Genomic DNA, 113,423 nt, shown 5'->3' on the forward strand with positions numbered 1-113,423 from the left:
AAACGGGGTCATGTTTCACGTGAAACATGACCCCGTTTCGCGGCCCGGCGAGGCGTCCTCTGGATATGCGAAGGGGCGGTGTTTCACGTGAAACACCGCCCCTCTCCACAGCTGCCTTACTTCGTGTAGTCCTTCAGGCAGAGCAGGAAGTCGCTGCTGTCACCGCTCTCGGTGTACGAGTACTGGAAGTCCTTGGCCTTCTCCTCGCACTTGCTGTCCGCGGTGAGCGAGGTGAACGTGCCCTCGACCTTGGCCAGCACGATGTACTGCGCCTTCGTGGAGCTGCACTCGACGACCTCGAGGTCGGGGTTGCTGTCGTTGCTGCTGCCACGGTGCATGCAGTCGCCGACCGCCGCCGTGTTGGCGTCGTCCCGGCTGGCCATGTAGCCGCCTATCGCCGCGCCGGCGACGGCCAGCACGATGACGACATTCTTGACCAGCTTGAAGGTGATCTTGCGACGCGGCTGCTCCGGAACCGGCGCGTACGGCACGGCACCCTGCTGCGGCGGGTACGGGGCCTGAGGCTGGCCCTGCGCGAACGGGTTCTGGCCCTGGGGCGGCGGCGGAGTCGACATGGGGGTCCCCCTGGAACTTAGGTGTGTGGCGCGAAAACAGACGCGCTGTAAGACGCACGTAAGCTACCGGGGCCCACTGACAATGCTCCAACCGAGGGGCAGTCTGTATCCTTGATGTGACACTTACTGGCGCTCAAAACGTGCCATTGCCCCAGCAATTGCCGCGTAGATAACGGCGACCGTTACCACCAGTGCCGGGGAGCGGCCGTTCGGTGGCAGCATCAGGGCGGCCACGCCGGCGGCTCCCACAAAGGCGACGTTGAACAGCACGTCGTAGAGCGAGAAGATCCGGCCACGGAAGCGGTCCTCCACCGAGGACTGGACGATGGTGTCGGTGGCGATCTTGGCGCCCTGGGTGACGAGTCCCAGTACGAATGCCGCGGCGAACATGGTGGTTTGGGCGAACGGGAGCATCAGGGCAGGCTCCAGGAGGGCGGCCGCCGCCGAGCAGACGACGATCCAGCGGCCCGGTCCCAGCAGTCCGGCCGCCCACGGGGTCACCACCGCGGCCACGAAGAAACCGACACCGGAGACGGCCACGGCCGCCCCCAACAGGGCCAGGCCCTGGTCCGGTTCGGACGACCAGGCGTAGCGGCACAGCATCAGCACCATGACCGTCAGGGCGCCGTAGCAGAACCGCATCAGCGAGATCGCCCCGAGCGCCCAGGCGGCCTCCCGTCGCTTCGGCTGGGACAAGTGGCGTACGCCGGAGGCGAGCCCGTGAGCGGTGCCGTGGAGGGCGGCCGTCAACCGGGTGGGGACCAGGTCGCGTTCGGGCCCGAGGAGGTCCACGGCCATGGTCAGGGAGGCGAGCGCGGCGCACAGGTAGAGCGCGCAGCCCAGCAGCACCACGGCGGCGTCGCTGTCCGCCACCAGCAGCCGTACGACGAAGGCGAGCCCGCCGCCCGCGACCGCGGCCAGAGTTCCGGCGGTCGGGGAGAGCGAGTTGGCCAGCACCAGGCGCTCGGCGTCGACCACCCGGGGCAGGGCGGCCGACAGTCCGGCGAGGACGAAGCGGTTGACCGCGGTGACGCACAACGCGGAGACGTAGAACAGCCAGTCGGGCACATGGCTGACCATCAGGACGGCGGTCGCGGAGGCCAGCAGGGCGCGCAGCAGATTGCCGTAGAGGAACACCTGCCGGCGGCGCCAGCGGTCGAGCAGGACGCCGGCGAAGGGGCCCACCAGGGAGTACGGCAGCAGCAGGACCGCCATCGCCGAGGCGATCGCGCCGGCCGAGGTCTCCTTCTCCGGGGAGAAGACGACGTACGTGGCGAGCGCGACCTGGTAGACGCCGTCGGCGCACTGGGAGAGCAGCCGTACGGTCAGCAGACGCCGGAAGTTGCCCAGGCGCAGCAGGACGCGCAGATCGCGGACGACGGCCATGGGCACAGCCTCACATACGGGGAGGGTCCCCGGGTCGTGCGACCCGGGGACCCTTCTCAGCCCTGGCAGGAGCGAACTTTCGGTTCGGGGCCGAGCTAGCGCTCGACCTCGCCGCGGATGAACTTCTCGACGTTGGCGTAGGCCTCGTCGTCGAAGTACTGGACCGGCGGGGACTTCATGAAGTAGCTCGACGCCGACAGGATCGGGCCGCCGATGCCGCGGTCCTTGGCGATCTTCGCGGCGCGCAGGGCGTCGATGATGACACCCGCCGAGTTCGGGGAGTCCCAGACCTCGAGCTTGTACTCCAGGTTCAGCGGGACGTCACCGAAGGCACGGCCCTCGAGGCGGACGTACGCCCACTTGCGGTCGTCGAGCCACGCGACGTAGTCGGACGGGCCGATGTGGACGTTCTTCTCGCCCAGGTCCCGGTCGGGGATCTGGGAGGTGACGGCCTGCGTCTTGGAGATCTTCTTGGACTCCAGGCGGTCGCGCTCGAGCATGTTCTTGAAGTCCATGTTGCCGCCGACGTTGAGCTGCATGGTGCGCTCAAGACGGACGCCGCGGTCCTCGAACAGCTTCGCCATCACGCGGTGCGTGATGGTGGCGCCGACCTGCGACTTGATGTCGTCGCCGACGATCGGGACGCCCGCCTCGGTGAACTTGTCCGCCCACTCCTTGGTACCGGCGATGAAGACCGGCAGGGCGTTGACGAAGGCGACCTTGGCGTCGATGGCGCACTGGGCGTAGAACTTCGCCGCGTCCTCGGAACCGACGGGCAGGTAGCAGACGAGGACGTCGACCTGCCTGTCCTTCAGGATCTGGACCACGTCGACCGGGGTCTCGGCGGACTCCTCGATGGTCTCGCGGTAGTACTTGCCGAGACCGTCGAGGGTGTGGCCGCGCTGGACCGTGACGCCCTTGTTCGGGACGTCGCAGATCTTGATGGTGTTGTTCTCGCTGGCACCGATGGCGTCCGAGAGGTCGAGGCCGACCTTCTTCGCGTCGACGTCGAAGGCAGCGACGAACTCGACGTCACCGACGTGGTAGTCCCCGAACTGCACGTGCATCAGGCCCGGGACCTTGGACGCCGGGTCGGCGTCCTTGTAGTACTCGACGCCCTGCACCAGCGACGCGGCGCAGTTGCCCACGCCGACGATGGCTACGCGAACCGAACCCATTCCGGTTGCTCCCTGTGTGTACGAGTGAGGCCCTGAGTGGGCGCTCACGTGGCGGTGTCGCCGGGCGTATCCGTCCCGGGGATGTCCCCGGGACGGGGCAGGCCGCCCGTCGATCCAGATGTGGTGTCCTGCTGAGCGGATCCTCCGGAGGCGGAACCCTTGAGGTCCCGTCCGGCCCGCTCGCTCTCGATCAGCTCGTTCAGCCAGCGCACTTCGCGTTCCACGGACTCCATCCCGTGGCGCTGGAGTTCGAGCGTGTAGTCGTCGAGGCGCTCCCGGGTGCGTGCCAGAGAGGCACGCATCTTCTCCAGGCGCTCCTCCAGCCGGCTGCGGCGGCCTTCGAGGACTCGCATACGGACGTCGCGCGAGGTCTGCCCGAAGAAGGCGAAACGAGCCGCGAAGTGCTCGTCCTCGTACGCGTCGGGTCCCGTCTGCGAGAGCAGGTCCTCGAAGTGCTCCTTACCTTCCGCCGTCAACCGGTAGACGATCTTGGCGCGACGCCCTGCGAGTGGCGCGGCGAGGGCGTCCTCGGGGGTGCTCCCCGGTTCCTCGATCAACCAGCCGTTGGCGACCAGCGTCTTGAGGCAGGGGTAGAGAGTGCCGTAGCTGAAGGCACGGAACACACCCAGTGACGTATTGAGTCGTTTGCGCAGCTCATAGCCGTGCATCGGGGACTCGCGGAGCAGGCCGAGTACGGCGAACTCGAGGATGCCGGAACGCCGGCTCATCGTCGCCTCCTCTCGTCCTTGGCTCGCTTATGTCGCGCTGATGTATCGACTCGATACATCACGACGATAGAACGGCCTTCCGGATGGGACAAGAGGGGAGATGGTGAACGGGATCACATCACCGATTCGTTGCAGGCGACTTGCCTGATTTGAGGCGAACCTCGGGCCTAGGCAGGTTTTGACGGTGCGTAGTCTGTGCGCCATGCACACCACCGGGACCCATGGGACGCCGGGGGGCGTCGAGGCCCCCGGTGCCGTACGGGTGAATGCGCGACCGACCGCATCCGTACTTCGGGGGGACAGGAAACCAGCCGCCCTTTTCAGGCGCGCACGGATGCGCCTGCCCTAGGAGTAATCGTTCGATGAGCGAGCACCGTCGCAAACCGCCGCAGCCGCAGGGAGGCGGACGTGCCGCGGCCCGACGCGGCCAGTCCGGTCCGTCCTCCGGCCGCCGCGCGGCACCGCGAGGCGCCACCGGATCTCCTTCCGACTATGGGTTGGGTCACGGGTCCGGAAGCGAGGAGCAGTCGTACGGCGGCCGCTCCGAGTCAGGGCGCGCCACCCAGAGAAGCTCGGGCGGGCGGCGCAGAACGGCCGAGCCCGCAGGGGGCCGCCGCGGCGGCTCGACCGGGCCCGGCCGGGGCAGAGGACGTACCGCGCCCGGCAGGAAGCGTCTGATCAACTATCCGCGCGCCGACCGGGACGGCTGGCAGCGCTGGATGCCGTCATGGAAGCTCGTGGCCGGCCTGTTCGTGGGCTTCATCGGCAGCCTCGTGGCCGTGGCGGGCATCGGCTACGCCATGGTGGGCATCCCGAAGGTCGACGACACGGCGGAGGCGGAGAACAACGTCTACTACTGGAAGGACGGCAGCCAGATGGTTGCCACCGGTGGTGAGGCGAACCGTCAGATCATCGATCTCTCGCAGATCCCCGAGGAGATGCGCTGGGCGGTGATCTCGCAGGAGAACAAGACCTTCTACGACGACAGCGGCATCGACCCCAAGGGCATCGCGCGCGCCGTGTTCAACATGGCCCGGGGCGGACAGACGCAGGGTGGCTCGACCATCACCCAGCAGTACGTCAAGAACGCCATGCTCAACGACCAGTCGCAGACGATCTCCCGGAAGTTCAAGGAGATCTTCGTGTCGATCAAGGTGGGCGCCAAGCTCGACAAGAACACGATCATGGCCGGCTACCTGAACTCCGCCTACTACGGGCGCAACGCCTACGGGATCCAGGCCGCCGCCCGCGCGTACTTCGACAAGGACGCGGTCGACCTCAGCCCGGGTGAGTGCGCCTTCCTGTCCGCGATGCTGAAGGGTGCCACGTACTACGACCCGGCGGGTGCGTCCTCCATCGACCCGACCAACGCCACGCCCGAGAAGAACAGGAAGCGTGCCCTGCTCCAGATGCAGGACACCCTCGACAAGATGGTCGAGTACGGCCATCTCGACGCTGCGACACGGGCCAAGTACACGACGCTTCCCAAGTGGGAGAACCCCCGGTCGAACACCGACCTGAAGGGGCAGATCGGCTACCTCGTCGACCTCGCCAACGGTTACCTGGTCAGCAACAGCGCCAAGACCGGGATCACCCAGAACGACCTCCAGCAGGGCGGCTTCTCGATCTACACGACCTTCGACAGGTCGAAGGTCACGGACCTCGAAGAGGCGGTCACGAAGGTCCAGAAGGCCAACATCAAGCCGAAGGAACGCCCGGACACGGACACGCACGTCCAGTTCGGCGGGGCGTCCGTGGACCCGGCCACCGGTGCCATCCGGGCCGTCTACGGCGGTGAGGACGCGACCAAGCACTTCACCAACAACGCCGACCAGACCGGTGCCCAGGTCGGCTCGACCTTCAAGCCGTTCGTACTGGCGTCCGCGATGACCTGGGGCGTGCGCGACCCCGAGCTGGGGTCGTCGCAGGCGCAGGACGAACGCACGATCGTCTCCCCGGAGAGCCTGTTCAGCGGTCAGAACAAGCTCAAGATCGAGAACTACGACGGCTCGGTCTGGAAGAACGAGAAGGGCGAGGAGTGGCTTCAGACCAACGACGGCAACGTCTCCTACGGCACTGCGCCCGAGTTCAAGATCGACCTGCGTGAGGCGATGCGCGAGTCGGTGAACTCCGCCTTCGTGCAGCTCGGCCAGGACGTCGGCCTGGACAAGGTGAAGGACTCCGCCATGAAGGCGGGCCTGCGGGAGGACAGCCTGACCGGCTCCACCTTCCCGTCGTTCTCGATCGGCATCTCCGACCCGAGCGCGATCCGTATGGCGGGCGCCTACGCCACCTTCGCCGCCAGCGGCAAGCAGCGTGACCCGTACTCCGTCGAGAAGGTCACCAGCAAGAAGGGCCAGATCTTCACGCACAAGAACGAGACGGAGCAGGCGTTCACCTCGAAGGTCGCCGACAACGTCACCGACGTCCTGAAGACCGTTGTCGAGAAGGGCACCGGTACCAACGCCCAGCTGACCGGTCGCGAGGTGGCCGGCAAGACCGGTACCACCGACGGCAACAAGTCCGCCTGGTTCGTCGGCTACACGCCGCAGCTGTCGACGGCGGTCACCATGTTCCGGCTGGACGACGACGAGTCGAACAAGAACCGTTCGTTCCTGGAGATGTTCGGCACGGGTGGTCAGAAGAAGATCCACGGCGCCTCGTTCCCGGCCCAGATCTGGCACGACTACATGGAAGAGGCGTTGGAGGGCGAGCCGGCGAAGGACTTCCCGGCGCCCGAGCCCATCGGTGAGATCGTCAACGCGGAGCCGTCCCCGACCCCGACTCCCTCGGTGACCGAGACCGAGGAGACCGAACCGTCGCCGTCCCCGACCCTCACCGAACCGGAGGTCGAGCCCTCGCCCTCGCAGAGCGAGACCTGCAGCAGCTTCTTCGACTGCCAGGACAACTCGGGCGGAACGAACAGCGGGAACTCCATCGGTGGCACAGGGGAAACCAGCCCGACACCCACCGAAACGGCGACGGAGGACGACTCCAGAGGCAACCAGAACGGCGGAAACTTCTTCGGAGGTCCTGCCGGCTAGCCACGCCGTCACCCAAGACGGGTGTTTCACGTGAAACAGGTGCATGTTTCACGTGAAACGAGGGCCGCCCCACCGCATCAGGTGGGGCGGCCCTCGGCTTTTTCCTAGGTCCGTACGGCAGGATGTGGCCCATGCCCAGTGCAGAATCGACGCCGACGCGCGTGCACGAGCCGGAGCTGGTACGGCCGACCAGGGACGACAAGGTGGCCGCGGCCGGCAGTGAGCTGATCGGTGGCCCTCTGGGGCGGCGGGCCCTGCTCGGGACGTCCTGGTGGACCCCCGTACGGGTCGTCGCGCTCGTGGCGATCGGGATGTTCGCCCTCGGCCTGATCCAGAAGGCGCCCTGCTACAACGGCGCCTGGTTCTTCGGCGCCAGTTCCCAGTACACGCACGCGTGCTACTCGGACATCCCGCACCTCTACCAGGGGCGGGGCTTCGCCGACGGGCTCGTGCCGTACTTCGACAAGCTCCCCGGTGACATGGACTACCTCGAGTACCCGGTCCTCACCGGTGTGTTCATGGAGGTGGCCGCCTGGCTGACCCCGGGCAGCGGCAGCATCCAGCACCAGGAGCAGTGGTACTGGATGGTCAACGCCGGGATGCTGATGGCCTGTGCGGCCGTCATCGCCGTCTGTGTGAGCCGTACGCACGCCCGGCGCCCCTGGGACGGCCTGCTGGTCGCTCTGGCGCCGGCCTTCGCCCTCACCGCCACCATCAACTGGGACCTGCTGGCGGTCGCTCTGACGGCCGCGGCGATGATGATGTGGGCACGGGGCCGTTCCCTCGCCTTCGGTGTCCTCCTGGGGCTCGCCACGGCCGCCAAGCTCTATCCCGTCTTCCTGCTCGGCCCGCTGTTCCTGCTGTGCCTGCGCGCCGGCAAGTGGCGGGACTTCGGGAAGGCGGTCGGCGGCGCGGCCGTCGCCTGGCTGGTGGTGAACCTGCCGGTGATGCTCTTCGCCTTCGAGGGCTGGTCGAAGTTCTACCGCTTCAGTCAGGAGCGGGGCGTCGACTTCGGCTCGTTCTGGCTGATCCTGGCCCAGAACTCCAGCGACCCCCTCACCACCGACAGCGTCAACACGCTGGCCACGCTCATGGTCGTGCTGTGCTTCCTCGGCATCGCGTGGCTGACGGTGACCGCGCCGCGCCGCCCCCGCTTCGCCCAGCTCGCCTTCCTGGTGGTGGCGGCCTTCATCCTCACCAACAAGGTCTACTCGCCGCAGTACGTCCTGTGGCTGGTGCCGCTGGCGGTGCTGGCCCGGCCCAAGTGGCGGGACTTCCTGATCTGGCAGGCGTGCGAGGTCGCGTACTTCCTGGGGATCTGGATGTACCTCGCGTACACGACCAGCGGAGACGCCCACAAGGGACTGCCCACCGACGGCTACCACTGGGCCATCGCCGCGCACCTGCTGGGCACGCTCTATCTGTGCGTCGTGGTCGTACGGGACATCCTGATGCCGGAGCGGGACGTCGTGCGCCAGGCAGGCGACGACGACCCCTCGGGCGGTGTGCTCGACGGGGCGGACGACGCCTTCGTCCTGGGCGCGGCCGCGCATCCGCCCCGGCACGCCTCCCACTTCGAGGGACCCCAGGTGGAGTGGGGCAAGCAGGACGCCGTCGACAGTTCGCCCTGAGCGAACAGGGCGCTGCCCGGCCATGGAAAAGGCCGTACACGGGATTCCCGTGTACGGCCTTCGTGCTGTCGCGGTGTGGCTCAGCGGTCCACGATGCGGTCGAACTGCGTGGTGGTATGCCGCAGATGGGCCACCAACTCGTCACCGACCGTCGGCTCCGGCGCGTCCGCGGGGACGAACAGGATGGACACCTGCATGTGCGGCGGCTCCGCGAACCAGCGCTGCTTGCCGCCCCACACGAACGGCGAGAGGTTCCGGTTCACGGTGGCCAGACCGGCCCGTGCGACGCCCTTGGCACGCGGCATGACGCCGTGCAGGGCCTTGGGGGCCTCCAGGCCCACACCGTGCGACGTACCGCCCGCCACGACCACCAGGAAGCCGTCCGAGGCCGCCTTCTGCTGCCGGTAGCCGAACCGGTCGCCCTTGGCGACCCGTGTGACGTCCAGGACGGCGCCGCGGTACTCGGTCGCCTCGTGGTCCCCCAGCCACAGCCGCGTGCCGATCCGCGCGCGGAACCGGGTCTGCGGGAACTGCTGCTGGAGCCGGGCGAGTTCGTCGGCCTTGAGGTGGCTGACGAACATCGTGTGCAGCGGCAGCCGGGCCGCGCGCAGCCGGTCCATCCAGCCGATGACCTCCTCGACGGCGTCGGAGCCGTCGGTGCGGTCCAGCGGCAGATGGATGGCGAAGCCCTCGAGCCGGACGTTCTCGATCGCGGAGTGCAGCTGCGGCAGATCCTGCTCGCTGATGCCGTGCCGCTTCATCGACGACATCACCTCGATGACCACCCGGGCGCCCACGAGGCCGTACACGCCGTCGACCGAGGACACAGAGCGCACCACCCGGTCGGGCAGCGGGACGGGCTCCTCGCCGCGCCGGTACGGCGTCAGCACCAGCAGGTCGCCGCCGAAGAAGTCCTTGATGCGCGCGGCCTCGTACGTCGTGCCGACGGCGAGGACGTCCGAGCCCAGCCGTGTGGCCTCCTCCGCCAGCCGCTCGTGCCCGAAGCCGTAGCCGTTGCCCTTGCAGACCGGGACGAGCCCCGGGAACTGCTCCTGCACGTGCTTGTGATGCGCCCGCCAGCGCGCGGTGTCGACGTAGAGCGTGAGCGCCATGGCCGGACCTGGGACCTTTCTCGTGGCTGCGGTGTGGGGAACGACCTCAGAGGTGTCAGAGGTGTCAGAGGTGTCGGAGAGGCGTTCGGAGCTATGGAATCACCGAACGTGACGTCAGCGGCGCGACATGTAGATGTCGAGGGCCTTGTGGAGCAGCTTGTTCAGCGGGAAGTCCCACTCGCCGAGGTACTCGGCGGCCTGCCCGCCCGTGCCGACCTTGAACTGGATCAGGCCGAAGAGGTGGTCGGTCTCGTCCAGCGAGTCGGAGATGCCGCGCAGGTCGTAGACGGTGGCACCGAGCGCGTAGGCGTCGCGCAGCATCCGCCACTGCATGGCGTTCGACGGACGGAACTCGCGGCCGATGTTGTCGGAGGCGCCGTAGGAGTACCAGACGTGCCCGCCGACGATCAGCATGGTCGCCGCCGAGAGGTTCACACCGTTGTGGCGGGCGAAGTACAGCCGCATCCGGTTGGGGTCCTCGGTGTTGAGGGCCGTCCACATGCGCTGGAAGTACGACAGCGGGCGCGGCCGGAAGTGGTCGCGCACGGCCGTGATCTCGTACAGCCGCTGCCACTCCTCGAGGTCGTGGTAGCCGCCCTGGACGACCTCGACGCCGGCCTTCTCGGCCTTCTTGATGTTGCGGCGCCAGAGCTGGTTGAAGTTCTTGTGGACCTCTTCAAGGGAACGGTTCGCCAGCGGCACCTGGTAGACGTAGCGCGGCTGGACGTCACCGAAGCCGGCGCCGCCGTCCTCGCCCTGCTGCCAGCCCATACGGCGCAGCTTGTCGGCCACCTCGAAGGCGCGCGGCTCGATGAAGTCGGCCTCGATGTCCCGCAGCCGCTTCACGTCCGGGTTCTGGATGCCCGCCTTGATGGAGGCGGCCTCCCAGCGCCGGATGATCACCGGCGGGCCCATCTTCACGGAGAAGGCGCCCTGCTGCTTGAGGTGCGCGAGCATCGGCTCCAGCCACTCGGTCAGATTCGGCGCGTACCAGTTGATGACCGGGCCCTCGGGCAGATAGGCCAGGTAGCGCTTGATCTTGGGCAGCTGGCGGTAGAGGACCAGACCCGCGCCGACCAGTTCACCGGTCCGCTCGTCGAACCAGCCGAGGCTCTCCGAACGCCACTCCGCCTTGACATCGGCCCAGGCCGGAACCTGCATGTGACTCGCCGCCGGCAGGCTCTGGATGTATGCCAGATGCTGCTCGCGGCTGATGGTCCTCAGGGTCAGGCTCATTCGGGGCGCTCCTCGGGCTGGTGTGTCCCCATGGGTACAGGGGCTCCTGGCTCTCGCGCCGAAGCCTACTGCGCCTTGCGCCTGGCCCGACTGGGCGTACGGCACCTTCGCCCCGGCCCAGGGGTGGCCGGGGCGTTACGGCAGGGTTCGTAGGTGTTCTACGCGCCCTCGGTGGACGACGGTGTGCGTGAGGCCGGGTCCGGTGCCCGCCCGGTCATCACACTCCGCCGAAGAGGCCGCCGTCCGACATGCCGAGGAAGAAGCCGACGCCGGAGGCACCGAGGCCCAGGATCAGGAAGAAGCGCTCACGGGTGGTCTCGGAGATCCACTGTCCGTACGCGCCGGTCAGGATCCCCACCAGACCTGTCCAGGAGCTGAGCAGATGGAGGCTGTCGAACTGCGCCGTGACGAAGGACACCACCCCCAGGACCAGGGTCACGGCCATGAGCGTGTCCTGGACGGGATGGGACTTGCCGTCGGTGGCGAAGAGGGAACCGACTCCGGTGTTGGGTCGCAATGCCTGTGCCATAGGGCACCTCCTGCGGAAGGCGGCGCATCGTAGCGCCATACACACCCGATGTGTACAGATTGGCGGTTCCCCCGGCCGGATTTCAACCGGAAGCCGGTGTCCAGGTACTCTGTACCCTCTGCACCGGTGTCTGCCCAGGCACAGCCAGGAACTCCGCCCAGTTCAGCGCGGGGATGTCGCCACGCGACCCCCCACTGTCAGTGGCGGCCGATACCGTTGCGAACGCATCACAACCCTCCTGCCACGGATCGACCGTGGCCGCTGAGTCCAAAGGAGGTGGGTTCCACATGCGTCACTACGAGGTGATGGTCATCCTCGACCCCGATCTGGAGGAGCGCGCTGTCGCCCCCCTGATCGAGAACTTCCTCTCCGTCGTCCGTGAGGGCAACGGCAAGGTCGAGAAGGTCGACACCTGGGGCCGTCGTCGTCTCTCGTACGAGATCAAGAAGAAGCCCGAGGGCATCTACTCGGTCATCGACCTGCAGGCCGAGCCTGCGGTCGTCAAGGAGCTCGACCGCCAGATGAACCTGAACGAGTCGGTCCTCCGGACCAAGGTCCTCCGCCCCGAGACCCACTGAGCGTCCTCGCTCAGCTGATCTCGGGACTCTGAGTAGCAGCACAAGCAGCCAGCAGCAGCAAACCCGCCGAGAGGTTCCCCCATGGCAGGCGAGACCGTCATCACGGTCGTCGGCAATCTTGTCGACGACCCCGAGCTGCGCTTCACCCCCTCCGGTGCGGCGGTCGCGAAGTTCCGTGTCGCGTCCACCCCCCGCACCTTCGACCGCCAGACGAACGAGTGGAAGGACGGCGAGAGCCTGTTCCTGACCTGCTCGGTCTGGCGCCAGGCGGCGGAGAACGTCGCGGAGTCGCTCCAGCGAGGCATGCGCGTCGTCGTGCAGGGCCGGCTGAAGCAGCGGTCCTACGAGGACCGTGAGGGTGTCAAGCGCACGGTCTTCGAACTGGACGTCGAGGAAGTCGGCCCCAGCCTGCGCAACGCCACGGCCAAGGTCACCAAGACCAGCGGCGGCGGCGGACGCGGTGGCCAGGGTGGTTACGGCGGCGGTGGCGGCCAGGGTGGCGGCGGCTGGGGCGGTGGCTCCGGCGGCGGTCAGCCCGGCGGCGGCGCTCCCGCCGACGACCCGTGGGCCACCAGCGCTCCCGCCGGTGGCAACCAGGGCGGCGGCGGTGGCGGCTGGGGTGGAAACTCCGGCGGCAGCGGCGGCAGCGGCGGCAGCGGCGGCGGCTACTCGGACGAGCCCCCCTTCTAGACCTTCGCGTCCGGCCTTCGGGCCGGTCCGGGTCGGAGGGTGGGCCGTACCCACACTTCTTGATCACACAGGAGAAACACCATGGCGAAGCCGCCTGTGCGCAAGCCTAAGAAGAAGGTCTGCGCTTTCTGCAAGGACAAGGTCACGTACGTGGACTACAAGGACACGAACATGCTGCGGAAGTTCATTTCCGACCGCGGCAAGATCCGTGCCCGCCGCGTGACCGGCAACTGCACGCAGCACCAGCGTGACGTCGCCACGGCCGTCAAGAACAGCCGTGAGATGGCGCTGCTGCCGTACACCGCCCAGGCGCGATAAGGGAAGGGTGACCGACATATGAAGATCATCCTCACTCACGAGGTGTCCGGCCTCGGTGCCGCCGGTGACGTCGTCGACGTCAAGGACGGTTACGCTCGCAACTACCTGATTCCGCGGAACTTCGCGATCCGCTGGACCAAGGGTGGCGAGAAGGACGTCGAGCAGATTCGTCGCGCTCGCAAGATCCACGAGATCCAGACCATCGAGCAGGCCAACACGGTGAAGGCCCAGCTCGAGGGCGTCAAGGTCCGTCTGGCCGTCCGCTCCGGCGACGCCGGTCGTCTCTTCGGTTCCGTCACGCCGGCCGACATCGCTTCCGCGATCAAGGCTGCCGGTGGCCCCGACGTCGACAAGCGCCGCATCGAGCTGGGCACGCCGATCAAGACCCTGGGCGCCCACGAGACGTCCGTGCGTCTGCACCCCGAGGTTGCCGCCAAGGTCAACATCGAGGTCGTCGCGGCCTGATCGCCGCACTTGGCTTGAAGAGCTGTTCGGCTTGAAGAGCCGAGGAGGGGCCGCACCCGCTGGGGTGCGGCCCCTCCTTCATGTTTCACGTGAAACGGCCCCTAGGAGGCCGACTCCGGCTGAGGGCTGAGGGCTGAGGGCTGAGGGCTGAGGGCTGACGGTGACGGCCGCTGGCCGATGGCTCCGGCAGTCGGTTCCAGGCGTCTGTTTCACGTGAAACGTCAGCGGGTCGCGCCGGTGACGATCCAGCGGCCCGAGCGGGCCCGTAGCCAGAGCGTCAGCATCCGGACCACCATCATCAGCGCCATCGCACCCCACACCGCGGTGAGTCCCCCACCGAGGAGCGGTATCAGCAGCGCCACGGGTGTGAAGACGGCCAGCGTGCACACCATGGCCCGGGCGAGGTACGGGCCGTCCCCCGCCCCCATCAGTACGCCGTCCAGCGTGAAGACGATGCCGCTGACCGGTTGGGTGAGCGCGACGACGAGGAGGGCCGGCAGCGCCGCGTCCTTCACACCCGGGTCGCTGGTGAACAGGGGCAGAAACAGCGGCCGGGCGACCACGACCAGCAGGCCGAGCACGACACCCACGCCGATGCCCCACTCGACCATGCGTCGACAGGCGTCGCGTGCGCCCTGAGCGTCTCCCGCGCCGAGATAGCGTCCGATGATGGCCTGCCCGGCGATCGCGATGGCGTCGAGGGCGAAGGCGAGCAGGCTCCACAGGGACAGAGCGATCTGATGGGCGGCGATGTCGGCGTCCCCGAGGCGGGCGGCCACGGCGGTGGCGATCATCAGGATCGCGCGCAGCGAGAGCGTACGGACCAGCAGGGGGACGCCGGCCTGCGCGGAGGCCCTGATGCCGGCGGCGTCGGGGCGGAGCGAGGCACCGTGCCGTCGTGCTCCCCGGACCACCACGACGAGGTAGACCGCGGCCATGCCCCACTGGGCGATCACGGTGCCCCAGGCGGAGCCGGCGATGCCGAGATCCGCGCCGTAGACGAGAGCGGCGTTGAGTATCCCGTTGGCGACGAAGCCGCCGACCGCGACGTACAGCGGGGTCCGGGTGTCCTGGAGTCCGCGCAGGACGCCGGTCGCGGCGAGGACGACGAGCATGGCCGGAATGCCGAGCGCCGAGATGCGCAGGTACGTGGTCGCGTAGGGGGCTGCGGTGTCCGAGGCGCCGAAGAGGGCGACGAGGTCCGGGGCGGTGGGAAGGACGGCGACGATCACGGCGGCGCCGAGGAGGAGGGCCAGCCAGATACCGTCCATGCCCTGGCGGATCGCGGCGGGGAGATCACCGGCGCCCACCCGGCGGGCGACGGCGGCCGTGGTGGCGTAGGCGAGGAAGACGAAGACACTGACGGCGGTGGTGAGGAGGGCGGCGGCGATGCCGAGTCCGGCGAGCTGGGCGGTGCCGAGATGGCCGACGATCGCACTGTCCGCCAGGACGAAGAGGGGCTCGGCGACGAGCGCGCCGAAGGCCGGGACGGCCAGTGCGACGATCTCTCGATCGTGCTGTCGCCGGGGGGCCCTGGTGGTCGCGGGAGCCTGTGTCATGACCACCAATCTAATCGTCCACAGGTAAGAGATGCAATCGAGGTATGACCCTTACTCGCCGTTGGGTGGTGCGTCGTCTCACACACTGTTCGAAGCGATCTTGGCCCGACTGGGGAAGTTTTTCTTCTGCACAGCCGGTGGATGGGAAACATGCAGGTCGGGGAGGTCGGATGGGAAAAGGAGAGGGCTTGTTCACAGCGCTGTCCACCGGGTCGTGCACAGGTTTTGCGGAGTTGTCCACAGCATAGGGCCAGTCGTCCACATGGCCTGTGGATAACCAGATTGGCTGACGGTGCCCGCGGGCCTACCGTGGTCCGGCGCCCGCTCCGTTCGTCGGCCGATGAAACCCTCACAAAACCGACGTGCTGCAACCGGAGTTGGGCCTCTCAATTGTCAGTGTCGTGCCGTAGAACAGAAGGCACGGCGAGGTCCGCTCGGCGGACGGGAGGAGGTGGCTCGGGGTGAGCATTTCCGAGCCCTTGGACGACCCGTGGGCCGACAGCGGACCCAGTGATCGTCTGCCCGCTGCCCGCCGGCGCGGCGACAGCGGCCGCGGCCGGGACGAACAGCACGACCGGGGCCGGGAGAGCGGCGACTGGGAGGGCGGCGGCACCGCCTTCGAGCGCGTACCGCCGCAGGACCTCGACGCCGAGCAGTCCGTCCTCGGTGGCATGCTCCTGTCCAAGGACGCCATCGCCGACGTCGTCGAGGTCCTCAAGGGCCACGATTTCTACAAGCCCGCGCACGAGACGATCTACCAGGCGATCCTCGACATCTACGCGAAGGGCGAGCCGGCCGACCCCATCACGATCGCCGCCGAGCTGACCAAGCGCGGCGAGATCAACAAGGTCGGCGGGGCGTCGTATCTGCACACCCTCGTCCAGACGGTGCCGACCGCGGCCAACGCCGAGTACTACGCGGAGATCGTGCACGAGCGCGCGGTGCTGCGCCGCCTGGTGGAGGCCGGCACCCGCATCACCCAGATGGGATACGCGGCCGACGACGACGTCGACGAGATCGTCAACCGCGCCCAGGCGGAGATCTACGCCGTCACCGAGCAGCGCACCAGCGAGGACTACCTCCCGCTCGGCGACATCATGGAGGGCGCCCTCGACGAGATCGAGGCGATCGGCTCGCGCAGCGGCGAGATGACCGGTGTACCCACCGGCTTCACCGACCTCGACTCGCTCACCAACGGTCTGCACCCGGGTCAGATGATCGTCATCGCCGCCCGACCCGCGATGGGAAAGTCCACGCTCGCGCTGGACTTCGCGCGCGCGGCGTCGATCAAGCACAACCTGCCGAGCGTCATCTTCTCCCTCGAAATGGGCCGCAACGAGATCGCGATGCGTCTGCTGTCCGCCGAGGCCCGCGTCGCCCTCCATCACATGCGGTCCGGCACCATGACGGACGAGGACTGGACGCGCCTGGCGCGCCGGATGCCCGAGGTCTCCTCCGCGCCGCTGTTCATCGACGACTCCCCGAACCTGTCGATGATGGAGATCCGGGCGAAGTGCCGTCGGCTGAAGCAGCGCAGCGACATCAGGCTGGTCATCATCGACTACCTCCAGCTGATGCAGTCCGGTGGCTCCAAGCGCTCCGAGAGCCGTCAGCAGGAGGTCTCGGACATGTCCCGAAACCTCAAGCTGCTGGCCAAGGAGCTGGAGGTACCGGTCATCGCGCTGTCGCAGCTCAACCGTGGTCCCGAGCAGCGCACCGACAAGAAGCCGATGGTGTCCGACCTGCGTGAGTCCGGCTCGATCGAGCAGGACGCCGACATGGTGATCCTGCTGCACCGCGAGGACGCGTACGAGAAGGAGTCGCCGCGCGCGGGCGAGGCGGACATCATCGTGGGCAAGCACCGTAACGGCCCGACGGCCACGATCACCGTCGCCTTCCAGGGCCACTACTCGCGCTTCGTGGACATGGCGCAGACCTGATCCCCGGCCCTGTAGGGTCTCGCGGCTGATGTCGTAATCTCACGGGCCGTGTCGTGCCGATGTCGTGGACGACATCGCCGTGAGACCAGCGCGTGGGTGCTGCTGCTCAGCGCCTCGTCTCGTACCTGGTCAGGATCACGCCGCCGGGAAACGTCCGCGTCTCCACCAGGTTCAGGTTCACCCAGTTGTCCAGCGCGGTGAAGAACGGCGTGCCGCCGCCCACCAGGACCGGCGCGGTTGCCAGCACGTACTCGTCAATCAGCCCGGCCCGCATGGCCGCCCCGGCGAGCGTCGCGCCGCCGATGTCCATCGGGCCGCCGTCCTCGGCCTTGAGCCGGGTGATCTCGGCGACCGCGTCGCCGGTGACCAGGCGGGTGTTCCAGTCGACCTTGTCGATCGTCGAGGAGAACACCACCTTCGACATGTCCCGCCAGCGGCGCGCGAACTCGATCTCCGCCGGGGTGGCGTTGGGCTGCTGGTCGCCGGTCGGCCAGTAGGAGCTCATCGTCTGCCACAGCTTGCGCCCGTACAGCGACAGGTCGGTCGCCTGCAACTGGTCGGACCAAAACTGGAACAGCTCGTCGCTCGGCACGCTCCAGCCGATGTCGTCGCCCGGCGCGGCGATGTGGCCGTCCAAGGTCAGGTTCATGCCGTAGATCAGTTTCCGCATGGCGCCAGCCTTCCGTGAGTCGGTCTCACGCCTACAGACCGGCGCGGCGCGGGAAGCTCATCGGTGCGCGATCTGAGCTCACATGTAGTCCTCGTGCTCGGTGGCTCAGCCGCAGACTCATCGTTCCGCCGAGGAAATGGCATCGATCTGAGACTGATCTTGGGTGACATCGCGGTGAGACAACAGAGAACCAGCAGGTCACAGAAGATCGACATGTCATCGGCGGCGAGACCCTACACCCCGCCCCGGGCGGAATGGATTCGACGCGGGCCGCGCGGGCGGGTGGACTGGGGCCATGACGACACCTCAGGAAGAGCTGCTCCCCGGCACACGGCGTGCGCTGCTGCACCGGATCGCCGTCGCCCAGGCCGAGGGGCGGGCGCCGTCACTGGTCGCCGCCGTAGTCCGGGACGGGCGGGCCGTCTGGCACGGGGCACGGACCTCGGTCGACGGGCACGGCCCGGACGAGCACGTGCAGTACCGCATCGGCTCGATCACCAAGACCTTCACCGCCGTTCTCGTGCTGCGCCTGCGCGACGAGGGCGCGCTCGATCTCGGTGACCCGCTGGAGAAGCACCTGCCCGGAACCGGCGCGGGGGAGATCACGATCGCCGAACTGCTCGCGCACGCGGGCGGACTGGCCGCCGAGACGCCCGGACCGTGGTGGGAACGGACACCGGGCTCCCTGCGGCCCGAACTCGCCGACGTCCTCGGCGAGCAGCCCGCCCCGCACCCCGCCGGACGCCGGCACCACTACTCGAACCCCGGATACGCCGTCCTGGGTGCCCTCGTCGAGAAGCTGCGCGGTGCTCCCTGGGAGGAGGTACTCCGGCGTGAAGTGCTCGAACCTCTGGGCCTCGACCGCACGAGCATGCGACCGCAGGCGCCTGCCGCGGGCGGCTGGGCGGTGCACCCCTGGGCCGATGTGATGCTCCCCGAGCCCACTGAGGACTACGGACCGATGGCCCCCGCCGGCCAGCTCTGGTCCACGACCGCCGACCTCGCCCGGTTCGCCGCCTTCCTGGCGCGGGGTGACGACCGGGTGCTGGGCGTGGAGACCCTGCGGGAGATGCGGGCACCCGCGGCTCCGTCCGAGATCGCCGATCTCGGGGCCGGTGCCGGCTATGGGCTCGGCCTTCAGATCCAGCACCAGAACGGCCGGCTGCTCGTGGGTCACTCCGGATCGGTGCCGGGCTTCCTGGCCAGCCTCACCATCGGCGTGGCGGACGACGTCGCCGCGGTGGTGCTCGCCAACTGCACCTCCGGGCCGCTGCTGTCCCAGGTGGCCGCCGATCTCGTCCGCATCGTCGCGGAGGCCGAGCCGCGGATTCCGGAGCCGTGGCGGCCGCTGCGGGACGTGGACCGTTCCGTGCTGGAGCTGGCGGGTCAGTGGTACTGGGGCACCAGCCCCTCCGTGCTGCGGGTGATGGCCGATGGGCTGCTCTCCCTGGGGCCGCTGTCCGGCGGCGGCCGCCGTTCCCGGTTCCGGCCGAACGGGGACGGCACCTGGACCGGGATGGAGGGGTACTTCGCCGGAGAGCTTCTGCGGGCCGTACGGCGGCCCGACGGAACCGTGGACCACCTGGACGTCGCCTCGTTCGTGTTCACGCGTGCGCCGTACGACGAGGGGGCGGCTGTGCCCGGTGGGGTGGACCCGGAGGGATGGCGGGGGATCGGCTGACGGCTGCCCCGCCAGGAGAAGCGCTCTGTTTCACGTGAAACAGAGCGCTTCCTGCGTTCGGAGCCTGAGCCTGGTCCAGCGCCTGGTTCAGAGCATGAGCTTGAAGCCCACGTGCGAGGCCTCGAAGCCCAGCCGCTCGTAGAAGCGGTGGGCATCGGTGCGGGTGTTGTCCGAGGTGAGCTGCACCAACTGGCAGTTCTCCCGCCGGGATTCCTCGATGGCCCACTCGAGGAACCGGGTTCCCAGCCCGCTGCCGCGCTCGTCGGCGTGCACGCGCACGCCCTCGATGATGGACCGGGTCGCGCCGCGCCGGGACAGCCCGGGAATGATCGTCAGTTGAAGCGTGCCGACCACGCGTCCCTCCCGGACGGCCACGACCACACGCTGGTTGGGGTCGGCGCTGAGCCGTTCCAGCGCCGCGGCATACGGGGCGAGGTCGTCGGGCGACTCGCGCTGTGCGCCCAGCGGGTCGTCCGCGAGCATGCCGACGATCGCGGGGATGTCCTCTGTGGCGGCGGCTCGGATTTCAAGATCTCCCATGGCCCGCACCCTATGCGGCGGCGGGCACCTTGAGGGATTCCACGACCCGCACCAGTGGGGCCAGTTCGGGGTTCAGGGCGGCCTCGTCGAGGGCCTCGCGCAGCGCCGCGTCATTGGTCGGCCGGGCCGCGTCGAGCAGCTCCAGTCCGGCCTCGGTGACGTTCGTGTAGATGCCGCGCCGGTCGGTGGGGCAGAGGTAGCGCTCGAGCAGTCCGCGGTCCTCCAGACGCGTCACGAGCCGGGTGGTGGCGCTCTGGCTGAGGACGACGGCGTCGGCGACCTGCTTCATCTGCAGATGGCCGCCCTCGCCGTCGTGCTGCCGGCTGAGCACGTCGAGCAGTGAGTACTCGCGCACGCTCAGGTCGTGCCGGGTCTGGAGCGCGCGCTCGATGTGGGCCTCGATCCTCCCGTGCAGCAGGGCAAGGGCGGACCAGCCCTGAGCGAGGGCGGTGAGCGCGGGGTCCGTCGCAGTCATGGGGTCCTCCGTCCCGGAGCGGCTGACACCAGGATAGAGCAGCCGCGCAATAGTCGTCGGTTGCAGATAGCCCGCGTATGCAACTATTGTGGACGCACGCAAAGCGCTCCTGCAATCGTCTGGGAAGGTTATCCCCCATGCCTCTCGCGCTTCTGGCCCTCGCGATAGGGGCCTTCGGAATCGGCACCACCGAATTCGTGATCATGGGCTTGCTGCCCGAGGTCGCGAGCGACTTCGGGGTCTCCATCCCCACGGCCGGCTTCCTCGTGACCGGCTACGCGCTCGGCGTGATGTTCGGCGCCCCGCTGATGACCGTCCTCGGCACCAAGGTCTCCCGCAAGCGGATGCTGATGCTGCTGATGGGCCTGTTCATCGTCGGCAACCTGCTCTCCGCGGTCGCCCCCACCTTCGCCGTGATGCTGATCGGCCGGGTGGTCGCCTCGCTCGCCCATGGCGCTTTCTTCGGCATCGGTTCCGTGGTCGCGGCCGACCTGGTCGCACCGGACAAGAAGGCCGGCGCCATCGCCATGATGTTCACCGGTCTCACCGTCGCCAACGTCGTCGGCGTCCCGCTCGGCACGCTCGTCGGGCAGAGCGTCGGCTGGCGGGTCACCTTCGGTGTCGTCGCCGCCCTGGGCGTCGTCGGCCTGGCCGGCATCGCCAAGCTGGTTCCCGAGATGCCGCGCGCCGAGGGCGTGCGCCTGCGCCACGAACTCGCCGCTTTCAAGAACGCCCAGGTTCTGCTCGCCATGGCGATGACCGTCCTCGGCTTCGGCGGTGTCTTCGCGGCCATCACCTACATCGCGCCGATGATGACCCACGTGGCCGGCTTCGCCGACGGCTCGGTCACCTGGCTGCTGGTCCTCTTCGGGCTCGGCATGGTTGTCGGCAACCTCGTCGGCGGCAAGTTCGCGGACCGCGCCCTGATGCCCCTCCTGTACGTCTCCCTGGGCGCCTTGGCGGTCGTTCTGGCGCTCTTCACGCTCACCGCGCACCACAAGGTCCTCGCGGCCGTCACGATCGCTCTGATCGGCGCCCTGGGCTTCGCCACCGTCCCGCCGCTCCAGAAGCGGGTCCTCGACCAGGCGCACGGCGCCCCGACGCTCGCCTCGGCCGTCAACATCGGCGCCTTCAACCTCGGCAATGCCCTGTCCGCCTGGCTCGGCGGGCTCGTCATCGCCGCCGGCCTCGGCTACACCGCCCCCAACTGGGTCGGCGCCGCCCTGGCCGCGGCCGCCCTGCTCCTCGCCTTCGTCTCGGCCGCGCTGGAGCGCCGCGGCAGCGCACCCAGCGCCGTCGTCGCCGGTGCCACGCCCACCGAACTGCGGGCGGCCGTCCAGCGCTGAGACCCGGCACCCCCGTCTCCCCCCACACCCCCAGCAACAACCACAGCATCACCAAGGAGAAATCCCTCATGAGCACCACCACCGCTGTCGCGCCCCTGACCATCCAGGATGCCGAGGCCCTCGTCGGCGCCGCACACCGTGCCGCCGAGGCCGCCGGGGTCACGGTCAGCGTCACCGTTCTGGACGCGGGCGGTCATCTGCTGGCCTTCCGCCGGGACGACCGGGCCGTGCTGATCTCCGGTGAGACGAGCACGCGCAAGGCCTACACGGCGCTCCAGTTGAACGCCCCCACCGCCGACCTCGTCGACGCCGTACAGCCCGGCGGGCTGTTTCACACCCTGCCCACCGCGCTCGACCGGCCGCTGCTGTTCATCGCGGGCGGAGTTCCGGTCCACCGCGACGGCCGTCTGATCGGCGCCCTCGGGATCGGGGGCGGCGCCCCGGAGCAGGACCACGCCTTCGCCACGGCGGCCCTGGAGACGTTCGCCTGAGACCACTCAGGAAGACGCCGAGTCCCCACGGATCGAGGACGCCGGTTCCCACGGATCGAGGGGACCGGCGTCGTCGTATCCGCTCCGCGCGGTTTCAGCCGGCCGCCACCGTCAGCGGGGCGAAGCGCCGGTTCCAGTCGCCGGGCAGCTCGGCGACTCCGTAGGTCATGACGGTGTTGAAGGCGACGGACTCCAGGCCCCGTGCCTTCACCCACGCCAGCAGTTCCTCGTGGCGTACGTCGATGTCGGTCCGCAGGGGCCGGTCGGTGTGTTCGGCGAGTGAGGCCAGCAGGGCCTTCGCGGTCTCCGTGTCCCGGGCGATCAGCGGGCCCACGACCTGCGTGTCCATGTTGGGCCAGGCGGCCGCGTAGCCGATGATCCGGCCGTTGTCCTCGGCGACCCGCAACTGGTCGGCGAAGGCGGGCAGCCGGGTGATCACGTGGGTGCGATCGGCGCCGAACACCTCCTCGTCGAGCCGGAGGATCGTGAGGAGATCCTCGGCCGTCGCCGCCCGGGTGGCAATCTTCGACGGTGGTTCACCGGGGAGGAAGCGCCCTCGTACCATCTCCGCCCGGCCCGTCGTCTTGAAGCCCAGCTCCTCGTACAGGGGACGGCCGTTCGGTGTCGCGTGCAGGGTCAGCGGGGTGGTGCCCATCCCGGCGACGACGTGCTGCATCAGCCTGCGGCCGATGCCCTGCCGGGCGTGCCGTTCGGCGACCAGCACCATGCCGATCGCTCCGAGAGCGGGGCTGCCGTACGGGCCGTACTCGGTGACGACGCAGGCGGTGACCAGGCCTCCGTCGGGGTCGTCGATGCCGTATCCCTTCCCGGCCGAGAGCAGGAGGCCCCACTTGTGCTCCTCGCGTGGCCACCCCCGATCCTCGGACAAGTCGGCGCAGGCGGTGAGGTCGCGGTGCGTCAGGCGGCGGATGGGCAGAGCGCTGGGGGAAGGAGTCGGCACGCAGGTCAGGCTGTCCGACCGGCGGCCCCGGCGTCCACCCGTTTCCCCCGACACGTACGTGCTTTTGGCCATGTCGTGGACCACGGCACAGCGAGCCGACGGCGATGCCTGTTTCACGTGAAACATCGGCGAACGGCACCCTACGCGGAGCCTCCGTCAGAGCATTGACAGGACCGCCCGTTAGCCTCGGCCCATGGCGAGACTCCATCTCTTCGACCTCGACGGCACACTGCTGCACGGAACGTCCGCGCCGCTGGAGATCTCCCGCCAACTCGGTCTGGTGGCCGAGACGGTGGCGCTGGAGCAGGCGATCTCCGCGGGGCGGATCGGACCGCCGGAGTACGCGACCCAGGTGCACGCGCTCTGGACGCGGCTCACCGAGGAACATGTGGCGGCGGCGTTCGAAGCGGCGCCCTGGCTGGCACGTATTCGCGAGGTCTGGGCCGAGATCAGAAGCCGGGGGGAGTACTGCGCCGTCGTGTCGCTCTCGCCGTCCTTCTTCGTGGAGAAGCTCGTGGGTTGGGGTGCGCACGCGGCCTATGGATCCCGCTTTCCCGCACTTCCGTTCACCGAGCCTGTGGACCCGGCCGGTGTACTCAGCGCGCAGGCGAAGGTGGTGATCGCCGACCGGCTGTGCGGGGAGTTCGGGGTGACGCGGGACGACTGCGTCGCATACGGCGATTCACTCTCCGACAAGGACCTGTTCGCGACCGTATCGGTGTCGGTCGCGGTCAACGCGGACCGGCATCTGACCGGCCTCGCCACTCATTCATATGCGGGGAAGGATTTGTGGGATGCCTATGAATTGGTGCGGCACGCCCGGTAATTGAGGGGAACCGGTGGTTCGCCCCCCGGCCGGGTTCCATGGCGGGAAGGGGGGACTTGTGTGCGCAGCGGCGGCCGGTATGGTCGACTCCGGTTCGCTTACGGAACGAGGTGCGCCGGACGCGGTGCACACCTCCTCTGAGGGCTGAGAAAAGGGCAATGCAGCCTAACGGGACGGAGAGATCGAAGACCCGCATTTCCGGTTGTACGGCCGGGGCGTCCGAACAGGATGGGATGCTGCGGTGAGAGGCCGCGGCCCCTGCCGCACTCTCGCCTCATGTGTTCGTGCGGAGCCGAGAACCGGATGGACTGCGGCGGTCCCGGTCGCGGAACCGTACGGAAAAGCAAGCCGTCTGCGGGGGAAGCAGGCACCTTCCGATCCAGGAAGTGCGCAGACCGACCGAAAGATGTTCGAGGCGAGGCAGACCATGGACGCTCCGACCACCAACTCGGCCGACAACGGCGCGTCCGGCGGCGGGGACGGATGGTTCAGGCCGCGCAAGCAACCCGAACCGACGGCCGGGAGCGAGCAAGGGGCTTCGGACGGCCGCCGTCTCGCCGCACTGCGCCCGGTGGGCCGGAGCGCCCCCGATCCCGAGGGGCAGGCGCAGCAGAGCGCTGCCACGGACTCCGCGGACTCGGCGCCACGAACTCAGCCGGGACCATCCAGCCCGCCGAGCCTGCCGAGCCCGTTCAACTCGGCCGGCCCGTTCAACCCGTCCGGCCTCTCTGGCTCGCAGAGTCCGCCGAGCCCCTCCACACCGCCGGCAGCGGCCGGACCGCCGCTCGGGCAGCCTCACACGCGCGCCGAGCCCCTGGGCCCCACCGAGCCACGCTTCTCCACCGAGACCCGGACATTCGCTCAGCAGTCGGCCTCTGCCGAGGCCCGGACACCCGACTGGCAGCGGTCACCCGCCGCCGCTCAGCAGTCGGCCCCCACCGACGCCCGAATACCCGTCCAGGCCCAGGCGCCCCTCCATACCCGGCCGGGCACCGCCCCGGACACCGGGACGACGTACCGGCCCGCGCCCGGTGAGACGCCCCTTCCCGCACCGCGCCCCGCTCCCGCCGAGCCGCCGAAGTTCCCGCAGCAGCCCCCGGCCGACGACCCCCTGGTCCCCGCCCAGCGCTCCGCCCCCGCTCAGCCCGCCTCTCCGGACGCCGTCCTCATCCGGCGGACCATGTCCGAGGTGGCCGCCGTCGCCGACAAGGTCACGTCGTACTTCTACGCGCTGCTCTTCGTCCGCCACCCGGGCCTGCGCCCGCTCTTCCCTCCGGCGATGGACGCCCAGCGGGACCGGCTGCTCAAGGCCCTGCTCACCGCCGCCGAGCACATCGACAACACCCCGGTGCTCGTCGACTACCTCCAGAACCTCGGCCGGGGGCACCGCAAGTACGGCACCCGGGCCGAGCACTATCCGGCCGTCGGCGAGTGCCTGATCGGCGCGCTGAGCAAGTACGCCGGCGCCGTCTGGGACGCCGAGACGGAGGCGGCCTGGGTGCGGACGTACACGACGATCTCCCAGGTGATGATCGACGCGGCGGCCGCGGACGAGCTGCGCGCACCGGCCTGGTGGCACGCGGAGGTCGTCTCGCACACCCTCCGGACGCCGGACGTCGCGGTCCTCACCGTCCGCCCCGACCAGCCCTACCCCTTCCTCGCCGGGCAGTACACGAGCCTCGAGACACCGTGGTGGCCGCGGATCTGGCGCCACTACTCCTTCGCCTCGGCGCCCCGCTCCGACGGCCTGCTCACGTTCCACGTGAAGGCGATCCCCGCGGGCTGGGTGTCCAACGCCCTGGTGCACCGCGCCCGGCCCGGTGACGTCGTCCGGCTCGGTCCGCCCGCCGGCTCGATGACCGTCGACCACACCCGCGACAGCGGACTGCTCTGCGTCGGGGGCGGCACGGGCATAGCCCCCATCAAGGCCCTGGTCGAAGATGTCGCCGAGCACGGCACGCGCCGCCCGGTCGAGGTCTTCTACGGTGCTCGGAGCGACCACGACCTGTACGACATCGACACGATGCTCAGGCTCCAGCAGACTCACCCGTGGCTGGACGTCCACCCGGTGGTCGACCGCCACGGCCTGCTCCAGCTGCCCGACGCCATACGGACCTTCGGACCCTGGGTCGAGTACGACGCGTATGTGTCCGGGCCGCCCGGCATGATCCGCAGCGGAGTGAGCGCGCTGCGCGGCGTGGGCATCCCGGTGGAGCGCATACGCCATGACTCGGTCGAGGAACTCGTCGCCGCCGGAAGCTGACCGGCGCCCCGAAGAGCCCGGTCTCACCCCAGGTCGGGCGCATGCATGGCACGAACACCCTCGATATTGCCGTCCAGATAGTGCCGCAGCGAGAGCGGTACGAGGTGGACGGAGGCGATCCCGACGCGGGTGAACGGCACGCGGACGATCTCGTACTCGCCGTCGGGCTCGTCGATCTCGGGGCCGTGCCGCAGGCCCGGGTCCATGGACTCCAGACGGCAGACGAAGAAGTGCTGCACCTTCACACCGGTCGTGGCGGCGTCCTCGCCGATGTGCTCGACGGTGTCGACGAAGCAGGGCACCACATCGGTGACCTTGGCGCCGAGTTCCTCGTGGACTTCGCGGTGCAGGGCGTCGACGACAGTGGCGTCATCGGGTTCGACCCCGCCGCCGGGCGTGAGCCAGTACGGATCCACACCAGGCTTGGTGCGCTTGATCAGGATCAGGTCGTCGCCGTCCAGCAGAACGGCACGGGCGGTGCGCTTGACCACGGGTCGGACGGTCATGGGAGAAATGTGGCCCGGTTGGTTCCACGTGAAACATCGCGAAACGTCACCGGCCGAACCTGTTCCGTGATCTCCCCCAAGTGCCGCCCCGCCCCCGCCTTTCGACCGTTCGTGACCGCCCCGCTCAGCACCACTCTGCGGCGGCCTCCAGAAGCCACTCGTGGGCCCGCGCGACATGCGGCATCGCCAGCGTGCCGGTACGCACCACCAGGACATACGTCCGCAACGGCGGTACCGCGGGCTCGTGCGGGGCGACGACCTCGCCGCGCTCCAGCGCGGCGGCGCAGAGATAGCGGGGCAGGACCGCCAGCCCGGCGCCGGCGATCGCACAGGCGAGGACCGCGCGCAGATCGGGAACGACGACCGTGCCCGAGGCGGCGGGGCGGGAGTCGAAGACGGAGGCCCAGTAGCGGGAGACCAGGGGCAGTGACTCGTGCACCTCCACGACCGGGAGGTTCTCCAGCGCCGAGGCACCCGTGCGGCGCAGTTTCCCGGCGTCGATCCGCTCGGCCCACTGCGGCGCGGCGACCAGGACGTGCTCCTCGTCGCACAGTGGGGTGGCGGTGAGCAGCGCGCCACGTGGCCGGGCGGTGCTGATGGCCAGGTCGTGGTGCCCGGCCGCCAGGCCCTCCAGGACCTCCTCGGCGGTCCCGAAGGAGGCGCGCAGGGTCAGACCCTGGCCGTCGTCGCCGGACAGCTCGGTGAGGGCGGGGAGGGCCCGTTCGGCGGTGAACTCGGGGGGACCGGCGAGGTGCAGGGTCCGTAGCGAGGAGTCGTCGTCGAGACCGGTCTCGGCGATCTCCACCAGGGCGTCGAGGTGCGGAGCGGCCTTGTGGGCGAGTTCGTCGCCGATGGTCGTGGGTGTCACCCCGCGGGCCTGGCGCAGGAAGAGCGGGCGGCCCAGCTGACGTTCGAGGGTGCGGATCTGGGAGGTGACGGCCGGCTGGGACAGACCCAGCAGGGCGGCGGCGCGGGTGAAGGAGCCGGCCCGGTGCACGGTCACGAACGTGCGGAGCAAGGCCAGATCCATGGAGCGTCCCCCTTCCCTGCCCTTCTTCCGGCTCCGAGGCAGGCCCAACTATAAATATGTCGATAGGTCTCTGTCGCTACTGTGATTGGACACTGACACAGAGTCAACTAGCCTTGGTCGCGCGGTTCTTCGCGCGCGGAACCGAGGGCGGTCCGAGCCACGAGGGGGGAGGCTCGGACCGTCCGTTGTACGTAGAGGGACACCGCCCGGGCCTCCGTAAACCGGTCACCGCGCCGACTCCTCCAGCGCACGCAGCACATCCGCCACCAGATCCTCCGGATCCTCGGCCCCGACCGACAGCCGGATGAAGCCCTCCGGTACCGCGTCGCCGCCCCAGCGCCCGCGCCGCTCGGCCGTGGAGCGCACCCCGCCGAAGCTCGTGGCGTCGTCCACGAGCCGCAGCTCCTCGAGAAAACGCTCGGCACGCGCGCGCGTGGGCAGCGTGAAGGAGACCACGCACCCATAGCGCCGCATCTGCCGCGAGGCGATCGGGTGCGAGGGGTCGTCGGGCAGCCCCGGATACCGCAGCCCGCTCACCTCGGGCCTGGCACGCAGCGCCTCGGCGACGGCCAGCGCGCCGGCGCTCTGCCGCTCGACGCGCAGGTGCAGGGTGGCGATCGACCGGTGCGCCAGCCAGGCTTCCATCGGACCCGGGATCGCCCCGACGATCTTGCGCCAGCGCCGTACGGCGGTCATGGCCTCACCGGCCCGCCCGGTGACATAGCCGAGGAGGACGTCGCCGTGGCCCGTGAGCTGTTTGGTGCCGCTCGCCACCGAGAAGTCGGCGCCGAGTTCCAGCGGACGCTGTCCCAGCGGCGTGGCGAGCGTGTTGTCGACGGCCACGAGGGCGCCACGCGCGTGTGCCGCCTCGACGAGCCGCCGGATGTCGCACACGTCGAGACCCGGGTTCGACGGCGACTCGATCCACAGCAGCCGGGCGCCGTCGAGGACGTCCAGCTGGGCGTCGCCGGCGGTCGGCGCGGTGCGCACCTGGATGCCGTACGCCTCCAGTTGCGCGCGGACCAGGGGGAAGACCTGGTAGCCGTCGCTGGGCAGCACGACGGAGTCTCCGGAGCGCAGCTGGGAGAAGAGCACCGACGAGATCGCGGCCATGCCGGAGGCGAAGGCGAGCGTCTCGACGCCGTCCTGCCCGGGGGCCTCCAACTCGCCGAGGGCGCGCTCAAGGAGGGTCCAGGTCGGGTTCTCGTCGCGACCGTAGGTGTACGGGCCCGTGGGCTCGCCCGGCAGGTGGAAGTGCGCGGCGAACACCGGCCCCGGGAGGGTCGGCTCGTACTTGACCGGCTCGGGCAGCCCGGCGCGCACCACGCGCGTGCCGTCGCCGGTGTTCTCGGGCGGCCGTGCGCCCCGGCCGCCCGCGGTGGATCCGGTCATGTCGTCCGTCCTTCCAGGTCCTGGCGCACCGCGACGAGCAGCCCCGTGGCGGCCCGCTCCACCATCTCCAGGCACTCCTCGAAGCCGTCCCGGCCCCCGTAGTAGGGGTCGGGTACGTCGAGGTCGTCGCCCGCGCTCGGGTCGTAGGACCGCAGCAGCCGCACCTTCGCGGCGTCCTCCCCGGTGGGCGCGAGGCTGCGCAGAGCCTTGAGGTGGCCCGTGTCGAGGGCGATCACAAGGTCCAGGCGGGCGAACCAGGAGGGCTCGAACACGCGGGCCGCGTGGTCGAGGGCGTAGCCGTGCTCCTCGAGGACGGAGAGGGCGCGGGGGTCGGCGTTCTCGCCCGCGTGCCAGTCGCCCGTGCCGGCGCTGTCGACCTCGAAGGCCGAGTCCAGTCCGGCGTCCTCCACGCGCGCGCGGAAGACCGACTCGGCCATCGGCGAGCGGCAGATGTTGCCCGTGCAGACGAAGCAGACGCGGTAGGTCATCGTGGGCTCAGTCTCCGTCCGGCAGGACGACGTTGAGTGCCCAGGACACGACGGAGATGATCAGGCCGCCGACGACAGCGGTCCAGAACCCGTCGACGTGGAAGCTCACGTCGAACACATCGGCCAGCCACGAGGTCAGCAACAGCATCAGGGCGTTGACCACCAGCGTGATCAGGCCGAGCGTGAGGATGAACAGCGGAAAGGTCAGCACCTTCACGATCGGCTTGACCAGGAAGTTCACCAGGCCGAAGAGCAGGGCGACGACTATGAGCGTGCCGAACTCCTTGGCCGTGTTGTCACCGGACAAGGTGATGCCGGACAGCACCCATACGGCGACCGCCAGGGCACCCGCGTTGGCGATCGTCTTGACTACGAAATTCTTCATGTGTCTGATCGTGGCAGAGAGATCGGCAACGAGCACCGGGCGAGGGCGGACCAACGCGATGAAGGCATTCCGGCTGGACGAACTGGAGGCGGAGCGAGCCGCCAACGACGGCGCCTATCTGCAATTTCTGCGGGAACGGAACATGTCGGTCGGGCTGTACGCGCTCGATGCAGGCGAACGTGATCCACAGAATCCGCACAACCAGGACGAGGTGTACTTCGTGGTGAGCGGGCGGGCCTCCCTCACGGTCGGGATGGAGACCACCGAAGTGGCGCGCGGCAGCGTGGTGTACGTCCCGGCCGGCGTCGCCCACAAGTTCCATCACATCAGCGAGGACCTGAGGGTCATGGTGGTGTTCTCTCCGCCCGAGGCGTGACACCGGAGCCCCGGATTCCCTAGGGGATCGTTCAGGGGAGGACAAGGGGCGCGAGGCCCCCGCCGGCCCCCCTCGCGGATCTAGCATCGACGGCAGGACATCAAAAGGATCCGGCCCGCCAGGGTGCCGGACACCGGACGGAAAAGGACGAGGGCGATGCGAGAGATCTTCGCGGGACTGCCGTGGTGGGTGAAGTGGGTGGCGGTGCCGGTCATCGCCATCGTCGTGTTCGGCGGCCTGATAGCCAGCGTTGTCGGCTTCGTGATCGGGCTGCTGTTCAAGCTGCTGATCTTCGTGGCTCTGGTCGGCGGACTGATCTACGTCGTACGGAAGTTCACATCGAGTTCCTCCTCGCGCGGAGACTGGTGAGCGGTGCCGGAAACCGGTGAGCGGTAACAGGAATCACCGGTTCCCTCGGCCGGGGGAAGTTTCCGGCACAGCCCGACTGCAAGCGGTGGCAGGCGGTTAAAGTCCGGAGTTCGACGCGGGGGCGATGACCCCCGCGAGCGGCGTACGCCGCCTCCCGTGTTCCCCGCACGGGCAGCCCCCTCGCGCCTTCGGGAGTGACCCTTGGCCATGGTTGACATCGCATCAGTGGCACCGCAGCCACCCCCCACCCGGCCCCGCTCCGCGACACCCCCGCTCCAGCGCCCACCCCGCACGACAGTTCCCGAACAGCCACACCCCGCGGCCACCCTCATCGGCTCCGTCCAGCGCGCCATGCGCCTGCTGGAGTCCGTCGCCGAGCACGAGGGCGGCGCCCCGGCCAAGCAACTGGCGCGGGAGACCGGTCTCGCCCTGCCCACCGCCTACCACCTGCTGCGCACCCTTGTGTACGAGGGCTATCTGCGCCGTGACAAGGGGCTTTTCTTCCTCGGTGAGGCGGCCGAGCGGCTGGGAAGCAGCGGGGCGGCGCAGAAACGTCGCAGCACGATCGCCGACACTCTCGCCCACTGGCGCGATTCGATCGGTGTCCCCGTGTACTACGCCCGGTACCGGGACGGCGAGATCGAGATCATGTGCGTCTCCGACACCCCGGGCAATCCGGCGGTCGAGGAATGGGCCGACTTCCGTGAGACAGGCCATGCCCACGCCGTCGGCCAGTGCCTGCTCTCCCAACTGGACGAACAGGCCCGCCGCGACCACTTGGACCGCTACCCCGTGCAGTCGATCACGCCGTACACGGTGCGTGATGATCACAGCCTGTTGCGACGGCTGGAGCGGACGCGGCGGATGGAACCGGTCGTCGAGCGACAGGAGTACGCGTTGGGCACGGTGTGCGCCGCGATCCCGATCACCGTGGGCGCCACGGCGGCGACGATGGCCATCTCCCTGCCCGCCCGGGAAGCCGACCGGCTGCTGCCCGCGGCCCGGCAGCTCCAGAGCGAGATGGGACGGAAGCTGGGGTCAATCGCGATCTCTATCAGTATCTGAAAACTCACTCCTTGTGATCTGTTGTGTACGTTCAGCAAGATACCCGCAGTGTCAGGGGTCGATTCCCGGCCATTCGATGGCATATGACGGCAGATGACGGGGTAGGGCGATGCGCGAGTCCGTACAGGCGGTACAGGCAGAGGTCATGATGAACTTCCTCGTGTCCGAGGAGCTCTCGTTCCGCATCCCGGTGGAGCTGAGCTACAAGGCGCGCGATCCCTATGCCGTACGGCTGACCTTCCACCTTCCCGGTGACGCTCCGGTGACCTGGGCGTTCGGCCGTGAGCTGCTCATCGACGGGGTGGGCAGGGCGTGCGGTGAGGGGGATGTGCGGGTCTCGCCGGTCGATCCCGATGTGCTGGGCGAGGTGCTGATCCGGCTTCAGGTCGGGGGCGACCAGGCGTTGTTCCGCTCCTCGGCGGCTCCGCTGGTGGCCTTCCTCGACCGCACGGACAAGCTGGTTCCCTTGGGCCAGGAGGGTGCGCTCGCCGACTTCGACGCGCATCTGGACGAGGCGTTGGACCGGATCCTGGCGGAGGAGCAGAGCGCCGGCTGAAGTGATGGCGGCGAGGGGGGCTGTGCAGTAACGCTTCGTCGTGGGGTGGGGTTGTGCAGGAACGCTTCTGCTGGGTGGGTTGGGATGGAGTGGAGTGAGATGCGGGTGGGGCGGGGCGGGATGGGCGCGGTGAGGGGGCGTCGGGCCTGAGTGAGGTGCGGAGACTGGGTGAGGCGGGGGCGCCCGAGGGGCCGGGTTGCCGATTCTCGTGCGCCCGGGCGCCTCACCGCTTGCGGCGCCTGCCCCTGCCGGTCCGGGGCTGGGCGGCCGGAGCCGTGCCGGCCGCCGGGGCGGCCGTCTCCGGAACGGCCAGGTTTGCCTCTTTGGCCTTCGACCGGTCGGCCGCGACCACGAGGGCCGCGAGGGCCGTGGTGACCGGTACCGACGCCACCAGGCCGATCGAGCCCACCAGCGTGCGCACGATCTCCTCCGCCACCAGCTCGCTGTTGGCGACCGTGCCGACGCTGCTCTGCGCGATCGAGAACAGCAGCAGCAGCGGCAACGCGGCGCCGGCGTAGGCGAGGACGAGCGTGTTGACCACGGACGCGATGTGGTCGCGGCCGATGCGGATGCCCGCCCGGTACAGCCCGCGCCAGCCCATCGACGGGTTGGCCTCGTGCAGCTCCCAGACCGCCGAGGTCTGGGTGACCGTCACGTCGTCGAGGACGCCGAGCGAGCCGATGATGATGCCGGCGAGGAGCAGACCGCTCATGTCGATCGAGGGGTACAGGCCGTGGATCAGGCCGGTGTTGTCGTCCGTGTTGCCGGTGAGCCCCGCCCAGTCGATGAAGAACGAGCCGAGGATGCCGATCAGCGTCAGCGAGATGAGCGTGCCGAGCACGGCGACGGATGTACGGGCCGATGGACCATGACACAGATAGAGGGCGATCAACATGATCGCGCTCGATCCCACCACCGCCACGACCAGCGGGTTCGATCCTTGCAGGATCGCGGGCAGGATGAAGAAGTTCAGGATGAGGAAGCTGATGGCCAGTGCGATCAGGGCCATCACACCCCGCAGCCGCCCGACGACCACGACGGCGACCGCGAAGATGATGGCGAGCACCGCCATCGGTACCCGACGGTTCACGTCGGTCACCGAGTACTGGAGGTCCTTCGGCGCCGAAGGCTCGTAGGCGACCACGACCTTCTCGCCCTCGTCCAGCTGCCGTGACTGGTCCGGCTGGACGATCTCGGTGAACGTACGGCCCTTGTCATCGCCGGTGTCCACGCGGATCGTGGCCTTCTTGCACGTACCGTTCGCCTGCTGCACCGCCGAGGAGCCCTCCGCGGTGGAGGTGTCGCCGGTGGGCGTACCGCCTGAGGCGTTCACCGACGAGCAGCTCACGCTCACGACCTTGGTGACGGTTGCGTGCTGGGTCTGCCGGTCGAAGCCGACACCGGTGCGCTCGTGCGCCGGCGCACCGCTCGGCCACAGCACCACGAGCCCGACCAGTACCGCCGCGGCGAAGGGGATGAGGATCGCCCCGATGACTTTGCGCAGGTGCTTGGAGACGGGGGCGGCGGGGCCGTGGCTGTGGGAGTGGGAGTGCCCGTGACCGCCTCCGGATCCGTGCCCACCGTCGGATCCGTGCCCACCGCTGGAGCCGTGCCCATGGCCGTTGCTGGGGCCGTGACTGTGCCCACCGTCGTGGCCGTTGTCGAGGCCGTCACCAGATCCGCCGCCTGGAACGCCGCCGGGCCCGTCACCGAGGTTCTGCCCGTATTCGGGTCCGTGCTCGTGCCCGTGCTCGTGCGCGTGCCCGTGCCCGTGTTCGTGCTCGGGTCTGTTGTGTCCCTGTTCCCGCCCGAGCCCAAGCCCGTGCTCAGGCCCGGGCCGAGGTCCAGATCCGGGCCCAGGCCCATGCCCGCGCCCGTGATCGAACTCCCGCCCGTAGGGGTCGCCGGGGCCCGGTCGGCCGTATGAATAGCCGTTCCCGTTCCCGGGTCCCTGTCCTTGCCCAGGCCCTCCGCCGGGTCCCCCGCCGGGTCCTTGGCCAGGCACGCGTCCAGGCCCTCCGCTTTGCCCGCCGCCAGGCCCTCCACCAGGCCTTTGGCCCGCTCCCTGCCCCGGCTGCCCTCCGGGACCGCGGCCTTGGCCGCCGGGCCCACGTACCTGACCGCCGGAGTCATGCCCCTGACCGCTGGGGCCCTGGCCATGACCGTTGCGGCCCTGCCCCTGACCATCAGGACGGTGCCCCTGGCCGCCAAGATCGGGCCTCTGATGCGCGGGGACAGGCCGCTGAGCTCCCGTTCCCGGCCCGGGGTCGTGCGCACGACCAGGCTCGTGCCCACCGGCGAAGTCGCGGTCGTCTCCAGGGCCACGGCCGGGACCGTTGCCAGGGCCGGTGCCGGGGCCGCCGTCGGCGCCGGGCCTGCGGGGCGGCTCGGGTGGGTACGGGGGCTGGGGTGTCGTGGTCACCGACCGATCATCGCAAGAACGACAGGGGCCCTCTGTTCACCGCGCCCGAATTGACGCTAGCGTGGTGCCACCTTTGAACACGCGGGAGCTCGGAGCACCGGGCTGAGAGGGCGCTGACCTCCGTCTTCGCGATGTTTCACGTGGAACGTCACTTTGCTGAGTGATGTTTCACATGAAACATCGGCAGACGGTAGCCGCTGCGTCGACCGCCGAACCTGTTACCGGGTAATGCCGGCGTAGGGAGTAGGTCTCATGACCAACAAGGACGTACGCACGCCTGCCTTCACGCAGAACGCGGCCAGCGGCAACGCGGCCGACGTGACCAGCGAAAAGGCCGGGAAGTCCATCGGCTGGCACAAGGGATACGTCGAGGGCGCTCGCCCCGATCTTCGCGTGCCGGTCCGTCAGGTGCATCTCACGAACGGGCAGTCGGTCACCCTGTACGACACATCCGGGCCGTACACCGATCCGCTCGTCGATACGGACGTCCGCAGGGGCCTGGCGCCGCTGCGGGAGAACTGGATCATCTCCCGCGGTGACACCGAGGAGTACGCGGGCCGTCCCGTCCGCCCCGAGGACGACGGCATCAAGCACACCTCGCCGCGTGGCGGACTGCGCAACCTCGACGCCGTGTTCCCGGGGCGGCCGCGGCTGCCCCGCCGGGGCCGGGACGGCAACGCGGTCACCCAGCTCGCGTATGCGCGCCGTGGGGAGATCACGCCCGAGATGGAGTTCGTGGCCATCAGGGAGAACGTTTCCCCCGAGGTCGTCCGCGAGGAGATCGCGGCGGGGCGTGCGGTGCTGCCCGCCAACGTCAACCACCCGGAGATCGAGCCGATGATCATCGGCAAGAGGTTCCTGGTGAAGGTCAACGCCAACATCGGCAACTCGGCGGTGACGTCCTCCATCGAGGAGGAGGTCGAGAAGATGACCTGGGCGACCCGCTGGGGCGCCGACACGGTCATGGACCTGTCCACCGGCCGCAACATCCACACCACCCGCGAGTGGGTGCTGCGCAACTCCCCCGTTCCCATCGGCACTGTGCCGCTCTACCAGGCGCTGGAGAAGGTCGACGGCAGGGCCGAGGAGCTGACCTGGGAGATCTACAAGGACACGGTCATCGAGCAGGCCGAGCAGGGCGTGGACTACATGACGGTCCACGCGGGCGTCCGCCTCGCGTACGTACCGCTCACCGCCAACCGCAAGACCGGCATCGTCTCGCGCGGCGGCTCGATCATGGCGGCCTGGTGCCTCGCGCACCACAAGGAGTCGTTCCTGTACGACAACTTCGAGGAACTCTGCGAGATCCTCGCCGCCTACGACGTCACGTACTCGCTGGGCGACGGCCTCCGGCCGGGGTCGATCGCGGACGCCAACGACGAGGCGCAGTTCGCGGAGTTGCGCACGCTCGGGGAACTCAACACGATCGCCAAGCGTTTCAACGTACAGACCATGATCGAGGGCCCGGGCCATGTCCCGATGCACAAGATCAAGGAGAACATCGACCTTCAGCAGGAGATCTGCGATGAAGCTCCGTTCTATACCCTCGGCCCACTGACGACGGACGTCGCGCCGGCGTACGACCACATCACCTCCGGCATCGGTGCCGCGATGATCGCCTGGTGGGGCACGGCCATGCTCTGCTACGTCACGCCCAAGGAGCACCTGGGCCTGCCCAACCGTGACGACGTCAAGACCGGCGTCATCACCTACAAGATCGCCGCCCACGCGGCCGACCTCGCCAAGGGCCACCCCGGTGCGCAGGAATGGGACGACGCGCTGTCCGACGCCCGCTTCGAGTTCCGCTGGGAAGACCAGTTCAACCTCGCCCTCGACCCGGACACGGCCCGCGAGTTCCACGACGAGACCCTCCCCGCGGAACCGGCCAAGACGGCCCACTTCTGCTCGATGTGCGGCCCGAAGTTCTGCTCGATGAAGATTAGCCAAAGCATCACAGAGCGGTTCGGCGGTGCGGCGGCCGAGGGGGCGTCCCCTGAGGAGGTCGCCGAGGGGATGCTCCAGAAGTCGAAGGAGTTCGCGGCCAGCGGAAACAGGGTCTACCTGCCGCTGGCTGACTGACAGCGGGTACGGACCGCGCTGCTCCGGGAGGCGGAAGGGCCTTCACGGAGCAGCGCGTCGGGCGTCCGCATGATGGCGTTGCCGAACAGGTTTTCTATGCTTGACCGGTGACGCTGTACTACGACCCCGTCGCGCGACTCGGCAGGGACCGTGAGGCTTTCCGAGGTCGTTGGGAGGACCGGCTCTGGCTGAAGGTTCCGGGGCCCTTCTACGGTGGCGAGACCGACACGTGCCGTACCGGCCGGCTCTCCGCTCCCCACCACATCCTGTACGGCGGCGAGTACTTGACCGAGTACGTCTACCGTCAGCCGCGGACGAGGGCAGAAACAGCTCGGCTGGTCGAAGCGGCCGACTGCGATCCCTTCCTCGGGTACGGCTGCGACGGCGACTCGCGGTGGACACCCGGTGCGGTTCGGGAATGGTGGCGCGACCGCAGCCGGATCACGCAGTACCTGTCCACCCAGGACTGGGAAGCCGTCGACTGGCCGCAGCAAGGCGTGGCCAACGCCGTTCGTGACTATGAGTCCTACCTGTCCGGACGCATGGCGGCCGACTTGCGGATCTACCTCTACTGGCTGGAGGAGGGACGGTCTCCCACAGCGGGTGAACGGCTGCCCGACCTGTAGTCGGCGGCTCGGTCGGCTCTATGCGCTGCTTCAGGCTTGATGCTGTCCTCGATGAAAATCTCCCAGGACATCCGCCGGGAACACGGCGGCACCCGGGCCGAGGTCGAGGAGGGAATGGCGCAGAAGTCCAAGGAGTTCGCGGCGGCGGGCAACCGGGTCTGTCTGCCGAGCGCCGACTGACGCGGGTGGGGCTGTGCTCGCCCGTGGCGGTGAGCCCGGGTGAGCACAGCCGTCGTTCTCGCACCGCGCGGGGCGTCGTCCTCAAGGACCTCGGGCGAGAAGGTTGCCCACGGCCGTCGGGTCGGCAGACTGGCTCCATGACAGCGCAATCCATGAGCAAGGGCGCCAATCTGCCGGTCGACGCGGGCGTGGTCCGCGCGGAACTCAGCTGGTCCGAGAGGGGCGGTGGACCGGACGTCGACGCGTCGGCGCTGCTGCTGACCGAGGCCGGCCGGGTGCGGGACGACGGGGACTTCGTCTTCTACAACCAGCCGCGCCACACGTCCGGCGCCGTGACCCACCTCGGCAAACAGGCCGCCGGGGGTGTCATGACCGACACGGTCCAAGTGGACCTGGGCGCGCTGGAGAGCGGCATCGCGCGCGTGGTGCTCGGTGCTTCGGCCGACGGCGGCACCTTCGGTCAGGTTGCCGGTCTGATGCTGAGACTCCTCGACGCGGGCAGCCAGACCGAACTGGCCCGCTTCGAGATGCTGGCCGACACGGAGACGGCGTTCATCGGCGGCGAACTGTATCTGCGCGCGGGGCGCTGGAAGTTCCGTGCGGTCGGCCAGGGGTACGCGTCCGGGCTCGCGGGGCTGGCCACCGACTTCGGGATCACCGTCGACGAGGAGCCGGCCGGTACCCCGGGTACGGCGGAGACGGCGGCGTCGGCCACTCCGTTTCCCATGGCCACGCCCCCGCCCACCCACGTGCCGCCGCCCACCCCCGTACCGCCCGCACCGCCCGTACTGTCCCCACCCCCCGTGCCGCCGACAGCCCCACACATTCCACCGGCCGCCCCGTCCTCCGGGCCCCGGCTCACCAAGGGTGAGGAGCGGCTCCCGGTGGACATGCGAAGGCGGCTGTCGCTGCGCAAGGAGCAGGTCGCCGTCAGCCTGAGCAAGCGCGGCGCGGCGGGGATCACCGCGCGGGTCATCCTCGTCCTGGACGCCTCGGGATCGATGTCGTTCCTGTACTCCGGCGGGGTGGTGGCGGACGTCGTGGAGCGCATGGCGGCGGTGGCGGCGCAGCTCGACGACGACGGGGAGATGCAGGCCTGGACGTTCGCCAGCAACGCCGCACGCCTCCCGGACCTCCGCCTGGGCGAACTGCCCGAGTGGCTGCGCCTGCATGTGCGCGTGGGCGAGATCAGCCTGTTCCGGCGCAACAAGAAGCCGAGGAAGGGGCTGGAACCCGGGCAGGTCGACATGCGGGCGGTCGGCATCCAGAACGAGGAGCAGAAGGCGATCGCCGAGGTCAGAGCGTATGTGCGGGAGACACCCGTGCCCGTTCCGACCCTGGTGCTGTTCTTCTCCGACGGCGGGGTCTACCGCGACGCGGCGATCGAGCGCGAGCTGCGTGCGGCGGTCGAGGAGCCGATCTTCTGGCAGTTCGTCGGGCTCGGCCGTTCCCAGTACGGCGTTCTGGAACGGTTCGACCAGTTGCCCGGCCGCCGCGTCGACAACGTGGGCTTCTTCGCGGTCGATGACATCAGGAGCGTCCCGGACCAGGAGCTCTACGACCGCCTGCTGTCCGAGTTCCCGTCCTGGATCACCGCCGCCACCCATGCGGGAATCCTCTGACCTGCGCGAACGTCGGCGACGAGGGCGTTGTCAGTGGCAGCGGCTACGTTTGAATCTGCTGAATCTGCCGGCGATCAACACGGGGGGGCAGGCATGACGGGGGACGGCAAGGAGCGGCGGGTGCGGGTGTCGTACGCGGTGGGCTGGGACCTGGCTTCCCGCACCCCGCTGGAGCCCCTCTCCCACGCGGAGGCGCAGGCCCGGGACGGCGCGGGGGAGCCGTATGTGACGGTCCATCGGGTGGCGGACCGGACCGAGCCGGTCGAGGTGCACCTGGTGGCCTGGGCCGCGTCCCACGTGGGGGTGTGGGCGTACGACGAGCAGGGGCGCCGTACACGGGAGGCGGACTGGCGGCTGCTCGAACCGGAGCGGCTGTTCCTGCGCCACCTCGGGAAGTGGGAGTACGACTCCCCGGAGGAGGCGGAGTGCGCTCGCGAGGTCACCCACACCTACCAGGACCTCTTTCCTGACGGGAAGGGGCGCAAGGTGACCGAGCGGAAGGGCGGCGGCTCGTACCGCACCCTGGCGGATCTTCCCGAGGCCGAGCGGTGGTGCGGCAAGGACCGGTTCGGCGCACGGGGCGTCGGTGGGCTGTTCTTTGCCGACGGGGAGAGTGGACCCCTGCGTCACCAGGAGGCGCCTGGTGCGGAGGGCGAGGCCGACGCGGCACGGGCGCCGTGGCTTCCGCCGCGCCCGGCCCGGCCGAGGCTCCTGGAGGAGCAGTTCACTCCGGGGAGGCGTCTCAGGACCAGCTTCCAGCCGGAGATGACGGTCGGTGAGGTGCAGCAGATCGCGACCCTGAGGCTGCCCAGCGGCAGGCTGGTCGTCGCGGATCCCCTGTACAAGGGGCACGGCGCCGGCCGCGAGCTGGCGGAGCGCTTCACTCCGGGGACCTATCCCCTGCAGGCGGCCGTCGTCGCCTACGAGTACGAGTTCATGGGTGAGCACTGCGCCGTGGAGGAGGCGATCGCCCTCCGCCTCCTGGTGAGCGACGAGCCCGTCGCCTCCTGGGAGTTGGCACTCGCCATGGGGGACGACGTGCGGCTGCTGCGGGACGAGGAGATCTTCGGCTTCGACACCGACAGCGCCATGGGCTCCTTCGCGGACGCCTCGGGCTGGGAAGCGCTCGCCGCGCGCGTCGTGAGCCATTACGCGGACGGCGGTCAGGGCGGAGCCGAGCTCATCGCCGACGGGCACATACGTGCTGGCGACGAGACCACGCGCGGCGACCTGGTGACCTTCCCCACCGGCGGGGACGGCACGTATCCCGTTTGGCTGGGCCGCTCACAGGCCGGCACACCGGTCTGCGTCGTGGTCCAGACGGACTACCTGCCGGAGCTGACCCTGCTCTGAGGGTGGCGCGGCACGCAGCACGGAGTGGCCCAGTGGCGGTCACCCCGAGCGGCGGCGCGGCAAGCACCCACCACCGGGCCCGGCGGGGCGCGGCTCCGGCCGCCAGGCGATCGGCTTGCGCTCCCCGCGTCCGGGGGTGTCCGGGGGCGCAAGCCGAGGGCCTATTCCGGCTGGTGCTCCGGGCCGCCGAAGTCCGGGCTGGTGTAGTCCGGGCTGCTGAAGCTCGGGCGGGTGCCGGCCGCCGGGCCGTCGTCCGGGCTGGTGAAGCCCGGACGGTCGTAGCCGATCTTCGGCAGGCGGCCGGTGGGGGCCGGTGGAGCCGGGTCGGGGTGCAGGGCGGCCGCCGTGCCGGGGTTGGCGAGGGCCTCGCGGAGGAACGGCAGGATTCCGCGTTCCAGCAGGGCTTCCCGCCAGGTCTCCTTGGCCCGGGCGACCTCCTCGCTCAGTTCCCCGTACGGTCCGGCCTCCAGGGAGGGCTGGTTGCGCAGGGCGGTGAGCAGCAGTCCGACGGTGGCGACGAGGATCGCGGCCGCGGCCACGGCCCCGAACGCCCATCCGACGTTGAGCATGGCCTGGGCGGCCGTCTGCTCGGGTGCGACCGCCTTGAGGAGGTACCCGACGAGCAGGAAGATCACCGCGGCGGTTCCGGCGAGAACGGGGGTGAGGACGGCGGCGATCGCGACGGCGCCCGCGCCGGCGGCCTCGGCGGCCTGGGCGGCGTCCCCCATGGTGGTGGCGAGCCCCATCGCTCCCGAGGCCGGCTCAGAGGAGCCGGACTCGTGGGAGGACGACGGGGTGGACGGCGCCGGGTGGCGCAGTTCCTCGCGGACCTTGACGTAGTGCTGGTACTCGGTCGCCGCGGCCGCCGTGATGAGTGCGGAGGCGTTGAGCGCCATGGTGCGCAGCTGTTCGGTGTTGAGCCGCTGTCCGACGGCGGCCAGTTCCGGGTGGTGTGGTGCGGAGCGCAGCGCCTCGTCGAGGAGCCGCTCGTACTCTTGGCGGTCCTCGCTGAGCAGGTGCTGCGGAACGCTGTTCATGTGCATCCCCCGATGCTCCGTAGGGCTTGGGGCTCGCATGCCAACGAGCCGTCGGGCAGAAACGGAGGGGAGCCTGCTACGGATAGTCCGATGGTAGAGCGGCGACGGCATGAGGTGACAGGGGGTTTGCCGAAATTGGCCCCTGGCCTGCGATGTCCTCGACCGGTCCGATGCCGGGGTACGTCTGCCCCGGCAACGCCCGGATAGGCCGACGGAACGCTCAGTTGTCCAGGGGTAGTTGCTGGACCAGCAGTTTTCCGGCCATCGTCACTCCGCCGTCCATGGCGATGGCCAGTCCGTCGGCGTAGACGTGCGGTCCCTCGACCAGCGGGTCGCCGTTGTTCTCGCTGTCCTCGGAGCCGACCTCGCCCAGCAGGTAGGGAATCGGGCTGTGGCCGTGAACGATGCGGGTGCCGCCGTACGTATCGAGCAGGGAACGGACGGCGTCGGCTCCCCCTTCGTCCCGGAAGGAGAAGCGTTTGGTGAACTTGCGGAACAGGTCCCACACCTCGTCCGCGTCGTTGCGCGTGATCGTCTCGCGGACGGTGTCGTTGACCGCCTCGATCGAGTCGCCGTAGTCGAGGTAGGCGGTGGTGTCGGAGTGGACGAGCAGATGACCGTCGACCTCCTCGACGGCGTCGAGGCGGGCCATCCACTGGAGGTGGTGATCCTGGAGGCGGTCCATGTCGTACTTCTGGCCGCCGTTGAGCAGCCAGGCCGCCTGGAAGGTGGCGGTGCCCGCGCCGGAGTTGACGGGGGTGTCGCCGAAGCGCTTGGCGCCGAGCAGGAGCAGCTCGTGGTTGCCCATGAGCGCCTTGCAGTAACCGCCGGCCGCGGCGGCCTCGGCGGACAGCCGCATCACGAGGTCGATGACGCCGATGCCGTCCGGACCGCGGTCGGTGAAGTCGCCGAGGAACCAGAGCCGGGCCGTTCCGGCGCACCAGTGGCCGGCCGTGTCGATCAGGCCCTTCTCCTGGAGCGCGGCGAGCAGCTCGTCGAGGTAGCCGTGCACGTCGCCGACGACGAACAGCGGGCCGGGGCCGGTCGCGGGCGCCGGGGCCTGGACGGGCGCGGGCTCGACGGTCACCTGGAGGGTGTCGCCCCGGTTGATGACGGGCAGGTCGCGCTGGGTGGGCGTGTAGCCGTCCGGGGGTTCCAGCGCGTCGTCGAGGGGCGGCGCGGCGTTGCCGGGATGCGTGCTGTGGTCGTACGGACCGGTCTCGTGGACGTACGCGGGCACCCGGAAGTCGCGCAACGTCGCCGTCCGCTCCACTTCGGGTCCCTGACCGGCCCCCTGAGTCATCAGACCCCTCCACCATCGCGCCGCATCTGCACCCTTCGGGCTGCCTGGTCGCAGCAGCTCGTGGTGCCGTGGGCCCATCATAGGAATGCGGATCGTGCCGTGTGATGACCCAGGGGTGGTGAATCGGAGCAAGGCTCCAGTTCATCGCGGCTTTCGCCCCGATTGGGCCGGGCTTCGGCAGCGGCCGTGTGACCGACGCCTACGACACCTGGGTGCCGCGCGGCCGGGGCGGAGGGTGACGTGGGACCGCGCCCGGGGGTGCGGCGGGCGTCGCGGAGGGTGAGGGCTTGCCCCGGAGACGGGGATGGGACGGGGCGCCGACGGGGACGGCGACGGCGACGGGGCGCCGACTGAGGACGGGGACTTCCACTCCCTGCCCGAACGCCCCGGCCCTCGGACGGCCCTCAGAGGCCACCCGCCTCAGGGCTCCCTGCTGCCTGCCTCAAGGCCGCCCACCGCCCGCCGCCTGCCTCGGGGCCCTGGGGCCAGGGGCCCGAGGGCCCCGGCCCCCGCCCCAGGCGGCCACCCGGCCCGGCGGGCCGACCCAAGCGGCCGCACCCGACACTCCGCCCAGCCCCGACACCCCGCCCAGCCCCGGCGGCCCAACGACACCAGCGCTCACCCGACACGAGCCCCCGCGCCCCAAGCCACCCCCCGGAACGCGGTCCAAAGCCACCCCCGGAACGCGCCCCCAAGCCCCCGAACCCCCGCCCTACCCCTTCTCAGGCGCCCGAGGCGGACTGACAGTCGTCCGCGGCGGACGTCGCTGAGAAGAGGTACGGACGATCAATTCGGTCGGTATCACCTGTTCGACGGGCTGGTCCGATTCCACGCCCTCGATCGCGTCGATGAGGAGCTGGACCACCGCGGTGCCGATGCGGCGCGGCTTCAGGGAGAGCGTGGTGATGGGCGGCTCGGTGTTCGCGTACACCGTGGACTCGCTGCAGCACACCAGCAGCAGATCCTCCGGTACCCGCAGCCCGTAGCGGCGGGCGGCGGCGAGCAGATCGGTGCCGTTGGGGTCGAAGAGCCCGTAGACCGCGTCGGGGCGGTCCGGGCGGGCGAGCAGTCGGTCCGCGGCGACCGCCCCCGCGCAGGGGTCGTGCGCCGGGTACGCCTCGTACACCGGATCCTGCCCGACCCGCTCGCACCAGCGCAGATAGGCCGTGGTCGACAGATGCGTGTACGTGTCCGTCGTGGTCCCCGTCAGCAGCCCGATCCGGCGGGCGCCGGCGGCGGCCAGGTGGTCGAGGATGTCGAGGACGGCGGCCTCGTGGTCGTTGTCGACCCATGCGGTGACCGGCAGCGCGCCGGCCGGGCGGCCGTCGGAGACGACCGGTAAACCCTGGCGCACGAGCTCGCTGACCACCGGATCCTGGTCGGACGGGTCGATGACGACCGTGCCGTCCAGGGCGACGTTCGACCACACGTCGTGGCGCGAGGTCGCGGGGAGGATGACGAGCGCGTAGCCGCGGGCGAGCGCGGCCGAGGTCGCGGCGCGCGCCATCTCCGCGAAGTAGGCGAACTCGGTGAAGGTGAAAGGTTCATCCCCGTACGTCGTCACGGTCAGGCCGATGAGTCCTGACTTGCCGGTACGGAGGGTTCGGGCTGCCGCCGAGGGGCGGTAGCCGAGTCGGTCGGCGACCTCGCGGACATGGCGTCGGGTGGCGTCGGGGAGCCTGCCCTTGCCGTTGAGGGCGTCGGAGACGGTCGTGATGGAGACCCCGGCGGCGGCGGCCACGTCCCTGATGCCCGCCCGGCCCGGCCGGTTGCCTCGGCGTGAGGTTTCCGCGCGGCTCACCTGGTGCTTCCCTGCTGCTGTCATGGCGAGCCGATAGTAGGGCTCATCCGGTGGGGTAGGGCGGACGCATATGCACGCGTTGACAGGCACGTTTCTGCAAGGTCGTTAGTGGTCAAATGCCTTAGAAACCAAGCCGGTTGGGCGCTTACTCGGCAGGACGTGACGTGTCGGCACGCATGAGCCTGCCAACGCACCGATGTTTCGAAGAGGTCTCAACTCACCTGTACGAGGGATGCGCGCCACGGCGCGAGCCACCGGCGCGTAGATATATGTGCGGTGCGCCCCCCGATTCGTACACCTTCCTCCTCAGAGATCACAGAAGGCCGTCCAGCTCCGCCTCAGCTGTTCGCTCCGGCGTCGAATCCTCATAAGGTGAGCAGCATTGAAGCCGGTTGTGGTCACGAGGAGGACTGCGGTGAGCGAGACGAGCCCCAAGCTGCGCGCCGAGCTGGAGGGGATTCCCACCTACAAGCCGGGCAAGCCCGCCGCGGCCGGTGGTCCCGTGGCATACAAGCTGTCCTCCAACGAGAACCCCTACCCGCCGCTGCCCAGCGTGATGGAGGCCGTGACGGCGGCCGCCACCGCCTTCAACCGCTACCCGGACCTGGCGTGCTCGGCCCTGGTCGAGGAGCTGTCCGGGTGCTTCGGCGTGCCCGCCTCCCACCTGGCCACCGGCACCGGCTCGGTCGGTGTCGCCCAGCAGCTGATCCAGGCGACCGCGGGGCCTGGTGACGAGGTGATCTACGCCTGGCGGTCCTTCGAGGCGTACCCGATCATCACCCAGATCAGCGGCGCCACGTCGGTGCAGGTGCCGCTGACGGCGGGCGATGTGCACGACCTGGACGCGATGGCCGACGCGATCACCGACCGGACCCGGCTGATCTTCGTCTGCAACCCCAACAACCCGACCGGCACCGCCGTGCGCCGGGCCGAGCTGGAACGGTTCCTCGACCGGGTGCCGAGCGATGTGCTGGTGGTGCTCGACGAGGCCTACCGGGAGTTCGTCCGCGACCCGGAGGTGCCGGACGGCGTCGAGCTGTACCGGAACCGGCCGAACGTCTGCGTCCTGCGGACCTTCTCGAAGGCGTACGGCCTGGCCGGCCTGCGGATCGGTTTCGCGATCGCGCACGAGCCGGTGGCGACGGCGCTGCGCAAGACGGCGGTGCCGTTCGGCGTGAGCCAGCTGGCGCAGGAGGCGGCGATCGCCTCGCTGCGGGCCGAGGACGAGCTGTTCGGCCGGGTCGGTTCCCTGGTCGGCGAGCGCGCCCGGGTGCTCGAGGGGCTGCGCGCCCAGGGCTGGACGGTGCCGGACACCCAGGCCAACTTCGTATGGCTGCGGCTGGGCGAGTCCACGGCCGCGTTCGCGGCGGCCGGCGAGCAGCACGGCGTCGTGGTGCGCCCGTTCCTGGGGGAGGGCGTGCGGGTCACGATCGGCGAGGCCGAGGCCAACGACATCTTCCTGAAGGTCGCGGAAGGGTTCCGTAGGGAGCTGTAGCGGGCCTGCCGGTCCATGTTTGGGCTGGTCAGGGCGGCTGAGTGAACGGCATTGGGGGGTTCCCGCAGGTAAGCGGGACCCCCCTTCGCGTGTCGAAAATCGGTACGCCATAATTGCTTGTGAATGTGAACGCTTTCACAAGCGTGTGAGGTAAGGAGCGAGGACGTGGACCTGGCTTTGGCGCCGGAGACCCTGGCGCGCTGGCAGTTCGGCATCACGACCGTCTACCACTTTCTGTTCGTTCCCCTGACGATCTCCCTGGCCGCTCTCACCGCGGGACTCCAGACCGCATGGGTGCGCACGGAGAAGGAGAAGTACCTCAGGGCGACCAAGTTCTGGGGCAAGCTCTTCCTGATCAACATCGCGATGGGTGTCGTCACCGGCATCGTGCAGGAGTTCCAGTTCGGCATGAACTGGTCCGACTACTCGCGCTTCGTCGGTGACGTCTTCGGCGCCCCGCTGGCCTTCGAGGCCCTCATCGCCTTCTTCTTCGAGTCCACCTTCATCGGGCTGTGGATCTTCGGCTGGGACAAGCTGCCGAAGAAGATCCATCTGGCCTGCATCTGGATGGTCTCGATCGGCACGATCCTGTCGGCCTACTTCATCCTCGCGGCCAACTCGTGGATGCAGCACCCGGTCGGCTACCGGATCAACGAGGCGAAGGGCCGGGCCGAGCTGACCGACTTCTGGCTCGTGCTCACCCAGAACACCGCGCTGGCCCAGGCCTTCCACACACTCTCCGCGGCCTTCCTCACCGGTGGCGCCTTCATGGTCGGCATCTCCGCCTTCCATCTGCTGCGCAAGAAGCACATCCGGCAGATGAAGACCTCGCTGCGGCTCGGCCTGGTCACGATCGCCGTCGGCGGTCTGCTCACCGCGGTCAGCGGTGACGTCCTCGGCAAGATCATGTTCGAGCAGCAGCCGATGAAGATGGCCGCCGCCGAGGCCCTGTGGGACGGCGAGGCACCCGCGCCCTTCTCGGTCTTCGCCTACGGCGACGTCGACAAGGGCCACAACAAGGTGGCCATAGAGATCCCGGGCCTGCTGTCCTTCCTCGCCAACGACGACTTCAGCTCCTACGTCCCCGGCATCAACGACGTCAACAAGTCCGAGCAGGAGAAGTTCGGGCCCGGCGACTACCGGCCCAACATCCCCGTCGCGTACTGGGGCTTCCGCTGGATGATCGGCTTCGGCATGACGTCCTTCGCCATCGGACTGGCCGGCCTGTGGCTGACCCGGAAGAAGTTCATGCTGCCGCAGCACCTGCGGGTGGGCGACGACGAGGTGCCGCACCTGGTGCTGCTCCCGAAGAAGGCGCTCGGCCCCAAGTTCACCCGGCTGTACTGGCTCGCCGCGATCTGGACCCTGGGCTTCCCGCTGATCGCCAACTCCTGGGGCTGGATCTTCACCGAGATGGGCCGCCAGCCCTGGGTCGTCTACGGCGTCCTCCAGACCCGTGACGCGGTCTCTCCCGGTGTCTCCCAGGCCGAGGTCCTCACGTCGATGATCGTCTTCACGGCCCTGTACGCGATCCTCGCCGTCATCGAGGTCAAGCTGCTGGTGAAGTACGTGAAGGCCGGCCCGCCCGAACTCACCGAGGCCGACCTCAACCCGCCCACGAAGATCGGCGGCGACGCCCGTGACGCCGACAAGCCGATGGCCTTCTCGTACTAGGCCGAGGGAGCTGCACAGTCATGGAACTGCACGACGTCTGGTTCGTCCTGATCGCCGTCCTGTGGATCGGCTACTTCTTCCTGGAGGGCTTCGACTTCGGGGTCGGCGTCCTCACCAAACTGCTGGCCCGCACCCGGCCCGAGAAGCGCGTACTGATCAACACCATCGGGCCGGTCTGGGACGGCAACGAGGTGTGGCTGCTCTCGGCGGGCGGTGCGACCTTCGCCGCCTTCCCCGAGTGGTACGCCACCCTCTTCTCCGGCTTCTACCTGCCCCTGCTGTTCATCCTGGTTTGCCTGATCGTGCGTGGCGTCGCCTTCGAGTACCGGGCGAAGCGGCCCGAGGAGAACTGGCAGCGCAACTGGGAGACCGCGATCTTCTGGACCTCGCTCCTCCCCGCGTTCCTGTGGGGCGTTGCCTTCGGCAACATCGTGCGGGGCGTGAAGATCGACCAGAACTTCGAGTACGTCGGCGGCTTCTGGGACCTGCTCAACCCGTACGCCCTGCTCGGTGGGCTGGTGACGCTGACGCTGTTCACCTTCCACGGCGCGGTGTTCACGGCCCTCAAGACCGTCGGTGAGATCCGGGAGCGGGCGCGGAAGCTGGCGCTCAAGGTGGGTCTTCTGGCCGCTGTGTGCGCGCTGGTCTTCCTGCTCTGGACGCAGGTCGAGAACGGCGACGGCCAGAGCCTCGTGGCGTTGGTCGTGGCGGTCGCCGCCCTGGTCGCGGCCCTCGTGGCCAACCAGGCGGGGCGCGAGGGCTGGTCGTTCGCGTTCTCCGGCGTCACCATCGTGGCCGCCGTGGCGATGCTCTTCCTGACGCTCTTCCCGAACGTCATGCCGTCCTCGCTCAACGAGAGCTGGAGCCTCACGGTGACCAACGCCTCGTCGAGCCCGTACACCCTGAAGATCATGACCTGGTGCGCGGTGATCGCCATGCCGATCGTGATGCTCTACCAGGGCTGGACGTACTGGGTGTTCCGCAAGCGGATCGGCACGCATCACATCGCCGACGCCGCGCACTGAGTCCGAGGGGGAGGGGAATTCACGGTGCTCTGTGAGGGGATTTCACTGCGCTCTGTGAGGTTTCACGTGAAACACGTCATGCTTTCACCCGAGACCCCCTCCCCGGACCGAAGGGCATGTTTCACGTGAAACCGATCGATCCGCGTCTCCTCCGCTACGCCCGGGCCACCCGCCTGTTCCTTCTGGCGGTCGTCGGTCTCGGGGCCGTCGGTGCGGGGTTGGTCATCGCGCAGGCGATGCTCATCGCCGAGGTGGTGGTCGGCGCTTTCCAGCACGGGATGTCGATCACCGAACTCCGCACTCCCCTGCTGCTGTTGGCGGCCGTGGCGATCGGCCGGGCCGTGGTCTCCTGGCTCACCGAGCTGGCCGCGCACCGCGCGAGCGCGGCGGTGAAGTCGGAGCTGCGCGGGCGGCTGCTGGAGCGTGCGGCGGAGCTGGGGCCAGGGTGGCTGAGCGGGCAGCGGACCGGCTCCCTGGTCGCTCTCGCCACTCGGGGCGTGGATGCCCTCGACGACTACTTCTCGCGCTATCTCCCGCAGTTGGGGCTCGCGGTGGTCGTACCGGTGGCGGTGCTGGCGCGGATCGTGACCGAGGACTGGGTCTCCGCCGCGATCATCGTCTGCACCCTGCCGCTGATCCCGGTCTTCATGGTGCTGATCGGCTGGGCCACCCAGTCACGGATGGACCGGCAGTGGCGGCTGCTGTCCCGGCTGTCCGGGCACTTCCTGGACGTCGTCGCGGGACTGCCCACCCTGAAGGTGTTCGGGCGGGCCAAGGCACAGGCCGAGTCGATCCGGAGCATCACCGGTGAGTACCGCCGGGCGACCATGCGGACGCTGCGGATCGCCTTCCTCTCGTCGTTCGCTCTGGAACTGCTCTCCACGCTCTCGGTGGCCCTGGTCGCCGTGACGATCGGCATGCGGCTCGTGCACGGCGACATGGACCTCTACATCGGCCTGGTCATCCTGGTGCTCGCGCCCGAGGCGTATCTGCCGCTGCGCCAGGTCGGCACGCAGTACCACGCGGCCGCCGAGGGGCTCGCCGCCGCCGAGGAGATCTTCGCCGTGGTGGAGACGCCGGTACCGGCCCCGGGCACCACCCCGGTGCCCGAGGGCGCCCTGGCCTTCGAACGTGTGACGGTCCGCTACCCCGGGCGGGACGCCGACGCCGTCTCGGACGTGTCCTTCACCGTCGAACAGGGGGAGACGGTCGCGCTCGTCGGCCCGAGCGGCGCGGGCAAGTCGACCCTGTTGAACGCCCTGTTGGGCTTCGTACGGCCCACCGAGGGCAAGGTGCGGGCCGGGGGAGTCGATCTCACCGTGGCCGACCTGGAGCAGTGGCGGTCGCGGATCGCCTGGGTGCCGCAGCGCCCGCACCTGTACGCCGGGACGATCGCCGAGAACGTACGGCTGGCGCGTCCCGACGCCGACGAGTCGGCCGTACGGCAGGCGCTGGCGGACGCGGGGGCGCTGGAGTTCGTGGACGCGCTGCCCGAGGGCCTCACCACCGTGCTGGGCGAGGACGGGGCCGGACTGTCCGCCGGTCAGCGGCAGCGGCTCGCGCTGGCCCGGGCGTTCCTCGCCGACCGGCCCGTACTGCTGCTCGACGAGCCGACGGCCGCGCTCGACGGGGAGACCGAGGCGGAGGTCGTCGAAGCCGTACGGCGGCTGGCGGCCGGGCGCACGGTCCTGCTCGTGGTGCACCGGCCGGCCCTGCTCGGCGTGGCCGACCGCGTCGTGCGGCTGGCCGACGCCGAGTCGCGCCGCGTCGTGGAGGCCGCGCCGAGGACCATGCCCGCCCCGCTGGAGGAGACGACGGCGTCCGTCGATGCCTCCTCGGGCGCGTCCGAGGAACCGGCCGGGGCGAGCGCGGGCGGAGTCCTCGCCCGGGTCCGCGCCATGGCCGGTGCCCGGCGTGGCCGGCTCGCCCTCGCGCTGCTGCTGGGCAGCCTCGCGCTGGGCAGCGCCGTGGGCCTCATGGCCACCTCCGGGTGGCTGATCTCGCGTGCCTCGCAGCAGCCGCCGGTGCTGTACCTGATGGTCGCGGTGACGGCGACCCGCGCGTTCGGCATCGGCCGGGCCGTGTTCCGGTACACCGAGCGGCTCGTGTCGCACGACGCCGTGCTGCGGATGCTGGCCGACACCCGGGTCGCCGTCTTCCGGCGCCTGGAGCGGCTGGCGCCGGCCGGGCTGCGCAGGACCCGCCGCGGCGACCTGCTGTCACGGCTGGTCGCCGACGTGGACACCCTCCAGGACTACTGGCTGCGCTGGCTGCTGCCCGCCGGTGCCGCGGTCGTCGTCTCGGCCGGGTCCGTCGCCTTCACCGCCTGGCTGCTGCCCGAGGCCGGCGCCGTGCTCGCGGCCGGGCTGCTGGCCGCCGGAGCGGGCGTCCCCCTGGTCACCGGCGCTGTGGCGCACCGGGCCGAGCGCCGGCTCGCCCCCGCCCGAGGAGTGCTGGCCACCCGCACCGCCGACCTGCTCACCGGCACCGCCGAGCTGACCGTCGCCGGCGCGCTGCCCGCGCGGACGGCCGAGGTGCGCGCGGCGGACACCGTGCTCACCCGGATCGCGTCGCGGGCCGCCACCGCCACCGCGCTCGGCGACGGCCTGACCGCGCTCGTCTCCGGGCTGACCGTCGCGGCCTCCGCCCTCGTGGGCGCCCAGGCGGTCGCCGCCGGGCGGCTGAGCGGCGTGACCATGGCCGTGGTCGTCCTCACCCCGCTGGCCGCCTTCGAGGCCGTCCTGGGGCTTCCGCTGGCCGTCCGCTACCGCCAGCGGGTCCACCGCAGCGCCGAGCGCGTCTACGAAGTCCTGGACTCCCCCGAGCCGGTGCGTGAGCCGGAGCGCCCCGCGCAGCCGCCCGCCTCGCCGTTCCCGCTCGTCGTCGACGGGCTGACCGCCCGGCACGCGGGCCAGGAACGGGACGCGCTGGCCGGCGTCGACCTCACCCTGACGCAGGGACACCGGATCGCCGTCGTGGGACCGTCCGGCTCCGGCAAGACGACCCTCGCGCAGGTCCTGCTGCGCTTCCTGGACACGGGGGCCGGCACGTACACGCTGGGCGGCGTGGACGCGAACACGCTCGACGGCGACGCCGTACGGCGGCTCGTCGGGCTGTGCGCGCAGGACGCGCACCTCTTCGACAGCTCCGTGCGCGAGAACCTGCTGCTGGCGAAGAAGGACGCGGGCGAGGACGAGCTGCGGGACGCCCTGTCCCGGGCCCGGCTGCTGGAGTGGGCCGACGGGCTGCCCCAGGGGCTCGACACGCTCGTCGGCGAGCACGGGGCCCGGCTCTCCGGCGGGCAGCGGCAGCGGCTCGCGCTGGCCCGCGCGCTCCTCGCCGACTTCCCCGTCCTGGTGCTCGACGAGCCCGCTGAGCACCTCGACCTGCCCACCGCAGACGCGCTCACCGCGGACCTGCTGACCGCCACCGAGGGCCGTACGACCCTGCTGATCACCCACCGGCTGGCCGGTCTCGAGGCGGTGGACGAGGTGGTCGTGCTGGACGCGGGCCGGGTCGTGCAGCGCGGCCCGTACGAGGAACTGGCGGCCGTGGAAGGGCCGTTGCGCGCGATGGTCGAGCGAGAGGCGGCGACGGAGCTGCTGGTGGCGGTGCGCTGATCCAAACCCGATGGCCGCGGTAATGGGCCATCAGGGGTGCGGTGTCCCCCGGGCGTACGACTTGAACAGGACCGGATCCGGGTGGCCGGGTGACGATCGCTGACATGCGCTCATCTCGCCGTCGCCCCCTGCTCGTTCCTGTCATCGTGTGTGCGGCCGCGGTGCTCGCGGCCCGGCCGACGGCCACCGACGGCGAGTCCGGCGGCTCCGCGGCGGACTCGGGGCTCAGTGCGCGGGTGGCGCGGCTGTACGAGGAGGCGGCCGTCGCCACCCAGCGGTACGAGGCGGGGCGGCGTGAGGCGGAGACCGCGCAGGGTGAGGCTCGCAGGCTGGAGGGGCTCCTGGGCCGGGAACGGCGGGAGACCGCCGCACTCCGCGACGACCTGGGCCGGATCGCCCGAGCCCAGTACCGCGACGGGGGCGGGCTGCCGGTCGCCGCGCAGATCGTGCTGGCGGACGACCCGGAGGAGATGATGCGGGGTCAGCACGCCTTCTCCCGGGCGCAGCTCGCCCTCGACACCGCGATCGGCAAGAGTCGGCGAGCCGAGGCGCGGCTGGCCGCGGACGAGGGCAGGGCCAGGGCGGCCTGGCAGGCGGTGGAGCGGCGCAGAACCGAACTCGCCGCCCTGAAGAAGAACATCGAGGACAAGCTCGAACAGGCCCGGTGGCAGTTGCAGGGGCAGGCGGACGCCTCGGTCGCGGCGGGCGCGTGCCGTGGCGCCGTACGGCTCGACCAGCCGTCGGCGCACGTCTCGCAGGACTGGGTCACGCCGGTCGAGACGTACGCCCTGTCCGCGAGCTTCGGCAGCGGCGGGACGCGTTGGGCGAACCGGCACACCGGGCAGGACTTCGCGGTGCCGATCGGGACGCCCGTGCGGGCGGTGGGCGAAGGACGGGTGGAGCGGGTGTCGTGCGGGGGCCCGTTCGGCATGGAGATCGTGCTCCGGCACGCCGACGGCTACTACACGCAGTACGCCCATCTCGCCGCCGTCACCGTCGACCAGGGCGACAGTGTGACCCCCGGGCAGGTGATCGCCCAGTCCGGCACGTCCGGCAACTCCACCGGCCCGCACCTCCACTTCGAGGCGCGGGTCACCCCGGAGGCGGGCTCGGCGGTGGACCCGGTGCCGTGGCTGGCGGCACGCGGGGTGCCCCTTGGGTAGGGGGTCAGCCGTGCTCGGCGATCAGCTGCTCGATGACGACCGCCACGCCGTCCTCGTTGTTGGCGACCGTCTGCCCGGAGGCCGCCGCGAGGACGTCCGGGTGGGCGTTGCCCATCGCGTACGAGCGGCCCGCCCAGGTCAGCATCTCGACGTCGTTGGGCATGTCCCCGAAGGCGACGACCTCCTCGTGCGAGATGCCCCGCTCGGCGCAGCACAGGGCGAGCGTGCTGGCCTTGGAGACGTCGGGGCCGCTGATCTCCAGCAGGGCGCTGGGGCTGGACCGGGTGACGTTGGCCCGGTCGCCGATGGCCAGCCGGGCCACGGTGAGGAAGGCGTCGGGGTCGAGCGTCGGGTGGAAGGCGAGGATCTTCAGCACCGGCTCACCGGCCCCGGGGGCGTCCGGCGCCAGCAGTTCCTCGGCCGGCGCGAGGAAGTCGGGGATCTCCATGTGCATCTTCGGGTACTCGGGCTCCTGGTAGAAGCCGTACGTCTGCTCGACGGCGTACATGGTCCCGGGCGCCGCGTCGCGCAGCAGCCGTACGGCGTCCAGCGCGTTCGCCCGTTCCAGCTCGCGCACCTTCACGAACCGGTGGGCGCCGGGGCCGCCGTGGAGGTCGACCACGGCGGCGCCGTTGCCGCAGATCGCCAGGCCGTGCCCGTGCACGTGGTCGCTGACCACGTCCATCCAGCGGGCCGGGCGGCCGGTGACGAAGAAGACCTCGATGCCCGCCTCCTCGGCGGCGGCGAGGGCGGCGACCGTGCGGGGTGAGACGGACTTGTCGTCACGCAGCAGAGTGCCGTCGAGATCGGTGGCGATCAGGCGCGGCGGGAGAGCGGCGGCCGGGGTCTCGGGCTGTCGAGTCGCTGAGGTCACCGGGCCATTCTCGCGCATATGCCCGCACGGTCGGGCGAGAGTCCGCACACATGAGACACAGGGGCGGCACAGCGGGCCGGTCGCCGCGGTGGGCGGCCGTTCAGCGCAGCTGGGCCGGGGCCTCCATGGCGATCTGCTCGAAGACCTTCTCGTCGGCCGTGAAGTCGGAGTCCGGGATGGGCCAGTGGATCACCAGCTCCGTGAAGCCCAGTTCCTTGTGCCGGCCCGCGAAGTCGACGAAGGCGGCCACGGATTCCAGCGGGCGGCCACGGTCCGGGGTGAACCCGGTGAGCAGGATCCTGTCCAGCTCGTTCACGTCCCGCCCCTGGGCGGCGCAGGCGTCGGTGAGCTTCTCGATCTGGCCGCGCAGGGCCTGGACCGACTGCTCCGGGGTGCCGTTCTCGTACAGCTTGGGGTCGCCGGTGGTCACCCAGGCCTGCCCGTACCGGGCCGCGAGCCGCAGTCCGCGCGGTCCGGTCGCGGCGACCGCGAAGGGCAGCCGGGGGCGCTGGACGCAGCCGGGGATGTTCCGGGCCTCGTGCGCCGCGTAGTGGTCGCCCTCGTACGACACGGAGTCCTCGGTGAGCAGCCGGTCGAGCAGCGGCACGAACTCGGCGAACCGGTCGGCCCGCTCCCGCGGGGTCCAGGGGTCCTGGCCCAGCGCCGTGGCGTCGAAGCCGGTGCCGCCCGCTCCGACGCCCAGGGTGACCCGGCCGCCGGAGATGTCGTCCAGGGAGATCAGCTCCTTGGCGAGGGTCACCGGGTGCCGGAAGTTCGGCGAGGTCACCAGCGTGCCCAGACGCAGCTGGTCGGTGGCGGACGCGGCGGCGGTCAGCGTCGGGATCGCACCGAACCAGGGCCCGTCACGGAAGGTGCGCCAGGACAGGTGGTCGTAGGTGTACGCGGTGTGGAACCCGAGCTGTTCGGCACGTGTCCAGGCCGAACGGCCGCCCTCGTTCCAGCGGAGGTACGGAAGGATCACGGTGCTCAGACGCAGACTCATGTCATCGAGCGTAGGGCGCCCGGCCTGTTTCACGTGAAACGGTCACCGTACGCGGCCGGCCAGCCACGGGCTGAGGAGAACGCCGATGAACTCCTTGTGCACACGGTCGCCCGGCAGCGGCACCATCAGGTGGTGGCTCGGTGGGAAACGGCGGGCCTTGACCCAGGCGTGGTCCTCGTAGAGGGCGCGGAGGAACGCGGGGACGTCGTCGCGGGCGACGTCGGGGCAGTCCACGCCGTCGACGGTGATCAGGGCGTCGTCGTCCGGGTAGAGCCGCACGCTCACGCTCGGGCGGCCGCCGAGTTCGACGTGGGCTTCGTGGGGCAGCGAGCCGTCCGGGTCGGTGGTGACGCCGACGCCCGCCGCGGTGCGGCGGGAGGTCTGGTCGGCGCCGATGTCATGGGTGACCTCGATCTCGCGCGCGTAGGCGTCGGCGAGTTCTCGCAGGGCCGTGACGGCGGCCTCGGTGGTGGGAAGGTGGTCCATACCACTGATCATGCAGGGTCAGTGCTGTTCGGGAAACCTCAGATAGCGCGGCGGCACGGCCTGCGTCAGCCACACCCCGTTCGCACTCACATGGAAGACATGGCCGTCGCGGTGCATGGCTCCGGCGTCCACGGAGAGCACCACGGGGCGGCCCCGGCGGGCGCCGACCCGGGTCGCCGTCTCACGGTCCGGCGAGAGGTGCACGTCGTGCCGGTTCATCGGCCGCAGTCCCTCGGCGCGGATCGCGTCCAGGGAGCGGGCCACGGTCCCGTGGTAGAGGTACGCCGGCGGGGTGGCCGGGGGCAGGCCGAGCTCGACCTCGACGCTGTGGCCCTGGCTGGCGCGGATCCGGGTGCCGTCGATCGCGAAGCGCTTCTTGTCGTTGGCGGCGACGACATGGTCCAGCTCGGCCCGGGTGAAGTGGAAGCCGTGCGCGGCGCAGGCCGCCATGAGGTCGTCGATCTCGACCCAGCCCGCCGCGTCGAGGGTGAGCCCGATGCGCTCCGGCTGGTGGCGCAGGTGCTTCGAGAGGTACTTCGACACCTTGACGGTGCGTCTCTCGTCCATTTCCTTCTCGTTCATGCCCTCAGCATGACGGGAGAGACGTGGATCACGCATTTTGTTTTGGGTCAGAGGTTTGATCCACAACCAACTGTAGTTATCCACAGGCTCGTTGGAGCTTCTGTGGACAACTGACCGCCGATTCCGGATTTTCGCCAACATCATCTGACAGTACGTGACTTCGGGCGGGCTCACCCCAAGGAACCCCAAGTCCCCTACACGGGCGGACGCATCCTCGCGATCGACCTCAACACCCCCGGCGCGAACCGCGACAGCACCCGGACGCCCCTCGCCTCCGGCGTCACCGCGACCACTGCCTCGTCGCGGACCACGGCGCGCAGGATGGCGTCCGCGACCTTCTCCGGCGGGTAGTTGCGCAGGCCGTACAGCCGCGCGGAGCGGTTCTGCCGGCGCTTCTCCTCTGTAGCGTCCACGCCTACGAAGGTCGCCGTAGACGTGATGTTGGTGTTGACGAGTCCTGGACAGATCGCGGTAACACCGATGCCCTGACCGGCCAGTTCGGCGCGCAGGCACTCGCTCAGCATCAGCACGGCCGCCTTGGAGGTGCTGTAGGCGGGCAGGACACGGGACGGCTGATAGGCCGCCGCCGAGGCGGTGTTGACGATATGGCCGCCCTGGCCGCGCTCGGCCATCCGCCGACCGAAGAACCGGCACCCGTGGATGACCCCCCACAGGTTGACGTCCAGCACCCGGCGCCAGTCGTCGGACGTCGTGTCGAAGAACGAACCCGACATCCCGATACCGGCGTTGTTCACCAGCACGTCCAACACTCCGTACTCGGCGTGGACCTTGTCCGCGAGCTTCTCCATCTCCTGTTCGTCGGAGACGTCCACGGTCTCCGCCCACGCCTCGGGTGCGCCGATCAGCCGGCACATCTCGACGGTGCGGGCCGCGCTCTCCGCGTCGCGGTCGACAGCGATCACCCGCGCCCCGGACTCCGCGAACGCGAACGCGGTCGCCCGTCCGATGCCGCTGCCCGCCCCGGTGACCAGCACCAACTGGCCGCCGAAACGGTCCGCGTGGCGACCCGTGGCCCGCCGCTCCGGCTCGCCGCCCTCGACCGAGGCGACGAACTCCGTGATCCAGGAAGCGAGCTGGTCGGGGCGCGTCCGCGGCACCCAGTGCTTCGCCGGGAGCGTGCGCCGGGTCAACCGCGGCACCCACGCCTCCAGTTCGTCGTACAGCCGCTCCGAGAGAAACACGTCACCCAGGGGTGTGACGAGCTGCACGGGCACGTGCGCGTGGGCGTCCGGGCGCGGACGGCTCAGCCGGGCGCGGACGTTGTCCCGGTACAGCCAGGCGCCGTGCGCGGCGTCCGAGGGCAGCGACGGCGTCGGGTAGTCGCCGCCGGGGACGTTCTCCAAGCGGCGCAGGATGCCCGGCCAGCGCTTGCCGAGGGGGCCGCGCCAGGCGAGTTCGGGCACCGCGGGCGTGTGCAGCAGGTAGACGTACCAGGACTTGGCGCCCTGGCCGAGGAGCTGGCCGATCCGGCGCGGGGTGGGTCGCCTCAGACGTGCGTCGATCCAGTGCCCGAAGTGGTCGAGGGAGGGACCGGACATCGACGTGAAGGACGCGATCCGGCCCTTGGTGCGCGCCACCGTGACGAACTCCCAGGACTGCACCGAGCCCCAGTCGTGCCCCACCAGGTGCACCGGACGGTCCGGGCTGACCGCGTCCACGACCGCCAGGAAGTCGTCCGTGAGCTTCTCCAGGGTGAACCCGCCCCGCAGCGGCTTCGGCGCCGTGGAGCGGCCGTGGCCCCGGACGTCGTACAGCACCACGTGGAAGCGGCCGGCCAGCCGGGACGCGACCTCAGACCACACCTCCTTGCTGTCCGGATAGCCGTGTACCAGCACGACCGTCGGCCGCCCGGGATCCCCCAGCTCGGCCACGCACAGCTCGATCCCACCGGTGCGCACCCGGCGCTCGCGCGCCCCCTCGAGCGTCGTCACTCCGCCTCCGCCTTCCCTTCCGCCCAGCGCCGCATGTGCGGCAGGTCGTCGTCCAGCCAGAACGCGCTCTCCTCGGGATCCGAGGAGTCCGTGACGACCAGGATCTCCTCGAACTTCGCGCCCGTGCCCCGGAATCCGAGATGCGGCTCGACGGCCCACAGGCCCGGCCGCGGCGGATGGTCGGAGAAACGGTACGGCGACCACAGCGGCGACCAGCCCTCGCGGTGGCCGTGCAGCGCGTCGGCGGCCAGGCCCTTCAGCGCCTGCGTGCCGAAGCCGAACAGCCGGGGCGAGAAACGGCGCTCCCGCACCCGGTCCACCTTGTGGGCGATCACACCGAAGGGGTACGCGCGATGCCGGTTGGCGTAGCCCTGGCGGACCATGAGGCGGTCGACGTCGGCGTAGATCTCGCGCAGCGACCGCCGCTCGCGCACCTCGCGCAGGATCAGCTCCCGGTGCGCCCGGAGGTCGGCCATCAGCCGCTCCTGCACCGGGTGGGCGCCGAGCGCGCCGGAGTAGCCGATGTCCGCCGTGTAGCCCTGAAGTACGGGGGCCATGTCCAGGATGTACGGCATCCCGGGCTCCAGCCGCCGGCCGGTGGGGAAGAACTGGAGCGGAATCCGGAAGTCCGTGAACGCCGTGCGGTCCCCGAACCAGGCGAACGGTAGATGGAACCAGTCGCGCACGCCCCGCTCGCGCAGCCACTCCCGCTGCATCCGCGCCGCCTCGCGCTCCGTCACTCCGGGTTCCAGCCGGGCCGCCACCGCCTCGGCGCACTCGTAGGCGAGGTGCTGCACCCGCCTGAATCCCCGCAGGTCCGCGGAGAGTTCGCGTGTCACTGCTGTTGTCATGCCACCTCGTCCCACCGGTCCGCGCCGACTGCGGTACGTGTCCGTAACCTGACCCCGCCCGAATCTGGCACTTGTTAGAGAAAGCGTCAATAGGGCGGGCGGCGCCCATGGAATCCCCGGGGCTGGTTCGCGGGTGGATCACGGGTGGATCACGCCCGTAGCTCTCAGGCAGGGGATCCCCTACGGGCCCGTACATCTGAGGTCTGACGCGAGGACAGCTCTTGGGTCTGACGATTTCCGTGGCGTGCATCACTAAATTCGTCGATGTGACTGTGATCGCGACCGAAAGCCTGAGCAAGCGGTTCCCCCGGGTGACCGCTCTTGACCGGCTCTCCGTGGACGTCGGGCCCGGTGTGACCGGACTCGTCGGAGCCAACGGGGCCGGCAAGTCCACATTGATCAAGATCCTGCTGGGTCTGTCCCCCGCGAGCGAGGGCCGCGCCGAGGTGCTCGGCCTCGACGTCGCGACCAAGGGCGCCGCCATCCGCGAGCGCGTGGGCTACATGCCGGAACACGACTGCCTGCCGCCCGACGTCTCGGCCACCGAGTTCGTCGTGCACATGGCCCGCATGTCCGGCCTGCCGCCCACCGCCGCCCGCGAGCGCACCGCGGACACCCTGCGCCACGTCGGGCTGTACGAGGAGCGCTACCGCCCCATAGGCGGCTACTCCACCGGCATGAAGCAGCGCGTCAAGCTCGCCCAGGCCCTGGTGCACGACCCGCAGCTGGTCTTCCTCGACGAGCCGACCAACGGCCTCGACCCCGTCGGCCGCGACGAGATGCTCGGCCTGATCCGCCGCATCCACACCGACTTCGGCATCTCGGTCCTGGTCACCTCCCACCTCCTGGGCGAGCTGGAACGCACCTGCGACCACGTCATCGTCGTCGACGGCGGCAAGCTCCTGCGCTCCAGCTCCACCACCGACTTCACGCAGACCACCACCACCCTCGCGATCGAGGTCACCGACACCGACACCCACCCGGACGGCACGCGGGCGGTGCGCGAGGCGCTCCAGGCGCGCGGAGTGGAGTTCCTCGACTCCGCCACCGGCCTGCCCGGCGCCGGCCACGTCCTGCTGCTCACCGCGCAGGGCGAGGAGACCTACGACGTCGTACGGGACGTGGTCGCCGACCTCGGCCTCGGCCTGGTCCGCATGGAACAGCGCAGACACCACATCTCCGAGGTCTTCACGGACAGCGACGCGACACGGAAGGAGGCCGTCAGCCATGGCAGTTGAGCAGCCCATGCGAACAGCAGCCACCCCGCCGGGTGACCAGACCCGGATCCACAACATCGGCTACCGCAGCTACGACGGCCCCCGCCTGGGCCGCTCCTACGCCCGCCGGTCCCTCTACTCGCAGTCCCTGCGCGGCTCCTACGGCCTCGGCCGCTCGGTGAAGTCCAAGGTGCTGCCCATGCTGCTGTTCGTGGTGATGTGCGTGCCCGCGGCCATCATGGTCGCCGTCGCGGTCGCCACGAAGGCCAACGAACTCCCCGTGGACTACACGCGCTACGCGATCGTCATGCAGGCCGTCATCAGCCTGTACGTCGCCTCGCAGGCACCCCAGTCCGTCTCGCGCGACCTGCGCTTCAAGACCGTCCCGCTGTACTTCTCCCGGCCCATCGAGACCGCGGACTACGTCCGCGCGAAGTACGCGGCACTGGCCTCGGCGCTGTTCGTCCTCACCGCCGCCCCCCTGATCGTGCTCTACGTGGGCGCGCTGCTCGCGAAGCTGGACTTCGCCGACCAGACCGAGGGATTCGCACAGGGACTCGTCTCCGTGGCACTGCTCTCCCTGCTCTTCGCCGGCATCGGCCTGGTCATCGCCTCGGTGACCCCGCGCCGCGGCTTCGGCATCGCCGCCGTCATCGCCGTGATGACCATCTCCTACGGCGCCGTCTCCACGCTCCAGGCCATCGCCGAGGCGCAGAACAGCACCGGTGCGATCCCGTGGATCGGCCTCTTCTCCCCGGTCACGCTCATCGACGGCGTGCAGTCCGCGTTCCTCGGCGCCACCTCGGCCTACCCGGGCGGCATAGGCCCGTCCAACGGGGAGGGCGTCGTCTTCGTCCTCGTCGTCCTCGGCCTGATCGCCGCCAGCTACGGCCTCCTGATGCGCCGCTACCGGAAGGTGGGCCTGTGACCACGCTCCAGATCGACCACGTCTCCCGCTGGTTCGGCAACGTGGTCGCCGTCAACGACATCACCATGACCATCGGCCCCGGCGTCACCGGCCTGCTCGGCCCCAACGGCGCCGGAAAGTCCACCCTCATCAACATGATGGGCGGCTTCCTGGCCCCCTCCACCGGCACGGTCACCCTCGACGGCCAACAGGTCTGGCGCAACGAGGCGATCTACAAGCACATCGGCATCGTCCCGGAGCGCGAGGCGATGTACGACTTCCTCACCGGACGCGAGTTCGTCGTCGCCAACGCCGAGCTGCACGGCCTGGGGACCAAGGCCGCCCAGCGCGCCCTGGCCACGGTCGAGATGGAGTACGCGCAGGACCGCAAGATCTCCACGTACTCCAAGGGCATGCGCCAGCGCGTGAAGATGGCCAGCGCGCTCGTCCACGATCCGTCGCTGCTCCTGCTCGACGAGCCCTTCAACGGCATGGACCCGCGCCAGCGCATGCAGCTCATGGACCTGCTGCGGCGGATGGGGGACGAGGGCCGCACGGTGCTGTTCTCCTCCCACATCCTCGAAGAGGTCGAGCAGCTCGCCTGGCACATCGAGGTCGTCGTCGCCGGACGGCACGCGGCCAGCGGCGACTTCCGCAAGATCCGCCGCCTGATGACCGACCGCCCGCACCGCTACCTGGTGCGCTCCAGCGACGACCGCGCCCTCGCGGCCGCGCTGATCGCCGACCCGTCGACCGCCGGCATCGAGGTCGACCTGGCGGAGGGCGCGCTGCGCATCCAGGCCGTCGACTTCGGCCGCTTCACGGCCCTGCTGCCCCGCGTGGCCAAGGACCACGGCATCCGGCTGCTCACGGTCTCGCCGTCCGACGAGTCCCTCGAGTCCGTCTTCTCGTATCTCGTCGCGGCGTAGGAGGCCGAAGATGTACGACCCCACAGTCGCCCGGCTCACCTATCGAGCCCTGCTCGGCCGTCGCCGGGCCCTCATCCTGGGCGCCCTGCCCCTGCTGCTGATCGCGATCTCCCTGGCCGTGCGCGCCCTGGCCGGCGCCGACGACCAGACCGCCGCCGACCTGCTCGGCGGGCTCGCGCTCGCCACGATGGTGCCGATCATCGGCGTCATCGCCGGCACCGGCGCGATCGGCCCCGAGATCGACGACGGCTCCGTGGTCTACCTGCTGTCCAAGCCGGTGAAGCGGCCGACGATCATCTTCACCAAGCTGATCGTGGCGATAGCGGTCACGATGGTCTTCTCGGCCCTGCCGACGCTGATCGCCGGCTTCATCCTCAACGGCAACGGCCAGCAGGTCGCGGTGGCCTACACGGTCGCGGCACTGGTCTCCTCGATCGCCTACGCCGCGCTCTTCCTGCTGCTGGGCACCGTGTCCCGGCACGCGGTGGTCTTCGGACTGGTCTATGCCCTGGTCTGGGAGGCCCTGTTCGGCTCCCTGGTGCCCGGGGCGCGCACGCTCAGCGTCCAGCAGTGGTCGCTGGCCGTCGCCCAGAAGGTCGCCGGCGGGGATCTCGTCACCTCGGACGTCGGGCTGACCACGGCCACGGTGTTCCTGGTCGCGGTGACCGTCCTGGCCACCTGGTACGCCGGCCAGAAGCTGCGGGCGCTGACGCTCGCGGGCGAGGAGTAGACGGGCCCCGGCAGGGGGTGCGGCCGCCGTCGTTCTTGACGGCGGCTTCACCTCCCTCCGGTCACACTGGGCGAACCGGATCAGGCCAGGAGGACGGGGATGGCGGACGACACTTCGGTCAGCGGCGGTCACGGGCCGTCAGAGGGCGAGGAGATCTGGGACGAGCTGGTCCTGGACGAGGACTTCATACGGGCCGCCGAGACGTCCGAGCCGTCCGCCCGGGCCCGGATGCTCGCCGCCCGCTGGCGCACGCAGGAGCCCGAGCCGCAGCCCTGGCGCTCCGACGAGCCGCCTGCCGGATGGTTCTTCAGCAAGGCCCGCCGCCGCAGGTGGCGGCGCCGCTAGGGCCTGTCCCAGCAGGCTCCGAACACCGCTTGTCGCACGGCCGCTTTATTCGGTGGCGCCCAACTCGTCCCCCGGGCAGAGTGGTTGATGTCCACGACGCCGGACGGACCGTACCGGCGCCACACACTGGGAGAGGAGCGGGGCGATGCCCATGCACGGCAGTACGCCCAGCTCCCGACAGGGCAGCCCGCGGCGGGCTCCGGAGTAGTTACCCCTCCGTGGCGCCCGTTCGCACGGGGAGCTGCCCGGGGCGGCCGCTTCGAGCACGCGATGTCGCTCTCGCGTGGGCCGCCCACCCGGAGGATTGGCCGAGTGGCAAGGCACCGGTTTGCTAAACCGTGGTCGGGGGTCACACCCCGCGCACGTTCGATCCGTGCATCCTCCGCAAGACGTTGTCACCGCGAGGCGGCCGCACCGCCGGCGTCCCGCGCGTCGGCGATCCTGTCCAACTCCCGCATCGCCTCCGCGTGGGCACTCATACGGCGCGAAAGGGTGCCCGTCGTGAACAGGCCCATGCCGATGACCGAGACCGGGACGGACAGGCCGAGGACGGCCAGGGCCTCGGGCCAGTCGCGTTCGTTCGCGCAGTAGTCGCCGCGCCGCACGCCCTCGTTGGCCGTGCCGAGATCCGTGAACAGCCGGGACTCGCACTCGTCCGGATACGGGTCGTCGGCCTTCCTGTCCGCCTCGTACGGCGTCAGCAGCAGGACGGCGCACCAGGCCCACAGCAGCGTGGCCAGGGACAGCAGGCCGATGCCCCAGGCGCGGGTCCGACCGGCGCGGTCGCGGAAGTCGAGGTCGTACTCGCGTGATCGCATGGCCGAGGAATCTAACAGTGGCCCTCGCCCGGGACGCGGGCACCCTCAGCCCAGCAACCGCTCCAGCACCACCGCGATGCCGTCCTCCTCGTTCGAGGACGTCACCTCGTTCGCCACGGTCTTCAGTTCCTCGTGGGCGTTGGCCATGGCCACGCCGTAGGACGACCAGGCGAACATCGGGATGTCGTTCGGCATGTCGCCGAAGGCGATCGTGTCGGCGGCCTTGAGACCCAGGCGGCGGGCCGCCAGGGAGAGCCCCGTGGCCTTGGAGAGGCCCAGCGGAAGCAGCTCCACGATGCCTGCGCCGGCCATCGCGACCGTGACGAAACCGCCCGCGGCGCGGCGGGAGGCTTCGGCCAGCTCGTCGTCCGAGAGGGTCGGATGCTGTATGTAGATCTTGTTCAGCGGGGCGGTCCAGAGGTCGGACGCGTCCGTGAAGGGGGTCGCGGGGAGCTTGCCGGTGACCGCGTAGCCCGGACCCACCAGCACCTCCCCGTCCAGGCCGTCCCGGCTCGCCGCCAGGAAGAGCGGGCCGACCTCCGCCTCGATCTTGGCGAGGGCCACGCCGGCCAGCTGGCGGTCCAGGGTCACCGACGTCAGCAGGCGGTGCTCGCCGGAGTCGTACACCTGGGCGCCCTGGCCGCAGACGGCGAGGCCCTGGTAGCCGAGGTCGTCGAGGATGTGCCGGGTCCAGGGGACCGAGCGGCCGGTGACGACGATGTGCGCGGCGCCCGCCGCGGTGGCGGCGGCGAGCGCGTCACGGGTGCGCCGCGAGACCGACTCGTCGGAACGCAGGAGCGTCCCATCGAGGTCGGTCGCGATCAGCCGGTACGGGAAACCCTCGGCGGAGGAATCGGTGCTCACCTGGCGAGCGGCTCCAGGACCTCCCGGCCGCCGAGGTACGGGCGCAGCACCTCGGGCACGTACACCGAACCGTCGGCCAGCTGGTGGTTCTCCAGGATGGCGACGATGGTGCGCGGGACGGCGCAGAGCGTGCCGTTGAGCGTGGCCAGCGGGCGGACCTGCTTGCCCTCGCGGACCCGGATCGACAGCCGGCGGGACTGGAACTCGGTGCAGTCCGAGGTCGAGGTCAGCTCGCGGTACTTGCCCTGGGTCGGGATCCACGCCTCGCAGTCGAACTTGCGGGAGGCCGAGGCGCCGAGGTCACCGCTGGCGACGTCGATCACGCGGAACGGCAGCTCCAGCGAGGTCAGCCACTGCTTCTCCCACTCCAGCAGGCGCTGGTGCTCGGCCTGGGAGTCCTCGGGGGAGACGTACGAGAACATCTCCACCTTGTCGAACTGGTGGACGCGGAAGATGCCCTTGGTGTCCTTGCCGTGCGAGCCGGCCTCGCGGCGGAAGCACGGGGAGAAACCGGCGTAGCGCAGCGGCAGGCGCTCCGCGTCGATGATCTCGTCCATGTGGTACGCGGCGAGGGGGACCTCGGAGGTGCCGACCAGGTACAGGTCGTCCTTGTCGAGGTGGTAGACGTCCTGCGCGGCCTGGCCGAGGAAGCCGGTGCCGGCCATCGACTGCGGGCGGACCAGCGCCGGGGTCAGCATCGGCGTGAAGCCGGCCGCCGTGGCCTGCGCGATCGCCGCGTTGACCAGAGCCAGCTCCAGCAGGGCGCCGACACCGGTCAGGAAGTAGAAGCGGGAGCCGGAGACCTTCGCGCCGCGCTCGACGTCGATCGCGCCGAGCAGCTGGCCCAGCTCCAGGTGGTCCTTGGGCTCGAAGCCCTCGGCGCCGAAGTCACGGATCGTGCCGTGCGTCTCGAGGGTGACGAAGTCCTCCTCGCCGCCCACGGGCACGTCCGGGTGCACGAGGTTGCCGAGCCGCTGCAGGAGCTCCTGGGTCTCGGCATCGGCCGCGTTGCTGTCGGCGTCCGCCGCCTTGACGTCGGCCTTGAGCTGTTCGGCCCGCTTGAGCAGCTCGGCCTTCTCCTCGGCGGAGGCCTTCGGGATCAGCTTGCCGAGCGACCTCTGCTTGGCGCGCAGCTCGTCGAAGCGGACGCCGGACGACCTGCGCCGCTCGTCGGCAGACAGGAGAGCGTCGACGAGCGCGACGTCCTCTCCACGGGCACGCTGGGAGGCGCGCACACGGTCGGGGTCCTCACGGAGCAGGCGAAGGTCAATCACGCGGTCAAGGCTACCGGTGCGGAGTTGCGGCTCACGACTCACTATTCCGAACCGCGCGCCGTGCGTTCCGAATCGCGGCTTACGTTCCGTCATGAGGGAATTGCCGAGCGTGTCAATAAAACGCGTCTCACTCCCTGGGACGGGGCATGCGTCGGCGCCGGGTTGACCGGATTCCCTTGCGGAGAGCGGGACTTGGTGGCGGGGTTGTCCACAGGGATCCACGCCCGGGAAGAGTTATCCACAGGGTGTGCGAATCATCTGTGGACACTGGAATTGATCATTCCGATGGCTGTCCAGGAGGCGATGAATTCCTTGCTCAAACCCCTCCCGCACCCACTTTCGGGTGCAAAAGGGTCGCCCTAAAGGATTGATCGAAGGAAACAGGTGGACGAGGGGTGACATGCGGGTTGCGAGTCGCCCTGAGGGCTCATAGGCCGATTTGTCGACTGAGTGGTGCTTCGCTGTCGACTTGTCCCCAGGTCGAGAAGCCGCCCTGTGGATAACTTCTGTGGATAACGAAGATATGCAGGTAGGACTGGCTGGAAGCAGGCCGGGGCGGGCCGGAACCCGGCCCGGGACGCGGTCTAGAACCGGCCGTCCTGGCAGCGCGCCACCCAGTCCGCCGCCGCCGTGAACGCCGCGTCCGAGGTCCCGGGAAGGGGAGCGGGGACGTCCGCCGCGGTCGCGTCCGCGCGCGGGTACGAGCCGAGGAAACGCACGTCCCGGCAGATTCGCTTCAGCCCCCTCAACGCGTCCGCCACCCGGCGGTCGGAGATATGGCCCTCGGCGTCGATGCAGAAGCAGTAGTTGCCGATACCGGCGCCGGTCGGGCGGGACTGGAGCACCATCAGGTTGATGCCGCGGGTGGCGAACTCGCCCAGCAGATCACGCAGCCCACCGGGGTGGTCGTCGCGCTGCCACAGCACGACGGACGTCTTGTCCGCGCCGGTCGGCGCCGCGGGCCGGGCCGGCCTGCCCACCAGCACGAACCGGGTCTGGGCGTTCTCGGCGTCGTGGATCCCGGTCTCCAGGGCCGTCAGGCCGTATCGGGCGGCCGCGAACTCGCCCGCGAAGGCGGCGTCGTAGCGGCCCTCCTGGACCAGCCGGGCGGCGTCCGCGTTCGATGCGGCCGACTCCCAGACGGCGTCCGGGAGATTCGCCTTCAGCCAGTTGCGCACCTGCGGCTGGGCGGCCGGATGCGCCGAGACCGTCTTGATGTCCGACAGCGCGGTGCCGGGCCGCACCAGCAGCGCGAAGGTGATCGACAGCAGCACCTCGCGGTAGATCATCAGCGGGGCGCCCGCGACCAGCTCGTCCAGGGTGGTGGTGATACCGCCCTCGACGGAGTTCTCGATCGGCACGAACGCGGCCTCGGCCTCGCCCGTGCGCACCGCGTCCAGAGCCGACTGCACGGAGACGTACGGGATCAGCTGCCGGGTGGCGGTCTCCGGAAGCGTGCGCAGGGCGACCTCCGTGAAGGTGCCCTCAGGGCCGAGATACGCATAGCTCGCTGGCATGACCTCACCCTAATGGCCGTGGTGCAACGGGGCGCAGGCGTCTCATGCGAGCCCCTCGCAGGAATGAATCCGCGTAACCCCGGGCCGGGTGCGGACACCGAGGGCCCCTCACCCCTCCAGCAACGCCTGTCCCACGTACTCCCCCTCCGCTGCCCCGCCCGGCACCGCGAAGAGGCCGCTCGACTCGTGACGGATGTACTGCGACAGGGCGTCGCCGCGGTCCAGCTTGCGCTGCACGGTGACGAAGCCGCGCAACGGGTCCGCCTGCCAGCACACGAAGAGCAGACCGGCGTCCGGGGTGCCGTCCGCGTCGATGCCGTCGTGGTAGGAGAACGGCCGCCGCAGCATGGCGGCGCCGCCGTTCTGGTCGGGGCGGGTGATCCGGGCGTGCGCGTTGAGGGGGACCACCAGGTCGCCGCCCGCGTCCGTCTTCTCCAGGTCCATCTCGGTGGTCTCGTCGCCCCCGGACAGCGGCGCCCCGTCGGCCTTCCGGCGCCCGATGACCTGCTCCTGCGCCGCGAGCGACAGCTTCTCCCAGTCGTCGAGGAGCATGCGGATCCGGCGTACGACGGCGTAGGAGCCGTTCGCCATCCAGGCGGGGTCCTTGGTGCCGGACGCCGGGACGAAGATGCGCCGGTCGAAGTCGGACTCGGCCGGCTTGGGGTTGCGGGTGCCGTCCATCTGGCCCATCAGGTTGCGGGCCGTCATGGGGTGGGCCGTGGCGCCCGGCGTGCGGTTGAAGCCGTTCATCTGCCAGCGGACCTTCGCCGCGCTGCCCGCGTCCTTCTGGATCGCGCGCAGGGCGTGGAAGGCGACCAGCGCGTCGTCGGCGCCGATCTGCACCCACAGGTCGCCGTTGCTGCGCGCCTTGTCGAGGTGGTCGGAGGAGAAGTCCGGCAGCGGGTCCAGGGCGACCGGGCGCTCCTTCTCCAGCCCGGTGCGGGCGAAGAAGCTGTTGCCGAAGCCGAAGGTGACCGTCAGCGAGGACGGACCGGCGTCCCGGGCGATGTCCGTGTCGTCGTTCGGGGCCGCCTCGCCCGCCATCAGCCGGCGGGCCGTCTCCGACCAACGGCGCAGCAGCGCGGCCGCCTCCTTGCGGCCAGCGCCGGCCGCGAGGTCGAAGGCGACGAGATGGCCACGTGCCTGGAGGCCCTGGGTGATGCCGGGCTGATGTTTCACGTGGAACATCACCTCCCCGGCCCCGATCGAGGACAGCGGGGTCGCCTGCGCGGGCGCGGCGGCATAACCGGCCGCCGCCCCCGCCGCCCCGAGGACGAGCCCGGTGGCACCGGCGGTGCCGAGCAGCCTGCGCCGGGTGAGGCCCTCGGCCTCGGGGGAGGGGGCCTGGGCGGGGGTGGCCTCGGGCGTACGGACCTCGGGATGGGACTGGTCGGGCATGGTGCTGGTCAGCCGATCTGCGCGTTCTTGGAGACGGTCACCTGGTCGACGTCGGAGGTCCGCACGGTCACGGCGATCTTCCACTCGCCGGCCATGGGGATCTGCACTCCGGTCGCCGACCAGTGGCCGGTGGTGATGTGGTCGGGAATGACGGGCAGCGGCCCGATGTCCTTGGCTTCGAGGGTGAAAGCGACCTTCACCTCGGGGACGTCGAAGCCGCGGCCGTTGGGCCGGGTCACATAGACATGCATCTCGTTGGCGCCGACCCGTGCGGGGTCGAGGTCGACGCTGACGACGCCCTTGCCGTCGGTGCCCCCGGTGTCGAAGGTCATGTCCAGCGTCAGCGCCCCGGACGCGGAGTCCGCCGAGGAGGACGAGGACGACGACGAGGACGACGACGAGGCCGCGGCGGCCTTGGCGGCGTCCTGCTCGGTACGGCCCGGCTCGGTCGAGGTCAGCGCGGTGGTGACGGCGAGGAGGACGACGGCGACGCCCGCCTCGGCGAGCACCGAGCGGCGCAGCCCGAAGCGGTTCTGGTCGCCGTCCCGCAGCCGCTTCTGCCGCGTCGATTCCACGGCGGCCCGCTGCCGGGCGAGCTGGGCGGCCCGCTCGGTGTCCTGCTTCCCGCCCGCCTCGGTGCTCCCGTCCGCCTCCGTACCCCCGGTGGCGTCGGTGCTTTCGGAGGCGTCGGTGCTCGCGGCGGCCGCCTTGGTGCTCTTGGCACCGCCCTCGCCGGTTCCGGCCGACGCCGTGACGTGCTCCTTCTCGGGCGCGGAGGACCGTACCGCCGCCTTCACCGTCGTATCCGCCAGGTGCGAGGTCCACCGGCGGGAGATCCACGCGATGCCCACGAGCAGGGCCACCAGGCCGATCTTCCCGAGGAGGAGCTGCCCGTAGCGGGTGTCGGTGAAGGCGGACCAGGAGCCGAGCTGACGCCAGGACTGGTAGATGCCGGTCGCGACCAGGGTGAGCACACTGCCGAAGGCGACCTGCGAGAAGCGGTGGACGGCGGCCGCCTCGACGGGCCGGTCCGCGGGTGCCCGGTAGAGGGCGACCAGCAGCGCGGTGAGCCCGCCCAGCCAGGTGCCGACGGCCAGCAGATGGAGCACGTCGACCGGCATGGCGATGCCCGGCTGGATGCCCGTGGAGGCGTGCTCGGCCATGGCCCAGCTGGCGGCGAGCCCGGCGGCCACCACGGTCCCGCCGATGGCGAGCCCGAAGGTCAGGTCCCGCTTCTCCTCGGCTTCCCGCTTGTCATAGGCGCCGAAGAGCACGGCGATGAACAGGGCGGCCGCGGCGAGCAGCATCAGCCGGGAGACCAGGGCCGCGCCCGTCTTGGTCTGCAGGACCTGGCCGAGCAGCTCCAGGTCGAAGACGTCACCGAGCTTCCCGGAGCCCGTGTAGGAGCCGCGCAGGAGCAGCAGGAACAGGGTGGCCGCGGTGATCGCGACCCAGCCGGAGACGACGAGCCGCTGCACCGCCCGCACCCCGGTCCCACGCTGCCAGCAGGCCAGCACGAAGGCGGCCCCGCCGGTCAGCACGATGAACCCGGCGTACGAGACGTACCGGCCGAAGCCGTAGAGCCAGCCGACGACTCCACCGCCGGCCTCCCGGTCGGACACCGAGACGCTGGTCTGGGAGGGCGCGCCGATGGAGAAGGTGTAGGCGCCGGCGACCGGGTGGCTGTCGGCGGACACCACCTGGTAGGTCACGGTGTACGTGCCGTCGGGCAGCCCCGAGTGCAGCCGGACCGCGTACGACGAGCCGCTGGCGTTCGACGGTTTGCCGTCGTCGACCCGGGCGCCCTTGGGGTCGAGGACGCGCAGCGAGTCGTCGTTCATGGAGACGGTCTCGGAGAAGGTCAGCGTCACCTGCGTGGGAGCCTTGTCGACCACCACCCCCTGCGCGGGGTCGCTGCCGGTCAGCGCGGCGTGCGCGGAGGCCGGTCCGGCGCCGGCCAGGAGCGCGCCGGTGACCGCCAGCAACAGCAGCACGAACATCCGGACGCGGGGGGCGATGGTCTGCCTCACGGTGGTCCCTCCCTCAGTGGCCGGTCTTGGGGTTGTACACGGCGGACTCCACCGGGATCTCGACCTTCAGGGGGTCGGACGCGGCGAAGTGCAGTTCGACGGTCACCGTCTCTCCCCGCACAGGCTTGCGCTTCAGCTTCTCGAACATCAGATGGCTTCCACCGCTCTTGAACACGAGTTGACCGTGCGCGGGGACGTCGAGGGAGCCGACCTGCTCCATGGACGAGCCGACGGTCTCGTGGAGGGTGACGCTGCCCGCGGCGGTGCTGGTGACGGACGTCAGCTCGTCCTTCGCCCCGCCCTTGTTGACGATGGTGAGGAAGCCGGCGGCCATGGTGTCGGAGACCGGCTGCGGTATGTAGGCGGAGCGCACGGACAACTCGGCGGTGGAGTCCGCGTCCGAGCCGCAGCCCGCCAGCAGCAGCGCGGTCCCGGTGATCACCGCGGTGGACACGGCGAGAGGCCGCACGGATGCCACGGACCTCACGGGTTCTGCCCCTTGATGATCTTGGGGAGGTCCTCGGTGTACTCGTCGACCGTGGCTTCCTCGTTGTAGAGCAGGTAGCCGCCGTCGGTCTTCGGGGAGAAGGCGATGACCTGGGTGCCGTGGGTGGAGACCAGCTTGCCGTTCTTGTCCTTGTGCGGTGGCTCGACGGAGATGCCGAGGGTCCGCGCGGCGGCCTGGATGGTGTCGAACTCGCCGGTCAGACCGACGACCTCGGGGTCGATGCCCTTGAGCCACTTGCCGAGCGCCGCCGCGGTGTCACGGTCGGGGTCGGTGGTGACGAACACGATCCGCAGCGCGTCCTGTTCCGCCTTCGGCAGCTGCTTCTTGGCGACGGCGATGTTGTTCATCGTCAGCGGGCAGACGTCGGGGCAGTTGGTGTAGCCGAAGTAGACCAGCGTGGGGTGGCCCTTGGTCTGCTCGCGGAGGTCGTAGCTCTTGCCCTCGGTGTCGGTGAGCACCAGGTCCGGCTTGGTGAACGGCTGGTCCAGCACGGTCACGTTCGACTGCGAGGACTCGGCGGAGACCGCGGCGACGGGGCTGCCGTCGCTGTCCCCGCCGCCGGTGCCGCAGGCGGAGAGGGTGAGGGTGGCGGCGGCGAGCAGCGCCGCCGCGGCGAACGTCTTCTTGCGCATAGAGAAATGTCCCAGATGTGTGAACTCCGGCGGGCGCCGGGGGTGTACGGACGGGCTGTACGCCCCCGGCGCGCACCGTGGACGGGCTGGCACCGGGCGGTGCCGGTGCCGGTTCCGGCCGCAGGTCGGGCCAGGCCAGGTCGGGCAAGGTCGGGCCAGGTCAGGCCAAGTCGGGCAGGGCCGGGCGAGGTCAGGCTGCCGGGCGAGGCCGGATCAGGCGTCGGTGGTCGCGCGCCGGCGCCCGGCCAGCACGCCGTACGCCACACCCGCGGCGCCGACGACGATGCCGACCACGCCGAGGACCCGGGCGGTGGTGTCGCTGCTGTCGGTCTCGGCGGAGGCCTCGGTCGTCGCGGCGGCCGCCTTCGCGTCGTCGGCGGACTCGTCGGAGGCTTCCTCGGCGCTCGTGCCGTGGTGGCCGTCCTCGGAGGCGGCGGAGAGGGCGAGCACGGGTGCCGGGTTCTCCGGCTCCTCCGCGCCGTCCTCCTGCACCTCGATCCAGCGCACGACCTCGTCGTTGGAGTACGTCTGGATCGCCTTGAAGACGAGTTCGTCGGTGTCCTCCGGGAGCGTGCCGACGGACACCGGGAACTTCTGGAAGAAGCCGGCCTCGATGCCCTTGCCGGTGGCGGTCCAGGTGATCTTGGAGACGGCCTCGGAGATCTGCTTGCCGTGCAGCTCGATCGGCTTGTCGAGGGTGGCCTTGGTGACCTGGATCTTCCAGCCGTTGATCGGCTCCGGCATGGCGGAGGCCAGCGGGTGGTCGGTCGGGAAGGTCACCTCGAGCTTGGTGGTCGAGGCGTTGTCACGCTCGTTGGGGACCTTGAAGTCGACGACCGCGTAACCGCCCTTGGCGGCCGTGCCCTCCGGCTGGACGGAGACGTGCGCGAGGGCGGGCGAGGACACGCCGAGGACGGCGAGACCGGCGACGACGGTGGCGGCGGCGATACGAGAGGCCTTCATGACAGTGAGCACTCCACTCCGAGTGAGGTTTCGACGGTGAGGGGCGTGCGTAGAGAGATGCGCTGAGAGAGCTGAGACAAGCGCAGAAAGACACGCACGCGCGCGTGCCGCACGACAGCGGTCCGCCCCCCCGTGTGGTGGAGTGCCGGTCGTGTCGCGTCAGGCAGCGAGGACGAGAACCCCGGCGGCCGGCGGGCCGCGCCTGATCACCGTGTGCTGGAGTGCGGTGGTAGGCGGCTCGGCCGGTGCGAGCAGCGCGGTGCGCGAAGTGCGCGGACCCGTCGTGGGCGTGACGGGCAGCCCGGCGAGCAGCGCGCGCACCAGTGCGAGCGCCGCGCGCAGGGACCGTACGGACGCCCCCTCGGCCACGCCGTGCGCCGACAGCTCGATCAGCCGCCGCAGGGCCGCGTCACCGCGCCGCAGCAGCCAGCCGGCGGCGAGGGCCGCGAGAAGGTGGCCGAGCAGCATGGGCAGGGACGGCAGCAGCGACATCGTCGAACCGGCGGCGGTGGACAGCGCGTCGGCCGGATGGTGCATGGAGTCCATGCCGCTCATCGCGCCCGGGTCGGTGTCGCCCGGGTAGAGCCGGGCGTCGATCAGGAGCTTCTGGGCCTGTGCGGGGCTGAGCGCCGCCGCCGTGGCCCCGCAGACCAGCCGGGCGGCCCGCGCCACCAGTTCGGCGTCCGTGAGGGCCGTGGTGGTGGACGCGGTGGCGGTGGTCGCGGTGGCCGTAGCGTGCTGCCCGAGCCCGAACAGGGTGTGCAGCGTGCCCTGTCCGACGGCGAGCAGCGCGGCGACGCACGGCAGCGAGCGCTCGCGCCCGGCGAGCGGCGCCACGACCGCGAGGGTGCCCAGGAACCCCGCGCCGAGCGTCCACAGCGGAACGGCGGTGCAGGCGGCCATGGTGTGCCCGGCCGCGGCCAGCACGACACAGACCGCGGCGAACACCGCGGCCCGCAGCAGCCGGGGGCCGGCTCCGGAACGCGCGCCACCGGGGCGCTCGTCTCGGAGGCGCGCCGCGCGCGGGTGGGGGGCAGTCATGGCGGGCTCATCATCGCACTGGGCCGACGACCGCCATACGGCAGGTCCGCAACATTCCGCATGGCTCCAGGGGACTCGCGGGGACTCCCGGGGACTGCCCGAGACCGGACGGATCATCCCATGATCCACTTCTGGGGCGACTGGTACGACTGATACCCCCTGCGCCCCACATACACCGATTCCCGCCTTCGGCGCATCCCCCATATGGGCGGCATCACGTGGAATTCGCGCTTACACCGGTGCCTCAGCGGCAATACGTATCGGTATGTCGAGCCGCAGCCAGGAGGCTGGAGCATGAGCATCTGGTGGTCACTCCATCTGCGGCGCGAAGCCGCGAGTGTTCCGCTCGCCCGCCGTCTGCTCCTCGGCACCATGGAGACGGCCGGCGTCGATCCCGACGTCAGTTACGACCTCTCCGTCGCCCTCAGCGAGGCCTGCGCCAACGCCGTCGAGCACGGCGGGGACACCGGGCGCGGCGGCGGATCGGAGGCGTACCGGGTCACCGCCTACCTCGACGGCGAGAAGTGCCGGATCGAGGTCGCCGACTCGGGCCCCGGGTTCACCGCCGGGCGCCCCAGCCGCTCCGCGGCTCCCGTCCACGCGGAGGAGGGCCGTGGCCTCCACCTCATCCAGGAACTCGCCGACCACGTCCACATCGGCAACAAGCCGGGGCGCGACGGGGCCGTGGTGAGCTTCGACAAGATCCTCAAGTGGCGCAAGGACGCGCCGCTCATGGCCGTCTGACGATCCGTCGGAGCGCCCGGCAGGACAGCGGACTTCAGCTTCCTCAGCACTCACAGGCTCCTCTCAGCGTCTCCCCAGGAGCCTGACGGACGGCGTTCCTAACTTCCTGGTCATGACGGGAAACCACAAAGACACCTCCATCACCCGGCGCCGCGCCCTCGTGGTGACCGGCGGCACGGTCGCGGCCGGCGGACTCGCCGTCGTCGGCTACCAGTCGGCGTTCGCCGACACCACCGTGGGGACCGAGGCGACCGCGACGGCGTCGGCCACCTCGACCAGCGGCGCGTGCATGACGCTGATGTCGAGCGTCACGGAAGGGCCCTACTACCTCGACGGTGCCTTGGTGCGCAAGGACATCACCGAGGGCAAGAGCGGCGTCCCGCTGACCCTGCGTCTCACCGTCGTCGACGCCACCGACGGCTGCACCCCGGTCAAGGGCGCCGCCGTCGAGATCTGGCACTGCGACGCCTGGGGCTACTACTCCGGCTACACCACCGCCAACCCCGGCGGCTCGGCCCCCGCCGAGAGCGAGGACGGCTCCCCCGCGAACGACAGCACCTACCTGCGCGGCTACCAGGTCGCCAACGCCAACGGGGTCGTCAAGTTCGAGACGATCTTCCCCGGCTGGTACACGCCCCGCACCTGCCACATCCACGTCAAGGTGCACACCGGCGGCGAGAAGGAGGACGGCACCTACGAGGGCGGCAAGATCAACTACACCGGCCAGTTCTTCTTCGACGACGCGATCGCCGAGGAGATCTTCACCCTGGAGCCCTACTCCCGGCACTCCGGCAGCTACACCACCCTCGACAACGACATGGTCTACGACGGCGGCGGCGCCTCCAGCGGCCTGCTGACCCTCGAGGCCGTGCACAAGAAGGACCCGTCCAAGGGCTACAAGGGCTTCCTCACCCTGGGCATCGACCCGGACGCGGAGAACACCGGCGCGGGCAGCGGCGGCGGCGAGGGCGGCACGCCCCCGGGCGACGCTCCGACGGGCACCCCGCCGAGCGACGCCCCCACCGCGACGGCGTCCTCCTGAGGCACGGCCATGTGCAGCCGTGAGGAGGCACGGCCATGACGGGCCGTGCGGACGACGTGCTCGCGCAGGCCGCCGTGGCCGCGCTGACCGGTCAGCTGGCCCTGGCTCCCAAGCCGGGCCTGCCCGACCCCCGTGACCTCGCCGCCCGGGTCACCCGCCGCGACCACCGCGGGATGCGCTGGTCGGCGAAGGCGCTCGCCCCCGGCCTCGCGGCGATGGCCGCCGCCGCCCGCCGCACCGGCGAGGCCACGCCCCGGCTCCGGGCCGAGCTGGGCGCGATCGGGCGGTGCACCGAACACTCGGTGGGCCTGGCCGGCGGCGGCCACCGGGGCGCCCTGTGGACGCTCGGCCTGCTGGTCGCGGCCGCCGCCCTCGAACCCCGCGCGCGGGGCGCCGAGGTCGCCGCGACCGCCAAGCGGATCGCCGCGCACCCGGACAAGGGCGCGCCACGGCGGCCCTCCCGCGGTTCGACGGTGTCCGCGAAGTACGGCGCCGCGGGCGCCCGGGGCGAGGCGCGCGCCGGGTTCCCGCACGTACGGCGGGCCCTGGACGCCCTGACCAAGGCACGCTCCGCCGGCGCGGGCGAGGCCGAGGCGAGGCTCGACGCCCTGCTCACCGTGATGTCCACGCTCCAGGACACCGAACTCCTGCACACCGCGGGCCCGCTGGGCCTGCGCCATGTCCAGGCGGGCGCCCGGGGCGTCCTGGACGTGGGAGGGGCGGCCACGCCGGCCGGCCGCGAGGCGCTGGCCGCCTTCGACGCCGATCTCCACGCGCGCGCGTGGAGCCCACGCGGCAGCGCGGGCCTGCTGGCGGGCGCGCTGTTCGTGGACTCCCTGCCCCTGACCCCGCAGGGGGCAGGCATCAGGCAGTAGCCAGAAGGCACCAGGCGTCAGGCACACCAGGCATACGGATGGCCGGGCACCCACCGGTACCCGGCCATCCGTATCAGCCGAATCTCAGGCCTGGAGCGTGGCCATCCACGCCTCGACCTCGTCGGACCGGCGCGGCAGCCCGTCCGAGAGGTTCCGGTTGCCGTCCGCCGTGACGAGGATGTCGTCCTCGATCCGGACGCCGATGCCCCGGTACTCCTCCGGCACGGTCAGGTCGTCGGCCTGGAAGTACAGGCCGGGCTCGACGGTGAGCACCATGCCCGGCTCCAGCGTGCCGTCGACGTACGACTCCACGCGCGCGGCGGCGCAGTCGTGGACGTCCATGCCGAGCATGTGACCGGTGCCGTGCAGCGTCCAGCGGCGCTGGAGACCCAGCTCCAGGACCCGCTCCACCGGCCCCTCGACCAGGCCCCACTCGACGAGCCGCTCGGCCAGCACGCGCTGCGCGGCGTCGTGGAAGTCGCGGTACTTGCCGCCCGGCCGGACAGCCTCGATACCGGCCTCCTGGGCGTCGTACACCGCGTCGTAGATCTTCTTCTGGATCTCGGTGAAGCGGCCGTCGATCGGCAGCGTGCGCGTGACGTCGGCGGTGTAGTACGTGTGCGTCTCGACGCCCGCGTCCAGCAGGAGCAGGTCGCCGGGGCGGACCGGGCCGTCGTTGCGCACCCAGTGCAGCGTGCAGGCGTGCGGGCCGGCGGCGGCGATGGTGCCGTAGCCGACGTCGTTGCCCTCGACCCGCGCGCGCAGGAAGAACGTTCCCTCGATGTAGCGCTCGGAGGTGGCCTGCGCCTTGTCGAGCACCCGGACGACGTCCTCGAAGCCGCGGACCGTGGAGTCGACGGCCTTCTGCAGCTCGCCGATCTCGAAGTCGTCCTTGACCAGCCGGGCCTCGGAGAGGAAGACGCGCAGCTCCTCGTCGCGTTCGCCGGTGACCTTGTCGGTCAGGGCGGCCTCGAGGCCGGCGTCGTGGCCGCGCACGACCCGGACCGGGCCGGTGGCCTCGCGCAGGGCGTCGGCGAGCTTGCGCACGTCGGAGGCGGGGAGGCCGTACAGCTTCTCGGCCTCGGTGAGGGAGTGGCGGCGGCCGACCCACAGCTCGCCCTGGCCGTTGAGCCAGAACTCGCCGTTCTCGCGGTCGGAGCGCGGCAGCAGGTAGATCGTCGCCTCGTGGCCCTCCCCCCGGGGCTCCAGGACCAGGACGCCGTCCTCGGTCTGGTTGCCGGTGAGGTAGGCGTACTCGACGGACGCGCGGAAGGCGTACTCCGTGTCGTTCGAGCGGGTCTTCAGGTTGCCGGCGGGGATCACCAGGCGCTCGCCCGGGAAGCGCGCGGAGAGCGCGGCCCGGCGGGCGGCGGTCTCGGCGGCCTGGGCGATCGGCGCCAGGTCCCGCAGCTCGGTGTCGGCCCAGCCGGACTTCATGTTCTCGGCCAGCTCGTCGGACACGCCCGGGTACAGGCCGTTCTTGCGCTGCTTGATCGGCTCCTCGGCCTCAGCTTCCGGGCCCGCTGCGGGAGCAGCGGAATCGGACGCTGCCGGGGTGAGCTCGTCGGCCACGGTCTTCCTCCTCGATACGGCACTGGACCCCCTCCATCGTACGGTCGTACGTAAGGAGGTCCAGAGGGGAAGGTCCTGTCACCGGCCGGTCACTCGAAACGCGCCGCCAGCAGCACCACGTCCTCCGCGCTGTCCCGGTCGGCCAGGCCGTCCGGCAGGACCGTGCGCAGCACGTGGTCGGCGATCGCGCCGGGGTCGTGCCGCAGCGCCCTCGGCACCCCCGAGGCGGCCGCGTGCAGCCGGGCGAAGGCGCGGTCGGCGGGGTCGCCGGTGCGGTGCAGCAGACCGTCGCTGTAGAGCAGGACCGTCTCGCCGGGCTCGGCCTCCAGCTCCACACTCGGCGCCTCCCAGCAGGCCAGCATGCCCAGCGGCGCGGAGACGGAGGTCTCCACGAACTCCGTGCGCCGCTCGCCGACCAGCAGCGGCGGGCAGTGCCCGGCACCGGCCAGGGTGATCTTGCGCAGGGCGGGCTCGCAGTAGGCGAACAGCGCGGTCGCGGAGCGGGCGGGCTCGGTCAGCCGCAGCAGCAGCTCCAGGTCGGACAGGACGGCGACTGGGTCCTCGCCCTCCATCACGGCGTACGCGCGCAGGGAGGCGCGCAGCCGGCCCATCGCGGCGACGGCACTCGGCCCGGAGCCGGTGACCGACCCGACGGCGAGGCCCAGGGCCGCGTCCGGCAGCGGCAGCGCGTCGTACCAGTCGCCGCCCCCGCGCGGGCCGGTACGGTGCCGGGCCGCGAGCTGGACACCGGCCACCCTCGGCAGCCGGGACGGCAGCAGCTCCTCGGCCATCGTCGCCATGGCCGCGCGCGTGCGCTCGACCTCCAGCAGCCGCGCGAGGTGCTCGGCGGCGTGGCGGACGTACAGGCCCACCAGGTGGCGCCGGCGCTCGGCCGGCTCGGCGGGTTCGTCGTACAGCCACACGGCCGCGCCCAGCCGGCCCTTCGCGCCCTCGGCGACGAGGGGCAGCGCGTAGCTCGCGGCGTAGCCGAGCCGGGCGGCGACCTCGCGGTGACGGGGATCCAGGCCGTCCTCGGCCAGCAGGTCGGGCTCGGCGATCTCGCCCTCGGCGCCGGGCAGGCCGTCGAGGATCCGCCCGAAGGAGAGGGCGCTGCGCGGCACGGTCTCGATGTGGCCGAGGTCCGCGCGGCCCAGGCCCAGGCCGATCGTGGTGTCGGGGCCGAGTCCGTCGGCCGGCTCCAGGGCGACGAGACCGCGCCGGGCGCCCACGAGGGCGGCTCCGGCGCGCAGCAGCTCCTGGAGGGCGTCGGGCAGCGCGTCCGTGCGGGCCAGGCGCTCGGTGAGTTCGTGGAGCGTCGTGAGGTCCGACACCCAGCCGGCCAGCCGGTCCTGGAGCAGCGCTCCGGGGCCGGTGGAGACCGCGGGGACCGATGGGGCGCCCGGGGGCGCGGGCGCGGGCGCGACAGTGTGTGCGGGCGAGGGAACCGTTGAATCGATTCCAGCCACTTTCGGAGGGTGAGGGGCGTTCATGGCATCCGGCTCTCGGACCGGAGCGTATTGCTCAAAAGCATCGCAAACCCCCATGTCAATCTGCGCCGCTAGCAGTGTCTCCACATGTACACGCACTCGTAAGGGGATGTCCAGCATTGTCCTGCCGGGATTGCTGGTGTCCGTGGGGCCTTTGGGGGGAATGAGGCATGCCCTTCCGGCCCCCTTGCGAAATAGCAAAGTTGGCTTAAAACTGACTCGGGTAACGGGTGTTTGCGGTCGACTGGCCTTGCTCCACAGAGCGTCACAGCGGTCGTGATGGGTACGTACTCGGTAAGGACCAGGGGTCGTCGGGGGCCACCCGGAACCTGGTGACCGACCCGGGCGTCCTAACCACCGACGACCGTGCCCCATCCTCCCGTGGCGGAGGCGGAGAGAAATACACGGCACGGCAAAACGCCAGACTTCGCCACCCCACGCCATGCCCATGATTTAGATGGACGCAAGTCGGACGGAGTGGCCGCGGAAGCAGCCGTCGCCCGGCCTCTAGGGGATCCCCCTGTCGCGCACAGGGGTGTGATGCGCCAATAGGTACGCACAGTGAAGTGATCGACACATGGTGTGATGTGGCCCACGGTGTTGCCAGCGGTGCAACGGAAAGGAACGAGCGCTCATGCGCGAGATCCTCGGAAAGCGACGCAGGCTCCTGTCCCAGCGCAGTGACGCGGGGCCTGAGTTGATCGACTCGGCCCTGGCCTTCGCGACGGAATGGCAGTGGCCCGTTCTCCCGGGTGTGACGGCGGACCAGCGGAGCACGTCCCGCTGCGGCTGCCCCGACCCGGAGTGCACGGTGCCCGGCGCTCATCCCTTCGACCCCGGCCTCCTCGCGGCCACCGCCGACCCGCGCATGGTGCGCTGGTGGTGGAGCAACCGACCGACCGCGCCGATCATCCTGGCCACCGGCGGCACGGCCCCGTGCGCGGTCAGCCTCCCCGCCCTCGCCGCGTCCCGCGCGCTCGTGGCGCTGGACCGCAAGGGCATGCGCCTCGGCCCGGTCGTCGCCTCGCCCACCCGCTGGTCGATCCTCGTCCGGCCGTACTCCATGGAGCAGTTGGGCGAACTGCTCTACACCAAGGACTTCGTCCCCGGTTCCCTGCGTTTCCACGGCGAGGGCGGCTACATCGCCCTGCCCCCGTCCGAGACCGGCCGCGGCGACATCCGCTGGGAACGCGCCCCGCTCCCCGGCTCCGCCTCCCCCTGGGTGCCCGACGTCGAGGCCGTGGTGGACGCCGTCGTCGACGCCCTCACTCGTACGGGTGTGAGCGCCCCCGAGTTGTAGGGGTGTCGGGCGCGCGCCGGACGGGACAACCGGGGCCGCCCCTTATCTTCCGCGTATGAACCTTCGTCTCGTTGCCCTCGGCGGCGCGGTGACCTGCGCGCTGGCCTTGCCTCTGGCCATGGCTTCCGCGGGGTCCCCGGGCTCCCTGGGCTCCGTGGGGGACGAAGGGCGGGCTGCCGTGCGATCGGCCGTACGGTCGGGGGCCGCGGCGGGCGTGGCGGGCGGGGCGGGGGTGTCGGGGGGATCGCCGGCGTCGGATGCCGGCGACCTCAAGAATGCCGAGGCCGCGGATGCCGGTGCTGCGGATGCCCGTGCCGCGGATGCCGGTGCCGAGGGCGCGGCCGGCCGTACGGATCCCAAGGCGCCCCCCGTCGAGCCCTCCGGTTCACCGCTGGTGCTCGGCCTCGGGCTGGCCACCGCCGCCCGTTGCGGTCCCGAACTCACTTCCCCCGACGGCGTCGAGGCGCAGACCTGTGTCCTCACCCAGGGTGAGGACACCTGGGCGCGCACCTACTACCGCAACGCCACCGGCCGCGCCCTGAAGGCCGTGCTGAGCCTCATGGGGCCCGAGGGGCGCACGGTGCAGATGCGGTGCGCGGTGGGCGCCGAGGACGAGCCCGACGCCTGCGAGACGCCCCGTGAGCGGACCCGGGGTGCGCTGGACGCCTACTCGGCGGTCACAGAGTTCGCCGGGGCGACGGGCGAGGGGCCGCTGCTGCTGCGTTCGGGCAGCAACTCCTGAGCGGACACCGGCAGTTGACGTCGGCCCGGTGCGGCGGCGAACCGCGAGGCCGGCCGGGCACGGAAAAACCCGGTTGCTGGCGACGGGGGATGCACCAGCAACCGGGCTAATGAAACGGTAACAAGAGATCGGCTCCAAGCAAATTCGATCTCGCGGTTTCATCGGGCTTTCGGACACCCCCTGGTCGGCGGTTTTCGGCGCCGACTCGCCTTGCGGGGGCGGGAGTTGTGAGCGGAGTCACTTCGTCCAAGGGGCCGTGCGGCTGACCGACCGGTCAGCCGGACCCTGTCTCCCGGCTGTGCCTCAGCTGAGCGTCACCTGTCGGTTGGTGAGCCCGCCGCGGGCCCGGCGCTCGTCCGCGGTGAGCGGCGCGTCCGAGGCCAGGGCGGCCGCGAGACGCTCGGCGAACTCGGCCGCCGGCTTCTCCACGTCGTCCGCCGAGACCCCGCTCGGGAGATCCCACACCGGCACCGTGAGGCCGTGCGCCCGGAACGAGCCCACCAGGCGCGTGCCCTCACCGAGGCTGGAACGGCCCGCCGCGTGCAGCCGCGCGAGCGCGTCCAGAAGCCGCTCCTCGGGGTGCGGCATGACCCAGCGCAGGTGGTTCTTGTCGGGCGTCTCGCACCAGTACGCGGCGTCCACCCCGGTCAGCTTCACGGTCGGGATCGCCGCCGCGTTGGCCCGCTCCAGGGAGGCGGCCACGTCCGGAGCGGCGTTCTCCGGGTCCGGGACCCAGAACTCGAAGCCGCTGTGCACAACTGGCTCGAACGCGCCTTCGGCGTCGAGGAGATCCTGCATCCGGGGGCCGTCGGCCGGCGAGCGGCGGGCCTGCACCGGGGTGCCCGGCGTCGCCTCCAGGGCTCGCTGGAGGGTGTCGGCCAGGTCGCGGCTGATGTCGCCGGACGGCGTGTCGTTCTGGAGGCCGAGCAGCACCGAGCCGTCGTCGCGGCGCAGCGCGGGCCATGCCATCGGCAGGACCGTGGCGAGCGTGACCGACGGGACGCCCTCGGGCAGACCGTCCTTCAGCTTCAGCTCGACCGTGGCCGCCGGCACCAGCTCGCGCAGCGCCACCCAGTCGCACTCGCCCGGCAGCCCCTCGAAGGGGCGCTGCACCAGCTCGGTCGCGGCGTGCGCGGCGGCCCGGCCGTGGCAGGCCTTGTAGCGGCGGCCGCTGCCGCACGGGCAGGGCTCCCGGGCGCCGACGACCGGGATCTCTCCGTCGCTGAGCTGCGGCCGGCCGGCCTTCGTCTGGGGTCGCTTCTTGGCCATCTGGGTGTCTCCCGGGTACGGCTCGTCTGGTACGGGCGGGAGCCTAGCCGTTCGCACGCGAAGTCACGGGAACCTGTGGACAACGCACGGGTTGTGGACAACGGGGTTCATCCCTCGGCCGACGTCATTCCTTGGCCGACATTCATCCCTCGCCCGGCGTCCGTGCCTTGGCCGGTGTCTCCATGAGGCCGCCGATGTCCGTGCCTTGGCCGGCGTGCGTGGCTCGGCCGATGTCCGTGCCTTGGCCGGCGTGCGTGGCTCGGCCGATGTCCGTGCCTTGGCCGCCCTCCGTGGCTCGGCCGATGTCCGTGCCTTGGCCGCCCTCCAGGCCCAAGGCCAGGGCCGCCCAAGGCCAGGGCCCAAGGCCCGGACAGGCGGCGCTAGTCCATGTCGTCGAACACGTCCGCGAAGTCCAGCCCCGGGATGGACGACACCGCCGGGGCCGCGACCCGGGAGGCGAAGTCGTCGCGGCGGCAGCCCGCGTCGGGATCGTGGACGTCCGTGTGGACCAGGACCCACACCGTGACCTCGCCGCGGGCGTTGTCGCGTACGCCCCAGTCGTCGGCGAGCGCGGTGATGATGTTCAGCCCGCGGCCGCCGTGCGCGGTGACGGACGGGGTGGCCGGGGCCGGGCGGGTCGGTCCGCCGCCGTCGGTCACCTCGACGACCAGCCGGCCGCCGGGATCCACGCGCCACGCGGCCCGGACGTCACCGTCCCCGGCCAGGGCGTCGCCCAGGGGCCGGCCGTGTTTGCACGCGTTGCTCAGCAGTTCGGAAAGGATCAGTACGGCGTCGTCGATGACCGCCTCCGACACCCCGCCCTCGCGCAGCTGATCGCGCATGCGGTGTCTCGCCTTCCCCACGCCCGCAGGGCCATGGGCTACGGCCATGCTCGACGACGTGGGCACCTCCTGTGCCACCACCAACGCCACCCCCGAGACCTCCTTCGCCCCACGCCACGGTGTGGATGCCCCATTGGCCTGTACCGGAAACCGGCCAATCCAGGTCCGGCGACGCACTCGCAACGATCGAATACGGAGCGAACGCGCCGGAGCACTCCCTGTGAGCGCATGGCTGAATTTCATCGATGTGGCCGATTTGGAGGATGGAGGAGGGTTGGCATGGGGTCAAGGGGGTGTGAGGCATGTGTGAGGCCTGAGTTACCCGTGGGCCGGGTGAGGTGCCGTCCGGACCGATGTGAGACGGATCACCGATCCAGTTGGCGCAGTACCGCGCGCGGGCGGTTGGTGATGATCGCGTCGATGCCCAACTCGACACAGAGGTCGACGTCCTCGGGCTCGTTCACCGTCCACACGTGCACCTGGTGCCCGGCCCGCTTCAGGCGCTCGACGTACGCCGGGTGGTTGCGCACGATCCGGATCGACGGGCCCGCGATCCGCACCCCCGCCGGCAGCCGTCCGTCCCGCAGTCGCGGCGAGAGGAACTGCACCAGATAGACCGTCGGCAGGGTCGGCGCGGCGGCACGCACGCGGTGCAGCGAACGCGCCGAGAAGCTCATGATCCGTACCGGCGACTCGGCCGCCGAGGCCGGCGCGTCCAGGCCGAACCGCTTCAGCAGCACCAGCAGCCGCTCCTCCACCTGCCCGGCCCAGCGCGTCGGATGCTTGGTCTCGATCGCCAGCTCCACCCGGCGCCCCGCGTCGGAGACCAGCTCCAGCAGGCGTTCCAGGGTCAGTACGGAGGTGTCCTCGCGGTCCTCGGGGCGGAACTCCCAGTCCGGCTCCTCGTCCCGCGCCCGCCAGGCCTCGCGGGCCTCCCGGGTCTTCCAGGAACCGAAGTCGAGTGCCGCGAGGTCGGCCAGTTCCAGGGCGGAGACGGCACCGCGGCCGTTGGACGTACGGTTGACGCGGCGGTCGTGCACACAGACGAGATGGCCGTCGGCCGTCAGCCGGACATCGCACTCGAGGGCGTCGGCGCCGTCCTCGATGGCCTTCCGGTACGCGGCCAGGGTGTGCTCGGGTGCCTCTTCGGAGGCTCCGCGGTGGGCGACGACTTGAATGCGATGTGGGCGTGCGTGGGTCACCGCGACATGGTGCCACCCGCCGGCTGTCTGAGAAGCCCCTGAGATGTTTCGCGGAAGCGTACGGATTGCGTCGAATAACCCATATAAAGAATCGCCATGGACCCACAGGCACCGCTTATGGTGCTCTGACGGCCCGTGGGAAAAGCTGAGACGTACAAAAGCACACGCACAGCTGCCAGCGCGCCGGGTCGACGACAAGCGTGAACGGGCGTGACCTAGTGCGACCGACAACAGCCGTGGATCGAGGAGAAGAGCTGTGAGCACCGAGAACGAGGGCACCAACGAGGGCACCCCGGTACCCCCGGCCCCGTCCGCACCCCCCGTGCCGGTGGAAACTCCCTCGGCCGCCCCGCAGACGCCCGCGCCCGACGCGGGCGCTCCCACGACCCCGCTCCCGACGACGCCGGCCGCCCCGGTCGCGGCTCCCGAGGGCGACTGGCCGCCGCCCACCGTGCCGGCCGCAGCGGCCGATTGGCCGCCGCCGGCCCCGGCGACTCCTCAGGCGACCGCCACGGACGGCGGCTGGTCCGCCCAGCCACCCGCCACGCCCGCCTATACCGAGGCCGGCGCCCCCGCGGCACCCGCCTACGCGGATGCCGGCGCTCCCGCCATGCCCGCCTACGCGGACGCCGGTCTGGCGGGCACGCACGCGTACGGCGCGGCCGGCGCCGGTGACGGTGGTGCCGGGGCCGGCACCGGCCCCGCCTGGGGCGCCTCCTACCAGCAGCCCGCGCCCAAGTCCGGCCGTGGCCGCGGCGGGCTCGTCGCGGCGCTCCTGATCGCCGCGCTGGTCGCCGGCGGCCTGGGCGGCGGCATCGGCTACACCCTCGCCAAGAACGACGACACGGGCTCGACCACCGTGTCCTCCTCCACCAGCGGCGGCGCCGTCAAGCGTGACCCGGGCACCATCGCCGGGGTCGCCCAGAGGGCGCTGCCCAGCACGGTCACCATCGAGGCCGAGTCCAGCAACGGCGAGGGCGGCACCGGCACCGGCTTCGTCTTCGACACCCAGGGCCACATCGTCACCAACAACCACGTCGTCGCCGACGCGGTCGACGGCGGCAAGGTGACGGCCACCTTCCCGGACGGCAAGAAGTACGACGCCGAGGTCGTCGGCCACGCCCAGGGCTACGACGTGGCGGTCATCAAGCTCAAGAACGCGCCGTCGAACCTGAAGCCCCTCACCCTGGGCGACTCCGACAAGGTGGCGGTCGGCGACTCCACGATCGCGATCGGCGCCCCCTTCGGGCTCTCCAACACGGTCACGACCGGCATCATCAGCGCCAAGAACCGCCCGGTCGCGTCCTCCGACGGCACCGGCAGCAGCTCCTCGTACATGAGCGCCCTCCAGACGGACGCCTCCATCAACCCCGGCAACTCCGGCGGTCCGCTCCTGGACGCCCAGGGCAATGTCATCGGCATCAACTCCGCGATCCAGTCCACGGGCAGCGGCGGCCTCGGCGGCACCACCCAGTCCGGCTCGATCGGCCTCGGCTTCGCCATCCCGATCAACCAGGCCAAGTACGTCGCCCAGGAGCTGATCAAGACGGGCGAGCCGGTATACGCCAAGATCGGCGCGTCCGTCTCGCTGGACGACTCCACGGGCGGCGCGAAGATCACCGACACGGGCGCGGGCGGTGCCGACGCCGTGGAGTCGGGCGGCCCGGCGGCCAAGGCCGGTCTCAAGCCCGGTGACGTCATCATCAAGCTCGACGACACGGTGATCGACAGCGGCCCCACCCTCATCGGCGAGATCTGGACCCACCAGCCCGGCGACAAGGTCACCATCACCTACGAGCGCGACGGCAAGTCCCACACGGTCGACCTCACCCTCGGCTCCCGCACCGGCGACAACTAGGACAGGTCCTAACCCCGCACACGCCCGCGCCCACCCGTTACTCCGGGACCCGCTCCGCCGAGTGATCGACGGCGCGGGGTGGGTTGCCCGAGCGGCCCAAGGGAACGGTCTTGAATGCCGTGCTGGCAGCGATGCCATCGCGGGTTCGAATCTCACCGCCTCCGCGCAGGTAGAAACGTTGCAGGTCAGAAGGGGTGCCTCCCACTGGGAGGCACCCCTTCCGCATGGAACCTGGCTTCGCCAGGAACACTTCCCTGCGCGCGTTCCATGCGAGGCGGCTGTGGGTGATGTCTGGGTCGTCGGTGGGCAGGCGGAGTAGTCGTGCCGTGCACGATCTGCTGGTAGGCGGAGCCTTGGTCGTGAGGATCGGACCGGGACCGGATATTCGGTGTTCTGACGGGGCCCGGGTGGCCATCGACCGCGCTTCTGACGGGGCCTTCGTCGGCTGGTGCGGTCTGACCGGATGGAACCCGGACTACCGCAGCGCGTCGTTGGGCTACGTCCTCGACGAAGCGATGTGGGGACACGGCTACGCGACGGAGGCCGCGCACGCCTTGCTGCAGTGGGCATTCGACACGCTGGACCTGAATCGGGTTCAGGCCGAGACCGATACGCGCAACGTGGCATCTGCCCGGGTCCTGGAGAAGATCGGATTCATGCGTGAAGGGACGTTGCGGGAGGACTGCGTCGTGAACGGCGAGGTGTCCGACTCGTGGGTGTTCGGGTTGATCAGGCGAGAGTGGCGGCCGGCGGCCGTGCCGATTCCAGCCCGCGAAGAGCGGCGTTAAGTCCGTCTCTGGTAGAGGCCGCGTCCAGGTTGCGTGAGGAAGCCTTGACGGGTGAGGCGTCCGAGGCGGCTGCGGGCGACGTTCATGGCCGGGTCGTCGGTGGGCATGCCGAGGAGTTCGTGTAGATCACGGACCCGGAACGCTTGATCGGGGTGGGTGTTGAAGGAGGACGTCGACGGCCAGTCCCCGCTTGCGGCCCGGAGTCCTCTTGTTCGCGTCCAGCCCCGTCGTGGCCTTCGGGTGCGTTTTGGTTGGCCACTTTGGTGCTCGACATCGACTTGCTTGGTGAGGCTGGCGCGCGCAGTGCCCGAAACGGGGGTTGTTTGCTGCGTCGCGTTCGAGGAATCCGCATCAGGCGGGCCCCAGGTATCGTCGAGCTGGCGAGGGGGAAACCGATGACTTCAGGTACAACGGACACTCCGGGCACGGCGGGCACGTTCTCCATCGGAGGCGAATACCGGGTAACGCGGCTTGGGTTCGGTGCCATGCGCCTGCCGACCGAGCCCGGCCCTGAGCGGGAAGCCGCCATCGCGGTAGCCCGGCGGGCCGTCGAGCTGGGCGTCACCTTGATCGACACCGCCCACCTGTACGGATGGGGCGCCAACGAGGAACTCCTGGCCGAGGCCCTGCATCCGTACCCGGACGACCTGCTGATCACCACCAAGGTCGGGGTCACCCAGTGCGGGCCGGAAGGGTGGGCGTACGACGCACGGCCGGAGAGCCTGCGCGAGCAGGTCGAGCAGGGCCTGCGCCGGCTCCGGACCGAGCGCGTCGGTCTCCTGCAACTGCACCGGATCGACCCGAAGGTTCCGGTCGCCGAACAGGTTGGCGCGCTCCGAGAACTCCAACTGGATGGGAAGATCGGGCACATCGGGCTGTCCGAGGTCACCACTGCGGAGCTCGCCGAGGCCCGGCAGACCGCCGAGATCGCGAGCGTACAGAACCGCTACAACCTCTTCGACCGAGACTACGAGTCGGTTCTGGAGGCATGCGAGGCCACCGGCATCGCCTTTCTTCCCTGGCGCCCCGTCGCCACCGCAGCCGACTCCGGCCAGGCCTCCACGCTCGCCACCGTCGCCACCGAACTCGGCGCCACCGCCCCCCAGGTCCTGCTCGCCTGGCTACTCGCCCGTTCCCCGGTCGTCCTGCCTATCCCCGGAACAGCCTCGCTCGCCCATCTGGAGGAGAATCTCGCTGCGGCGGACCTCCGGCTCACCGACTCCCAGCGGCAGCGCCTCGACCGTGCGGCCGTGCCCGCCTAGGGACAGGTCCTAGGAGCGACGCTCGACGGCGCGCCGTGCCACTCCGGCCTCCGATCAGCTTGGCGGACGCCCTTCGATGTGAGGAGGCCGGCAGTTGGCCCGAGGCTCGCATGCACTACGCGGGGCAGCAGATCAGGTGCTGATCGGCGCGGCGTTCTGGTGAGTGGAGCGGAGCCGGTGGACCCCGTGTGGACCACGCCCCCCGCGAAGCGTCCGAGGCCGGTACGCTGTACCCGCTCCACCCCAGGTGGGCGGTGGCGGAGGTGGGTTGCCCGAGCGGCCTAAGGGAACGGTCTTGAAAACCGTCGTGGCAGCGATGTCACCGTGGGTTCAAATCCCACACCCACCGCAGGTGACGGCCCCTGACCAGGAAATACGGTCGGGGGCCGTCGTCATGGGCGTTGTCTGTAGGGCACCGCTGTTCCCCGTGGTTCCCCGGTCTGTCGGGCACGGTTGGGGCACGGTGCCAGGGCGTGATCCAATTCGCCCAGCCAAAGGTGAACTTGTATGCGGCGCGTACGGCGTCCCGCCCTCGGCGGCCGGCCAGGAGTGCTACAGCCAGGGCGACGACGAACAGCGCGGCAAAGGCACCAGCGAAGATGCGACGGGGGGAACGGTGGCGGCGGGGGCTCGATCCTGCCGATCAGCCTCAACGGTGTCATCCCCATGTTCAACAACATCACCACCAACAACAACATCAGCGGAGTCGCCGTCAGTGGCCCGGCTTCTGCCCCGTCACGCCCGTCCGCGCCCCGTGACGGCTTTGTCCCGGCTGTGTGACGCAAGGGCTTGCTGGGGTGCCTGGCGGGCGGCGGCGTTGTTACGGTCCCGCTCCGTGGGGCGGCCGGATGGGGCGCCCGTGAACAGGGGGATGTCCCAGATGAAGGTCAAGGTCGACCTGCTCAGATCCGTTGCCGTCGCGCTCGCGGGTGTCACGCTGACCGTCGTTCTCACCGGGTGCCAGGAGGGGAGCTCCGGCAGCGGGGCGGACAAGGGGGCCGGCGCGGGGCCCTCCACCACCGTCGCCTCGCCGTCCGCCGCCTCCACGACACCGGCCGGCGCCACCACCGCCACCCCCTCCCCGGCCGGCGCCTCCGCCGAGCCCGCCGCCGCTTCCACGCCCCCCGCCGCCCCCGCCGCTCCCGCCGCCACTGCCTGCACCGACGAACCGCCCACCCCCGAAGAGGTCGACCCCGACGAGATCGCCCTCTTCCGGGTCGAGGAGATCGACGGCATCGGCGACAAGGTGAACCTCGTCATCCAGCACGGGGTCTGGGGGTGCCCGGGGAAGGACACGGACGGGGCGCCGTTCGTCGTGACGGGGGAGGACAGCCGGTGGGCGATGGATCAGGGCGCGTACGTCACGGCCGTCACGCCGATCGTCGAGAGCACGGAGAACCAGCGGATCGGGGTGCAGGAGCTGATCGATTGGGTGGACGCCCATCCCGACTCCGGACTGGTGTTCCGGTACACCGTCGGTGACGACGGGGCCATTCACCGGCTGGAGCAGGTCTTCACGCCGTAGGGCGGCGGCTCATGCGGGCCGCCGAGGCCACCGTGGAGCGGGCCTCGCGTTCCGTGAGGCCGGTGTGGACCGCGGCCGTGACGAGGGCGTCGGTGAGGGCCTCGCCGACGCCGTTCTCGTAGGCCCGGCAGGCCGCCCAGAACAGCCGGGTGTTGCGCTGTCCCTCGTACGCCGCGAGGACGAACTGGACCAGGCCGCGGCCGTGCGCACCGCCGGCCGTGGGCGCCGGGCCCCGGGTGCGTGGCGGGGGCGGGAGCAGCAGGCGCAGCAGGGCGCGGGGGCAGGGCGCCGGAGCCAGGTGGTCCGTGCCGGGGGCGGTGGTGTAGACGCCGTGGGCGGTGCGGGAGCCGGGGCCGACCAGGTAGCCGCCCGCGCCGCGGATGTCGATGCCGGGGGCGAGGCGGCCGGCCGAGTTGGGGACGACGACGTCCGGCGGGCCGGTGAGCCAGAGGTGGCGGCCGCCGGAGGGGGTGATGACGACGACCGTCGGCGGGATCGTGAAGAGGTGGCCGAGGGCCAGGTCGCGCAGGGCGGTGGTGGAGTCGGTGCCGGTCTTGGTGTCGAGGTCGATGCCGATCAGGTGGTGTGGGGGCAGGCCGCAGGCGATGCCGTAGCCGGTGGCCCAGGGGGCTGCGGTGAAGAGTTCGCGGATGCGGGACGGGTCGGTGGAGGCGTCGTACACGCCGTGGCCGGGGCGGCCGCACTCGCCGTGGCAGCGCGGGCCGCCCTGCTGGCCGCCCTGCTGGTCGCGGTGCGGGGAGCGCAGGGCCGGGAGTTTGGCGCGGGACAGGGGGATGACGGCCAGGCCGCGTTCGGCGGCGGACAGGGCGTGGGCGAGGGCCAGTTTGGCGGCCTGCCGGGGGTACCGGGTGGCGTGCCCGGCGGGGTGCCGGTCTGTGGTGGCCATGGCTTCATTGTCGTACTGGTGTTCGATGAAGGGAAGAGGGCCAGGCCTGGCCGGTGCGCGACGCGCCGGGGCTCCCGATCTTGGCCGGAAATCTGCCGGAACGCTTCACCTGTTGTGGGGCTTGAGGGGCGAGTGTCCGGATTGCCGGGGGTTATGGGTTCCCGGGGAAGAAAAGTGGTGCTAGGGGTTTATCGACTTGTCATCACGCTTGCGTGCTAATCACGGCTTCCGGTGTGGTTCGCCGGGGATGCGGTGGGCAACTCTGGTCTCGCGACGTCGTGACAGCGCCGGGGCGGTCGGCCGACTTCCCTGGTGAAAGCCGTATCTCAAGCTCCGTAGTGCATGGTTCTGGAGGAACTGACATGGCAAGCATCCGTACTGCCCGCGTCATCGCCGCCGTCTCCGCCCTTCCGCTGGCAGCCGCGCTCTTCAGTGGCGTCGCGGTGGCGGACAACGGCGGATTCGCGGACAACGGATCGAACGCTGGTGTCGCGAGCATCGTCGGCAGCGGTGTCGGACACGACAACAAGGGCAACTCATCCACCACGCAGCAGAACGCGGTGGGTTCCGGTGCCACGAACCAGAGCAACACCGCGCAGGTCAACGGCTCCGCGTTCTCGCCGGTCAACCAGGGCAACAGCAACGTGGCGGTGTCCTTCGTGCCGCTGTGGTGGTGAGCTGAGGGGGGCCGCCGCCGGCCCCCGGCTTCCGTGGTGGGTGTGCTTCGTGGGGTGTGACAGCGACTGCGCGGCGGTACTTCGGTACCGCCGCGCAGTCGTGTTCGCGTGACCTTGACAGGCCTCGTCATCTGACGGACAGTCAGAAACCGGCGTCCGGAGACCCTTCCGGCACCGGTCCGAGCGATGCAAGCAGCGATCAAACGTGGTCAAGGCGATCCAGGCGATCGAGGCAGTTCCGGGAGGAGTGCGCCGTGGGTGAGGACGACGATCTCTACACGCGGCTGAAGGGATACGAGGGCCGCCCCTCCACCGTGGCCGGCACCGGCCGCGACCCCGTCAACGCGCCCATGATCCGGCACTGGTGCGAGGCCATGGGCGACACCAACCCCGCCTACACCGGCCCCGACGCGACCGCCCCGCCCACCATGCTCCAGGCGTGGATCATGGCCGGCCTGAGCCCCCACACCGGACGCGCCCGGCCCTACGAGGAGTTGCTCGCCCTCCTCGACGCGGCGGGCTGCACCTCGATCGTCGCCACCGACTGCGAGCAGGAGTACCTGCGCCCCCTGCGGCCGGGCGACGAGGTCGTCTACGACTCGGTGATCGAGTCGGTCTCGGAGCGCAAGGCGACCAAGCTGGGCACCGGGTACTTCATCACCACCCGGACGGACATCAGGGTCGGCCCCGCGCTCGTCGGCACCCACCGCTTCCGTGTCCTGAAGTACGCCCCGGCCCGCCGCCCGGCGACGATGGCGGAGCCGGCCAGGACGGCGGACACGGTGGACACGGTGGACACGGCGGACACGGCGGACACGGCGGACACGGCGGACACGGCGGATACGGCGAAGCCGCCCGAGCGCCGCCCCCGGCCCGTCGTCAACCGCGACAACGCCGGATTCTGGGACGGCGTCCGCGACCACCGTCTCCTCCTCCAGCGCTGCACCGCCTGCGCCGGCCTGCGCTTTCCATGGCTGCCGGGCTGCGCCGACTGCGGCTGCGCGGACTGGGACACCGTCGAGGCCTGCGGCGAGGGGACCGTGTTCTCGTACGTCGTCATGCACCACCCGCCGTTCCCGGCCTTCGAGCCGCCGTACGCGGTCGGGCTGGTCGAGCTGGCGGAGGGGGTGCGGATGGTGAGCAACGTGGTCGGGATGCCGTACGACAAGGTGCGGATCGGGATGCCGGTGCGGGTCGCATTCCGGAGGTACGACGACGAGTTGGTGCTCCCGGTTTTCCAGGGGGTGTCGGCGTGAACGTGGGTGACGTACTGCCGCCGCTGGAGATCGAGGTCACCCGGACGCTGATCGTCGCGGGCGCGCTCGCCTCGCGGGACCACCAGGACGTGCACCACGATCCCGAGGCGGCCAGGCGGAAGGGCTCGCCGGACATCTTCATGAACATCCTCACCACCAACGGGCTGGTCGGCCGCTATCTGACCGACCACTTCGGCCCCAGGGCGGTGCTCCGCAAGGTCGCCATCCGGCTCGGCGCGCCCAACTACCCGGGGGACACGATGGTGTTGCGGGGCCGGATCGAGGCGGTCGACGGGGAGACGGCCGTGGTGCGGGTGACCGGGGACAACGGGATCGGCAGGCATGTCAGCGGCACGGTGACCCTGACCGTCCCGGCGGGAGGCGCGCGGTGAGCGTGCGGACGCGGGACTCCCTCGGCGGACGGGCCGCGGTCGTCGGCATCGGCGCGACCGAGTTCTCCAAGGACTCGGGGCGCAGCGAGCTGCGGCTGGCGGCCGAGGCGGTGCGGGCGGCGCTCGACGACGCCGGGCTCACCGCCGCCGATGTGGACGGGCTGGTGACGTTCACGATGGACACCAGCCCGGAGATCACCGTGGCGCAGGCCTGCGGGATGGGGGAGCTGTCCTTCTTCTCGCGGGTGCACTACGGCGGCGGGGCGGCCTGCGCGACCGTCCAGCAGGCGGCGCTCGCGGTCGCCACCGGCGTGGCGGAGGTCGTCGTCTGCTACCGCGCGTTCAACGAGCGCTCGGGCCGCCGTTTCGGCGCGGGCGTACGCCACCGGGAGCCCTCGGCGGAGGGGACCGCGCTGGGCTGGACCCTGCCGTTCGGACTGCTCACGCCCGCGTCCTGGGTGGCGATGGCGGCCCAGCGCTACCTGTACACCTACGGGTTGACCCCGGAGGAGGCGTTCGGGCCGGTCGCCGTGACGGCCCGGCGGCACGCGGCGGCGAACCCGGCGGCGTACTTCCACGGCCGTCCGATCACCCTCGCCGACCACGCGGCCTCCCGCTGGATCGCGGAGCCGCTGAGGCTGCTGGACTGCTGCCAGGAGACGGACGGCGGACAGGCGCTGGTGGTCACGTCGGTGGAGCGGGCCCGCGATCTGCGGCAGCCGCCGGCCGTGATCGCCGCGGCCGCGCAGGGCGCGGGGCGGGCCCAGGAGCAGATGACGAGCTTCTACCGCGACGACCTGACGAGTCTGCCGGAGATGGGCGTGGTGGCCCGCCAGCTGTGGCGGACCTCGGGTCTCGCGCCCGCCGACATCGACGTCGGCATCCTGTACGACCACTTCTCGCCGTTCGTGCTGATGCAGCTGGAGGAGTTCGGCTTCTGCGCCCCCGGCGAGGCGGCCGGCTTCGTCGCGGCGGACCGGCTGCCGCTGAACACCCACGGCGGCCAGCTCGGCGAGGCGTACCTGCACGGGATGAACGGTGTCGCCGAGGCCGTACGGCAGCTGCGCGGCACGTCCGTGAACCAGGTGCCGGGGGCCGCCCGCACCCTGGTGACGGCGGGCACGGGCGTGCCGACGTCGGGCCTGGTGCTGACCGCGGCGGGATGAGTCCCCAGGGCGCGGCGGGATGAGTCCCCAGGGGTCGACCCGTGGTCCCGCCAGGGGGCGACCCCCGGTACCCCCAGGGGTCAACCCGTAGTACCCCCAGGGGCCAACCCGTAGGAGAGGGGGACTCCTCGTCCACCTTCAGGAGGTGGCGCCGGCACCACCCCTACAACCTGAGTCGGACCCGGCTTCGGCACCTGCGGGCGATCCGCCGACCAGGGGTGCGCTCCTAGCGTGGAGCCATGACCACACCCGTCTGCACCAGCGCTTCGAACGGCATGACGCGGCCTTCCCCGTACCCGTCCTTCACGTCGTACGTCAGGGCCCGTCAGCCGGTGCTGCTGCGCACCGCACGGTCGCTGACCGCGAACCCGAGCGACGCGGAGGACCTGCTGCAGACCGCTCTCACCAAGACGTACGTCGCGTGGGAGCGGATCGAGGACCACCGGGCGCTCGACGGCTATGTCCGCCGGGCCCTGCTGAACACGCGCACCTCGCAGTGGCGCAAGCGCAAGGTCGACGAGTACGTCTGCGACGACCTGCCCGAGCCGGAGCCGCAGCCCGGCGCGGCGGACGACCCGGCCGAGCGGCAGGCGCTGCACGACGCGATGTGGCGGGCGATCATGAAGCTGCCCGCCCGGCAGCGGGCGATGGTCGTCCTCAGGTACTACGAGGATCTCAGCGAGGCTCAGACGGCCGAGGTCCTCGGGGTCTCCGTCGGCACGGTGAAATCGGCGGTCTCCCGGGCCCTCGGGAAGCTCCGCGAGGACCCTGAGCTGGGGCTTGTTCGCTAGCGGGCCGACATGGTGGGGTGACCCGGGGTTCGGCGGGACGTGATCGATCATCGTTACCTAGTGACATACCGCGCGGTATGTGCGCAGAATCAGCGCAACCGTTACCACCGCGCAGGCAATGTCGCCGCCCTGGGAGGACGCCGTGCTGAGCACCATGCAGGACGTACCACTGCTGATCTCGAGGATTCTCACCCACGGGGCGAAGATCCACGGCACATCACAGGTGACCACCTGGACCGGTGAGGGCGAGGCCCACCGCCGCTCCTTCGCCGAGATCGGCGACCGCGCGGCCCAGCTGGCGCACGCCCTGCGCGACGACCTCGGGGTGACCGGCGACGACCGGGTCGCCACCCTGATGTGGAACAACGCCGAGCACGTCGAGGCGTACTTCGCGATCCCCGCCATGGGCGCCGTGCTGCACACCCTGAACCTGCGGCTGCCCCCCGAGCAGCTGGCGTGGATCGTCAACCACGCCGCCGACAAGGTCGTCATAGCCAACGGCTCCCTGCTGCCGCTGCTCGCGCCGCTGCTCCCGCACCTCAAGACGGTCGAGCACGTCGTCGTCTCCGGCCCCGGCGACCGCTCCCTCCTCGCGGGCGTGACCCCGCAGGTCCACGAGTACGAGGACCTGATCGCCGGAAAGCCCACCGCCTACGACTGGCCCGAGCTGGACGAACGCGCGGCCGCCGCCATGTGCTACACCTCCGGCACCACCGGCGACCCCAAGGGCGTGGTCTACAGTCACCGCTCGATCTACCTGCACTCGATGCAGGTCAACATGGCCCAGTCGATGGGCCTCACCGACCAGGACACCACCCTGGTCGTGGTCCCGCAGTTCCATGTCAACGCCTGGGGCCTGCCGCACGCCACCTTCATGACCGGCGTCAACATGCTGATGCCGGACCGCTTCCTCCAGCCCGCGCCGCTCGCCGAGATGATCGAGGCCGAGAAGCCCACCCACGCGGCCGCCGTCCCCACCATCTGGCAGGGCCTGCTCGCCGAACTGACCGCCAAGCCGCGGGACGTCAGCTCGCTCGGCCAGGTCACCATCGGCGGCGCGGCCTGTCCGCCCTCCCTCATGACCGCCTTCGACCGGCTGGGCATGCGGGTCTGCCACGCCTGGGGAATGACCGAGACCTCCCCGCTCGGCACCATCGCCCGCCCGCCGGCCCACGCGGTCGGCACCGACGACGAGTTCCGCTACCGCCTCACCCAGGGCCGCTTCCCGGCCGGCGTCGAGGGCCGCCTCACCGGCCCCGGCGGCGAACGCCTCCCCTGGGACGGCGAGTCCGCGGGCGAGCTGGAGGTGCGCGGCGCCTGGATCGCCGGCGCCTACTACAACGGCCCCGACGCCGAACCGCTGCGCCCCGCCGACAAGTTCAGCGAGGACGGCTGGCTCAAGACCGGTGACGTCGGCACCATCTCCCCCGACGGCTTCCTCACCCTCACCGACCGCGCCAAGGACGTCATCAAGTCCGGCGGCGAGTGGATCTCCTCGGTGGAGCTGGAGAACGCGCTGATGGCGCACCCGGACGTCGCCGAGGCGGCCGTCGTCGCCGTCCCCGACGACAGGTGGGGCGAGCGTCCGCTGGCCACGGTCGTCCTCCGGGAGGGCTCCAGCGCCGACTTCGAGACGCTGCGCGCCTTCCTCGCCGAGGAGGGCAAGATCGCCAGGTGGCAGCTCCCGGAGCGCTGGACGATCGTCGAGGCGGTCCCGAAGACCAGCGTCGGCAAGTTCGACAAGAAGGTGCTGCGCCGGCGGTACGCCGAGGGCGAGCTGGACGTCACCCAGCTCTGACCGGCGCCCGCCCCCGTCCGTACGCCGGGCAGGTCACCTCGCGGCACCTGTCCGGCGTACACCTTGCCGTACACGCCGTACGGCCGTGTTCGTCACCCTCGTAGGAGGTCGGCGTCACCGTCGTACGGCCGTGGTCGCCCATCCCAGCAGCAGCCACGTGCCCGCCACCGCGACGACCCCGCCCCAGCCGACGTGGGTGTAGGCCAGGCCCGCCAGGGCCGAGGCGGTGGCGCCGCCCGCGAAGCCCGCCACCACGTAGGCGCTGTTGGCGGTGGCCGGGGCGGAGGTGGTGGTCAGGGCCAGCGTCTGGTTGGCGACATGGGAGGCGACGAGCGCCGCGTGGATCACGATCGCGGCCACGAAGAGGGCCACGATCACGTGCCCGCCCAGCCAGAACAGCGGGACGGAGACGGCGGCCAGCAGATACGCGCCGCGCACGACCTTCGCGGCGCCGAAGCGGTCGACCAGCCCGCCCGCCAGCGGCGCGACCACGCTCGCCGCGAGCCCGAAGAGGCCGAACAGCCCGGCGGTCGCGGTGGACAGGCCGTACGGCTCGTCCGTCAGGAGCAGGGCCAGCGAGGTCCACAGGGCGCTCCAGGCGCCGTACATCCCCGCCTGCCGTACGCAGGCCCGCCACAGGTCGGGTGAGCGGCGCACCAGGCCCGGCATGGTCCGCAGACCGGTGAAGAGGCCGCCCTCGCGGGTGCGGGGGCGCTCGGCGGGGAGCGCGGCCGCGGTCAGCAGGCCGAGGACGGCCGTGAGCACGGCCGCGCCCACGAACACCGCCCGCCAGCCGAAGGTCTGCCCGGCGAGTCCGCCGAGGACCCGGGCGGCGACGATGCCGGTGAACAGTCCGGCGATGACCGCGGCGACATGGCGTGCGCGGTGGTGGGCGGGGGCGCGTTCGGCGACCAGCGGGACCAGCAGCTGCGGCACGACGGTCGCGGCGGAGGCGACGAGCACGGCGGCCGCGAGCGCGGTGGTGCCGGCCGCGGCGGCGCCCGCGACCAGCGCCGCCGAGGTGACCAGGGAGAGCGCGGCGACCAGCCGGCGCCGGTTCACCCGGTCGCCGAGCGGGGCGAAGACGAGCAGGCCGGCCGCGTAGCCGAACTGGGCGACCGAGGCGATCCAGGCCACGGCCGAGGGCGCGGAGCCGAAGTCGTGGGCGATGAGCGGGAGCAGCGGGGCCGCGACGTAGATGTTGGCGGCCGTGACCGCGGTGCACAGAGCGATGAGGACGAGCAGCAGGTCCCGCTGCCGGCCGTGGCCGGTGGCCGGGGGCCGCCGGGTGGGCCGCGGGGCGGTGACTGCGGACGGGGACGACATGGAGGCGCTCCTTGGAGCAGGCTCTAGGAAGTAACCAAACAGTTGGAACGACGGAACGAGGGGTGCAACAGTCGGGAGCGCGGGGGCATTCCCGGCCACCAACCAGCTGGTTACAAACTGGCTACCATGGCCCCATGACAGCCACCAGGGACCCCGAGGCCACCCGGGCGCGGATCTTCGACGCCGCCGTCGCCGAGTTCGCCCGGTACGGCATCGCGGGCGCCCGCATCGACCGCATCGCGGCCGCCGCGAAGGCGAACAAGCAGCTCATCTACGCCTACTACGGCAACAAGGCGCAGCTGTTCTCCCAGGTCCTCGGCCGCTGCATGGTCCACCTCGCCGCCGCCGTCCCCGTCGACCCGGACGACGTCGAGGGCTGGCTCGACCGGCTCATGGACTACCACGCCGCCCATCCCGAACTGCTGCGCCTCCTCTACTGGGAGGGCATCGAGTACGGCAGCGCCGAACTGCCCGACGAGGCGGAACGCCAGGAGCACTACGCCCTCAAGGTCGCCGCCGTGCGCGACGCCCAGGAACGCGGCGTGGTCTCCGACGCCATTCCGGCCGGCGACCTGTTCTTCCTGCTGATCGCGCTGGCCAACTGGGCCACCGTCGTCCCCCGGATGAGCCGCATCCTGACCGGCGACACGGACGCCGACCGTGACCGCCTGCGCGCCTCCGTCAAGGAGGCGGCGCGGCGGCTGGTGGCCCGCGAGGACCCGTCCTAGGCCGGTAGGTACTACGGGTACTACGGGTACTACGGGTACTACAGGTACTGGCGGTTCAGGTATTACGGGTATCAGTTGACGCCGATCCGGGACAGCAGGTCCACGATCCGGGTCTGCACCTCCGGGCTGGTGGAGCGCTCGGCCAGGAAGAGAACCGTCTCGCCCGACGCCAGCCGGGGCAGGTCCGCCTGGTCGACGGCGGCCGTGTAGACGACCAGCGGGGTGCGGTTGAGCTGGCCGTTCGCCCGCAGCCAGTCCAGGATCCCGGCCTGCCCCCGGTGCACCTGCATCAGGTCCATCACCACCAGGTTCGGCCGCAGCTGCCCTGCGAGCGTCACCGCGTCCGCGTCGCTCGCCGCCCGCGCCACCTGCATCCCGCGCCGCTCCAGCGTCGAGGTCAGCGCCAGCGCGATCTCCGCGTGCTCCTCGATCAGCAGGACCCGCGGCGGGTGCTGCTCACTGTCCCGGGGCGCGAGCGCCTTCAGCAGGACGGCGGGATCGGCGCCGTACGCCGCCTCGCGCGTCGCCTGCCCGAGTCCGGCCGTCACCATCACCGGCACCTCGGCGGCCACCGCCGCCTGGCGCAGCGACTGGAGCGCGGTCCGGGTGATCGGCCCGGTCAGCGGATCCACGAACAGCGCCGCCGGGAACGCGGCGATCTGCGCGTCCACCTCCTCGCGCGAGTGCACGATGACGGGCCGGTAGCCACGGTCGCTGAGCGCCTGCTGGGTGGAGACGTCCGGCGCCGGCCAGACCAGCAGCCGGCGCGGGTTGTCCAGCGGCTCCGGCGGCAGCTCGTCGTCCATCGGCATCGGGCGCGGCGGATCCGCCACCTCGACGGCCCCGCCGGGACCGTCCAGCGGCTCCGGGCCCTCGGCCGCGTTCTCGTCCGGGGCTCCTATGGCGTACGACCGCCCCGCACCCTCGGTGTTGGACCCGCCCGGCACCAGCCGCGCCTGGCCCGCGAGGGACGGCTGCGCGGGCAGGGGAGCCTGCGGCGCCGCGACGGGCTGCTCGGCCGACGGGTGCGGGCGCGCGGTCTGCTCCGGACGCGCCGTCTGTGCCGCCTGTGCCGCCTGTGCCGTCTGCGCCGCCTGCTCCGGGCGGGCGGCCGGGTCCGGCGGTGTCCCCAGCTTGCGGCGCCGCCCGGAACCGCCCGGGGCGGGGGTGCCGGTGGCCTGGGCCTGCGACTGCGCCTGCTGCACCTGCGCGGCCTGCCGGGTGAAGGGAACGCCCTGCCCCAGCGTGCGCACGCTTATGGCACGGCCCTGCGTGGAGTTGGGGTCCATGGGCGCGGCGGCGGGCAGCGGCTGCGCCACCCGCGGTACGGCGACGGCGGCCTCCGGGGGGAGGGGGGTGCCGGTGCTGGGCGTGGAGGTGGGGGGCAGGGGGGCGGTTGTGGGCGGAGTGACCGGGGTGGCCGGGGGGCCCGGAGTGGCCGGGGCGATGGGGGCGGCCGATGCGGCGGCCGGGGTGGCCTCGGCGGGGAGGGGCCGGCCCTGGGGCGGGGCGCCCGCGGGGGTGCCGGGGGGCGGGACGGGGACGGGCTGCGCGAGGGCGGGCTGGGCGAGGCCGGGCTGGGCGAGGGCGGGCTGCACCGGGACCGGCTGTCCGGGGAGGGGCTGGCCGGGGAGGGGCTGGCCCGCCTGGTTCACGCCACCCGGAAGGGCCACGGCCTGGCCGGGAACGGGCTGCTGTCCGGGAATCGGCTGCTGTCCAGGAATCGGCTGCTGGCCGGGAAGGGCAGGCACCGCCACCCCCGCCGGCACCTGTCCGACGGCATCCTGCGCCGGCGCCTGGGCCTGAGCCGGAACGGTCGCCGGGGCGCTCGCGGCACCCGCCGCCTCCGCGGGCGCGGCGACGGCCCGCCGACGGCGGCCGGTCGGCGCGGTGGTGGGGTGCGGCTGCGGCGGGGTGTGGTCGTCGGCCTGGTCGGGCGCGACAGCGTCGTGCCGGCCGTGGTCGATCTGGGCGTCGTCGGACGGTCCCGGCGCGGGCAGCTGACCCGGCGCGACCTGCGGCGGCACCGGCACCGGCACCTGTGCCTGGGCCGGGGCCTGGGCCTGCGCGGGAATCTGAGGCTGGGGCGAGGCCGGCGACTGGGCCGGAGACAGCGCCGGCAGCTGTGCCGGAACGGGGGCACCGGTGTCGGCCGTGCCCGCCGTCGGCCGGTCCGCCTCCGCCGGCGGCAGGGCGAAGACCGCGCGCGGTCCCGCCTCCTGCGCGGCGGCGCGCTCCGACGCGGCGGCCAGCGCACGGCGCCGACGCCCCGTCGGCTGCTGTCCCTCGTCGGCGTCGGTCGGCGCGACGGCGGGCAGGGCGGGCGGCAACGCGTGCTGCTGGGGCTGGGGCTGGGGCTGGGGCTGGGATTGGGCTTGAGCGAGGGCCTGCGGTTGCTCGTCGCCGGAGCGTCGGGCGCGCCGGCCGGCGGGCGGCGCGGGCACACCCTGCGGCGGAACGGTGCCACCGAGCCCCGTACCCGCCGCGGCGGTCCCCGCCGCATGCTCCGCGGCCGTCATGACGGCACCCTCGGCGACCCCGGCACCGGACTCCACGCCGGACTCCATGCCGGAGTTCGCACCGTCCACGCCCGAGTCAGCGCCCTCGGCCGGACGACCGCGCCGGCGCCCGGTGCCCCCGGACGCGCTCTCCTCGGCGACCTCCGGCAGCTCGGCCGGCGACTCGTCCGCGGCCATGCCCCGCCTGCGCCGCCGTCCAGTGGGAACGGTGCCCTCCGCGTCCCCGCCGTCGGCCGGAGCCGCGCTCGGGACCTCGCCGTCCAGGAAGGCGTCGACGGAGGAGCGGCGCGCGCGTCGGCGCCCGGGGCCGGAGCCCTGGTCGGCGCCGGCCTCGCCGTCCTCCACGGGGGCCGGGTGGGCCGGACCCCCCGCGAGGGCCGGCAGCGCGGCGGGCGCCGGAGCCGCGACGGCCCCCGCCCCACCGCCCAGCGGCACCTCCAGCACGAACGCGCTGCCGCTCATGCCCGGCACCTCGTGCGTCTGGAGCACACCGCCGTGCGCCCGCACGATCCCGCGCACGATCGGCTCGTGCACGGGGTCGCCGCCGGCATAGGGCCCGCGCACCTCGATCCGGACGACCTCACCGCGCTGGGCGGCCGCGACGACGACCGTGTTGTCCATGTAACCGCCCGCCGAGACGGGCGCGTTGCCGGTGGCGTCGACGCCCGCGACGTCCGCGACGAGATGCGCGAGCGCGGTGGCGAGGAGCCGGGCGTCGACCTCGGCCTCGATGGGCGGCGCGTGGACGGCGAACTGCACCCGCCCGGGCCCGATCAGCTCGACGGCCCCGTCGACACCCGCCGCCACGACGGCGTCGAGCATCACCTTCGTCCGGGCGATCTCCTCGCCGCCGGTGTCGAGCCGCTGGTAGCCGAGGACGTTGTCGATGAGGGTCGTGATCCGCGAGTACCCGGCGGAGAGGTGGTGCAGCACCTGGTTGGCCTCGGGCCACAGCTGCCCGGCGTCGTCCGCGGCGAGCGCGGCCAGCTCACGGCGCAGCTCGTCGAGGGGTCCGCGCAGGGACGTGGCGAGGAGGGTGAGCAGCTGGTCGTAGCGCCCGGCGAGGGCGTCGTAACGGTCCTTCTCCCGCTCCCCCAGCGCGGCGTAGCGCTCCTCGCCCGCCGCCAGCTCCTCCTCGTGCTGCTCGCTCAGTTCCTCCAGCTCGGTGACGTGCTTCTGGCGCAGCGCCGTGAGGTCGGAGGCGTGCTCCTCGGAGAGCCGCTCCAGCTCCTCGGCATGCCGCTGCTCGACGCTGTCCTTCTCCTCGGCGAGGGTGTCGTACGGCCGCCGGTCGGTGAAGGTCATCACGGCACCGACGAGCTGGTCGCCGTCGCGCACGGGGGCGGTCGTCAGGTCGACGGAGACCTTGTCCCCGCTCTTGGACCACAGCACCTGCCCGCGCACCCGGTGCTTCCGCCCGGAGCGCAGGGTGTCGGCGAGCGGCGACTCGTCGTAAGGGAAGGGCGAGCCGTCGGCGCGGGAGTGCACCACGAGGGTGTGCAACTCCTTGCCGCCGAGATCGCTGGCCCGGTAGCCCAGGATCTGGGCGGCGGCCGGATTGACGAGCACGATCCGCCCGTCGGTGTCGGTCCCGACCACACCCTCGGACGCGGCCCGCAGGATCATCTCGGTCTGCCGCTGCGAACGCGCCAGCTCGGCCTCGGTGTCGACGGTGCCGGAGAGATCGCGCACGACGAGCATCAGCAGCTCGTCGGCGGCGTAGCCGTAGCCGTCGTAGGCCTGCTGGCCGTTCTCCAGGTTCGCGCTGGTGACCTCGACGGGGAACTCGGACCCGTCGGTGCGCCGGGCGACCATCCGCGTCGGCTTGGTCCGGGCCCGCGGATCGATGTGGTCCGGGCGCCGCATGGATCCCGGGATCAGCTTGGAGTCGAACTGCGGCAGCAGATCGAGCAGTCCCCGCCCCACCAGAGCCGTGCCCGGCGTCTCGAAGGCCTCCAGCGCGATGGTGTTCGCGTTGACGACGGTCCCGTTGGCGTTGACCAGCAACAACGCGTCGGGAAGCGCGTCGAGTATGGCTGCGAGGCGAGCAGCGCCTCGGGATGGCCTGCTGCTCACGAGTCGCTTCCTCCCTGTTACCGCAACGTGCCGACCGCTCGGGCCATATTGCCAACCGGCCCGCAGCGTGTCACGCGAGGGAGTCTAAGGGCTGGGTTCCGGTCCCCGGCGCCGGATGAGAGGCAGCTCGCACAACGAAGTGACACAGAACGTGTGACCGTACGCATGACCTTCACGCATGACCTTCGCGGGACATTTACGGGACGGATGTTTCCGCCGTGCGGTACCTGTGCGCGGGGCGCCGAGGCGCGGGGGAACGGAATCCGGTCGACCGCCCTTGGTGGGGAAGGGGCAGGAGGGGAGCGGGAGGAGGGCGGGAGGGGGCGGAACGGTGGAGGCAGGTGGAGGCACGTGGAGGCTCTGGGAAGGGTGATCGGCGGGGGCCTGGGACCCGCGGGGTTCGGCGGGCTCGGTGGGCTCGGTGGGGCCTGGGACTGCTGCGCGCGCTGGGATCGGTGGGAGTCAGGACCGCTGAGCCGGGCGAAGGTCGGGCAGCAGGGGCACGAACCGGTTCCAGCGCTCGATCTCGCACCCGTTGCTGCGGTCGAACGTCGCGTCGACGGGTCGCCCGGCCCAGCGCCCGGTGACGTGGGCGGTGGCCGGCCCGCCGTACTGCATGGTGCAGACGCCCCCGGCGGGCACGGGCGCGAAGGTGTCCCGCCCCCAGCGCGTGTTCCGGTCCACCGTGCGGCAGGCGCCGGAGGTGTCCGGGTGGCTGCCGTGGCCCCGGCCGCGGCCCGGATCGCAGTACACCTCGAACGTCCCGTCGGCCCGGCCACCCGCGCGCCGGACGGTGACGGTGAGGTGATCGCCGCGGACCCGGTCCTCGTCCCGGACGGGCGGGGGCGCGGCGTACGCGGTGCCGGAACCGACGCCCGAGGGGGCGACCGGACCGGCGCACACGAGGGTGGCGGTGGCGGCGGAGACGGTGAGCAGGAGCCGGTGCAGCGGGGTGACCTGGAGCATGCCCTGACCAACGCGGGACCGCCGACGACGTTGCGCCCGGGCAAGTCCTTTGCCCTGCGACCCGCCTGCCTAGTACCGTGGACGTCGATTGGTGACACCACGCTCGACTGTGTCATCATCTGCACGCACCACTCGCACACACGCGAGGGGTTGTGCTGGAGGCGTCGCCTAGTCCGGTCTATGGCGCCGCACTGCTAATGCGGTTTGGGCCTTCAAGCCCATCGAGGGTTCAAATCCCTCCGCCTCCGCGCGATACACCGAAGCCCCGGTCCCACGGACCGGGGCTTCGCTCGTTCCGGCCATGATCCACCAGCACCCCTCAGAGGCCGTTTCCGCAGCTCACAAGGGGTGCGGCAAACGGATTTCACATGTCGGCGGCAGTCATGTAATGTTCTTCCTGTCGCCGCGAGCGGGCCGGAAGGGCCGGGAGCGAAGACAAGAAAAACCGAATAACACGCACTCGTAGCTTAACGGATAGAGCATCTGACTACGGATCAGAAGGTTGCAGGTTCGAATCCTGCCGAGTGCACACAGGTGAGAGGCCCCGGAGAGATCCGGGGCCTCTTGCGTTGTGGGGGGTGTACGGCGGCGAAGTACAGCAACAGTTGACGTCAGCCGGAGAGGGAGCCGTGCTCGAGAACGTCGAGCCACTCGACTTGATCCCCCTTGACGACGGCTACGACGCCGAGGCCGATGCCGTCTTCGCCGGCGACTGGCCATCGCCTCGGTCGGACGCGGCGCTCAACGTCGGCACCGCTGGGCGTGTTCACCGGCTCCGTGCTTCGCCTGGCCGGTGGTCCGTCGGGGGATGAAAGTCCCAAGGGGTGGTCGAGTCGGAGGATTCAGTCCGGATCGCACTCGCATCTTTGGGAATTCGATTACGGTTCCGGCCCGCGGTCGGAATCGCGCTGACTTGGGACGCGATCTCTGAAAGTCCGTGGTTATTAATCGATAATACGCAGTGGGTCGACTCTTGGTGAAGCGGTGACGACCTGCGGCTTCCGGCCATGCGGTTGTGCGAGGTGAGCCGGCGCGTTACGCCCATAGCTTTATGTGATATTCCGATTCGGGTCTGACCATGTCTGTCGGAAGTCCACCCAAATGGATCGCGCATTGACGTTCTCTGTGGTTCTTCGCCAGTTAATCTGAATCCAACCTCGTTCCGAGCATTGCCGAGCAGGCCATTGGTGCCCATGGTGCTTGTCAGCGAGAAGAGGTTCCGGCTCGCGGCAACTCGACAAGGACAGCAAAAACATTCACTGTCTTTCCCCAGAGGAGTAGTCCCCTCGATGACACAGAACATCTCCGGTGCGCATCAATGGCGCGCAATGCCCGCCTGGGTCACGGCGGCCGTCACGGCGTTGGTGGCTGCTACCGCAGTGGTAATGGTGCCGACACAGGCAAATGCCATTACCACGCCCGTTCCTCTCGGTGCTGCCACCAGCTTCGCGGTGCTGGGCGGCGAGGCGGTGACCAATACCGGTTCCTCCCTGCTCAGCGGAGACGTCGGGGTGTCACCGGGCACTTCGATCACTGGATTCTGTGACCCGCCGGCGCCGGCGACCCCCGCACCTCCGCCGTGTGCCAATGTGATCAACGGAACCATCCACATCACGGACGGGCCGGCCAACGCTGCCCATGCCTCACTGCAGAACGCGTACAGCGTCGCCGAGGCCCGGGGCCCCGTCGACGGGACCCTCGCCTCGGAGCTCAGTGGCGCAGGCGGCCCGACGGGGCTGGGCCCGGGCCTGTACGACTTCGTCCCTGGTGTGGTCACGAACTCGGGTGTTCTCACGCTGAACGGCGGCCCCGACGCCGTCTGGGTGTTCCAGGTCCCCTCCTCACTGACGCTGGCGTCCGGCAGCCGCATGGAGTTCACCGGCGGCGCGACGGCATGCAATGTCTTCTGGCAGATCGGAAGTCCGAGCAGCGGGGGCTCCGCCAGTTTCGGCAGCGACTCCTTCTCCGTGGGCACCTACCTGGCCCACACCTCGATCACGATGGAGAACAGGGCGGCGGTCGAGGGTCGCGTGCTGGCCGGTGCTGTCGCCGAGTCCGGGATCGTGTCGCTGATCAACAACACGATCACCCGGCCGACGTGCGGAGCCGCCAGTAGCGGTGGAACGACGACGACGGGTACCACCACCGGCGCGTCGGCGGGAACCACCACCACCGGCTCGACCACGAGCGGCGGTCTCGTCACGGGTGGCCTCCTGGGCGGAATCCTCGTCGGGACCGGCGGCACCCAGGGCAACGTCGCCGGCAACACGTCCGGTAACACCGCGGGCAACACCGCCGGGAACACCGGTAACACGGTGGGCAACACCGCCGGGAACGGCGCCGGCGGGAACGATCACGCGCCGGGCGGACCGGGCCACGACGACAAACCGGGCAGGCCGGGCCACGGCGGCAAGCTGGACCTCGGGTCCTACTTCCAGCCCGTCAAGCCCGACCACGACAGGCCTCACCACGACAGGCATGACCACGGCAAGCCCGACCACGGTAAGCCTGACCACGACAGGTATGACCACCACGGCAAGCCCGACCACGGCAACCCCGACCACGGCAACCCCGACCACGACAAGCCCGACCACGGCAAGCAGCCCGACGAGAACTACGGCTACGGCGACGTGCCCAAGGGCTACGCGGACGACGACTCCCAGAGCCACCAGGGCTGAGGCAGCCCACTGCGGCCAGTCCGCTCACCGGATGACGGCGCGCGGCGGAATTCTCATCGAATCCGCCGCGCGCCGTCGGCGGCAGTCAGCGGAAAACGTCAGACGCGAGCAGCTGATATGAGAAAGACAGGTAGGCGGTGTTGAGCGGAATCGACTCAGCGGATGTGGCGGAGCTCCAACACTCCGACTCCGGTCCGGCCACGCAGGAATGTCCTGACGCCATGGCCCAGCCCCTCAAGCTGCCGAGAGGTGTCCGTGCATTCAAAGCCGGGCTGTGTGCCGCCGTGGTCCTGTGCCTGGCGGCGAGTGTCGTCCACGTGGTTCTGGTGTTCTTTCATGTGGCACCGGCCAACGCCGTTTCCAAGCGATACGGCCCGCAGATCAATGCATGGGTTTTCCCTTTCTTCGAACAGAATTGGCGGCTCTTCGCCCCGGACCCCGAATCCGTCAACCGGCAGATTCTGGCAAGAACCGCGCACACCGGCTCTGACGGATCGGTTCAGGTGAGTCCCTGGTTCGACCTGACCGCCGTGGACAGTTCCGCCGTCGAGCACCATGTGTTCCCGAGCCACACGGCTCAGAACATGCTGCGCCGGGCCTGGGCCAGCTACGTCGACTCGCACGGAGGAAACGACCAGGCACGAACGGAACGCGCCCTGATGATGCAGACGTACCTGACCAACATCGCCGCGGACCGCGTCGCCGCCCACAAGGGCGGCCCTTTCGACTTCGTTCAGCTCCGTGTCGTCACACTGTCCGTCGCCGAGCCCGGCACCCGCGTCGGCAGTCGCCCGCCGACGCCGGTCGAGAATCGGCTTCTGCCCTGGTGGAAGGTGACCCGCCATGGAAAATGAGGCGCAGAAGACCGCGCTCTCCGGCGCCGAGCGGTGGCTCGGCGGCCGGATCACCTCCCTGTGGGCCCTCCTGACCGGCCGACCGGTGTCCCTGTACGCCGCGTCGGTGCTGCGTATCGGCTACGGGCTGCTCTACCTGATCTTTCTGCTGCGTGAGTTCCCGCACCGCGACGAGATCTGGGGTCCCGGCTCTCCGTGGACGCCCGCCTTGGCGCACCAGCTCTTCGAACAGACGGGCTGGTTCAGCGTCCTGGCGCTGTCCGACAGCCGTGCCTACTTCGAGCTCTGCTACGGACTGGCCCTCGTCACGTCCGCGCTGTTCATGCTGGGCTGGCGGACCCGCGTCATGTCCGTCCTCTTCGCCGTCGCGGTGACCTCGTTCCACAGCCGGGCGATCTTCATGACGGACGGAGGCGACAATCTGATCCTGCTGATGTCCCTCTACCTCGCCCTCACCGCCTGCGGCCGGCGCTGGTCCCTGGACGCGCGCAGAGACCGGCTGAAGAGGGTGCGCGCGGGCGACGCGACGGAGCCGTCGCGGAGCCTCTTCGCGGGGCAACTCCGCGATGCCCGGACCACCTTGGTCACGGTGGTGCACAACTGCGGCATGTTCGTCATCGCGGCACAGGTCTGTTTTCTCTACGGATCAGCCGGCCTGTACAAGGTCCAGGGTGCTTCCTGGGGCAGCGGTACCGCTCTCCACTACGTCCTGAACCTCGAACTCTTCCGGCCCTGGCCCGTGCTCTCCCACTTCGTGGACGAGCACACGCTCGTGGTCGCGATCGCCGGCTACGTGACCGTGCTCTTGCAGGTGGCCTTCCCGTTCGTGCTCTTCGGCAGGCTCAAGTACCCCGTGCTCGCCATGCTGCTGGGCATGCACATCGGCATCGCGGTGCTCATGGGGCTGCCGCTGTTCTCCGGCGCGATGATCGTTGCGGACGCCGTGTTCCTTCCCGACCGCTTCTACACCTTCCTGCCCCACCTCTGTCGACGCGCGGTGCGGCGGACAGGCGACCAGCGGCCGGCACCCGGACGAGCGGCGGGATCCGGAACGGTACCTGCGCAAGGCGGGCCCGGCGTACTCGGCTCGAAGCATCGGGGCGTGCTCCCCGCAGGGCGACTCCCCGCAGGGCGAAAAGACACCACGCTTGCCACCGAGCCCCCGTCTGCCCAAGTCCCCCCGAAGACCAGCTGAGTCGGAAACCGAACCAGATTTGACGGCAACCGCCTTCGGGAGCGAATCGGACGGCTACCGGGACGCCGCCCGTCTCTCACAGGACTTCCCGGGCCGCCGTCTCTTCGCGATGGCCGTCCGTGGGTCCGAACGGATGAAGGTGGTGTGTCGGTTCTACGGCCGGAGATGCCGTATTTCATCGGCGCGGACAGCGCTCGGGCGCAGGACGAGATCCTCTCAGGGATCCTGTCGCCGCTGGTGTGCGGGAACGTGGAGAACGCACACGTAGAAGGCGATCACAATCAGGTGAGAGGCAGAGAGGCATCACACGTGACCGGCGCCCGGAAGCCGGCCGGTGATCTCAGGCAGGACAATTGATCTGACCGGGCCTTGGGTAAACCTCTGACCCGCCCGGTCGGGTCGATCGACCGACTTCTGTCCGTCTCGGCCTCGTTTCATTCCTTGCTGCCCAGAATCGTGTGCGGCGGCACTTGGTACGCATTTGAACATGCCATGGGCGTATGAGTGAAGCTGCGTGTCCGCCCGTAGTTGGTCGTGTTGCCCGGGTTAAGAATGCTCTCGCCAGGTCACGACCCCCGTCTCTCCAAGGAACACGACCCCCGTCTCTCCAAGGAACACGACCCCCGTCTCTCCAAGGAACACGACCCCCATCTCTCCAAAGAACACGACCCCGTCTCTCCAAAGAAAAGGAGCGCCTGGAATGGAAACGAAGCGCAAGATTGCCGCGGTGCTGTCCGCCACAGCCATCATGGCCTTCATCGGCGCCGGCGGCGCGGCAGCGCAGCCGCAGCCCGAGCCCAAAACGACGACGAAGCTCGGCGACAACCATTCGAAGCCCAAGCCAGACAAGGGCTGTACCGACATCGACTCCGCAGGCAATGAGGGCTCGGTAGGCAACACCAACCAGCTGGGCAAGAAGTACGTCTCCGTGGTGTGCGGCGGCAAGGTGTACGTCCTGTCGGTCGACGAGTCGGTCACGCCCGCTGCCCCCGTTGGCGGCTGGCAGTTCGTGGGAGGCCCCACTGACGTTCTCGAGGCCACGCTGGCGTCCAACATCGACGACGTCGACGGCGGCCCGCTCCTCATCACCGTGCTGACCAAGAAGGGCAAGGTGTGGGAGGGCACGTGCGCCAGCACTCTGCCGCTCGGGCCGTGCACGTTCCGCAAGCTGCCCTCGCCGCCCAAGTAGTCCGAGGCGAAGAACGGCTCGTTCCTCGTCGCAGGGCTCGGCGTGCGTAGTTCGTCCCCGGCCGCGCCGTTGCCCTCTTTTTCGTCAGACCCCGGTGCGATCATCCCGCGCCGGGGTCTGCCGTTTCGCCCTGGCGGTCAGGTCTCGGTGCCGTCCTGGAGGCGGAGTTCGCGGCGGTAGGTGTGGGCCAGGGTCGTGGCGCGGGTGAACCAGTCGGTGAGGACGGCGATCTCGTCGGGGGTGTAGTCGGCGAAGAGGGCGTTGAGGCGGTCGTAGTACGGCTGGTAGAGGGCGTAGGCGCGGGCCACGGCGGCGGGTTCGGCGGCCACGCGGACGCGGCGGCGGTCCTTCGGGTCGGGGCGGCGGGTGACGTAGCCGGCACGTTCCAGGCGGTTGAGGATGCCGGTCACCGCGCCGGTGGTGACCTGGACGCGGGTGGCCAGTTCGCCGGCGGTGAGCAGGTTCTCGCCGGCCTGGAGGACGTAGGCGAAGCAGGTCAGGTCGGTGACGTTCAGGCCGAGGCGCTGGGCCATCTCCTGCTGGCCGACCATGCTGGCCGCGATGAGGTCGTCCATCGCCGACAGCGCTTCTGCGGGGGTGGCGGCGGGGCGGGGCGGCTGGGGTGTCATCGCGGGGGCTGCTCCTGTGCGGCGGCTTGCGGGTGGCGGCTTGCCGTGGGTGGCCGGCGGGCCGGCGGTTCTTTCGTGCTGGTCCCTTGTTATCTGCTTTCGTGTTCTCTTACCTTGTAAGAAGGTTGTTGACTTCTTAGATCGTGAGGTAACTCGTGGCGCATCTGTATGACGAGGGGCACACCGTCGCGGGCTGGACCGGCGTCGCCATCGCCACCGTGGGGACGACCGTGGCGGGCCTCGGCGTGTGTGCCGTGTCCGGTCCACTCGTGGCCGGGGGGCTCGTGATCGTCGGTCTGAGCGCGCTGGTCACGTGGGGGCTGCATCTGGCGGGATGGGGCAAGCCGCCCGGGGTGCGGCCCCGGGCCGAGTGGGGGATGCGGGTCCGGGACACGGGAGCCCGCGGCGGTCATCCGGGGTGCCTCGGGTGCCGGCTCGCAGGGCGCGGAACCGCCGGTCGGACCGTGTTGTCAGTGCCAGGGCCTACCGTTGCGGGTGATGGCACAGGCATGGAAGTGCACGGGGCTGCGGTGGTCGGCGGAGGGGCCCGTGCTGACGTGGGACCGGGGGCGTCGTAGCCCGCTGTCCTGGGGGAGACGGGTGGCCTTCGGGGTCGTCGAAGGGGGTGCGCGGGAGTGTGCTGGGGCTCGGGGGCACGCGTGCCCGGTGCGCGCGGCGGTGTCGGCGCGCAGTACGGGCGGCCGGTGCGAGGAGTGCGCGCGGCTGGACCGGGCGCACTCCGTCGCCGCGGACGGCAACGCGGACGATCCCCGGCCCTACCGCGTGTACCTGGCGTGGTTCGGGCCGGGGCTGGTCAAGGTGGGGATCACGGCCGTCGGGCGGGGGCCCGCGCGGCTGCTGGAGCAAGGTGCGGTCTGCTTCAGCTGGCTCGGCACCGGGCCGCTGATGGCCGCGCGGCGGAGCGAGGAGCTGCTGCGGGCCGCCCTGCGGGTACCGGACCGGATTCCGTACGGCGAGAAGCGCGCGGTACGGGCCGCCCTGCCGGCCGGGGAGGAGGAAAGGTGCGCTGAGATACGGGAGGTGCACGCGCGGGCGGT

The 113,423-nt window shown here is 70.6% G+C and carries 98 protein-coding genes, 4 tRNA genes and 2 pseudogenes (1 of these 104 only partly in view); 57 read left to right on the plus strand and 47 right to left on the minus strand.

What is annotated here, in order from left to right; translation table 11 throughout:
- Positions 1–116: 116 nt before the first annotated feature.
- From ACZ6D7_RS15520 to ACZ6D7_RS15535, 4 genes are all read right to left on the minus strand, one after another.
- Positions 117–575 (minus strand): LppU/SCO3897 family protein, encoded by a 459-nt coding sequence (locus tag ACZ6D7_RS15520; RefSeq protein ID WP_469490159.1) that lies wholly within the window; start codon positions 573–575, stop codon positions 117–119.
- Positions 576–698: 123 nt separating this feature from the next.
- A complete protein-coding gene (locus ACZ6D7_RS15525; RefSeq protein WP_469490162.1) occupies positions 699–1,961 on the minus strand; it encodes an MFS transporter in 1,263 nt (420 codons plus the stop codon).
- A gap of 95 nt (positions 1,962–2,056) precedes the next feature.
- Positions 2,057–3,139 carry an inositol-3-phosphate synthase gene (locus tag ACZ6D7_RS15530; RefSeq protein WP_469490164.1) on the minus strand — a complete coding sequence of 361 codons (1,083 nt, stop codon included), beginning with the start codon at positions 3,137–3,139 and terminating at the stop codon, positions 2,057–2,059.
- A 44-nt stretch (positions 3,140–3,183) separates the two neighbouring features.
- On the minus strand, positions 3,184–3,867 hold the full coding sequence (locus ACZ6D7_RS15535) for a PadR family transcriptional regulator (protein WP_469490167.1): 684 nt from the start codon (positions 3,865–3,867) through the stop codon (positions 3,184–3,186).
- A 362-nt stretch (positions 3,868–4,229) separates the two neighbouring features.
- Between ACZ6D7_RS15535 and ACZ6D7_RS15540 the strand changes: the two genes are divergently transcribed.
- Both ACZ6D7_RS15540 and ACZ6D7_RS15545 read left to right on the plus strand, forming a co-directional pair.
- Entirely contained in the window at positions 4,230–6,911 is a 2,682-nt protein-coding gene (locus ACZ6D7_RS15540) for a transglycosylase domain-containing protein (RefSeq protein ID WP_469490170.1), read from the plus strand.
- A gap of 131 nt (positions 6,912–7,042) precedes the next feature.
- Positions 7,043–8,542, plus strand: a complete 1,500-nt coding sequence (locus ACZ6D7_RS15545; protein WP_469490173.1) for a glycosyltransferase family 87 protein — start codon at positions 7,043–7,045, stop codon at positions 8,540–8,542.
- A gap of 80 nt (positions 8,543–8,622) precedes the next feature.
- Here ACZ6D7_RS15545 and ACZ6D7_RS15550 read toward each other — a convergent pair whose 3' ends face one another.
- The 3 genes from ACZ6D7_RS15550 to ACZ6D7_RS15560 form a co-directional block, all read right to left on the minus strand.
- Entirely contained in the window at positions 8,623–9,654 is a 1,032-nt protein-coding gene (locus tag ACZ6D7_RS15550) for an alanine racemase (RefSeq protein ID WP_469490177.1), read from the minus strand.
- A 114-nt stretch (positions 9,655–9,768) separates the two neighbouring features.
- Positions 9,769–10,890 (minus strand): peptidoglycan bridge formation glycyltransferase FemX, encoded by a 1,122-nt coding sequence (gene femX / locus ACZ6D7_RS15555; RefSeq protein ID WP_469490180.1) that lies wholly within the window; start codon positions 10,888–10,890, stop codon positions 9,769–9,771.
- Between the two features lie 217 nt (positions 10,891–11,107).
- On the minus strand, positions 11,108–11,419 hold the full coding sequence (locus ACZ6D7_RS15560; protein ID WP_469490183.1) for a hypothetical protein: 312 nt from the start codon (positions 11,417–11,419) through the stop codon (positions 11,108–11,110).
- A 287-nt stretch (positions 11,420–11,706) separates the two neighbouring features.
- Here ACZ6D7_RS15560 and rpsF point away from each other — a divergent pair, with 287 nt between their 5' ends.
- From rpsF to rplI, 4 genes are all read left to right on the plus strand, one after another.
- Positions 11,707–11,997 carry a 30S ribosomal protein S6 gene (rpsF, locus tag ACZ6D7_RS15565; protein WP_005482942.1) on the plus strand — a complete coding sequence of 97 codons (291 nt, stop codon included), beginning with the start codon at positions 11,707–11,709 and terminating at the stop codon, positions 11,995–11,997.
- Positions 11,998–12,078: 81 nt separating this feature from the next.
- Entirely contained in the window at positions 12,079–12,687 is a 609-nt protein-coding gene (locus ACZ6D7_RS15570) for a single-stranded DNA-binding protein (protein ID WP_469490186.1), read from the plus strand.
- An 81-nt stretch (positions 12,688–12,768) separates the two neighbouring features.
- Positions 12,769–13,005 (plus strand): 30S ribosomal protein S18, encoded by a 237-nt coding sequence (gene rpsR / locus ACZ6D7_RS15575; RefSeq protein ID WP_020130672.1) that lies wholly within the window; start codon positions 12,769–12,771, stop codon positions 13,003–13,005.
- Between the two features lie 18 nt (positions 13,006–13,023).
- Positions 13,024–13,470, plus strand: a complete 447-nt coding sequence (rplI, locus tag ACZ6D7_RS15580; RefSeq protein WP_469490189.1) for a 50S ribosomal protein L9 — start codon at positions 13,024–13,026, stop codon at positions 13,468–13,470.
- A 221-nt stretch (positions 13,471–13,691) separates the two neighbouring features.
- On the opposite strand, the gene ACZ6D7_RS15585 is transcribed toward rplI, so the two are convergent.
- Positions 13,692–15,029 carry an MATE family efflux transporter gene (locus tag ACZ6D7_RS15585; RefSeq protein ID WP_469490192.1) on the minus strand — a complete coding sequence of 446 codons (1,338 nt, stop codon included), beginning with the start codon at positions 15,027–15,029 and terminating at the stop codon, positions 13,692–13,694.
- Between the two features lie 461 nt (positions 15,030–15,490).
- Here ACZ6D7_RS15585 and dnaB point away from each other — a divergent pair, with 461 nt between their 5' ends.
- Positions 15,491–16,969 carry a replicative DNA helicase gene (dnaB, locus tag ACZ6D7_RS15590; protein ID WP_469490197.1) on the plus strand — a complete coding sequence of 493 codons (1,479 nt, stop codon included), beginning with the start codon at positions 15,491–15,493 and terminating at the stop codon, positions 16,967–16,969.
- Between the two features lie 106 nt (positions 16,970–17,075).
- On the opposite strand, the gene ACZ6D7_RS15595 is transcribed toward dnaB, so the two are convergent.
- Complete coding sequence (locus ACZ6D7_RS15595; RefSeq protein ID WP_469490203.1) at positions 17,076–17,639, minus strand: dihydrofolate reductase family protein; 564 nt, start codon at positions 17,637–17,639, stop codon at positions 17,076–17,078.
- Positions 17,640–17,934: 295 nt separating this feature from the next.
- Here ACZ6D7_RS15595 and ACZ6D7_RS15600 point away from each other — a divergent pair, with 295 nt between their 5' ends.
- Positions 17,935–19,320 carry a serine hydrolase domain-containing protein gene (locus tag ACZ6D7_RS15600; RefSeq protein WP_469490206.1) on the plus strand — a complete coding sequence of 462 codons (1,386 nt, stop codon included), beginning with the start codon at positions 17,935–17,937 and terminating at the stop codon, positions 19,318–19,320.
- A gap of 87 nt (positions 19,321–19,407) precedes the next feature.
- Here the strand turns inward: ACZ6D7_RS15600 and ACZ6D7_RS15605 are convergent, their stop codons facing one another.
- Positions 19,408–19,860, minus strand: a complete 453-nt coding sequence (locus tag ACZ6D7_RS15605; protein WP_469490208.1) for a GNAT family N-acetyltransferase — start codon at positions 19,858–19,860, stop codon at positions 19,408–19,410.
- Between the two features lie 10 nt (positions 19,861–19,870).
- Positions 19,871–20,335, minus strand: a complete 465-nt coding sequence (locus ACZ6D7_RS15610; RefSeq protein WP_469490211.1) for a MarR family winged helix-turn-helix transcriptional regulator — start codon at positions 20,333–20,335, stop codon at positions 19,871–19,873.
- A gap of 137 nt (positions 20,336–20,472) precedes the next feature.
- Between ACZ6D7_RS15610 and ACZ6D7_RS15615 the strand changes: the two genes are divergently transcribed.
- Positions 20,473–21,681: an MFS transporter gene (locus tag ACZ6D7_RS15615; RefSeq protein WP_469490214.1), complete on the plus strand. Its 1,209-nt coding sequence runs from the start codon at positions 20,473–20,475 to the stop codon at positions 21,679–21,681.
- 68 nt (positions 21,682–21,749) lie between these two features.
- Entirely contained in the window at positions 21,750–22,172 is a 423-nt protein-coding gene (locus ACZ6D7_RS15620) for a GlcG/HbpS family heme-binding protein (RefSeq protein WP_469490218.1), read from the plus strand.
- A 94-nt stretch (positions 22,173–22,266) separates the two neighbouring features.
- Here the strand turns inward: ACZ6D7_RS15620 and ACZ6D7_RS15625 are convergent, their stop codons facing one another.
- A complete protein-coding gene (locus ACZ6D7_RS15625; RefSeq protein WP_469490221.1) occupies positions 22,267–23,133 on the minus strand; it encodes a GNAT family N-acetyltransferase in 867 nt (288 codons plus the stop codon).
- Positions 23,134–23,326: 193 nt separating this feature from the next.
- Between ACZ6D7_RS15625 and ACZ6D7_RS15630 the strand changes: the two genes are divergently transcribed.
- Positions 23,327–23,959, plus strand: a complete 633-nt coding sequence (locus ACZ6D7_RS15630) for an HAD family hydrolase (RefSeq protein WP_469490223.1) — start codon at positions 23,327–23,329, stop codon at positions 23,957–23,959.
- 427 nt (positions 23,960–24,386) lie between these two features.
- Positions 24,387–26,222, plus strand: a complete 1,836-nt coding sequence (locus ACZ6D7_RS15635; RefSeq protein ID WP_469490226.1) for a globin domain-containing protein — start codon at positions 24,387–24,389, stop codon at positions 26,220–26,222.
- Between the two features lie 23 nt (positions 26,223–26,245).
- On the opposite strand, the gene ACZ6D7_RS15640 is transcribed toward ACZ6D7_RS15635, so the two are convergent.
- The 5 genes from ACZ6D7_RS15640 to ACZ6D7_RS15660 all read right to left on the minus strand — a co-directional run bounded on the left by ACZ6D7_RS15640 (position 26,246) and on the right by ACZ6D7_RS15660 (position 30,023).
- Positions 26,246–26,728 (minus strand): NUDIX domain-containing protein, encoded by a 483-nt coding sequence (locus ACZ6D7_RS15640; RefSeq protein ID WP_469490230.1) that lies wholly within the window; start codon positions 26,726–26,728, stop codon positions 26,246–26,248.
- Between the two features lie 124 nt (positions 26,729–26,852).
- Positions 26,853–27,758: a LysR family transcriptional regulator gene (locus tag ACZ6D7_RS15645; protein ID WP_469490234.1), complete on the minus strand. Its 906-nt coding sequence runs from the start codon at positions 27,756–27,758 to the stop codon at positions 26,853–26,855.
- Between the two features lie 225 nt (positions 27,759–27,983).
- Entirely contained in the window at positions 27,984–29,150 is a 1,167-nt protein-coding gene (locus ACZ6D7_RS15650; RefSeq protein WP_469490237.1) for a cystathionine gamma-lyase, read from the minus strand.
- Positions 29,147–29,638 carry a low molecular weight protein-tyrosine-phosphatase gene (locus ACZ6D7_RS15655; protein ID WP_469490240.1) on the minus strand — a complete coding sequence of 164 codons (492 nt, stop codon included), beginning with the start codon at positions 29,636–29,638 and terminating at the stop codon, positions 29,147–29,149. Before ACZ6D7_RS15655 ends, ACZ6D7_RS15650 begins: the two co-directional genes overlap by 4 nt.
- A gap of 7 nt (positions 29,639–29,645) precedes the next feature.
- Positions 29,646–30,023 (minus strand): phage holin family protein, encoded by a 378-nt coding sequence (locus ACZ6D7_RS15660; RefSeq protein ID WP_469490243.1) that lies wholly within the window; start codon positions 30,021–30,023, stop codon positions 29,646–29,648.
- Between the two features lie 58 nt (positions 30,024–30,081).
- On the opposite strand from ACZ6D7_RS15660, the gene ACZ6D7_RS15665 reads away from it, so the two are divergent.
- From ACZ6D7_RS15665 to ACZ6D7_RS15680, 4 genes are all read left to right on the plus strand, one after another.
- The gene (locus tag ACZ6D7_RS15665; RefSeq protein ID WP_189712966.1) at positions 30,082–30,399 is read left to right on the plus strand and encodes a cupin domain-containing protein; all 318 of its coding nucleotides are present in this window, start codon (positions 30,082–30,084) and stop codon (positions 30,397–30,399) included.
- A 156-nt stretch (positions 30,400–30,555) separates the two neighbouring features.
- Complete coding sequence (locus tag ACZ6D7_RS15670) at positions 30,556–30,768, plus strand: DUF5326 family protein (protein WP_469490247.1); 213 nt, start codon at positions 30,556–30,558, stop codon at positions 30,766–30,768.
- A gap of 207 nt (positions 30,769–30,975) precedes the next feature.
- A complete protein-coding gene (locus ACZ6D7_RS15675) occupies positions 30,976–31,833 on the plus strand; it encodes an IclR family transcriptional regulator (protein WP_469490250.1) in 858 nt (285 codons plus the stop codon).
- Positions 31,834–31,942: 109 nt separating this feature from the next.
- A complete protein-coding gene (locus ACZ6D7_RS15680; RefSeq protein WP_469490252.1) occupies positions 31,943–32,389 on the plus strand; it encodes an SsgA family sporulation/cell division regulator in 447 nt (148 codons plus the stop codon).
- A gap of 223 nt (positions 32,390–32,612) precedes the next feature.
- Here ACZ6D7_RS15680 and ACZ6D7_RS15685 read toward each other — a convergent pair whose 3' ends face one another.
- A complete protein-coding gene (locus tag ACZ6D7_RS15685; protein ID WP_469490257.1) occupies positions 32,613–34,394 on the minus strand; it encodes a YibE/F family protein in 1,782 nt (593 codons plus the stop codon).
- 669 nt (positions 34,395–35,063) lie between these two features.
- Between ACZ6D7_RS15685 and thiC the strand changes: the two genes are divergently transcribed.
- The 5 genes and pseudogenes from thiC (at position 35,064) to ACZ6D7_RS15710 (ending at position 40,671) form a co-directional block, all read left to right on the plus strand.
- Positions 35,064–36,890 carry a phosphomethylpyrimidine synthase ThiC gene (gene thiC / locus ACZ6D7_RS15690; protein WP_469490260.1) on the plus strand — a complete coding sequence of 609 codons (1,827 nt, stop codon included), beginning with the start codon at positions 35,064–35,066 and terminating at the stop codon, positions 36,888–36,890.
- 107 nt (positions 36,891–36,997) lie between these two features.
- Positions 36,998–37,516: a ferredoxin family protein gene (locus ACZ6D7_RS15695; protein WP_469490265.1), complete on the plus strand. Its 519-nt coding sequence runs from the start codon at positions 36,998–37,000 to the stop codon at positions 37,514–37,516.
- A 42-nt stretch (positions 37,517–37,558) separates the two neighbouring features.
- Positions 37,559–37,696 (plus strand): annotated as a pseudogene (locus ACZ6D7_RS15700) (thiamine biosynthesis protein ThiC); the annotation flags it as partial.
- Between the two features lie 137 nt (positions 37,697–37,833).
- Positions 37,834–39,318 (plus strand): VWA domain-containing protein, encoded by a 1,485-nt coding sequence (locus ACZ6D7_RS15705; protein ID WP_469490269.1) that lies wholly within the window; start codon positions 37,834–37,836, stop codon positions 39,316–39,318.
- Positions 39,319–39,411: 93 nt separating this feature from the next.
- Positions 39,412–40,671 carry a DUF4241 domain-containing protein gene (locus tag ACZ6D7_RS15710; RefSeq protein ID WP_469490272.1) on the plus strand — a complete coding sequence of 420 codons (1,260 nt, stop codon included), beginning with the start codon at positions 39,412–39,414 and terminating at the stop codon, positions 40,669–40,671.
- Positions 40,672–40,832: 161 nt separating this feature from the next.
- Here ACZ6D7_RS15710 and ACZ6D7_RS15715 read toward each other — a convergent pair whose 3' ends face one another.
- The 3 genes from ACZ6D7_RS15715 to ACZ6D7_RS15725 all read right to left on the minus strand — a co-directional run bounded on the left by ACZ6D7_RS15715 (position 40,833) and on the right by ACZ6D7_RS15725 (position 44,836).
- Positions 40,833–41,714, minus strand: coding sequence for a hypothetical protein (locus ACZ6D7_RS15715; RefSeq protein WP_469490274.1), 882 nt, complete (start codon positions 41,712–41,714; stop codon positions 40,833–40,835).
- Positions 41,715–41,928: 214 nt separating this feature from the next.
- The gene (locus ACZ6D7_RS15720) at positions 41,929–43,011 is read right to left on the minus strand and encodes a metallophosphoesterase (protein ID WP_469490277.1); all 1,083 of its coding nucleotides are present in this window, start codon (positions 43,009–43,011) and stop codon (positions 41,929–41,931) included.
- A 712-nt stretch (positions 43,012–43,723) separates the two neighbouring features.
- On the minus strand, positions 43,724–44,836 hold the full coding sequence (locus ACZ6D7_RS15725) for a LacI family DNA-binding transcriptional regulator (protein ID WP_469490281.1): 1,113 nt from the start codon (positions 44,834–44,836) through the stop codon (positions 43,724–43,726).
- 391 nt (positions 44,837–45,227) lie between these two features.
- Between ACZ6D7_RS15725 and hisC the strand changes: the two genes are divergently transcribed.
- The 5 genes from hisC (at position 45,228) to ACZ6D7_RS15750 (ending at position 53,789) form a co-directional block, all read left to right on the plus strand.
- Entirely contained in the window at positions 45,228–46,307 is a 1,080-nt protein-coding gene (gene hisC, locus ACZ6D7_RS15730; RefSeq protein WP_469490284.1) for a histidinol-phosphate transaminase, read from the plus strand.
- 165 nt (positions 46,308–46,472) lie between these two features.
- Positions 46,473–47,981, plus strand: coding sequence for a cytochrome ubiquinol oxidase subunit I (locus ACZ6D7_RS15735; RefSeq protein WP_469490288.1), 1,509 nt, complete (start codon positions 46,473–46,475; stop codon positions 47,979–47,981).
- Positions 47,982–48,001: 20 nt separating this feature from the next.
- Positions 48,002–49,006 (plus strand): cytochrome d ubiquinol oxidase subunit II, encoded by a 1,005-nt coding sequence (gene cydB, locus ACZ6D7_RS15740; protein WP_469490291.1) that lies wholly within the window; start codon positions 48,002–48,004, stop codon positions 49,004–49,006.
- 116 nt (positions 49,007–49,122) lie between these two features.
- Entirely contained in the window at positions 49,123–52,626 is a 3,504-nt protein-coding gene (cydD, locus tag ACZ6D7_RS15745) for a thiol reductant ABC exporter subunit CydD (RefSeq protein ID WP_469490295.1), read from the plus strand.
- Between the two features lie 104 nt (positions 52,627–52,730).
- Positions 52,731–53,789 (plus strand): M23 family metallopeptidase, encoded by a 1,059-nt coding sequence (locus ACZ6D7_RS15750; protein WP_469490302.1) that lies wholly within the window; start codon positions 52,731–52,733, stop codon positions 53,787–53,789.
- Positions 53,790–53,793: 4 nt separating this feature from the next.
- On the opposite strand, the gene ACZ6D7_RS15755 is transcribed toward ACZ6D7_RS15750, so the two are convergent.
- From ACZ6D7_RS15755 to ACZ6D7_RS15780, 6 genes are all read right to left on the minus strand, one after another.
- Positions 53,794–54,681, minus strand: a complete 888-nt coding sequence (locus ACZ6D7_RS15755; RefSeq protein ID WP_469490305.1) for a Cof-type HAD-IIB family hydrolase — start codon at positions 54,679–54,681, stop codon at positions 53,794–53,796.
- Between the two features lie 82 nt (positions 54,682–54,763).
- On the minus strand, positions 54,764–55,666 hold the full coding sequence (locus ACZ6D7_RS15760) for an LLM class flavin-dependent oxidoreductase (protein WP_469490309.1): 903 nt from the start codon (positions 55,664–55,666) through the stop codon (positions 54,764–54,766).
- Between the two features lie 42 nt (positions 55,667–55,708).
- The gene (locus ACZ6D7_RS15765; RefSeq protein ID WP_469490316.1) at positions 55,709–56,152 is read right to left on the minus strand and encodes a hypothetical protein; all 444 of its coding nucleotides are present in this window, start codon (positions 56,150–56,152) and stop codon (positions 55,709–55,711) included.
- Between the two features lie 18 nt (positions 56,153–56,170).
- The gene (locus tag ACZ6D7_RS15770; RefSeq protein ID WP_469490320.1) at positions 56,171–56,734 is read right to left on the minus strand and encodes an RNA 2'-phosphotransferase; all 564 of its coding nucleotides are present in this window, start codon (positions 56,732–56,734) and stop codon (positions 56,171–56,173) included.
- Positions 56,735–56,928: 194 nt separating this feature from the next.
- A complete protein-coding gene (locus ACZ6D7_RS15775) occupies positions 56,929–58,686 on the minus strand; it encodes an SDR family oxidoreductase (protein WP_469490322.1) in 1,758 nt (585 codons plus the stop codon).
- Positions 58,683–59,537, minus strand: coding sequence for a M24 family metallopeptidase (locus ACZ6D7_RS15780; RefSeq protein ID WP_469490326.1), 855 nt, complete (start codon positions 59,535–59,537; stop codon positions 58,683–58,685). The genes ACZ6D7_RS15775 and ACZ6D7_RS15780 overlap by 4 nt, the downstream gene beginning before the upstream one ends.
- Positions 59,538–59,809: 272 nt before the next feature.
- Between ACZ6D7_RS15780 and ACZ6D7_RS15785 the strand changes: the two genes are divergently transcribed.
- The 6 genes from ACZ6D7_RS15785 (at position 59,810) to ACZ6D7_RS15810 (ending at position 64,050) form a co-directional block, all read left to right on the plus strand.
- Positions 59,810–60,775, plus strand: a complete 966-nt coding sequence (locus ACZ6D7_RS15785) for an ABC transporter ATP-binding protein (protein ID WP_469490777.1) — start codon at positions 59,810–59,812, stop codon at positions 60,773–60,775.
- Positions 60,765–61,682, plus strand: coding sequence for an ABC transporter permease (locus tag ACZ6D7_RS15790; RefSeq protein WP_469490329.1), 918 nt, complete (start codon positions 60,765–60,767; stop codon positions 61,680–61,682). Before ACZ6D7_RS15785 ends, ACZ6D7_RS15790 begins: the two co-directional genes overlap by 11 nt.
- On the plus strand, positions 61,679–62,590 hold the full coding sequence (locus ACZ6D7_RS15795; protein WP_469490333.1) for an ABC transporter ATP-binding protein: 912 nt from the start codon (positions 61,679–61,681) through the stop codon (positions 62,588–62,590). Before ACZ6D7_RS15790 ends, ACZ6D7_RS15795 begins: the two co-directional genes overlap by 4 nt.
- 10 nt (positions 62,591–62,600) lie before the next feature.
- On the plus strand, positions 62,601–63,320 hold the full coding sequence (locus ACZ6D7_RS15800) for an ABC transporter permease subunit (protein WP_469490340.1): 720 nt from the start codon (positions 62,601–62,603) through the stop codon (positions 63,318–63,320).
- Between the two features lie 99 nt (positions 63,321–63,419).
- A complete protein-coding gene (locus tag ACZ6D7_RS15805) occupies positions 63,420–63,665 on the plus strand; it encodes an SGM_3592 family protein (RefSeq protein ID WP_469490343.1) in 246 nt (81 codons plus the stop codon).
- Between the two features lie 298 nt (positions 63,666–63,963).
- A tRNA-Ser gene (locus tag ACZ6D7_RS15810) sits at positions 63,964–64,050 on the plus strand.
- Between the two features lie 10 nt (positions 64,051–64,060).
- On the opposite strand, the gene ACZ6D7_RS15815 is transcribed toward ACZ6D7_RS15810, so the two are convergent.
- From ACZ6D7_RS15815 to ACZ6D7_RS15860, 10 genes are all read right to left on the minus strand, one after another.
- Positions 64,061–64,483: a hypothetical protein gene (locus tag ACZ6D7_RS15815; RefSeq protein WP_469490346.1), complete on the minus strand. Its 423-nt coding sequence runs from the start codon at positions 64,481–64,483 to the stop codon at positions 64,061–64,063.
- Positions 64,484–64,528: 45 nt separating this feature from the next.
- Positions 64,529–65,347: an HAD family hydrolase gene (locus ACZ6D7_RS15820; RefSeq protein ID WP_469490351.1), complete on the minus strand. Its 819-nt coding sequence runs from the start codon at positions 65,345–65,347 to the stop codon at positions 64,529–64,531.
- Complete coding sequence (gene serS / locus ACZ6D7_RS15825; RefSeq protein WP_469490354.1) at positions 65,344–66,621, minus strand: serine--tRNA ligase; 1,278 nt, start codon at positions 66,619–66,621, stop codon at positions 65,344–65,346. The genes ACZ6D7_RS15820 and serS overlap by 4 nt, the downstream gene beginning before the upstream one ends.
- Positions 66,622–67,205: 584 nt before the next feature.
- Positions 67,206–68,138: a prephenate dehydratase gene (gene pheA / locus ACZ6D7_RS15830; protein ID WP_469490357.1), complete on the minus strand. Its 933-nt coding sequence runs from the start codon at positions 68,136–68,138 to the stop codon at positions 67,206–67,208.
- 108 nt (positions 68,139–68,246) lie between these two features.
- Positions 68,247–69,536 (minus strand): iron uptake transporter deferrochelatase/peroxidase subunit, encoded by a 1,290-nt coding sequence (efeB, locus tag ACZ6D7_RS15835; RefSeq protein WP_469490360.1) that lies wholly within the window; start codon positions 69,534–69,536, stop codon positions 68,247–68,249.
- A gap of 8 nt (positions 69,537–69,544) precedes the next feature.
- On the minus strand, positions 69,545–71,566 hold the full coding sequence (locus ACZ6D7_RS15840; RefSeq protein WP_469490363.1) for a copper resistance CopC/CopD family protein: 2,022 nt from the start codon (positions 71,564–71,566) through the stop codon (positions 69,545–69,547).
- Positions 71,567–71,579: 13 nt separating this feature from the next.
- Positions 71,580–72,053: a copper chaperone PCu(A)C gene (locus tag ACZ6D7_RS15845; RefSeq protein WP_469490370.1), complete on the minus strand. Its 474-nt coding sequence runs from the start codon at positions 72,051–72,053 to the stop codon at positions 71,580–71,582.
- Positions 72,050–72,706: an SCO family protein gene (locus ACZ6D7_RS15850; RefSeq protein WP_469490373.1), complete on the minus strand. Its 657-nt coding sequence runs from the start codon at positions 72,704–72,706 to the stop codon at positions 72,050–72,052. Before ACZ6D7_RS15850 ends, ACZ6D7_RS15845 begins: the two co-directional genes overlap by 4 nt.
- A gap of 213 nt (positions 72,707–72,919) precedes the next feature.
- Positions 72,920–73,669 (minus strand): YcnI family copper-binding membrane protein, encoded by a 750-nt coding sequence (locus tag ACZ6D7_RS15855; RefSeq protein ID WP_469490376.1) that lies wholly within the window; start codon positions 73,667–73,669, stop codon positions 72,920–72,922.
- A gap of 159 nt (positions 73,670–73,828) precedes the next feature.
- Entirely contained in the window at positions 73,829–74,710 is an 882-nt protein-coding gene (locus ACZ6D7_RS15860; protein ID WP_469490381.1) for a hypothetical protein, read from the minus strand.
- Positions 74,711–75,004: 294 nt separating this feature from the next.
- Here ACZ6D7_RS15860 and ACZ6D7_RS15865 point away from each other — a divergent pair, with 294 nt between their 5' ends.
- The 3 genes from ACZ6D7_RS15865 to ACZ6D7_RS15875 all read left to right on the plus strand — a co-directional run bounded on the left by ACZ6D7_RS15865 (position 75,005) and on the right by ACZ6D7_RS15875 (position 77,371).
- Positions 75,005–75,454 (plus strand): ATP-binding protein, encoded by a 450-nt coding sequence (locus tag ACZ6D7_RS15865; protein ID WP_469490384.1) that lies wholly within the window; start codon positions 75,005–75,007, stop codon positions 75,452–75,454.
- Positions 75,455–75,566: 112 nt separating this feature from the next.
- A complete protein-coding gene (locus ACZ6D7_RS15870) occupies positions 75,567–76,496 on the plus strand; it encodes an intradiol ring-cleavage dioxygenase (protein WP_469490387.1) in 930 nt (309 codons plus the stop codon).
- Positions 76,497–76,531: 35 nt separating this feature from the next.
- Positions 76,532–77,371 carry a triphosphoribosyl-dephospho-CoA synthase gene (locus ACZ6D7_RS15875; RefSeq protein WP_469490390.1) on the plus strand — a complete coding sequence of 280 codons (840 nt, stop codon included), beginning with the start codon at positions 76,532–76,534 and terminating at the stop codon, positions 77,369–77,371.
- Positions 77,372–77,455: 84 nt separating this feature from the next.
- Here the strand turns inward: ACZ6D7_RS15875 and ACZ6D7_RS15880 are convergent, their stop codons facing one another.
- On the minus strand, positions 77,456–78,943 hold the full coding sequence (locus ACZ6D7_RS15880) for an aminopeptidase P family protein (RefSeq protein ID WP_469490396.1): 1,488 nt from the start codon (positions 78,941–78,943) through the stop codon (positions 77,456–77,458).
- A gap of 89 nt (positions 78,944–79,032) precedes the next feature.
- The gene (locus ACZ6D7_RS15885) at positions 79,033–80,550 is read right to left on the minus strand and encodes a PP2C family protein-serine/threonine phosphatase (RefSeq protein WP_469490399.1); all 1,518 of its coding nucleotides are present in this window, start codon (positions 80,548–80,550) and stop codon (positions 79,033–79,035) included.
- Positions 80,551–81,064: 514 nt separating this feature from the next.
- Here ACZ6D7_RS15885 and ACZ6D7_RS15890 point away from each other — a divergent pair.
- A complete protein-coding gene (locus tag ACZ6D7_RS15890; protein WP_469490406.1) occupies positions 81,065–81,730 on the plus strand; it encodes a bifunctional DNA primase/polymerase in 666 nt (221 codons plus the stop codon).
- Positions 81,731–81,785: 55 nt separating this feature from the next.
- Positions 81,786–82,472, plus strand: coding sequence for a hypothetical protein (locus tag ACZ6D7_RS15895; protein ID WP_469490409.1), 687 nt, complete (start codon positions 81,786–81,788; stop codon positions 82,470–82,472).
- A 303-nt stretch (positions 82,473–82,775) separates the two neighbouring features.
- Here ACZ6D7_RS15895 and ACZ6D7_RS15900 read toward each other — a convergent pair whose 3' ends face one another.
- From ACZ6D7_RS15900 to ACZ6D7_RS15910, 3 genes are all read right to left on the minus strand, one after another.
- Positions 82,776–83,741, minus strand: coding sequence for a DUF5926 family protein (locus tag ACZ6D7_RS15900; protein WP_469490413.1), 966 nt, complete (start codon positions 83,739–83,741; stop codon positions 82,776–82,778).
- Between the two features lie 380 nt (positions 83,742–84,121).
- Positions 84,122–84,760 carry an ATP-binding protein gene (locus ACZ6D7_RS15905; RefSeq protein WP_469490416.1) on the minus strand — a complete coding sequence of 213 codons (639 nt, stop codon included), beginning with the start codon at positions 84,758–84,760 and terminating at the stop codon, positions 84,122–84,124.
- A 188-nt stretch (positions 84,761–84,948) separates the two neighbouring features.
- Positions 84,949–85,785, minus strand: coding sequence for a glycerophosphodiester phosphodiesterase (locus tag ACZ6D7_RS15910; protein ID WP_469490419.1), 837 nt, complete (start codon positions 85,783–85,785; stop codon positions 84,949–84,951).
- 256 nt (positions 85,786–86,041) lie between these two features.
- Here ACZ6D7_RS15910 and ACZ6D7_RS15915 point away from each other — a divergent pair, with 256 nt between their 5' ends.
- The 5 genes and pseudogenes from ACZ6D7_RS15915 (at position 86,042) to ACZ6D7_RS15935 (ending at position 91,218) form a co-directional block, all read left to right on the plus strand.
- Positions 86,042–87,643 (plus strand): S1C family serine protease, encoded by a 1,602-nt coding sequence (locus ACZ6D7_RS15915; RefSeq protein WP_469490422.1) that lies wholly within the window; start codon positions 86,042–86,044, stop codon positions 87,641–87,643.
- A gap of 398 nt (positions 87,644–88,041) precedes the next feature.
- A pseudogene (locus ACZ6D7_RS15920) lies at positions 88,042–88,431 on the plus strand (GNAT family N-acetyltransferase); the annotation flags it as partial.
- A gap of 395 nt (positions 88,432–88,826) precedes the next feature.
- A complete protein-coding gene (locus ACZ6D7_RS15925; protein WP_469490425.1) occupies positions 88,827–89,693 on the plus strand; it encodes an aldo/keto reductase in 867 nt (288 codons plus the stop codon).
- Positions 89,694–89,955: 262 nt separating this feature from the next.
- Positions 89,956–90,042: transfer RNA gene (locus ACZ6D7_RS15930), tRNA-Ser, on the plus strand.
- Between the two features lie 531 nt (positions 90,043–90,573).
- The gene (locus ACZ6D7_RS15935; RefSeq protein WP_469490429.1) at positions 90,574–91,218 is read left to right on the plus strand and encodes a hypothetical protein; all 645 of its coding nucleotides are present in this window, start codon (positions 90,574–90,576) and stop codon (positions 91,216–91,218) included.
- Here the strand turns inward: ACZ6D7_RS15935 and ACZ6D7_RS15940 are convergent.
- Positions 91,208–92,125, minus strand: coding sequence for a bifunctional DNA primase/polymerase (locus tag ACZ6D7_RS15940; protein WP_469490432.1), 918 nt, complete (start codon positions 92,123–92,125; stop codon positions 91,208–91,210). The two genes, ACZ6D7_RS15935 and ACZ6D7_RS15940, sit on opposite strands and share 11 nt — an antisense overlap.
- 362 nt (positions 92,126–92,487) lie before the next feature.
- Between ACZ6D7_RS15940 and ACZ6D7_RS15945 the strand changes: the two genes are divergently transcribed.
- The 6 genes from ACZ6D7_RS15945 to ACZ6D7_RS15970 all read left to right on the plus strand — a co-directional run bounded on the left by ACZ6D7_RS15945 (position 92,488) and on the right by ACZ6D7_RS15970 (position 98,205).
- A complete protein-coding gene (locus ACZ6D7_RS15945) occupies positions 92,488–92,802 on the plus strand; it encodes a hypothetical protein (protein WP_469490436.1) in 315 nt (104 codons plus the stop codon).
- Between the two features lie 254 nt (positions 92,803–93,056).
- Positions 93,057–94,058: a bifunctional MaoC family dehydratase N-terminal/OB-fold nucleic acid binding domain-containing protein gene (locus tag ACZ6D7_RS15950; protein ID WP_469490438.1), complete on the plus strand. Its 1,002-nt coding sequence runs from the start codon at positions 93,057–93,059 to the stop codon at positions 94,056–94,058.
- Positions 94,055–94,450 carry a MaoC family dehydratase gene (locus ACZ6D7_RS15955; RefSeq protein ID WP_469490441.1) on the plus strand — a complete coding sequence of 132 codons (396 nt, stop codon included), beginning with the start codon at positions 94,055–94,057 and terminating at the stop codon, positions 94,448–94,450. The genes ACZ6D7_RS15950 and ACZ6D7_RS15955 overlap by 4 nt, the downstream gene beginning before the upstream one ends.
- Positions 94,447–95,616: a lipid-transfer protein gene (locus tag ACZ6D7_RS15960; RefSeq protein ID WP_469490444.1), complete on the plus strand. Its 1,170-nt coding sequence runs from the start codon at positions 94,447–94,449 to the stop codon at positions 95,614–95,616. Before ACZ6D7_RS15955 ends, ACZ6D7_RS15960 begins: the two co-directional genes overlap by 4 nt.
- A gap of 239 nt (positions 95,617–95,855) precedes the next feature.
- On the plus strand, positions 95,856–96,407 hold the full coding sequence (locus ACZ6D7_RS15965; RefSeq protein ID WP_469490447.1) for a SigE family RNA polymerase sigma factor: 552 nt from the start codon (positions 95,856–95,858) through the stop codon (positions 96,405–96,407).
- 118 nt (positions 96,408–96,525) lie between these two features.
- Complete coding sequence (locus ACZ6D7_RS15970; protein WP_469490451.1) at positions 96,526–98,205, plus strand: long-chain fatty acid--CoA ligase; 1,680 nt, start codon at positions 96,526–96,528, stop codon at positions 98,203–98,205.
- Between the two features lie 114 nt (positions 98,206–98,319).
- Here ACZ6D7_RS15970 and ACZ6D7_RS15975 read toward each other — a convergent pair whose 3' ends face one another.
- Positions 98,320–99,531: an MFS transporter gene (locus tag ACZ6D7_RS15975; protein ID WP_469490453.1), complete on the minus strand. Its 1,212-nt coding sequence runs from the start codon at positions 99,529–99,531 to the stop codon at positions 98,320–98,322.
- Positions 99,532–99,665: 134 nt separating this feature from the next.
- Between ACZ6D7_RS15975 and ACZ6D7_RS15980 the strand changes: the two genes are divergently transcribed.
- On the plus strand, positions 99,666–100,259 hold the full coding sequence (locus ACZ6D7_RS15980; protein WP_469490456.1) for a TetR family transcriptional regulator: 594 nt from the start codon (positions 99,666–99,668) through the stop codon (positions 100,257–100,259).
- Between the two features lie 71 nt (positions 100,260–100,330).
- Here the strand turns inward: ACZ6D7_RS15980 and ACZ6D7_RS15985 are convergent, their stop codons facing one another.
- Together ACZ6D7_RS15985 and ACZ6D7_RS15990 are read right to left on the minus strand one after the other, a co-directional pair.
- Entirely contained in the window at positions 100,331–104,854 is a 4,524-nt protein-coding gene (locus ACZ6D7_RS15985) for a PAS domain-containing protein (protein ID WP_469490460.1), read from the minus strand.
- 462 nt (positions 104,855–105,316) lie between these two features.
- A complete protein-coding gene (locus ACZ6D7_RS15990; RefSeq protein WP_469490463.1) occupies positions 105,317–105,820 on the minus strand; it encodes an SSI family serine proteinase inhibitor in 504 nt (167 codons plus the stop codon).
- A gap of 157 nt (positions 105,821–105,977) precedes the next feature.
- Between ACZ6D7_RS15990 and ACZ6D7_RS15995 the strand changes: the two genes are divergently transcribed.
- The 6 genes from ACZ6D7_RS15995 (at position 105,978) to ACZ6D7_RS16020 (ending at position 111,736) form a co-directional block, all read left to right on the plus strand.
- Positions 105,978–106,068: transfer RNA gene (locus tag ACZ6D7_RS15995), tRNA-Ser, on the plus strand.
- Positions 106,069–106,276: 208 nt separating this feature from the next.
- Positions 106,277–106,349, plus strand: a tRNA-Arg gene (locus ACZ6D7_RS16000).
- Between the two features lie 664 nt (positions 106,350–107,013).
- Positions 107,014–108,498 (plus strand): ice-binding family protein, encoded by a 1,485-nt coding sequence (locus ACZ6D7_RS16005; RefSeq protein WP_469490466.1) that lies wholly within the window; start codon positions 107,014–107,016, stop codon positions 108,496–108,498.
- A gap of 221 nt (positions 108,499–108,719) precedes the next feature.
- A complete protein-coding gene (locus ACZ6D7_RS16010; protein ID WP_469490468.1) occupies positions 108,720–109,352 on the plus strand; it encodes a DUF5819 family protein in 633 nt (210 codons plus the stop codon).
- Positions 109,342–110,547, plus strand: a complete 1,206-nt coding sequence (locus ACZ6D7_RS16015; RefSeq protein ID WP_469490471.1) for an HTTM domain-containing protein — start codon at positions 109,342–109,344, stop codon at positions 110,545–110,547. Before ACZ6D7_RS16010 ends, ACZ6D7_RS16015 begins: the two co-directional genes overlap by 11 nt.
- Positions 110,548–111,247: 700 nt before the next feature.
- Positions 111,248–111,736, plus strand: coding sequence for a hypothetical protein (locus ACZ6D7_RS16020; protein WP_469490475.1), 489 nt, complete (start codon positions 111,248–111,250; stop codon positions 111,734–111,736).
- 137 nt (positions 111,737–111,873) lie between these two features.
- On the opposite strand, the gene ACZ6D7_RS16025 is transcribed toward ACZ6D7_RS16020, so the two are convergent.
- Complete coding sequence (locus ACZ6D7_RS16025; RefSeq protein ID WP_469490480.1) at positions 111,874–112,365, minus strand: MarR family transcriptional regulator; 492 nt, start codon at positions 112,363–112,365, stop codon at positions 111,874–111,876.
- 155 nt (positions 112,366–112,520) lie between these two features.
- On the opposite strand from ACZ6D7_RS16025, the gene ACZ6D7_RS16030 reads away from it, so the two are divergent.
- Together ACZ6D7_RS16030 and ACZ6D7_RS16035 are read left to right on the plus strand one after the other, a co-directional pair.
- Entirely contained in the window at positions 112,521–112,943 is a 423-nt protein-coding gene (locus ACZ6D7_RS16030) for an HGxxPAAW family protein (protein WP_469490483.1), read from the plus strand.
- Positions 112,864–113,423, plus strand: the 5' portion of a protein-coding gene (locus ACZ6D7_RS16035) for a DUF2797 domain-containing protein (RefSeq protein ID WP_469490485.1). Its footprint extends 337 nt past the window's final position; 560 of the gene's 897 nt are visible here — the first part of the coding sequence; the start codon lies at positions 112,864–112,866; its stop codon lies off the right edge, out of view. Before ACZ6D7_RS16030 ends, ACZ6D7_RS16035 begins: the two co-directional genes overlap by 80 nt.

This window comes from Streptomyces sp. NPDC041784, from assembly GCF_055591025.1.

Bases quoted from the DNA above. Each gene is read 5' to 3' on its own strand.
- ACZ6D7_RS15520 (WP_469490159.1), bottom strand. From the start codon at position 575: ATGTCGACTCCGCCGCCGCCCCAGGGCCAGAACCCGTTCGCGCAGGGC.
- ACZ6D7_RS15525 (WP_469490162.1), bottom strand. From the start codon at position 1,961: ATGGCCGTCGTCCGCGATCTGCGCGTCCTGCTGCGCCTGGGCAACTTC.
- ACZ6D7_RS15530 (WP_469490164.1), bottom strand. From the start codon at position 3,139: ATGGGTTCGGTTCGCGTAGCCATCGTCGGCGTGGGCAACTGCGCCGCG.
- ACZ6D7_RS15535 (WP_469490167.1), bottom strand. From the start codon at position 3,867: ATGAGCCGGCGTTCCGGCATCCTCGAGTTCGCCGTACTCGGCCTGCTC.
- ACZ6D7_RS15540 (WP_469490170.1), top strand. From the start codon at position 4,230: ATGAGCGAGCACCGTCGCAAACCGCCGCAGCCGCAGGGAGGCGGACGT.
- ACZ6D7_RS15545 (WP_469490173.1), top strand. From the start codon at position 7,043: ATGCCCAGTGCAGAATCGACGCCGACGCGCGTGCACGAGCCGGAGCTG.
- ACZ6D7_RS15550 (WP_469490177.1), bottom strand. From the start codon at position 9,654: ATGGCGCTCACGCTCTACGTCGACACCGCGCGCTGGCGGGCGCATCAC.
- femX (WP_469490180.1), bottom strand. From the start codon at position 10,890: ATGAGCCTGACCCTGAGGACCATCAGCCGCGAGCAGCATCTGGCATAC.
- ACZ6D7_RS15560 (WP_469490183.1), bottom strand. From the start codon at position 11,419: ATGGCACAGGCATTGCGACCCAACACCGGAGTCGGTTCCCTCTTCGCC.
- rpsF (WP_005482942.1), top strand. From the start codon at position 11,707: ATGCGTCACTACGAGGTGATGGTCATCCTCGACCCCGATCTGGAGGAG.
- ACZ6D7_RS15570 (WP_469490186.1), top strand. From the start codon at position 12,079: ATGGCAGGCGAGACCGTCATCACGGTCGTCGGCAATCTTGTCGACGAC.
- rpsR (WP_020130672.1), top strand. From the start codon at position 12,769: ATGGCGAAGCCGCCTGTGCGCAAGCCTAAGAAGAAGGTCTGCGCTTTC.
- rplI (WP_469490189.1), top strand. From the start codon at position 13,024: ATGAAGATCATCCTCACTCACGAGGTGTCCGGCCTCGGTGCCGCCGGT.
- ACZ6D7_RS15585 (WP_469490192.1), bottom strand. From the start codon at position 15,029: ATGACACAGGCTCCCGCGACCACCAGGGCCCCCCGGCGACAGCACGAT.
- ACZ6D7_RS15595 (WP_469490203.1), bottom strand. From the start codon at position 17,639: ATGCGGAAACTGATCTACGGCATGAACCTGACCTTGGACGGCCACATC.
- ACZ6D7_RS15600 (WP_469490206.1), top strand. From the start codon at position 17,935: ATGACGACACCTCAGGAAGAGCTGCTCCCCGGCACACGGCGTGCGCTG.
- ACZ6D7_RS15605 (WP_469490208.1), bottom strand. From the start codon at position 19,860: ATGGGAGATCTTGAAATCCGAGCCGCCGCCACAGAGGACATCCCCGCG.
- ACZ6D7_RS15610 (WP_469490211.1), bottom strand. From the start codon at position 20,335: ATGACTGCGACGGACCCCGCGCTCACCGCCCTCGCTCAGGGCTGGTCC.
- ACZ6D7_RS15615 (WP_469490214.1), top strand. From the start codon at position 20,473: ATGCCTCTCGCGCTTCTGGCCCTCGCGATAGGGGCCTTCGGAATCGGC.
- ACZ6D7_RS15620 (WP_469490218.1), top strand. From the start codon at position 21,750: ATGAGCACCACCACCGCTGTCGCGCCCCTGACCATCCAGGATGCCGAG.
- ACZ6D7_RS15630 (WP_469490223.1), top strand. From the start codon at position 23,327: ATGGCGAGACTCCATCTCTTCGACCTCGACGGCACACTGCTGCACGGA.
- ACZ6D7_RS15635 (WP_469490226.1), top strand. From the start codon at position 24,387: ATGGACGCTCCGACCACCAACTCGGCCGACAACGGCGCGTCCGGCGGC.
- ACZ6D7_RS15640 (WP_469490230.1), bottom strand. From the start codon at position 26,728: ATGACCGTCCGACCCGTGGTCAAGCGCACCGCCCGTGCCGTTCTGCTG.
- ACZ6D7_RS15645 (WP_469490234.1), bottom strand. From the start codon at position 27,758: ATGGATCTGGCCTTGCTCCGCACGTTCGTGACCGTGCACCGGGCCGGC.
- ACZ6D7_RS15650 (WP_469490237.1), bottom strand. From the start codon at position 29,150: ATGACCGGATCCACCGCGGGCGGCCGGGGCGCACGGCCGCCCGAGAAC.
- ACZ6D7_RS15655 (WP_469490240.1), bottom strand. From the start codon at position 29,638: ATGACCTACCGCGTCTGCTTCGTCTGCACGGGCAACATCTGCCGCTCG.
- ACZ6D7_RS15660 (WP_469490243.1), bottom strand. From the start codon at position 30,023: ATGAAGAATTTCGTAGTCAAGACGATCGCCAACGCGGGTGCCCTGGCG.
- ACZ6D7_RS15665 (WP_189712966.1), top strand. From the start codon at position 30,082: ATGAAGGCATTCCGGCTGGACGAACTGGAGGCGGAGCGAGCCGCCAAC.
- ACZ6D7_RS15670 (WP_469490247.1), top strand. From the start codon at position 30,556: ATGCGAGAGATCTTCGCGGGACTGCCGTGGTGGGTGAAGTGGGTGGCG.
- ACZ6D7_RS15675 (WP_469490250.1), top strand. From the start codon at position 30,976: ATGGTTGACATCGCATCAGTGGCACCGCAGCCACCCCCCACCCGGCCC.
- ACZ6D7_RS15680 (WP_469490252.1), top strand. From the start codon at position 31,943: ATGCGCGAGTCCGTACAGGCGGTACAGGCAGAGGTCATGATGAACTTC.
- thiC (WP_469490260.1), top strand. From the start codon at position 35,064: ATGACCAACAAGGACGTACGCACGCCTGCCTTCACGCAGAACGCGGCC.
- ACZ6D7_RS15705 (WP_469490269.1), top strand. From the start codon at position 37,834: ATGACAGCGCAATCCATGAGCAAGGGCGCCAATCTGCCGGTCGACGCG.
- ACZ6D7_RS15710 (WP_469490272.1), top strand. From the start codon at position 39,412: ATGACGGGGGACGGCAAGGAGCGGCGGGTGCGGGTGTCGTACGCGGTG.
- ACZ6D7_RS15715 (WP_469490274.1), bottom strand. From the start codon at position 41,714: ATGCACATGAACAGCGTTCCGCAGCACCTGCTCAGCGAGGACCGCCAA.
- ACZ6D7_RS15720 (WP_469490277.1), bottom strand. From the start codon at position 43,011: ATGACTCAGGGGGCCGGTCAGGGACCCGAAGTGGAGCGGACGGCGACG.
- ACZ6D7_RS15725 (WP_469490281.1), bottom strand. From the start codon at position 44,836: ATGACAGCAGCAGGGAAGCACCAGGTGAGCCGCGCGGAAACCTCACGC.
- cydB (WP_469490291.1), top strand. From the start codon at position 48,002: ATGGAACTGCACGACGTCTGGTTCGTCCTGATCGCCGTCCTGTGGATC.
- cydD (WP_469490295.1), top strand. From the start codon at position 49,123: ATGTTTCACGTGAAACCGATCGATCCGCGTCTCCTCCGCTACGCCCGG.
- ACZ6D7_RS15750 (WP_469490302.1), top strand. From the start codon at position 52,731: ATGCGCTCATCTCGCCGTCGCCCCCTGCTCGTTCCTGTCATCGTGTGT.
- ACZ6D7_RS15755 (WP_469490305.1), bottom strand. From the start codon at position 54,681: ATGCGCGAGAATGGCCCGGTGACCTCAGCGACTCGACAGCCCGAGACC.
- ACZ6D7_RS15760 (WP_469490309.1), bottom strand. From the start codon at position 55,666: ATGAGTCTGCGTCTGAGCACCGTGATCCTTCCGTACCTCCGCTGGAAC.
- ACZ6D7_RS15765 (WP_469490316.1), bottom strand. From the start codon at position 56,152: ATGGACCACCTTCCCACCACCGAGGCCGCCGTCACGGCCCTGCGAGAA.
- ACZ6D7_RS15770 (WP_469490320.1), bottom strand. From the start codon at position 56,734: ATGAACGAGAAGGAAATGGACGAGAGACGCACCGTCAAGGTGTCGAAG.
- ACZ6D7_RS15780 (WP_469490326.1), bottom strand. From the start codon at position 59,537: ATGACAACAGCAGTGACACGCGAACTCTCCGCGGACCTGCGGGGATTC.
- ACZ6D7_RS15790 (WP_469490329.1), top strand. From the start codon at position 60,765: ATGGCAGTTGAGCAGCCCATGCGAACAGCAGCCACCCCGCCGGGTGAC.
- ACZ6D7_RS15800 (WP_469490340.1), top strand. From the start codon at position 62,601: ATGTACGACCCCACAGTCGCCCGGCTCACCTATCGAGCCCTGCTCGGC.
- ACZ6D7_RS15805 (WP_469490343.1), top strand. From the start codon at position 63,420: ATGGCGGACGACACTTCGGTCAGCGGCGGTCACGGGCCGTCAGAGGGC.
- ACZ6D7_RS15815 (WP_469490346.1), bottom strand. From the start codon at position 64,483: ATGCGATCACGCGAGTACGACCTCGACTTCCGCGACCGCGCCGGTCGG.
- pheA (WP_469490357.1), bottom strand. From the start codon at position 68,138: ATGCCAGCGAGCTATGCGTATCTCGGCCCTGAGGGCACCTTCACGGAG.
- efeB (WP_469490360.1), bottom strand. From the start codon at position 69,536: ATGCCCGACCAGTCCCATCCCGAGGTCCGTACGCCCGAGGCCACCCCC.
- ACZ6D7_RS15850 (WP_469490373.1), bottom strand. From the start codon at position 72,706: ATGCGCAAGAAGACGTTCGCCGCGGCGGCGCTGCTCGCCGCCGCCACC.
- ACZ6D7_RS15855 (WP_469490376.1), bottom strand. From the start codon at position 73,669: ATGAAGGCCTCTCGTATCGCCGCCGCCACCGTCGTCGCCGGTCTCGCC.
- ACZ6D7_RS15860 (WP_469490381.1), bottom strand. From the start codon at position 74,710: ATGACTGCCCCCCACCCGCGCGCGGCGCGCCTCCGAGACGAGCGCCCC.
- ACZ6D7_RS15865 (WP_469490384.1), top strand. From the start codon at position 75,005: ATGAGCATCTGGTGGTCACTCCATCTGCGGCGCGAAGCCGCGAGTGTT.
- ACZ6D7_RS15870 (WP_469490387.1), top strand. From the start codon at position 75,567: ATGACGGGAAACCACAAAGACACCTCCATCACCCGGCGCCGCGCCCTC.
- ACZ6D7_RS15875 (WP_469490390.1), top strand. From the start codon at position 76,532: ATGACGGGCCGTGCGGACGACGTGCTCGCGCAGGCCGCCGTGGCCGCG.
- ACZ6D7_RS15885 (WP_469490399.1), bottom strand. From the start codon at position 80,550: ATGCTGGACATCCCCTTACGAGTGCGTGTACATGTGGAGACACTGCTA.
- ACZ6D7_RS15890 (WP_469490406.1), top strand. From the start codon at position 81,065: ATGCGCGAGATCCTCGGAAAGCGACGCAGGCTCCTGTCCCAGCGCAGT.
- ACZ6D7_RS15895 (WP_469490409.1), top strand. From the start codon at position 81,786: ATGAACCTTCGTCTCGTTGCCCTCGGCGGCGCGGTGACCTGCGCGCTG.
- ACZ6D7_RS15900 (WP_469490413.1), bottom strand. From the start codon at position 83,741: ATGGCCAAGAAGCGACCCCAGACGAAGGCCGGCCGGCCGCAGCTCAGC.
- ACZ6D7_RS15925 (WP_469490425.1), top strand. From the start codon at position 88,827: ATGACTTCAGGTACAACGGACACTCCGGGCACGGCGGGCACGTTCTCC.
- ACZ6D7_RS15935 (WP_469490429.1), top strand. From the start codon at position 90,574: ATGAAGGTCAAGGTCGACCTGCTCAGATCCGTTGCCGTCGCGCTCGCG.
- ACZ6D7_RS15940 (WP_469490432.1), bottom strand. From the start codon at position 92,125: ATGGCCACCACAGACCGGCACCCCGCCGGGCACGCCACCCGGTACCCC.
- ACZ6D7_RS15945 (WP_469490436.1), top strand. From the start codon at position 92,488: ATGGCAAGCATCCGTACTGCCCGCGTCATCGCCGCCGTCTCCGCCCTT.
- ACZ6D7_RS15965 (WP_469490447.1), top strand. From the start codon at position 95,856: ATGACCACACCCGTCTGCACCAGCGCTTCGAACGGCATGACGCGGCCT.
- ACZ6D7_RS15970 (WP_469490451.1), top strand. From the start codon at position 96,526: ATGTCGCCGCCCTGGGAGGACGCCGTGCTGAGCACCATGCAGGACGTA.
- ACZ6D7_RS15975 (WP_469490453.1), bottom strand. From the start codon at position 99,531: ATGTCGTCCCCGTCCGCAGTCACCGCCCCGCGGCCCACCCGGCGGCCC.
- ACZ6D7_RS15980 (WP_469490456.1), top strand. From the start codon at position 99,666: ATGACAGCCACCAGGGACCCCGAGGCCACCCGGGCGCGGATCTTCGAC.
- ACZ6D7_RS15990 (WP_469490463.1), bottom strand. From the start codon at position 105,820: ATGCTCCAGGTCACCCCGCTGCACCGGCTCCTGCTCACCGTCTCCGCC.
- ACZ6D7_RS16005 (WP_469490466.1), top strand. From the start codon at position 107,014: ATGGTGCTTGTCAGCGAGAAGAGGTTCCGGCTCGCGGCAACTCGACAA.
- ACZ6D7_RS16010 (WP_469490468.1), top strand. From the start codon at position 108,720: ATGGCCCAGCCCCTCAAGCTGCCGAGAGGTGTCCGTGCATTCAAAGCC.
- ACZ6D7_RS16015 (WP_469490471.1), top strand. From the start codon at position 109,342: ATGGAAAATGAGGCGCAGAAGACCGCGCTCTCCGGCGCCGAGCGGTGG.
- ACZ6D7_RS16020 (WP_469490475.1), top strand. From the start codon at position 111,248: ATGGAAACGAAGCGCAAGATTGCCGCGGTGCTGTCCGCCACAGCCATC.
- ACZ6D7_RS16025 (WP_469490480.1), bottom strand. From the start codon at position 112,365: ATGACACCCCAGCCGCCCCGCCCCGCCGCCACCCCCGCAGAAGCGCTG.